Annotated in this window: 117 protein-coding genes and 1 tRNA gene (2 of these 118 running past the window's edge); 65 read left to right on the top strand and 53 right to left on the bottom strand. The window is 32.0% G+C overall.

Annotated elements, in window-relative coordinates; all coding sequences use genetic code 11:
* The 7 genes from LJY17_RS08105 to LJY17_RS08075 form a co-directional block, all read left to right on the top strand.
* Positions 1–1,309, top strand: the 3' portion of a protein-coding gene (locus LJY17_RS08105; protein ID WP_264543338.1) for a TonB-dependent receptor plug domain-containing protein. 809 nt of this gene lie to the left of the window's left edge; the window shows 1,309 of its 2,118 coding nt (coding positions 810–2,118); its start codon lies beyond the left edge, outside the window; the stop codon is at positions 1,307–1,309.
* 12 nt (positions 1,310–1,321) lie between these two features.
* Positions 1,322–2,422, top strand: a complete 1,101-nt coding sequence (locus LJY17_RS08100; protein WP_264543337.1) for an HmuY family protein — start codon at positions 1,322–1,324, stop codon at positions 2,420–2,422.
* A 320-nt stretch (positions 2,423–2,742) separates the two neighbouring features.
* Positions 2,743–3,129: an acyl-CoA thioesterase gene (locus LJY17_RS08095; RefSeq protein WP_264543336.1), complete on the top strand. Its 387-nt coding sequence runs from the start codon at positions 2,743–2,745 to the stop codon at positions 3,127–3,129.
* 200 nt (positions 3,130–3,329) lie between these two features.
* On the top strand, positions 3,330–4,676 hold the full coding sequence (gene ffh, locus LJY17_RS08090) for a signal recognition particle protein (RefSeq protein ID WP_264543335.1): 1,347 nt from the start codon (positions 3,330–3,332) through the stop codon (positions 4,674–4,676).
* Positions 4,677–4,746: 70 nt separating this feature from the next.
* Positions 4,747–5,628 (top strand): bifunctional 5,10-methylenetetrahydrofolate dehydrogenase/5,10-methenyltetrahydrofolate cyclohydrolase, encoded by an 882-nt coding sequence (locus LJY17_RS08085; protein ID WP_264543334.1) that lies wholly within the window; start codon positions 4,747–4,749, stop codon positions 5,626–5,628.
* Positions 5,619–6,113 carry a GNAT family N-acetyltransferase gene (locus tag LJY17_RS08080; protein WP_264543333.1) on the top strand — a complete coding sequence of 165 codons (495 nt, stop codon included), beginning with the start codon at positions 5,619–5,621 and terminating at the stop codon, positions 6,111–6,113. Before LJY17_RS08085 ends, LJY17_RS08080 begins: the two co-directional genes overlap by 10 nt.
* Before the next feature lie 2 nt (positions 6,114–6,115).
* Complete coding sequence (locus tag LJY17_RS08075) at positions 6,116–6,919, top strand: mechanosensitive ion channel family protein (protein ID WP_264543332.1); 804 nt, start codon at positions 6,116–6,118, stop codon at positions 6,917–6,919.
* Here the strand turns inward: LJY17_RS08075 and rluF are convergent.
* On the bottom strand, positions 6,916–7,707 hold the full coding sequence (gene rluF / locus LJY17_RS08070; protein WP_264543331.1) for a 23S rRNA pseudouridine(2604) synthase RluF: 792 nt from the start codon (positions 7,705–7,707) through the stop codon (positions 6,916–6,918). The genes LJY17_RS08075 and rluF overlap by 4 nt on opposite strands.
* 83 nt (positions 7,708–7,790) lie before the next feature.
* Between rluF and LJY17_RS08065 the strand changes: the two genes are divergently transcribed.
* The gene (locus LJY17_RS08065) at positions 7,791–9,473 is read left to right on the top strand and encodes a S8/S53 family peptidase (RefSeq protein WP_264543330.1); all 1,683 of its coding nucleotides are present in this window, start codon (positions 7,791–7,793) and stop codon (positions 9,471–9,473) included.
* 5 nt (positions 9,474–9,478) lie between these two features.
* Here the strand turns inward: LJY17_RS08065 and LJY17_RS08060 are convergent, their stop codons facing one another.
* Genes LJY17_RS08060 through LJY17_RS08050 form a run of 3 tightly spaced genes read right to left on the bottom strand, consistent with a single transcriptional unit; the run spans position 9,479 to position 12,229 of the window.
* Positions 9,479–10,321 (bottom strand): alpha/beta fold hydrolase, encoded by an 843-nt coding sequence (locus LJY17_RS08060; RefSeq protein WP_264543329.1) that lies wholly within the window; start codon positions 10,319–10,321, stop codon positions 9,479–9,481.
* 33 nt (positions 10,322–10,354) lie between these two features.
* Positions 10,355–11,131 carry a zinc ribbon domain-containing protein gene (locus LJY17_RS08055; RefSeq protein WP_264543328.1) on the bottom strand — a complete coding sequence of 259 codons (777 nt, stop codon included), beginning with the start codon at positions 11,129–11,131 and terminating at the stop codon, positions 10,355–10,357.
* Between the two features lie 3 nt (positions 11,132–11,134).
* A complete protein-coding gene (locus LJY17_RS08050) occupies positions 11,135–12,229 on the bottom strand; it encodes a Nif3-like dinuclear metal center hexameric protein (protein ID WP_264543327.1) in 1,095 nt (364 codons plus the stop codon).
* 75 nt (positions 12,230–12,304) lie between these two features.
* On the opposite strand from LJY17_RS08050, the gene lpxK reads away from it, so the two are divergent.
* Positions 12,305–13,336: a tetraacyldisaccharide 4'-kinase gene (gene lpxK / locus LJY17_RS08045; protein WP_264543326.1), complete on the top strand. Its 1,032-nt coding sequence runs from the start codon at positions 12,305–12,307 to the stop codon at positions 13,334–13,336.
* Positions 13,308–14,120 (top strand): purine-nucleoside phosphorylase, encoded by an 813-nt coding sequence (locus tag LJY17_RS08040; protein ID WP_264543325.1) that lies wholly within the window; start codon positions 13,308–13,310, stop codon positions 14,118–14,120. The genes lpxK and LJY17_RS08040 overlap by 29 nt, the downstream gene beginning before the upstream one ends.
* Here LJY17_RS08040 and LJY17_RS08035 read toward each other — a convergent pair.
* The 3 genes from LJY17_RS08035 to lipA all read right to left on the bottom strand — a co-directional run bounded on the left by LJY17_RS08035 (position 14,107) and on the right by lipA (position 18,245).
* A complete protein-coding gene (locus LJY17_RS08035; protein WP_264543324.1) occupies positions 14,107–16,239 on the bottom strand; it encodes an ATP-binding protein in 2,133 nt (710 codons plus the stop codon). The genes LJY17_RS08040 and LJY17_RS08035 overlap by 14 nt on opposite strands.
* A gap of 100 nt (positions 16,240–16,339) precedes the next feature.
* Positions 16,340–17,344: a type I glyceraldehyde-3-phosphate dehydrogenase gene (gap, locus tag LJY17_RS08030; RefSeq protein ID WP_264543323.1), complete on the bottom strand. Its 1,005-nt coding sequence runs from the start codon at positions 17,342–17,344 to the stop codon at positions 16,340–16,342.
* Positions 17,345–17,372: 28 nt separating this feature from the next.
* Positions 17,373–18,245 (bottom strand): lipoyl synthase, encoded by an 873-nt coding sequence (gene lipA / locus LJY17_RS08025; RefSeq protein WP_264543322.1) that lies wholly within the window; start codon positions 18,243–18,245, stop codon positions 17,373–17,375.
* Between the two features lie 231 nt (positions 18,246–18,476).
* On the opposite strand from lipA, the gene LJY17_RS08020 reads away from it, so the two are divergent.
* Complete coding sequence (locus LJY17_RS08020; protein WP_264543321.1) at positions 18,477–19,268, top strand: hypothetical protein; 792 nt, start codon at positions 18,477–18,479, stop codon at positions 19,266–19,268.
* Between the two features lie 65 nt (positions 19,269–19,333).
* Here LJY17_RS08020 and LJY17_RS08015 read toward each other — a convergent pair whose 3' ends face one another.
* From LJY17_RS08015 to recF, 17 genes are all read right to left on the bottom strand, one after another.
* Positions 19,334–20,152, bottom strand: coding sequence for an energy transducer TonB (locus tag LJY17_RS08015; RefSeq protein WP_264543320.1), 819 nt, complete (start codon positions 20,150–20,152; stop codon positions 19,334–19,336).
* Between the two features lie 46 nt (positions 20,153–20,198).
* Positions 20,199–20,645 carry a hypothetical protein gene (locus LJY17_RS08010; RefSeq protein WP_264543319.1) on the bottom strand — a complete coding sequence of 149 codons (447 nt, stop codon included), beginning with the start codon at positions 20,643–20,645 and terminating at the stop codon, positions 20,199–20,201.
* Between the two features lie 5 nt (positions 20,646–20,650).
* Positions 20,651–21,463, bottom strand: a complete 813-nt coding sequence (locus LJY17_RS08005) for an N-acetylmuramidase family protein (RefSeq protein ID WP_264543318.1) — start codon at positions 21,461–21,463, stop codon at positions 20,651–20,653.
* Positions 21,464–21,480: 17 nt separating this feature from the next.
* On the bottom strand, positions 21,481–22,137 hold the full coding sequence (locus LJY17_RS08000; RefSeq protein ID WP_264543317.1) for a hypothetical protein: 657 nt from the start codon (positions 22,135–22,137) through the stop codon (positions 21,481–21,483).
* 11 nt (positions 22,138–22,148) lie between these two features.
* On the bottom strand, positions 22,149–23,930 hold the full coding sequence (locus tag LJY17_RS07995; RefSeq protein WP_264543316.1) for a hypothetical protein: 1,782 nt from the start codon (positions 23,928–23,930) through the stop codon (positions 22,149–22,151).
* 61 nt (positions 23,931–23,991) lie between these two features.
* The gene (locus LJY17_RS07990) at positions 23,992–25,542 is read right to left on the bottom strand and encodes a hypothetical protein (RefSeq protein ID WP_264543315.1); all 1,551 of its coding nucleotides are present in this window, start codon (positions 25,540–25,542) and stop codon (positions 23,992–23,994) included.
* A gap of 62 nt (positions 25,543–25,604) precedes the next feature.
* Complete coding sequence (locus LJY17_RS07985; protein WP_264543314.1) at positions 25,605–25,958, bottom strand: hypothetical protein; 354 nt, start codon at positions 25,956–25,958, stop codon at positions 25,605–25,607.
* 10 nt (positions 25,959–25,968) lie between these two features.
* Positions 25,969–26,925 (bottom strand): trypsin-like serine peptidase, encoded by a 957-nt coding sequence (locus LJY17_RS07980; RefSeq protein ID WP_264543313.1) that lies wholly within the window; start codon positions 26,923–26,925, stop codon positions 25,969–25,971.
* A 53-nt stretch (positions 26,926–26,978) separates the two neighbouring features.
* On the bottom strand, positions 26,979–27,842 hold the full coding sequence (locus LJY17_RS07975) for a caspase family protein (RefSeq protein ID WP_264543312.1): 864 nt from the start codon (positions 27,840–27,842) through the stop codon (positions 26,979–26,981).
* A 294-nt stretch (positions 27,843–28,136) separates the two neighbouring features.
* A complete protein-coding gene (locus LJY17_RS07970) occupies positions 28,137–29,381 on the bottom strand; it encodes an MFS transporter (RefSeq protein WP_264543311.1) in 1,245 nt (414 codons plus the stop codon).
* A 50-nt stretch (positions 29,382–29,431) separates the two neighbouring features.
* Positions 29,432–29,980, bottom strand: coding sequence for an RNA polymerase sigma factor (locus LJY17_RS07965; protein ID WP_264543310.1), 549 nt, complete (start codon positions 29,978–29,980; stop codon positions 29,432–29,434).
* Positions 29,971–31,086, bottom strand: coding sequence for a glycosyltransferase (locus tag LJY17_RS07960; protein WP_264543309.1), 1,116 nt, complete (start codon positions 31,084–31,086; stop codon positions 29,971–29,973). Before LJY17_RS07960 ends, LJY17_RS07965 begins: the two co-directional genes overlap by 10 nt.
* 90 nt (positions 31,087–31,176) lie before the next feature.
* The gene (locus tag LJY17_RS07955; protein ID WP_319800121.1) at positions 31,177–32,502 is read right to left on the bottom strand and encodes an FMN-binding negative transcriptional regulator; all 1,326 of its coding nucleotides are present in this window, start codon (positions 32,500–32,502) and stop codon (positions 31,177–31,179) included.
* A gap of 16 nt (positions 32,503–32,518) precedes the next feature.
* A complete protein-coding gene (gene murB / locus LJY17_RS07950; protein ID WP_264543308.1) occupies positions 32,519–33,532 on the bottom strand; it encodes a UDP-N-acetylmuramate dehydrogenase in 1,014 nt (337 codons plus the stop codon).
* A gap of 15 nt (positions 33,533–33,547) precedes the next feature.
* Positions 33,548–34,222: a DUF2461 domain-containing protein gene (locus LJY17_RS07945; protein ID WP_264543307.1), complete on the bottom strand. Its 675-nt coding sequence runs from the start codon at positions 34,220–34,222 to the stop codon at positions 33,548–33,550.
* A complete protein-coding gene (gene trxA / locus LJY17_RS07940; protein ID WP_264543306.1) occupies positions 34,223–34,921 on the bottom strand; it encodes a thioredoxin in 699 nt (232 codons plus the stop codon).
* Between the two features lie 28 nt (positions 34,922–34,949).
* Positions 34,950–36,029, bottom strand: coding sequence for a DNA replication/repair protein RecF (recF, locus tag LJY17_RS07935; protein WP_264543305.1), 1,080 nt, complete (start codon positions 36,027–36,029; stop codon positions 34,950–34,952).
* Between the two features lie 139 nt (positions 36,030–36,168).
* Here recF and LJY17_RS07930 point away from each other — a divergent pair, with 139 nt between their 5' ends.
* The 6 genes from LJY17_RS07930 (at position 36,169) to LJY17_RS07905 (ending at position 42,331) form a co-directional block, all read left to right on the top strand.
* The gene (locus LJY17_RS07930; RefSeq protein ID WP_264543304.1) at positions 36,169–36,960 is read left to right on the top strand and encodes a tetratricopeptide repeat protein; all 792 of its coding nucleotides are present in this window, start codon (positions 36,169–36,171) and stop codon (positions 36,958–36,960) included.
* 79 nt (positions 36,961–37,039) lie between these two features.
* Complete coding sequence (gene ribH, locus LJY17_RS07925) at positions 37,040–37,534, top strand: 6,7-dimethyl-8-ribityllumazine synthase (protein ID WP_264543303.1); 495 nt, start codon at positions 37,040–37,042, stop codon at positions 37,532–37,534.
* A 179-nt stretch (positions 37,535–37,713) separates the two neighbouring features.
* Positions 37,714–39,564: a DNA mismatch repair endonuclease MutL gene (mutL, locus tag LJY17_RS07920; RefSeq protein WP_264543302.1), complete on the top strand. Its 1,851-nt coding sequence runs from the start codon at positions 37,714–37,716 to the stop codon at positions 39,562–39,564.
* Positions 39,561–40,310 carry a rhomboid family intramembrane serine protease gene (locus LJY17_RS07915; RefSeq protein WP_264543301.1) on the top strand — a complete coding sequence of 250 codons (750 nt, stop codon included), beginning with the start codon at positions 39,561–39,563 and terminating at the stop codon, positions 40,308–40,310. Before mutL ends, LJY17_RS07915 begins: the two co-directional genes overlap by 4 nt.
* 34 nt (positions 40,311–40,344) lie before the next feature.
* On the top strand, positions 40,345–41,229 hold the full coding sequence (locus LJY17_RS07910; RefSeq protein ID WP_264543300.1) for a rhomboid family intramembrane serine protease: 885 nt from the start codon (positions 40,345–40,347) through the stop codon (positions 41,227–41,229).
* Between the two features lie 49 nt (positions 41,230–41,278).
* Positions 41,279–42,331 (top strand): endonuclease/exonuclease/phosphatase family protein, encoded by a 1,053-nt coding sequence (locus LJY17_RS07905; protein ID WP_264543299.1) that lies wholly within the window; start codon positions 41,279–41,281, stop codon positions 42,329–42,331.
* A 2-nt stretch (positions 42,332–42,333) separates the two neighbouring features.
* Here the strand turns inward: LJY17_RS07905 and LJY17_RS07900 are convergent, their stop codons facing one another.
* From LJY17_RS07900 to LJY17_RS07865, 8 genes are all read right to left on the bottom strand, one after another.
* Positions 42,334–42,945, bottom strand: a complete 612-nt coding sequence (locus tag LJY17_RS07900) for a WbqC family protein (RefSeq protein WP_264543298.1) — start codon at positions 42,943–42,945, stop codon at positions 42,334–42,336.
* 32 nt (positions 42,946–42,977) lie between these two features.
* Positions 42,978–43,346, bottom strand: a complete 369-nt coding sequence (locus LJY17_RS07895; protein WP_264543297.1) for a four helix bundle protein — start codon at positions 43,344–43,346, stop codon at positions 42,978–42,980.
* Between the two features lie 38 nt (positions 43,347–43,384).
* Positions 43,385–44,938, bottom strand: coding sequence for a signal peptidase I (lepB, locus tag LJY17_RS07890; protein ID WP_264543296.1), 1,554 nt, complete (start codon positions 44,936–44,938; stop codon positions 43,385–43,387).
* Positions 44,939–44,978: 40 nt separating this feature from the next.
* A complete protein-coding gene (gene dapB, locus LJY17_RS07885; protein WP_264543295.1) occupies positions 44,979–45,686 on the bottom strand; it encodes a 4-hydroxy-tetrahydrodipicolinate reductase in 708 nt (235 codons plus the stop codon).
* Positions 45,687–45,729: 43 nt separating this feature from the next.
* The gene (locus LJY17_RS07880) at positions 45,730–46,290 is read right to left on the bottom strand and encodes a DUF5683 domain-containing protein (RefSeq protein WP_264543294.1); all 561 of its coding nucleotides are present in this window, start codon (positions 46,288–46,290) and stop codon (positions 45,730–45,732) included.
* Positions 46,290–47,192, bottom strand: a complete 903-nt coding sequence (locus tag LJY17_RS07875) for a ParB/RepB/Spo0J family partition protein (protein ID WP_264543293.1) — start codon at positions 47,190–47,192, stop codon at positions 46,290–46,292. Before LJY17_RS07875 ends, LJY17_RS07880 begins: the two co-directional genes overlap by 1 nt.
* Positions 47,193–47,200: 8 nt before the next feature.
* Positions 47,201–47,965 (bottom strand): ParA family protein, encoded by a 765-nt coding sequence (locus LJY17_RS07870; protein WP_264543292.1) that lies wholly within the window; start codon positions 47,963–47,965, stop codon positions 47,201–47,203.
* 133 nt (positions 47,966–48,098) lie between these two features.
* Entirely contained in the window at positions 48,099–49,226 is a 1,128-nt protein-coding gene (locus LJY17_RS07865) for a methionine aminotransferase (protein WP_264543291.1), read from the bottom strand.
* 65 nt (positions 49,227–49,291) lie between these two features.
* Between LJY17_RS07865 and LJY17_RS07860 the strand changes: the two genes are divergently transcribed.
* From LJY17_RS07860 to LJY17_RS07835, 6 genes are all read left to right on the top strand, one after another.
* Positions 49,292–50,200: a phytanoyl-CoA dioxygenase family protein gene (locus LJY17_RS07860; RefSeq protein WP_264543290.1), complete on the top strand. Its 909-nt coding sequence runs from the start codon at positions 49,292–49,294 to the stop codon at positions 50,198–50,200.
* Between the two features lie 20 nt (positions 50,201–50,220).
* Positions 50,221–50,781, top strand: a complete 561-nt coding sequence (locus LJY17_RS07855; RefSeq protein ID WP_264543289.1) for a hypothetical protein — start codon at positions 50,221–50,223, stop codon at positions 50,779–50,781.
* Between the two features lie 351 nt (positions 50,782–51,132).
* On the top strand, positions 51,133–52,524 hold the full coding sequence (locus tag LJY17_RS07850; RefSeq protein ID WP_264543288.1) for an RtcB family protein: 1,392 nt from the start codon (positions 51,133–51,135) through the stop codon (positions 52,522–52,524).
* Position 52,525: 1 nt separating this feature from the next.
* The gene (prfH, locus tag LJY17_RS07845; protein ID WP_264543287.1) at positions 52,526–53,215 is read left to right on the top strand and encodes a peptide chain release factor H; all 690 of its coding nucleotides are present in this window, start codon (positions 52,526–52,528) and stop codon (positions 53,213–53,215) included.
* The gene (locus LJY17_RS07840) at positions 53,190–53,750 is read left to right on the top strand and encodes a hypothetical protein (RefSeq protein WP_319800120.1); all 561 of its coding nucleotides are present in this window, start codon (positions 53,190–53,192) and stop codon (positions 53,748–53,750) included. The genes prfH and LJY17_RS07840 overlap by 26 nt, the downstream gene beginning before the upstream one ends.
* A gap of 145 nt (positions 53,751–53,895) precedes the next feature.
* A complete protein-coding gene (locus tag LJY17_RS07835) occupies positions 53,896–54,441 on the top strand; it encodes a 3'-5' exonuclease (protein ID WP_264543286.1) in 546 nt (181 codons plus the stop codon).
* A gap of 23 nt (positions 54,442–54,464) precedes the next feature.
* Here LJY17_RS07835 and LJY17_RS07830 read toward each other — a convergent pair whose 3' ends face one another.
* The 9 genes from LJY17_RS07830 to udk form a co-directional block, all read right to left on the bottom strand.
* Entirely contained in the window at positions 54,465–56,036 is a 1,572-nt protein-coding gene (locus LJY17_RS07830; RefSeq protein WP_264543285.1) for an Eco57I restriction-modification methylase domain-containing protein, read from the bottom strand.
* Complete coding sequence (locus LJY17_RS07825) at positions 56,029–56,664, bottom strand: HNH endonuclease (RefSeq protein WP_264543284.1); 636 nt, start codon at positions 56,662–56,664, stop codon at positions 56,029–56,031. The genes LJY17_RS07830 and LJY17_RS07825 overlap by 8 nt, the downstream gene beginning before the upstream one ends.
* On the bottom strand, positions 56,661–57,338 hold the full coding sequence (locus LJY17_RS07820; protein WP_264543283.1) for a hypothetical protein: 678 nt from the start codon (positions 57,336–57,338) through the stop codon (positions 56,661–56,663). The genes LJY17_RS07825 and LJY17_RS07820 overlap by 4 nt, the downstream gene beginning before the upstream one ends.
* Positions 57,339–57,344: 6 nt before the next feature.
* Positions 57,345–59,789 carry an ATP-binding protein gene (locus tag LJY17_RS07815; RefSeq protein WP_264543282.1) on the bottom strand — a complete coding sequence of 815 codons (2,445 nt, stop codon included), beginning with the start codon at positions 59,787–59,789 and terminating at the stop codon, positions 57,345–57,347.
* A gap of 126 nt (positions 59,790–59,915) precedes the next feature.
* Positions 59,916–62,051, bottom strand: a complete 2,136-nt coding sequence (gene scpA / locus LJY17_RS07810; RefSeq protein ID WP_264544888.1) for a methylmalonyl-CoA mutase — start codon at positions 62,049–62,051, stop codon at positions 59,916–59,918.
* Positions 62,051–62,503, bottom strand: a complete 453-nt coding sequence (locus LJY17_RS07805) for a hypothetical protein (protein WP_264543281.1) — start codon at positions 62,501–62,503, stop codon at positions 62,051–62,053. The genes scpA and LJY17_RS07805 overlap by 1 nt, the downstream gene beginning before the upstream one ends.
* A 10-nt stretch (positions 62,504–62,513) precedes the next feature.
* Positions 62,514–63,881, bottom strand: coding sequence for a methylmalonyl-CoA mutase subunit beta (locus LJY17_RS07800; RefSeq protein WP_264543280.1), 1,368 nt, complete (start codon positions 63,879–63,881; stop codon positions 62,514–62,516).
* Positions 63,882–63,945: 64 nt separating this feature from the next.
* Entirely contained in the window at positions 63,946–64,284 is a 339-nt protein-coding gene (locus LJY17_RS07795; protein WP_264543279.1) for an FtsB family cell division protein, read from the bottom strand.
* A 116-nt stretch (positions 64,285–64,400) separates the two neighbouring features.
* Positions 64,401–65,009, bottom strand: a complete 609-nt coding sequence (udk, locus tag LJY17_RS07790) for a uridine kinase (RefSeq protein WP_264543278.1) — start codon at positions 65,007–65,009, stop codon at positions 64,401–64,403.
* A 118-nt stretch (positions 65,010–65,127) separates the two neighbouring features.
* On the opposite strand from udk, the gene LJY17_RS07785 reads away from it, so the two are divergent.
* Entirely contained in the window at positions 65,128–65,739 is a 612-nt protein-coding gene (locus LJY17_RS07785; RefSeq protein ID WP_264543277.1) for a hypothetical protein, read from the top strand.
* Between the two features lie 31 nt (positions 65,740–65,770).
* Here LJY17_RS07785 and LJY17_RS07780 read toward each other — a convergent pair whose 3' ends face one another.
* On the bottom strand, positions 65,771–67,030 hold the full coding sequence (locus LJY17_RS07780) for an NAD(P)/FAD-dependent oxidoreductase (RefSeq protein WP_264543276.1): 1,260 nt from the start codon (positions 67,028–67,030) through the stop codon (positions 65,771–65,773).
* A gap of 117 nt (positions 67,031–67,147) precedes the next feature.
* On the opposite strand from LJY17_RS07780, the gene LJY17_RS07775 reads away from it, so the two are divergent.
* The 33 genes from LJY17_RS07775 to LJY17_RS07615 all read left to right on the top strand — a co-directional run bounded on the left by LJY17_RS07775 (position 67,148) and on the right by LJY17_RS07615 (position 98,116).
* The gene (locus LJY17_RS07775; RefSeq protein WP_264543275.1) at positions 67,148–68,665 is read left to right on the top strand and encodes an HAL/PAL/TAL family ammonia-lyase; all 1,518 of its coding nucleotides are present in this window, start codon (positions 67,148–67,150) and stop codon (positions 68,663–68,665) included.
* 23 nt (positions 68,666–68,688) lie between these two features.
* Complete coding sequence (locus LJY17_RS07770) at positions 68,689–69,810, top strand: WG repeat-containing protein (RefSeq protein ID WP_264543274.1); 1,122 nt, start codon at positions 68,689–68,691, stop codon at positions 69,808–69,810.
* A gap of 11 nt (positions 69,811–69,821) precedes the next feature.
* A complete protein-coding gene (gene fabG, locus LJY17_RS07765) occupies positions 69,822–70,553 on the top strand; it encodes a 3-oxoacyl-ACP reductase FabG (RefSeq protein ID WP_264543273.1) in 732 nt (243 codons plus the stop codon).
* Between the two features lie 17 nt (positions 70,554–70,570).
* Positions 70,571–71,791: a beta-ketoacyl-[acyl-carrier-protein] synthase family protein gene (locus LJY17_RS07760; protein WP_264543272.1), complete on the top strand. Its 1,221-nt coding sequence runs from the start codon at positions 70,571–70,573 to the stop codon at positions 71,789–71,791.
* An 11-nt stretch (positions 71,792–71,802) separates the two neighbouring features.
* Entirely contained in the window at positions 71,803–72,054 is a 252-nt protein-coding gene (locus tag LJY17_RS07755; protein WP_264543271.1) for an acyl carrier protein, read from the top strand.
* Positions 72,055–72,059: 5 nt separating this feature from the next.
* Entirely contained in the window at positions 72,060–72,944 is an 885-nt protein-coding gene (locus LJY17_RS07750; protein WP_264543270.1) for a lipid A biosynthesis acyltransferase, read from the top strand.
* Complete coding sequence (locus LJY17_RS07745; protein WP_264543269.1) at positions 72,945–73,844, top strand: dialkylrecorsinol condensing enzyme DarA; 900 nt, start codon at positions 72,945–72,947, stop codon at positions 73,842–73,844. It begins immediately after the preceding gene.
* 3 nt (positions 73,845–73,847) lie between these two features.
* Positions 73,848–74,981: a beta-ketoacyl-ACP synthase III gene (locus LJY17_RS07740; protein ID WP_264543268.1), complete on the top strand. Its 1,134-nt coding sequence runs from the start codon at positions 73,848–73,850 to the stop codon at positions 74,979–74,981.
* The gene (locus LJY17_RS07735; protein ID WP_264543267.1) at positions 74,981–75,418 is read left to right on the top strand and encodes a hypothetical protein; all 438 of its coding nucleotides are present in this window, start codon (positions 74,981–74,983) and stop codon (positions 75,416–75,418) included. The genes LJY17_RS07740 and LJY17_RS07735 overlap by 1 nt, the downstream gene beginning before the upstream one ends.
* Before the next feature lies 1 nt (position 75,419).
* A complete protein-coding gene (locus LJY17_RS07730; protein ID WP_264543266.1) occupies positions 75,420–75,878 on the top strand; it encodes an ABC transporter permease in 459 nt (152 codons plus the stop codon).
* A gap of 1 nt (position 75,879) precedes the next feature.
* Positions 75,880–76,284 (top strand): hypothetical protein, encoded by a 405-nt coding sequence (locus LJY17_RS07725; protein WP_264543265.1) that lies wholly within the window; start codon positions 75,880–75,882, stop codon positions 76,282–76,284.
* Complete coding sequence (locus LJY17_RS07720) at positions 76,284–77,279, top strand: BtrH N-terminal domain-containing protein (protein WP_264543264.1); 996 nt, start codon at positions 76,284–76,286, stop codon at positions 77,277–77,279. Before LJY17_RS07725 ends, LJY17_RS07720 begins: the two co-directional genes overlap by 1 nt.
* Before the next feature lie 3 nt (positions 77,280–77,282).
* The gene (locus LJY17_RS07715) at positions 77,283–78,038 is read left to right on the top strand and encodes an ABC transporter ATP-binding protein (RefSeq protein WP_264543263.1); all 756 of its coding nucleotides are present in this window, start codon (positions 77,283–77,285) and stop codon (positions 78,036–78,038) included.
* Positions 78,028–79,314 (top strand): ABC transporter permease, encoded by a 1,287-nt coding sequence (locus tag LJY17_RS07710; protein WP_264543262.1) that lies wholly within the window; start codon positions 78,028–78,030, stop codon positions 79,312–79,314. The genes LJY17_RS07715 and LJY17_RS07710 overlap by 11 nt, the downstream gene beginning before the upstream one ends.
* Positions 79,289–79,738 carry an acyl-CoA thioesterase gene (locus LJY17_RS07705; protein WP_264543261.1) on the top strand — a complete coding sequence of 150 codons (450 nt, stop codon included), beginning with the start codon at positions 79,289–79,291 and terminating at the stop codon, positions 79,736–79,738. Before LJY17_RS07710 ends, LJY17_RS07705 begins: the two co-directional genes overlap by 26 nt.
* Positions 79,738–80,874: a beta-ketoacyl synthase N-terminal-like domain-containing protein gene (locus tag LJY17_RS07700; protein WP_264543260.1), complete on the top strand. Its 1,137-nt coding sequence runs from the start codon at positions 79,738–79,740 to the stop codon at positions 80,872–80,874. The genes LJY17_RS07705 and LJY17_RS07700 overlap by 1 nt, the downstream gene beginning before the upstream one ends.
* A gap of 1 nt (position 80,875) precedes the next feature.
* Positions 80,876–81,520, top strand: coding sequence for a 3-oxoacyl-ACP synthase (locus LJY17_RS07695; RefSeq protein WP_264543259.1), 645 nt, complete (start codon positions 80,876–80,878; stop codon positions 81,518–81,520).
* Positions 81,508–81,765, top strand: coding sequence for a phosphopantetheine-binding protein (locus LJY17_RS07690; RefSeq protein ID WP_264543258.1), 258 nt, complete (start codon positions 81,508–81,510; stop codon positions 81,763–81,765). Before LJY17_RS07695 ends, LJY17_RS07690 begins: the two co-directional genes overlap by 13 nt.
* Before the next feature lie 32 nt (positions 81,766–81,797).
* On the top strand, positions 81,798–82,025 hold the full coding sequence (locus LJY17_RS07685) for a four helix bundle protein (RefSeq protein WP_264543257.1): 228 nt from the start codon (positions 81,798–81,800) through the stop codon (positions 82,023–82,025).
* 173 nt (positions 82,026–82,198) lie between these two features.
* Positions 82,199–83,389 (top strand): beta-ketoacyl-[acyl-carrier-protein] synthase family protein, encoded by a 1,191-nt coding sequence (locus LJY17_RS07680; RefSeq protein WP_264543256.1) that lies wholly within the window; start codon positions 82,199–82,201, stop codon positions 83,387–83,389.
* 38 nt (positions 83,390–83,427) lie between these two features.
* Positions 83,428–84,495 carry a beta-ketoacyl synthase N-terminal-like domain-containing protein gene (locus LJY17_RS07675; RefSeq protein WP_264543255.1) on the top strand — a complete coding sequence of 356 codons (1,068 nt, stop codon included), beginning with the start codon at positions 83,428–83,430 and terminating at the stop codon, positions 84,493–84,495.
* The gene (locus LJY17_RS07670; RefSeq protein WP_264543254.1) at positions 84,482–85,246 is read left to right on the top strand and encodes a polysaccharide deacetylase family protein; all 765 of its coding nucleotides are present in this window, start codon (positions 84,482–84,484) and stop codon (positions 85,244–85,246) included. The genes LJY17_RS07675 and LJY17_RS07670 overlap by 14 nt, the downstream gene beginning before the upstream one ends.
* A complete protein-coding gene (locus tag LJY17_RS07665) occupies positions 85,236–85,862 on the top strand; it encodes a LolA family protein (protein WP_264543253.1) in 627 nt (208 codons plus the stop codon). Before LJY17_RS07670 ends, LJY17_RS07665 begins: the two co-directional genes overlap by 11 nt.
* Positions 85,840–86,460: a hypothetical protein gene (locus tag LJY17_RS07660; protein ID WP_264543252.1), complete on the top strand. Its 621-nt coding sequence runs from the start codon at positions 85,840–85,842 to the stop codon at positions 86,458–86,460. The genes LJY17_RS07665 and LJY17_RS07660 overlap by 23 nt, the downstream gene beginning before the upstream one ends.
* Before the next feature lie 13 nt (positions 86,461–86,473).
* Positions 86,474–87,094 (top strand): porin family protein, encoded by a 621-nt coding sequence (locus LJY17_RS07655; protein WP_264543251.1) that lies wholly within the window; start codon positions 86,474–86,476, stop codon positions 87,092–87,094.
* Positions 87,095–87,113: 19 nt separating this feature from the next.
* Positions 87,114–87,485, top strand: a complete 372-nt coding sequence (locus LJY17_RS07650; protein ID WP_264543250.1) for a 3-hydroxyacyl-ACP dehydratase — start codon at positions 87,114–87,116, stop codon at positions 87,483–87,485.
* 1 nt (position 87,486) lies between these two features.
* Positions 87,487–87,966, top strand: coding sequence for a hypothetical protein (locus tag LJY17_RS07645; protein WP_264543249.1), 480 nt, complete (start codon positions 87,487–87,489; stop codon positions 87,964–87,966).
* A gap of 5 nt (positions 87,967–87,971) precedes the next feature.
* Complete coding sequence (locus LJY17_RS07640) at positions 87,972–89,150, top strand: DUF2062 domain-containing protein (RefSeq protein ID WP_413614507.1); 1,179 nt, start codon at positions 87,972–87,974, stop codon at positions 89,148–89,150.
* Positions 89,151–92,822: a 1-acyl-sn-glycerol-3-phosphate acyltransferase gene (locus LJY17_RS07635; protein WP_264543248.1), complete on the top strand. Its 3,672-nt coding sequence runs from the start codon at positions 89,151–89,153 to the stop codon at positions 92,820–92,822. It abuts the gene before it with no gap.
* A 2-nt stretch (positions 92,823–92,824) separates the two neighbouring features.
* Complete coding sequence (locus tag LJY17_RS07630) at positions 92,825–94,351, top strand: phytoene desaturase family protein (RefSeq protein ID WP_264543247.1); 1,527 nt, start codon at positions 92,825–92,827, stop codon at positions 94,349–94,351.
* Positions 94,348–96,015, top strand: coding sequence for a C45 family autoproteolytic acyltransferase/hydolase (locus LJY17_RS07625; protein ID WP_264543246.1), 1,668 nt, complete (start codon positions 94,348–94,350; stop codon positions 96,013–96,015). Before LJY17_RS07630 ends, LJY17_RS07625 begins: the two co-directional genes overlap by 4 nt.
* Positions 96,012–97,301, top strand: a complete 1,290-nt coding sequence (locus LJY17_RS07620; protein ID WP_264543245.1) for a phenylacetate--CoA ligase family protein — start codon at positions 96,012–96,014, stop codon at positions 97,299–97,301. Before LJY17_RS07625 ends, LJY17_RS07620 begins: the two co-directional genes overlap by 4 nt.
* Positions 97,301–98,116: an SDR family NAD(P)-dependent oxidoreductase gene (locus LJY17_RS07615; protein ID WP_264543244.1), complete on the top strand. Its 816-nt coding sequence runs from the start codon at positions 97,301–97,303 to the stop codon at positions 98,114–98,116. The genes LJY17_RS07620 and LJY17_RS07615 overlap by 1 nt, the downstream gene beginning before the upstream one ends.
* A gap of 114 nt (positions 98,117–98,230) precedes the next feature.
* Here the strand turns inward: LJY17_RS07615 and LJY17_RS07610 are convergent, their stop codons facing one another.
* The 5 genes from LJY17_RS07610 to LJY17_RS07590 all read right to left on the bottom strand — a co-directional run bounded on the left by LJY17_RS07610 (position 98,231) and on the right by LJY17_RS07590 (position 102,442).
* The gene (locus LJY17_RS07610) at positions 98,231–99,361 is read right to left on the bottom strand and encodes a hypothetical protein (protein WP_264543243.1); all 1,131 of its coding nucleotides are present in this window, start codon (positions 99,359–99,361) and stop codon (positions 98,231–98,233) included.
* Positions 99,351–99,644 carry a hypothetical protein gene (locus LJY17_RS07605; RefSeq protein WP_264543242.1) on the bottom strand — a complete coding sequence of 98 codons (294 nt, stop codon included), beginning with the start codon at positions 99,642–99,644 and terminating at the stop codon, positions 99,351–99,353. Before LJY17_RS07605 ends, LJY17_RS07610 begins: the two co-directional genes overlap by 11 nt.
* Before the next feature lie 82 nt (positions 99,645–99,726).
* Positions 99,727–101,835 (bottom strand): prolyl oligopeptidase family serine peptidase, encoded by a 2,109-nt coding sequence (locus tag LJY17_RS07600; protein WP_264544886.1) that lies wholly within the window; start codon positions 101,833–101,835, stop codon positions 99,727–99,729.
* Positions 101,836–102,069: 234 nt separating this feature from the next.
* Complete coding sequence (locus tag LJY17_RS07595) at positions 102,070–102,318, bottom strand: GIY-YIG nuclease family protein (RefSeq protein ID WP_264543241.1); 249 nt, start codon at positions 102,316–102,318, stop codon at positions 102,070–102,072.
* Positions 102,319–102,367: 49 nt separating this feature from the next.
* Positions 102,368–102,442: transfer RNA gene (locus LJY17_RS07590), tRNA-Pro, on the bottom strand.
* A gap of 167 nt (positions 102,443–102,609) precedes the next feature.
* On the opposite strand from LJY17_RS07590, the gene trxB reads away from it, so the two are divergent.
* Positions 102,610–103,560, top strand: a complete 951-nt coding sequence (gene trxB / locus LJY17_RS07585) for a thioredoxin-disulfide reductase (protein ID WP_264543240.1) — start codon at positions 102,610–102,612, stop codon at positions 103,558–103,560.
* A gap of 57 nt (positions 103,561–103,617) precedes the next feature.
* Here the strand turns inward: trxB and LJY17_RS07580 are convergent, their stop codons facing one another.
* The 5 genes from LJY17_RS07580 to LJY17_RS07560 form a co-directional block, all read right to left on the bottom strand.
* Positions 103,618–104,451: a DUF2807 domain-containing protein gene (locus LJY17_RS07580; protein WP_264543239.1), complete on the bottom strand. Its 834-nt coding sequence runs from the start codon at positions 104,449–104,451 to the stop codon at positions 103,618–103,620.
* Positions 104,452–104,523: 72 nt separating this feature from the next.
* Positions 104,524–105,261: a head GIN domain-containing protein gene (locus tag LJY17_RS07575; RefSeq protein WP_264543238.1), complete on the bottom strand. Its 738-nt coding sequence runs from the start codon at positions 105,259–105,261 to the stop codon at positions 104,524–104,526.
* 78 nt (positions 105,262–105,339) lie between these two features.
* Positions 105,340–107,055 carry a PspC domain-containing protein gene (locus LJY17_RS07570; RefSeq protein ID WP_264543237.1) on the bottom strand — a complete coding sequence of 572 codons (1,716 nt, stop codon included), beginning with the start codon at positions 107,053–107,055 and terminating at the stop codon, positions 105,340–105,342.
* A 5-nt stretch (positions 107,056–107,060) separates the two neighbouring features.
* Entirely contained in the window at positions 107,061–107,390 is a 330-nt protein-coding gene (locus LJY17_RS07565) for a PadR family transcriptional regulator (RefSeq protein WP_264543236.1), read from the bottom strand.
* A gap of 75 nt (positions 107,391–107,465) precedes the next feature.
* Positions 107,466–107,930 carry a DUF4870 domain-containing protein gene (locus LJY17_RS07560; protein WP_264543235.1) on the bottom strand — a complete coding sequence of 155 codons (465 nt, stop codon included), beginning with the start codon at positions 107,928–107,930 and terminating at the stop codon, positions 107,466–107,468.
* Positions 107,931–108,137: 207 nt separating this feature from the next.
* Between LJY17_RS07560 and LJY17_RS07555 the strand changes: the two genes are divergently transcribed.
* Together LJY17_RS07555 and LJY17_RS07550 are read left to right on the top strand one after the other, a co-directional pair.
* Entirely contained in the window at positions 108,138–108,593 is a 456-nt protein-coding gene (locus tag LJY17_RS07555; RefSeq protein WP_264543234.1) for a DUF4442 domain-containing protein, read from the top strand.
* 80 nt (positions 108,594–108,673) lie between these two features.
* Positions 108,674–109,582: a TIGR01777 family oxidoreductase gene (locus LJY17_RS07550; RefSeq protein WP_264543233.1), complete on the top strand. Its 909-nt coding sequence runs from the start codon at positions 108,674–108,676 to the stop codon at positions 109,580–109,582.
* A gap of 3 nt (positions 109,583–109,585) precedes the next feature.
* On the opposite strand, the gene LJY17_RS07545 is transcribed toward LJY17_RS07550, so the two are convergent.
* Complete coding sequence (locus LJY17_RS07545) at positions 109,586–110,248, bottom strand: YceI family protein (protein WP_264543232.1); 663 nt, start codon at positions 110,246–110,248, stop codon at positions 109,586–109,588.
* 165 nt (positions 110,249–110,413) lie between these two features.
* On the opposite strand from LJY17_RS07545, the gene LJY17_RS07540 reads away from it, so the two are divergent.
* The 5 genes from LJY17_RS07540 to LJY17_RS07520 form a co-directional block, all read left to right on the top strand.
* On the top strand, positions 110,414–110,953 hold the full coding sequence (locus LJY17_RS07540) for a nucleotide exchange factor GrpE (protein ID WP_264543231.1): 540 nt from the start codon (positions 110,414–110,416) through the stop codon (positions 110,951–110,953).
* 39 nt (positions 110,954–110,992) lie between these two features.
* Positions 110,993–112,111 carry a molecular chaperone DnaJ gene (gene dnaJ / locus LJY17_RS07535; RefSeq protein WP_264543230.1) on the top strand — a complete coding sequence of 373 codons (1,119 nt, stop codon included), beginning with the start codon at positions 110,993–110,995 and terminating at the stop codon, positions 112,109–112,111.
* A 124-nt stretch (positions 112,112–112,235) separates the two neighbouring features.
* Entirely contained in the window at positions 112,236–113,162 is a 927-nt protein-coding gene (locus LJY17_RS07530) for an ABC transporter ATP-binding protein (protein ID WP_264543229.1), read from the top strand.
* Positions 113,162–114,469 carry an ABC transporter permease gene (locus LJY17_RS07525; protein WP_264543228.1) on the top strand — a complete coding sequence of 436 codons (1,308 nt, stop codon included), beginning with the start codon at positions 113,162–113,164 and terminating at the stop codon, positions 114,467–114,469. The genes LJY17_RS07530 and LJY17_RS07525 overlap by 1 nt, the downstream gene beginning before the upstream one ends.
* A gap of 94 nt (positions 114,470–114,563) precedes the next feature.
* Positions 114,564–115,343 carry the 5' portion of a sigma-54-dependent transcriptional regulator gene (locus LJY17_RS07520; RefSeq protein ID WP_264543227.1) on the top strand. 384 nt of this gene lie beyond the right edge of the window, so only the first 780 of its 1,164 coding nucleotides appear in the window; it begins with the start codon at positions 114,564–114,566; its stop codon lies beyond the right edge, outside the window.

Below are 115,343 nucleotides of genomic sequence, written 5' to 3'. Positions count from 1 at the left end.
TTACTATAACAGCACGGTTCAATCGGGATATAATACGCAATTAGGCTCATATAGATATTCAAACGATAAGCGTTATTTGACAAATAGATATTTTCATAATTTGAATTCGGCAGGGAAATTATTCTCCAAATTGAACTATAATATTTCTCTTTCTCATCAAAAACAAGAACGAAATATTGAAGATTTTAGCTACTATTTACAAACTAAAACAGAAAGAAATAACCTTACTACAAAAGATCAATCGATGGAAGTTTTGTATTCTACGGGAACATTGAGCAATTTTTTTCAAAACCAAAAGGTCGATTTGCAGTTAGGGTATGAATTCGTAAATAACAAAGGTTTTTCGTTAATTCAAGAGGCAAATAATAGTATTGTTGCTATTCACAAGGTATTGGAAAACTATGATTTCTTTATTTCATCTGAAATCAAAGCAACTGAAAAATTTTCAATTAGACCAGGAATACGCGTTTCTGCTCAATCTAAATTTAAAAATCAACAAGCTTCATCGTTAGGGGTAAGATATTTATTTAATAAAGAAACTGAGTTTCGTGGTTCGTACGGAACTTCTTTTAGGACACCAACTTTTCAAGAATTATATTCAAAACAAATTTTTGATGGACACTTTTTCGCTGGAAACGAAAATTTAATTCCAGAAACAAGTACTTCGTATGAAATGAGTTTAAAAAAAACATCCATTTTATCTTCAGAGTTACAAATTTCTAACACTTTTTCAGGAAGTTTCTTAAATATAAAGGACAGAATTGACATGGCATTAGTGCGATTTAATCCCGATACAGGAAATCCAGAATACGAATACATTAATGTTAGTAAATATAGAATGTGGAACGTATCTACTACAAATCAATTAAAAAAAGAAAATTGGAGTTTTAACTTAGGTAGTTCTGTTATTGGTGTTTCTCAAAAATTAGAAAATCAAATTTTTACATCAAATGAAAAATACTTGTATGCTTTTAATTTAAATAGTAGTGTTTCTTATACGCTTCCAAAATTAACAACAACTTTTTCAATTTATTACAAATTCAACGGAAAAACGCAACAATTTGTTGAAGGAACATCTGAATATATAATCTCAACTATCGATTCAAGTCATTGGTTAGATTTTTCTATTCGAAAAACATTTTTCAAAAATAAATTGGAAACTACAATTGGAGCGAGAAACTTACTGAATGTTACGAACGTCAATCAAACTAAAACAAACGAAGGAGCAGGTCATTCTGCAGCTTCACAAATCATGCTGGCTTATGGACGTTCTTATTTTTTAAAAATCACGTATAACCTTAATTTTTAATACATATATATTATGAAGAAATCATTTCAAAATTCAATTCTAACTTTAGGTTTTGCCTTACTAACTTTGACATCATGTTCAAATGATGATGAAGCTACATCAGATGTTGTAGCACCAGTATCTAATGGTGCTATAAAACAACTAGAAATTGGTGGAGCGAATCAACCTAATCAAGTATTTTTAGATTTAAGTGCAGATGCTTTAACTGCTGTCAATAGAGCTTCTTGGGATTTTGGATTTTCTACAGGTTCTGAATTTAGAATTGTAATTAACGGAGCTGTTAAAATGGCTGTAAAACAAATGACAACTTCAGATATAACGTTACCACAAACTGATGATTCAAGTGTTGCTGTAGGTGCTGGGACAAACCCTTCAAGTAATGGGTATTGTGACAATCCAACTGGTGTTTTAGCTGGTGCTGGAGCAGGAATTGGAACTGCAATCGCTGAAGTTTCTGCAACAGACTCAGATAACAAAGTATATTTGGTTAATTTAGGATTTGCCGTTTCTACTGCTACTCCAAGTAATGGTTCTGTTAGTATTGATGGTGGTGCTAGAGGTTGGAAAAAAGTAAGGTTTCTAAGAAACGGGAACGGATATAGAATTCAGTATGCTGATTTGAATTCAGCTACTTATCAAGAGAAGACTGTCTCAAAAGACACAAACTTTAATTTTACATTTTTTAGTTTAGCATCAGGAAGTACAGTCGTAGTTGAACCTCAAAAAACAAAATGGGACTTGAACTTTACTACTTTTACTAACTATGTAAATTTTGGTACAGAAGTAACCTACGGATATTCTGACTTTGTAGTTTCAAATATGAAAGGTGGTACAAAAGTTTATCAAGTTTTAACATCAGAATTCACATATGATGCTTTTACAAAAGCGAACATTGTAGAAGCTAATTTTACAGCTTCTGCAACAGATCAAAGAATTATTGGTTCAAACTGGAGAAATGGAGGAGGACCATCATCTTTACCAAGTGTTAAAACAGATCGTTTTTATGTAATCAAAGACCCTGATGGGAATTATTATAAAATTAAATTTCTTTCAATGACAAATGATGCAGGTATTAGAGGATATTCAACAGTTCAATATGTAATTTTAAAATAATATTGCTGTAATAAATAAATTAAAGAACCCTTATTGGGTTTCTTTTTTTATTTAAAGCATTTGTTTATTGTATCTTTGTCCAACTCACATCGTAAAAATCAAATTCAGAAAGCCAAGCTTTCAATATGGAATCAAGTTAAATTCTTGAACTGTCGTGCAACTGTGTTTCTTTTTAAAAAAGATAAGTCAGATACATAGAATTGATTTTGTTTGGGCATCACGATAAGTGCTTGAGCGAAAGTATATTTCCATTTTTCACAAATGGAAATATAGCTATTGTTTTCTCTTGTCGTCAAAATGAATTTTTAAAACTATTTCATATGCAAAGACAAGAAGAAAGAATTAACGAATCTATTACCAGAGTTTTCAAAGCCGTTTTTCCTAACACAACAAACCATTACGACACCTTATTTGGAGGTACAGCTATGCAATTTATGGATGAGGTTGCTTTTATTACAGCTACAAGATACAGTCGTCAAAAAATGGTTACGGTGAGTAGTGATAGAATCGATTTTAAAAAACCAATTCCGTACGGAACTATTATCGAACTGGTAGGAAAAGTAACTTATTTAGGAACAACCAGTTTAAAAGTAAGAGTAGATATTTTTGTGGAAGAGATGTATAGTAGTCAAAAAGATAAAGCTGTTACTGGTGAATTTACCTTTGTGGCTATCGACGAAAATAAAAAGGCTATAAATATTTTATAATTGTTTTGGGGTTTCATTTTGTAACTTTTTTACTTTGAAAGCTACAAAATGTCAGGCTTTCACCTGTACATAGTATTTGGCTCAACCTGTCTAGGCAAAATGGCGAGATCTCTAACGAATTAAACTAAAACTTTGTTGCTTTGGCACTTTGCTACCTTGCAACTTTCTTTTATCTTTGCAACTTCAAAAAAAGAAGAATTATGTTCAATAATTTATCAGAGAAATTAGATAAAGCGTTTCATATACTAAAAGGTCACGGTAAAATTACTGAGGTAAACGTTGCCGATACTTTAAAAGAAGTTCGTCGTGCATTATTGGATGCCGATGTTAACTTTAAGATTGCTAAAGATTTTACCACTCGTGTAAAAGAAAAAGCAATGGGGCAGGACGTATTAACCACGTTACAACCCGGACAACTTTTAATTAAAATCGTAAAAGACGAATTAACAGAATTAATGGGAGGTGATGCCACAGGTATCAATCTTTCAGGTAATCCGACAGTTATTTTGATGTCAGGTTTACAAGGTTCTGGTAAAACGACTTTCTCAGGTAAATTAGCAAACTTCTTAAAAGATAAAAAGAACAAAAAGCCTTTATTGGTTGCTTGTGATATCTACCGTCCAGCGGCAATTAATCAGTTGCATGTTGTAGGAGATCAAATTGGAGTTGAAGTATATTCAGAACCAGAAAATAAAAATGCGGTAGATATTGCTCAAAATGCAATCAAGCATGCAAAAGCAAATGGATTTAATGTTGTAATTGTCGATACTGCTGGACGTTTAGCAGTCGACGAGGAAATGATGACCGAAATTGCTAATGTTCATAAAGCAATTACGCCAAATGAAACATTATTTGTGGTTGATTCAATGACTGGTCAGGATGCTGTTAATACTGCAAAAGCTTTCAACGACAGATTGAACTTCGATGGGGTTATTTTAACGAAACTAGACGGTGATACTCGTGGTGGAGCTGCTATTTCTATTAAATCGGTTGTAAATAAACCAATCAAGTTTATAGGTACTGGAGAAAAAATGGATGCTATCGATGTATTCTATCCAGATCGTATGGCAGACCGTATTCTAGGAATGGGAGACGTTGTGTCGTTAGTAGAGCGTGCACAAGCGCAATATGATGAAGAGGAAGCACGTAAATTACAAAAGAAGATTGCTAAAAATGAGTTTGGTTTTGATGATTTCTTGACACAAATTCAACAAGTTAAAAAAATGGGTAACATGAAGGATTTAGTTGGAATGATTCCTGGTGCTGGTAAAGCGTTAAAGGATATCGATGTTCCAGATGATGCCTTCAAGCACATTGAAGCTATTATTCATTCGATGACTCCAGCTGAAAGAAGTAAACCATCTATTATCGATGTGAAACGTAAAGCACGTATAGCAAAGGGTTCAGGAAGAAAAGTGGAAGAAGTGAATCAATTGATGAAACAATTTGACCAAATGAGCAAAATGATGAAAATGATGCAAGGTCCTGGAGGAAAGAACTTAATGAAGATGATGGGGGGTATGAAGGGTATGCCTGGGATGAGATAAAATTTAGGCGCGAGTTTTCGCGCCTTTTTAATTTATAAAATTACAACTAAACATAAACAACACAACAACAATGCAAATTTTAGACGGTAAAAAAGTTTCGGAAGACATTAAAAATGAAATCGCTGCTCAGGTTCAGGAAATGAAAAACAACGGCGAAAAAGTACCACATTTAGCAGCAATTATTGTTGGAAATGATGGTGCTAGTTTGACCTATGTAGGGAGTAAAGTAAAAGCGTGTGAAAGAGTAGGTTTCGAATCTACTTTAATAAAAATGCCTAGTACAACTTCTGAAACCGAATTGCTTAAAAAAATTCAGGAACTTAACCAAGATGATAACATCGATGGGTTTATTGTTCAGCTTCCATTACCTGATCAAATAGATACACAGGAAGTTTTAATGGCTATTGATCCAAGTAAAGATGTAGATGGTTTCCATCCTGAAAACTTTGGCAAAATGGCCTTGGATATGAGTACTTTTATTCCAGCAACTCCATTTGGAATTCTTGAATTGTTAGAAAGATATAATGTAGAAACAAAAGGAAAGCATACAGTGGTTATTGGTCGTAGTCATATTGTAGGTAGGCCAATGAGTATTTTGATGGGAAGAAAAGGATTTCCTGGGAATTCAACTGTAACATTAACGCACAGTCATACTAAAAACATCAACCAAATAACATCACAAGCTGATATTATTATTACTGCACTTGGAGTTCCCAACTATCTTAAGGCCGAAATGATAAAAGATGATGCAGTTATTATCGATGTAGGAATTACTCGTGTACAAGATGAAACTTCAGAAAAAGGATATGTCATTACAGGTGACGTTGATTTTGAAAATGTATCTAAAAAAGCGTCTTATATCACACCAGTTCCTGGAGGAGTAGGGCCAATGACCATTGCAATGTTACTAAAAAATACTTTATTAGCAAGAGAGCAAAAAAGATGCAAATAATACAATCTACTAAACAACAATTAAAAACTGTTCAAGAGTTAGCATATAAAATTTGGCCTCATACTTACGGCCAAATTTTGTCTAAAGAGCAATTAGAATATATGCTCAGTAATTTTTATTCAATTGAGTCACTCGAAAATCAATTTGAAAACGGACATGTTTTTTTATTTGTTGAGAATGATGGGCAATATTTAGGTTTTGCAGCTTATGAAACAGATTGCAAAGAGAAAGGTAAGACCAAACTTCATAAAATTTATGTCATGCCCAACACGCAAGGGAAAGGTATTGGGAAGTTTTTACTGAATGAAGTTGAAAAAAGAACTAAAAACGCAGAAAATAAATATTTGTTTTTAAACGTTAACAAATACAATAATGCCATAAATTTTTACAAAAAACAAGGTTTTGTAAAAATCGCTGATGAGATTATAGATATTGGTCAGGGATATGTTATGGACGATTATGTTATGGAAAAAATAATTAAGTAAATATGAATTTAGATAAAACAGTTATTGCTAGCTATATTGATGAAGCTATTGTAGGAATTATTAATTATTCTCCTAAAGTTCTAGCAGCATTTTTAATTCTTTTTATAGGTCATCATACCATTAATTTTGTAAAAAAACTGATTCTTTCTAAAGTACAAAACAGCGAAATAGACATAACGTTATCAAAATTTTTGATTGATATTTTAGTCTGGATTTTACGTTTTTTGCTTTTTATCACATTCATATCAAGATTAGGAATAGAAACTGCTTCATTTGTAGCAATCATAGGAGCTGCTGGTTTAGCAATTGGTTTGTCATTACAAGGATCATTGTCAAACTTCGCGGGAGGAATTCTAATCGTTTTGTTTAAACCATTTGAAGTAGGAGATTCTATTGAAGCGCAGGGAGTTACTGGTGTGGTTTCTGAAATCCAAATATTTGTAACAAAACTTATAGCATCAAATAACCAGACTATTTTTATTCCAAACGGATCATTGTCTAATGGAAATATAATAAATCACTCTTTACAAGGTAAGCGTAGAGCAGATATACAGTTTTTAGTTTCATACAATGATGATTTAAAGAAAGTAAAAGATATTATTTTTCAGATTTTAAATAGTAACGAAAAAGTACTTCAAGATCCTAAACCATCAGTTGATGTGGTTGCTCTTACAGAAACTGGTGTACGTTTGGCTGTTAAACCTTGGGCAACTAATGAAGACTTCTCAAAAATGAATTCACAAGTTTTGGAAAGTTGTATGACTGAATTGACAAAAGCTGGTATTAATCTTGAAAAGAAAGTTTAACTTTTTTTGTTATTTCTTCTAAAAGAAGGTTTTGGGATACTATTTTGAGCTTTAGGAAGGCTTGCCTCTTCAGTTTTACTGGATGGGGCAATTAATGTGTTTAATTCCTTAATCTCAGCATCTGTTAAATCTCTGTAGCGTCCTACAGGAACATCTAATGAAATATTGATAATTCGTGTTCTTTTAAGTGAAGTAACTTCGTAATCAAGATACTCACACATACGACGAATTTGCCTGTTAAGTCCTTGTGTAAGAATAATTCTAAATACAAATTTACTTATTTGTTCGACTTTACATTTTTTGGTAACAGTATCTAAGATTGGGATTCCGTTTCCCATTCGTTGTACAAAACGATCCGTTATAGGTTTATTTACAGTAACAATATATTCTTTTTCGTGATTGTTTCTGGCTCTAAGTATCTTGTTTACAATGTCACCATCATCAGTCATGAAAATTAATCCTTCACTGGCTTTGTCTAAACGACCAATTGGAAATATACGCTTTGGGTAATTTATGTAATCAACAATGTTGTTTCTAACACTTTGATTGGTGGTACACTCAATGCCTACAGGTTTATTAAATGCTAGATAAATTGGTTTTGTAGTTTTTTCACGAATTAATTTGCCATCAACACGAATTTCATCTTCAATAGACACCTTTGTACCTAATTCAGGTACTTTCCCGTTAATAGTGATACGTCCTTCTTCAAGTAGTTTGTCTGCTTCACGACGAGAACAGTAACCAGTTTCAGATAGGAATTTATTGATTCGTGTTTTATTTTCTTCCATACTGCAAAAGTAAAACTTATTTATCCAAACTCATAATCTGTTTTTGAATTGCATTTTTTTATACCTTTGAAAGAAAAGCTGAAATGAGAAAGATTTTCTTCCTACTTTTATTTGTAATAAAAGTATCTGTTTTTGCACAGGTTAAAAAAGGGGAGTTTTATTTAACCCCTGATTCGGATGCACATGATTTGTATGTAGTATTTAGTGCTTCTGTTGATTTTAATGGGGTGATATCTTCATCTAACGCTATAAGTAGTATTCCTGAGTTGGAATCTATTTTTGATCAATTTAATGTTCAGTTAGAAAAAGGTGTTTTATTGTCTGATGAAAAAATAAATCAAATGGCTCAAGAAGCAATTATGATTTCTAAATCAGATATAAATGTAAAAAAGCTTAAAAATATTGCTAAGGTAAAAATTGATAATCCAACTAATGAAAGATTATTTTATTTAGCGAGTCTGTTGGAATCTTTTAAAGAAGTTGAATTTTGTTCCCTTATTTCTTTAAGACCTATTATTCCTCCTTTCATACCTCCTTCAGATTTACCACCTGTAACTCCTGATTATGAACCTGCTCAAAATTATATTGGTGCTAATCCAGGAGTTAATATGTCTTATGCTTGGGGATTGGGTTTAAATGGTGCTGGAATTCGTATTAGAGATGTAGAGTACGGTTTTAATATAAATCATGAAGATTTAGCGGGCAAAAGTGTCTCTGTAGCTCCAGGAATGACAATTTCTTCGAGTGCTTCAACTTCTTATACAGAGCATGGTACAGCTGTTTTTGGAGTTTTATATGCAGATAAAGGAGGTTATGGTGTTTCAGGAATGGTGTATGGAGCTCAAGAACTGATGTTGTTTCCAGAATGGCAACAAACTGGATATGATAGAGCTAATGCTGTTACTAAAGCAATTGAAAATTCTACTGCAGGAGATGTGATAATTTATGAAATGCAAACAGGAGGTAACGGGGGAAATTATGTTCCAGCTGAGTATAATTCGTTGATTTGGACACTTACTAAGGCAGCTACTGATTCAGGAATTGTTATTGTAGCAGCAGCAGGAAACGGTAATAATTCTGTTGGAGAAGATTTAGATAGTGCCTTTTATGTTTCATATATGTCAAGAGGAAATTCTGGTGCCATAATTGTTGGTGCTGGAACACCGAGTACAGCTCATAACAAAATGGGATTTAGTACTTATGGTTCAAGAGTTGATGTGCAAGCATGGGGAAGTAATGTTAGAACGACTGGGTATGGAAATTATAGTCAAATAGGAGGGGATTTCAATCAAAATTATACTAACTTTTCTGGAACAAGTTCTGCCACGCCTATTGTTACAGCTTGTGTAGTAGCTTTGCAATCATATTATTATGCACAAAGCGGAAATTATATGACACCAAGTGAAATGCGTCAACTTTTAATTGATACCGGAATTGCTCAAGGAACTGGAGGTCACATTGGTCCAATTCCAAATATGCAAGCAGCAATTGAATCAATTAATGCTACATTAGGTGTTGCAGAAAATAATCAGATTCTTTTTTCAGTATATCCAAATCCTGCAAGAGACAAAGTTACTCTTAATTTATTTGAAGATTTTAATAAGAAAAGTGTAGAAATTTATTCAGTTTTAGGACAAAAGATAAGTGTTAAAAGTTTTGATGGACAATCTACAGACTTAGACGTTTCATCATTAGAAAAAGGGGTTTACTTTTTAAAAGTAAAATCTGGTAGTAAAGAGACTACGAAGAAATTTATTAAGGAATAAATTAATCATTCAAATAAGAATGTGTAGATGTTTTGATACAAAACATCGTCGTGCATACTATGTCCTAAGCCTTTGGTTTCGATAAATTTAGCGTCTTTCCATGCTTCGGCTATTTTTTTTCCTTCATTTATAGAAACTACTTTGTCATCTACATCATGAATAATTAGACCTTTGATTTTTAGATTTGTAACAAATTTTCGACTCGAAAAATCTTCAAGTTTTTTCTTATATCTTTCCATGTAATTTTTTTCAAGGTTTGAAGCTAGTCTAGAGTTTAAACTTAAAATATTCACATAATTTTTGATAAGAATTTTAAAGTCACTAGGAGCTCCTAAAATGACCATTTTTTCTATATTGTCATTAGGGTAAAGATATTTGTAATACAAACAAGTTTTACCTCCTATAGAATGTCCAATTAAATATAGAGGATTGTATTTTTCTACCGTTTTATGAATAAATTCTGCATATTTAGGAATGCTAAATTCTTTTCCAGTGGCTAGCCCGTGAGCTGGAGCGTCTATTGCAATTATTGTGCAACCTGATTTCTTTAAATGTGGTAAAAAGCTTTCCCATCTGGAAGCATTGCTTTCCCAACCATGTATTAATAAGATTTTTGTCTCGTTACCTTGCCAAATATAAACTGGAAATCTATGATTTCCTATTTGAATATTTTCTGTAAGAGTCTCGTGTAAAAATTGAGGGAGTCTTTCTCTATCTAATTTGCCTTCTCTTGGATGGCTAAAGTATTCATATGTTAGTTCGTTTGCTTTTTTTGGATGCAAAAAACTTATTAGGTTTATGTATAGACCCAACGATTTGGTGAATAAAAAATAGATAATTTTCTCCATAAAAAAAGCCTCAGTTAAGAGGCTTTAAGTTAATTATATTTTGGCAAACAATTGCTCCATTTTTTCTTTTTCTTCTTGAGCTAATGCATTGTCTACAAGAATTCTTCCACTATGCTCGTCAGTAATTATTTTTTTACGAGAGGCGATTTCCATTTGCGTTTGTGGTGGAATTGTAAAGAAAGAACCAGCCGAAGCACCACGTTCAATAGAAACAATTGCTAAACCGTTTCTAACACTTCCGCGGATACGGTTGTAAGCGTTTAATAAGCGCTCCTCGATCTGTGCTTGATATTCTGCTGATTTTTCAGATAAGAATTTCTCTTCTTTTTCAGTTTCAGACATAATAGCGTCTAACTCTGATTTTTTATGTTTTAGATGATTTGATTTTGCTTCTAACTTTTCTTTAGATTGATCAATCACTTCTTTTTTGTGTTCAATTGAAGCTTTCATCTCACGGATGTGCTTCTCTGCTAATTGAATTTCTAATTCTTGAAACTCAATTTCTTTTGATAATGAGTTGAATTCACGGTTGTTACGAACCTCTTTTTGTTGAGAAGTGTATTTTTTGATAGCTTCTTTGTGTTCCTCAATGCTAACTTTTTTAGCTTTGATTTGGTCTTCAATGCTTTCTAAATCAGCTTTGAATTTATCTAAACGAGTGCTTAACCCTGCAACTTCATCTTCTAAATCTTCCACTTCAAGAGGTAATTCTCCTCTTACGTTTCTAATTTCGTCGATTCTTGAATCTATTAATTGTAAATCATACAACGCTCTTAACTTCTCTTCAACGTTCAATTCTTTTGCTGCCATAGTTTATAAGTACTTAACTGGGTTTGTATTTATTTGTGATAAAACGAATGCAAAATTAGGAATTTTTTTCGTAAGATAATCAACTATATAATTTTTTATGTAACGTTCGCTTTCAAAATGCCCAATATCAGCCAGTAAAATTCTGTTTTCCGCTTCATAAAAGTTATGATATTTTAAATCGGCAGTTAAATAAGCATCAGCTCCAGCCTGAATTGCATTTTTAATGGCAAAACTTCCCGAACCTCCTAAAACAGCTACTTTTTTTATTGGTTTATTTAGAAAATCTGTATGACGAACACCTCCACATTCCATTTTTTCTTTCACCATTTTAAGAAAATCAAATTCATTCATTTCAGAAGCCAATTCACCAATCATTCCTAATCCAATATTTTGATGAACATTTTGCAAATCATAAATTTCATAAGCTACTTCTTCATAAACATGACTGTTAAGTAATGCTTTTAAAACTTTGTTTTGTAGATGTTTTTCAAAAGTAACTTCAATTTTAATCTCTTCTCCTTCAACAAATTCAAAACGTTCTCCTATTTCTGGATTACTATTTTCATTGCCCATGTATGTCCCAATGCCTTTAGAATTGAAACTACAATCTTCGTAATTTCCAATTCTTCCTGCTCCAGCTTCGAACAATGCGTTTCGAACTTCTTCAGCATTATCAGGTATGGTATAGGTAATTAACTTCTGAATAAAATTCTGCTTAGGAACTAAAATTTTAGTGTTCTGCAATCCTAAAGCATCACAAAAGATTTTGTTTACTCCGTTTTGGTGATTGTCTAAAGCTGTATGTACAGCATAAATAGCAATGTCATTTTTGATTGCTTTTAAAATGGCGCGTTCAACATAATTTTTACCTGTAATTTTTTTGATACCTGAAAACAGAATAGGATGGAAGCATACGACCAAATTACATTTTTTTTCTATGGCTTCATCTATTACGGTTTCTAGTGCATCATGACAAACCAATACTCTGGTTGCTTCATTCTCATTGTCTCCAACAAGTAAACCTACATTGTCAAAATCTTCGGCATAGGCTAAAGGAGCCATTTCTTCTAAGACAGAAAGTATTTCTTTAATTTTCATTTTGAAATGATTAGAATAAACAAATTAACGAATAAACAAGCCAACATAAAAATAAAAAATAGCTACATTCGTACTATGAATTTACTACGAAAATTACTTTTCCCATTCGCAATACTTTATGGTTGGATTACCAGTGCTAGAAACTTTTTGTTTGATGTTGGGTTTTTAAAATCACGTTCTTTTTCTATCCCGGTAATTGCTGTTGGTAATTTAAGTGTTGGAGGTACAGGTAAAACACCACAAATAGAATATCTGATTAGATTACTTTCAGATAAGTATAAAATAGCAACTTTAAGCCGTGGTTATAAACGTAAATCTGAAGGTTTTGTTTTAGCTGATGCTAAAGTCACCAGTGAAATTTTAGGAGACGAACCATATCAATTTTTTCAAAAATTCCCTCAAATTCAAGTAGCTGTCGATGCAAATCGTGTCAACGGAATTGAACAGTTACTTTCTGAATCTAATAAACCAGAAGTGATTTTGCTTGATGATGCATTTCAGCATAGAAAAGTAAAAGCAGGATTTTATATTATGCTTACCGCTTATGATGATTTATTTTGTGATGATTTTATGCTTCCAACAGGAAATTTACGAGAAGTTAGATCTGGAGTGAATAGAGCAAATATGATTGTTGTAACGAAATGTCCTGGGAATATTGTTTCTGAAAAGATGAATGAAATTAGAAAAAAGATAGAAGATTATTTAAAAGTTGATATACCAATTTTATTTAGTTATATCGATTATGATGATTGTGTTTATTCTGAAAATGAAAAAATAAGTGTAACCGATTTTCAAGTTGTTGATAAATTAGTTGTTTCGGGCATTGCAAAACCTGAACCTTTTTTCGCATATTTGCAGGCTGTTAAAAAATCAACGATGGTGTTTCCGGATCATCATAATTTTTCGGAAAACGATATTAAAACGATTCTTGACACAGCAAATGAAAGAAAAATTGTTACAACTGAAAAGGATTTTGTAAGGTTGAAAGGTAAATTGCCAGTTGATCAATTATATTATTTACCTATTAAATCTTCGTTTGTAACTAGTAGTGATGAATTTAATAAAAAGATTTTAGAGTATGTGGGAGCAAGTACAAGAAACAGTTGATTATATTCAAAATAGAACAAGTTTCTCTCCAGAGTATGGTGTTATTTTAGGCTCAGGTTTAGGAGGTTTTACCGATGACATGGAGGTTGAGTTTATTTTACCTTATAATGAAATTCCAAATTTTCCAGTATCGACAGTAGAAGGGCATAAAGGAGCTTTAGTTTTTGGAACAATTAATGGTAAAAAAGTGGTTGCAATGCAAGGCCGTTTCCACTATTATGAAGGGTATACAATGAAAGAAGTTACTTTTCCTGTAAGAGTAATGAAATATCTTGGTGTTGAAAAATTAATTGTTTCAAATGCATCGGGAGGTGTAAATTCTAACTATAAAGTAGGATCAGTTGTAATTATTAAAGATCATGTAAATATGATGCCTGAGCATCCGTTACGTGGAAAGAATGATTCTCGTTTTGGTCCTCGTTTTGTAAATATGAGTGAGCCATATAGTAGAAAAATGATGATGAAGGCAAAAGAAATTGCAACTAATTTTGGAATCACAGTTCACGACGGTGTTTATCTAGGTTTGCAAGGACCAACTTTTGAAACTCTAGCAGAATACAGAATGGTTAAAACATTAGGATGTGATTGTGTGGGAATGAGTACTGTTCCTGAAGTTATTGTGGCACGACACATGGAATTAGAGACTTTTGGTATTTCAGTAATTACAGATATGGGTGATGCAGAAAGTATTGATTCAATTACTCATGAAGAAGTTTTAGAAGCAGCCAAAGAAGCCGAACCTCATGTTCGTAAACTCATAAAAGAACTAATTACACAATATTAGTCTCAATCAATAAATTTGTCTCGATAACCTTGTAAAGGTTATCGGGATTAAATGGTTTAGTAATCACATCATTCATTCCAAAAGACATTAGCATATCTCTATTCTCATCAAGTGATATTGCTGTTAAAGCTATAATAGGGGTTTGTTTGTCAAATTTTCTTATTTCTTCTGTAGCGATAGTTCCATTTATTCCTGGTAAGTGAACATCCATAAGTACCAAATCGTACTTGTTTTCCTTAAGTTTTACTATTGCATCTTCCCCAGTTTCACACAATTCACATATCATGCGTTTTTTCTCGAGTATCTTTTTGGTAATCATTTGATTAATCTTGTTGTCTTCTACCAAAAGAATTTTTTTATTGATGAATACAGTTTCGTCTGAAATAAAATTGATATTTACAGGTTCAGTTTCTTCACCTATTTTGAAGTCAAGAGTAAATGAAAAAGTTGAACCTTTGTTGATTTCACTTTCTACCGAAATTTTCCCTCCCATTAACGAAACTAGCCTTCTTACAATTGTTAGTCCTAGCCCAGTTCCTCCATATTTTCTGTTGATTTCTACAGAACCTTGAGAGAAACTTTCAAAAATACTTTCTTGTTTCTCTTTAGGAATTCCTATTCCAGTATCTTTTACTTCAAATTTTAAACTACAATCTTCCTCGCTTTTATGAATGACAGATGATTTTACAGTTATAGTTCCATTGCTAGTAAATTTTAAAGCATTGTTAATTAGGTTGATGAAAATTTGCGATAATTTTGTAGGATCACCTATCAAATTATCAGGAACTTCACTTCCTATTTCAAGTTTAAAATCGTTGTTGTTTTGACTAGCTTGTTCTTTTAACGAGTTTTGAATATTGTGCAATAATTCTTTAAAGTTGAAATTAATTTTTTCTACTTCAATGTTATTTGACTCAATTCGGTTAATTTCAAGAATTTCATTAATATAAGTAAGGAGGTAATTTCCTGAGAACTTAAGAGATTTTAAATATTCAATTTGACTAGCTTTTGGTTTTTCTTCTAATAATATATGTGAAATTCCATTGATAGCATTAAGCGGAGTTCTTAGCTCATGACTTACCGTTGAAAGGAATTCTGCTCTAGCTTTAGAAGCCTTTTCCATTCTTTCTTTTGCGATTTCTAACTCATTATTTTTGTCACGAAGTAATTCGTTTGACTTGTTTCTAATGATATTGTTTTTATACAAAGACAAACTTAATAACGAAAGAATTGTAATCAAGGCAATACTCAAAATGTTAATTAGCTTAGAAAATTTACCTTCTTTTTCTTGTTCTTTATTTTCTTTATCGAGCTTCTCCATCGATTTCATGATGTCATTCACTTTTGCCCTTTCAGAAACAATATTTTGCTCGTTACTTTTTGATATAGATTGTAAAGAATCTTTAAGTTTAGTATATGATTTTAAGTAAATTAGTGATTTCTGGGAATCTCCCATTTTTTCATATAATTCACTTAAAAGTTTGCAAAATTTAATTTGTTGCTCAAGATTTTCATCAGAAATGCTTATTTGATAACCTCTTGTTAGGTAGTTTATAGCTAAATTATTTATGCCTTGCTTGGCTTTTAAATTACCTAACTGATAAAATGCTTCAGATTGCATTTCAAAAATTTTCTTATCTTTAGGTAATCGGGTTAATTCTTCAAAGGTTCTTTCAGCTATTTTTACTTCCTTTTTTTCAAGATATAAAAGTGCTTTTTGTAGTTGAACCATGTTTTTTGCATTGGATAAATCTAGAGTTTGATAAATTGAAGTTGACTTATCAAAATAGGATTCAGCTCTTGAATAGTTTCCTGTATTCATAAAGCATAATCCTAAATTATAATATGAAAGTGCTAATTCTGAGGTAGGTTCTAAAGAGCTATATATTGCAACAGAACGAAGTAGTTTTTCAATTGCTAAATCATATTTTCTGAAATCATAATAAATAATTCCAAGTGATTGATATCCATTTGCTAACGAGAAGTTGTCGTTTTGTTTTTCAGAATATACAATTGCTTTATTAGCATATTCTAGTGCTTTGTCAAATATTCTACTTTTCTTATATAAATTGGCTTCTGAAATATAAAAAAAAGAGCTGTCTATTTTTGTTGATCTCACAGTTGTTTCCTGTGTAAATCCCAAAAAAGCGAAGAATAAAAAGAAAAAAACAAATAGCCGTTTCAAATCATTTGAGGTTTCAAAAACTCTCTAAATATAGCTATTTTTTATCAATAAGCGAGATTAAGTCGATAATTCGGGAAGAATATCCTATTTCGTTATCATACCAACCCACAACTTTTACCATTTTATCAATAACTGAAGTGAGCTGGGAATCGAATAAACATGAATTTCTGTTTCCTAAAATGTCTACAGAAACAATAGGGTCTTCTGTATATGCTAAAATTCCTTTTAAATTAGTTTCGGATGCTTTTTTAAAAGCAGAATTAATTTCTTCGATAGAAACTTCTCTAGTAACATTAAAAGTGATATCGGTAAGAGAGCCGTCTGGAACAGGAACTCTAATTCCGCAACCACCCATTTTATTGTTTAATTCAGGAAAAATTTTATTTAAAGCTTTTGCTGCTCCAGTAGTTGTTGGAACAATTGATTGTGCAGCTCCTCTGGCTCTTCGTAAATCTTTATGAGGTTGATCATGAAGACTTTGATCGGTAGTGTAGGAGTGAACAGTTGTAATGTATGCTTGTTCAATTCCGCAAAGTTCTTGAATCACTTTTATCATTGGAGCAGCATTATTTGTGGTGCAACTAGCATTTGAAACAATGAGTTCGTCTCCATTTAATATATGTTCATTAACACCTAAAACGACTGTTTTTATTAAATCATCTTGGGGTGGAGCTGATAAAATCACTTTTTTAGCGCCTGATTTTAAGTGTTCTTCGGCTAAATTATATTTTAAAAATTTTCCTGTTGCTTCTATGACGAAATCAATAGATAATTCTTTCCAATTTAGTTTTGAGATTTCTCTTTCATGAAAAAAAGAGTAACTATTACCATCAACTAATATGGAATTTTCATCAAAGCTAACAGTGTTTGGAAGTATACCGTGAATGCTATCATATTTTAGTAAATGAGCCATTGTTTTGTTATCTGCAATATCATTGATGGCTATTACCTCAATTGTTGGATGATTTAAAAGTAAACGGAATAAGTTTCTTCCAATTCTTCCAAATCCGTTTATTGCGATTCTGGTTTTTTGACTCATTATTATGCGAAATTCTTAAAAAAGAAGATTAAAGAATATGTTTTTGGGCATGGTAAGATGAACGAACCAACACACCACTTTCTACATGACGGAATCCTAATTCTTTTCCTATTTGCTCGTATTTTGCAAATTGTTCAGGAGTAATATATTCTTTAACTGGTAAGTGTTTTTTACTAGGTTGAAGGTATTGTCCAATAGTAACAATATCTACATTAGCGTCACGTAAATCTTTCATGGTCTGAATTACTTCTTCTTCAGTTTCACCTAAACCTAACATGATTCCTGATTTTGTTCTTCTAATGCCTTGGTCTTTTAGATATTTTAAAACCGCTAAGCTTCGGTCGTATTTTGCTTGAATTCGAACTTCTCTAGTTAATCTACGAACAGTTTCCATGTTATGTGAAACTACTTCAGGACTAACTTCTACAATGCGATCAAGAATTCGTTCTACTCCTTGAAAATCAGGAATTAATGTTTCTAGAGTTGTTTCAGGATTCATTCTTCGGATAGCTTTAACAGTTTCGGCCCAAATAATTGACCCCATGTCTTTTAAATCATCTCGATCCACACTAGTAATTACAGCATGCTTAATTTTCATGATCTTAATTGATCGTGCTACTTTTTCGGGTTCATCCCATTCAACATCTTCTGGACGACCTGTTTTGACTCCGCAAAAACCACATGACCTTGTACAAATATTTCCTAAAATCATAAAGGTAGCAGTACCTTCCCCCCAACATTCGCCCATGTTTGGACAGCTTCCAGATGTACAAATTGTATTTAATTTATATTTGTCTACTAAGCCTCTAAGTTCAGTGTATTTTTCACCAATTGGTAATTTTACTTTTAACCATTTTGGTTTTCCTACAGGTAATATATTTGAAGTTGTTGCCGTTTCCATAAAAGCATTTTTTTGCCCAACAAAGATACGTAAAGAATGAAAATTATTAAGTAATGGACTGATATTTATGATTTTTTTGACTTTTCAAAAAAGCTATTATCAAAAACCGTCTTTGAATAGGATAATAGTTTAAAATAAAAAATAATTTAAGATAATGATTTGATAACTAAAACTGAATAATAGTTTTGGAAATAGTTGTTAAATTTGTAGGAATTTTAATATAAATTAATCATGAAAAAAATTATTTTTTATGTCATTACGATGACAACTTTAGTTTTTGGGCAAACAAGTGCTCAAACTGCTCAACAACATTTAAATTCTGCAATCCAATCAGAAGGAAACATTAGAAACGGTGTAATTGCTGCTAAAAACGCAGTTAATCAGTTAACCAAAGAAATTGTAGTAATTGGTAATCCAAATGCTGTATTGTTTAATAATAAAATGTTTGAACAAGTAAATACAGTACAAAATAATGTTGACGATACAGACTATTTTGTAAATGAAGCTAAGAATGTTTCGGTCATGCCTTTTACAACTCAAGCTATCAATAATTTGACTGCTGATTTAATTAATTTGAATGACGAATTGATTGGACTTACTTATCAAATCGAAGAAGCATTAGGCAATAATAATAACAATGCAACACTTAATTATTTGTCGCAAGTAAGCAATGTTTTAAATGCGCAGGATAACAAAGCAGTTGAAGTTATTAATGCGATTCAATCTTTGAAGCAAACTATTAAATTGTATAATGTTTGCATTCAAACAGTAGATTATCAAGGAAATCCAGTTAATGGAAGTGATTTACATGGGTTTTGGGCTCAAAACTTAGTAACTGGAGAATATATTTATCCAACAAACCAAGATGGAAATTGTTTTGAAAATCTTCCAGCAGGAACATATAGATTCGATTCATATAATGGTTACTGGAGTGGAACTTCTTCTACAGATGTTACATTATCAGAAAATCTTGAAAACGCTAACGGTATTATTGTTGTTAATCTAGTTTACTGGTCAGAATAAAACAACGAAAAAGCCATTCAATTCAATTCGAAAAGAATGGCTTTTATGTTTGGTATTAAGGTTTTTTATTGTGTTTTTACCACAATTGGTAAAGAATATGATGTTCTTACTGGTTTTCCTTTTAATATACCTGGTTCCCATTTTGTTTTGATAGATTTAAGAACTCTAATAGCTTCTTTATCTAGTCCAAAGCCTGGGCTTCTTGGTACTGTAATGTTTGATAAGCTTCCGTCTTTTTCTACAACGAAGAAAACAATAACTTTTAATGTTCTTTCTTCTTCTAATTCAGGAACAGAAAATCTATTTCCAACTAATTTTAAAAACTCATTAATTCCACCAGGGAAATTAGGATTTTTTTCAACCATTGAAGGATTAACAATTGTTGTTCCATTATCTTCTGGTTCTTCAGTAGTTGTCGTAGTTGTAGTCACCGTTGTGCCAGTTCCTCCTATATTACCATTAGTATTCGTGTTTTCCGTATTTGGTTTTTCTACATCTTCTGGTTTCGTAAAATCTGTATCAGGAGCTACTGCAGCATCAACAATATGTGGATCAACTAATGTTTTTGTTGTTATAGGAGGTTGCGCAGCAGTTTTTGGAGCCACTGGCAATTTGGGTTTTATTTCTTCTCGTAAATTAACGTGATGAAGTTCTAAAATAGGATCATCACCTAATTCAATTGGTTTAACAACTGGTTTTTCTCCAAATGAACTTAGTAAAATAGGAAGGGCAACAAGAGTTGTAACAAATACTAAAGCAGTAAAAAATGCTTTCGTGGTTGTTGCACCGTCTTCTTTTCTTAATTGATAAGCGCCATACTCTTTGTTTTTTCCTTCAAAAACAAGTTCTAGCCATTCGTCTTTGGTAATGTTTAGCTTAGACATAATTTTTCGGTTTTTATGGTTAATTAATAATTTTTCATTGATTTAATTAACTATATGAAAAAACTGTGCCAAAAAGTATTTCTTCTAAAATTATTGTTAATTTTTTAACTAAATAGTTTTGCTCTAAGCGATATCGATTCCAGGTTTTTTGTCCAACTCTTTGTAAACCAACGCCTAAAGACTTTGTTTCTAAAAATTCTTCTTCTCCATTTTCGTAATGAAGAACCAAGTATAAATTAGGAAATTCATATTGAATTTTCCAATAGCCATATTTTACTTCATTTGATTCTCTGGGTAATGAAAGTCCTCCTCCCGTAACACTCGAAAAAATCTGTTTTTTAGCTTCAAAACTTTTATTGTCGTAAAGTGTTAGGCTGCATTTAATGTCGCTATACCAACCACCTCCTGAATAATCTCTATCGCTTTCTACATTTTCATAAACCAATTTTTTATTTGATAACAAATTGATCATTTCAAGAACTAAATTTTCCATATTGATTAGTTTGAATATTTTCGGTAGGCACTAGCTAATTTTTCATCATATTTATTAGATTTATAACCAGCCCCATTATAGTAGTATGCAAATCTATCCCAGTTTTTATCCTTTAATAGATCAATTAAATTAGCCGTATGCACTTCTAAAAATTTACCTAAGGCAATTAAATGTTCTCTTTCCGATAAATACATTTTATCTACAAACTCAGTCACTGAACTGTAACCTATATTGGTAGCATGGAATCCCATTATTTGAAAACACCCCCATGAAGCTGAAGATAATGCGGCATCCTTGTTGATGCTAATAGCTTTTTCTAATCGAGAATATTCACCCTCTCCACCAATGTAATGTGCTTTTGTCCAGTTTTTATACAAAATATCTTCATTACCACTCAATACAGAGTTAGGGTTAATTCCTCTTTTTTCAAGTTCTTTCCAAAATATGTGACCTTCAAAAAGAATTTTGGGCTTTCCACTTAAAAGAAAACCTTTTCCTGAGCTTTCAACCTGATTTACAGCTTTTACAGTCGCTAGATCTACATTATAAAGATTTGAAAAATCAATTAAATCTTGTTCAGACAAAAACTTACTATTGTAGTCAGTCAAGTTGGGTTGCAATTCATATAACTTTGACCATGTTTTAATACCAACAACACCATCTACTACTAAATTGTTTTTTAGTTGAAAATCTTTAACAGTAGTGTCAACGGTTAAAGTAAAAGAATCAGTAACTGGTAATTGGTAGCCAATTTTATTTAATAACTCACATAAAGTGATTACTTCGGAGCATTTTACATTGTATTTTATTGTTCTCATCTTTCATTTTTTAAATTTTATGGCTTTTGTAATAAAATTTCTGGATATGATTTCGAGTTTGTATACTCTAAACCTGAAATTTTAATATCCGTAAATAAAAAATTCATAGTTTGATAAAAAACTTCATTTGTATTTCCTTTTTTATCAGAGAATGATTCAATGCCTAATGAATAGTAAACATTGTTGTTCAATTTATATTTAGTAAGTTCAATTCCTGATCCACTACCAATCATTTCTTTTCCCGAAACTATTCTTTCATTTTCTGCATCATATTTTACTAGAAGTCTGTCTTTTTCTATTTTGATCCATTCACTTGAAAGCATATTTGAAGAATTTCCAATAATCAAATCCAAAGGATTTTTTTGCGGATCAGTATCGAAACTAAATTTTACCCATGAGTTAACATTGCCATTATTACCATTACTAAATTTTTTAGCACCGTAATCTTCCAGTAGTTTTTTAGCTTCCAGTTTGGCAATAACTTCACCTTTCTCATCCTTTTTTGGTTCTCTTAGTTTTATTCCTAATTCGGTTGAATTAGTTTTAAGATAATAATCCTGTCTTTGAAACAAATTACTTTCCTCAAAATATTCATTATAATTTGAAAACCATTTTTCTATGATGTTTACCTGATCTGAAGATAAAATCCATCTTGTTTCGGTACTTACTAACATAGTTTTTAGGATTAATTTATTAAGGGTAATTTTTCGCAAATCATTCCTATTAAAAAGTAAGATTTGTATTCTACAATATCTCTTGAAAGTTCATAAGTTAGACTCAAAGGATTGTTGTTTTCAATATTGATTTCAATAGTTTTTGAAGTATAGAAATCACATTTTAGTTCTAATGAGTATTTTCCAATAGGTAACATAGTTGAGATTGTTCCTTCTTGATTTGTTTCTATTTCTCGAACTATATTATTACCTTCTTTGCCTTTTATTGATATTGAACATTTATAAATCCCTTTTTTGCTCACCGAATCATTTATGGTGAATGTTGTTCTGGCTCCCAAAATTGGAAAAGTTGCAATTATGGGAGTGAGTAATGTTGTATTAACATTCAAAATGGCTGTATTTGTAGCTCTCATTTCTAGTGGCTTCATTGTTGCCAATTTAGGAGAGTTTATTGTTCTCATGTTTACTGGTGTTGCACTAATAGTATTTTTAATAGGAGTATTTGTTTCAGTAGAAATCTCTTTTGCAACCTCATTTTGAATTTCTAATGTTGTCGTTTCAGATTTTCTAGCCAAATATTGTAGCTGATTTGATCTAAGGGTTTCTTTGTTTGTTATTACTTTTAAAAAACTTGTATTGTTTTGCTTGTTTACAAACATTTGATTTTTTAAAATCAAAGGACCAAAATGAATCATGTTATTGATTGCGTTGATCTGACTTTCAAGTATGTTTGTTTCTAAATCTACCTTTAAATTCTTCATTAAAATCATAATTTTTGGAAATGCAGGTAGCTGAAAGTCATTAGAAATAGTTTGTCCATCAGAAACTTTTTTCTCATTGTTGTGAGAAAAAAACTTTTGATTGAAAATGTCTTTATTAAACCAACTTCTTTTTAAATGAATGAATGAATAATCAAGCTCAATACCCTTGATGTATTTTTCGTCATATTCTAATGATAAAATTTCTTCAGGAATTCCTCCAGCAGATTGTTTAGCTTTTAAATAAAGCTCATCCAATTCCTTTTTTTCAATTTTTAAATTATTCCAGCCTGATTCATTTACCATAAAATCGTAAGGGCTAAAATCTATATTGTGATAGGATGCTAGTGTTTCAACCCCAGTTTTTTTTGTAATGTCAAAAATTGATTTAGTTGATTCTAAAAGTCCTAAATATTTTTCTAGTTCGGTATTGTTGTTTATTTCATTTATTGCTTTTTCAACCACATTTTTATAGCCTTTGACTTCTAATTCAGCATATGCTAATTTAGCTTTAGACCCTAAAACTACAAGCTTATCTTCCCAAGCTGTTTTTTTCAAATCAGTCGCTGATGAATCGAATGTTTCAAGATGTTGTTGAACGACTTCTAAGTTTTTTTCATAAGCAACTAAATATTTTAAGTATGCTTTGTACTCCTTAGTTGGTTTTTGGCTAGAATCGAATAAAACGGCAGAATCTTTAATGTCTATTTTTAGAAATTGATCCTGCAATCCAATTGGTTGTATGCTTTCTAAAATATTTTTATAGACTTCTGATAAAATATTTTCAGGGTTCACATTCCAGTTTGATGAAGAGGTAGGAATAGAATTTAATTCGTTTGAAATTTGCTCTTTTTTAAGAAGCGATTCTCCAATGATACTTTTATCTGTTATTTGGCTTTGAGGTCTTAGCATTTCTAATTCTTCCTTAGAATACATCGTTAGTGTTGGACATATTAAGGGTAAATCATTTTCATTAGAATTAATTGATAAATAAGTATCTCTTAGTTTTTGGTATAGTGCGATATAGTATTTCATTTTTTTAGTTTTAGTTTGTTTAAAAAGCCAAACACCTTATGGTGTTTGGCTTAAAAATGAATTAGTTAACTTCTACCCATTCATCATCTTTAATTGATGGAAGTGGGTTAGGAGATAGGTCTAAAATGTTACATTTTCTACCTAATAGTAGTATTCCGCCTGAAGACAATCCTTGTTGCTCTCTTTTTCCTGTACTGTTTACACGAGTATCTTCATAGCCGTAAGTACCTCCAAACATAAAAGGACCTATTGCTAAATGAGCTCCAGCTTTTACTTCATCTTCTGCTCTTTTGTAAGAGTCAGAACCTTTTTTAAAGCCAATTTTTAAATCAGAAATGAAATATAATTCTGTAGTTACAGCAGGCAATAATCCTTTACCATTACCATCACTAATCATTTGGTTGTTTAGAATTTCAGCACCATTTTTTGAATATTTCCAGTAGCGAGATTTAAGGAATGTACTACCAAACCAAGGGCTTGATACATAACATTTTCCAATTTTAAAAGACATTTCAAATTGGTTAAAGTCATAAGATGAATCTATTCTTTTATGTTTTCCAGTTCCGCCAACATTAACCATTCCTGCAAAACTTGCGGCAGCACTCCAGCTGTGTGCTGTACTTTTGTAGTTTGATTCATATTCACTTTTACTAAATTTATACTCTAACCATTTTGTTGAGTTGGCTAAAGTACTTGCCGGTACAGGTTGAGAGAAGTAATAGGTATTCATACCTCCTAAACCAGTTCTTTTTGCTGCTAAAAGTTCAGATTCATAGCGTTTTTTGATAGTGATAAAATTACTGCTTTCAATTTCATCAATATAGTTTAAAGCTTTTTCAATTTTTCCTTTATAACCAATTCCTTCCCATCTTTTCAAAGCATCATCTCTTCTTTTGATGTAATTACGGCCATTAATCGCCATTTCGGTCATTGCTTCACTATCTCCATCTGATACTCTTTTTTGAAGATCTGTTAATTTGTCCTCAGCTTCATAGTACAATGCTTCATATTCCAAATATTTTACATATTGTGGAGATGGGAAAGATTGATAAATGAATTTTGGATTATCTTCTGGGTGTTCAACAACAGATTCATCAAAATCAGGATTTGCTAGTTTTTTAATAGTAACAATTTGTTTTCTTAAAGTCTCTAATTTCTTTTCAACTTTAGGATCAATTTTTGAGTTTTTAACCACGCAATAATCCAATACATCACTATATACATTTGATTTTGTATGATCAGGATGTGGACTGAAAATTGTGAATTTTCTAGCTCCAGATGCTGGATCTATTTCAGGAATCATACTTGGAATTTGATCTGCTATTCTAGCAAATTCTTCTGCATAAGCAAATTTGCTGTATTTTTTTGAACTTCTTGCATCTTCATATTCTTCGTCTGACATGTTTTCCAATTTTGGAGTAGCTCCAAAAAATCCTTTTAAAGCATAATCAAAAGCTTCTGGGTCCATGACTACGGGTACTGGTTCCCAAGCAATAAAATTGTTAGGACCTAACATTTTGGCATCTCCGCCATTAGTCATTTTTTTAAAAACATCGCCTAATAGATAATTTAAAAAATCTTTTTCATCAGGCATTGGTGTAAAATCTGGCATAATATTAAATTTTTAGTTTGTTCCTACTCTTTTGAAGGCTTTTCGGATACGCCTTATTTTAGTTATTTTGTGTTTTCAGATATTATTCTCTCGACTTCATTTTTATAACCTATAGCTACCCATAGTTTAAGTGCATTTTCAGTTTTTTTAATATGAGTTGCTCCAGAAATAGACATTTCAGTCATAGCGTCAATCTCTCCATTTTCAACTTTCTCTTTTAAACTATTTAGTTTGTTGGATAAGTTTAGATAGTTATCCTTATGTTCTAAATATTTAGCGAATTTTAAAGAAGGATAGGTATTTGAAACTCCATTTTTATCTTTTTTAACTTGACCAAGTTTTTCTTTTAGATACTGAAGTTTGTTACTATCTGTGACATCTTTGAAGATCTCTTCAATTGTCTTATCATCTTCCATTTTGATTTAATTAAGGATATTCAGTCCTAGCTTTGTTAACTAAATCAACTAAATCAGAACCTCCACTTGCACCATTGTTAGAAGCTGTTTGCCAACTTTGAACTGCAACTACATAAGGTGTTGATCCCCAATATCCCCAAAATGGGCCACCACTTTGCCCTGGCCATATATCACCTTGATGATACATTGCTTGATGTGCATCTGTTGTAAAAGCATCTCCATCTAATGCAATACTATTTTGGTATGTAGGTCTTTGCGCACCTGTTTTATCCATAGGATAGCCTGCATGAGTCCAAGAAGCTAAACCATCCCAAGAGTCAGTATAAGCTTTTGCACCAAACCAACCTGTTTGATTTCCAACGTTTCTGTCTAACACAATAACTACAAAATCATATTGTTGTTCAGTTGAGTTTATACCATCTGAACCTTTAACTTTGTATTTGTAATATGTTTTGATACCGTTTGCAGTGCCAAAAGTTGCATTAGGGCCATTGTAATACATTGGAGCAAATTTTACCCATCCAGTTGATCCATCGTTTTTAAAATCAATTACATGGGCACATGTTAAAAGATGTCTTGGACCAACCATTGCTCCACTTCCAATTCCTAAAGCAGTTTCAACTCTACCTACACATCCCCACGGGTAAGCTGTTGAATTGTAAACTGTTCTATTGTCTGTTCCAAAAATGGTTCTGCTTCCTTCAGGTTGCATAAATGTTGTTCTGTCGATAAAAATTGGAGTTTTCGATTTATCTGCTTTTGGATTGAAATCTTGATCTAAATGATCTGGACAGAATGGAGCGTGCTCAGTTAACGCTCTTGCTCCTTTTTCTAAGACCTTTACCCCAATAGCCTCGATTTGTTCTTTTCCGTCTTCATCAACTTTGATTTTTCTTGTTGCTTTTACAGGTTTTAAGTTTTTAACCTCGTCTTGCAACATGGGTTTGTCATTTTTGTTAGTTGTCATATTTATTTGATTTTAATTCTTCCTACTCTTTTTAGGTTTTTCGGACTCCACCATTATTCAAATATTTTAACTTGTAGCTTTGTAGATTTTCCCTCTGTTTGATTAATTTGAGCTGCTCCCATTGCCGATAAACCATTGGCAATTTGTGAGTTAAGTAATTCTCGAGTTATATTTCCTGTTGTTGCTCTAAGTGTTTTGCATAAATTGTAGGTGAAATAGCCTCTTGTCATGCCGGAAATATCTCCTTCCATTGAAACTTGGTTATCTTTACAACCTGCCCAAAGAATGTGATTCATTTCTGGTATCTTGTTTAAGGATTTTGTTGTTGTAGTTCCTTCAGCAGTTTCTGTTGCTGTAGATTTGCTTTCTATACTTTTTGAAAAATTGAAGTAAAATTCATCTTCTAGCATAGGAGGAATGAATCTTGGAGTTTCATTAATGAACATTCCATCGATGCCACCCAGATTCATTTTTCGAGTTCCAGAGCCTGAATGACAGCAGTCAAAAAAGACATCAAAGCTGACACCTTTCTTTACTTTTCCTTTAAAAAGGCTCTTAAATTCATCATCTCTTATAACTCCTGCTGATGCATAATCATGTGGGCATATTGCTTCATCTAAACCATCTAATTCTAGATCAGTTCCTATATTAGCAACTCTGGTACCATGACCGGAGTAATATAATACTAATGAATCACCAGATTTGTTACCAGTCAACAACCATTTTATATAAGTAATAATGTTATTTTTTGTCGCATTTTGATTAGTTAAGATTCTAATGTCTGATGGTGAAAAGCCACATATAACTAATGTATTAGCCATGTCACGTGCATCTGCAATGCAACCACTTAAATCGGGACCGCCAGCTCCTATTGGTGCATAGTCGTTTATTCCTATAATAACTGCTTTCTTAGCCATATTCTTTGCTGTTAATTTGTTGTGGAAATTTTGAAAACTTTGTTGATGTAAAATTCTACATAATCAGAGTCCTAGAGGGCAGACAAATAACCCTTTTGGTAAAGGATTTTAACCAGCTTAGAGAAAGGAAAACAATGGAACAGGAATGGGTGTATTCCCCTTAAGAAAAATCACCAATTTTCATGAAAGATGATGACTGTTAAAGGGTATAAAAAGTAAAATTTGTCTAGGAATAATTATTATTCCTAGACGAATGAATTTTTGAATGAAAAAGGATAAAACCTTTTTTTATGATTATTCTATAAAATCTAAATCTTTATCGTGAGTTTCTTTTATTGTAAGTGTTGAATAGATTCCTAAAACAAATGCAATAACTCCAATTATTGTTGCAGAAATTATAACCCCGTTATCTTTTTTAAAAAAGTCAAATCCAATTAACATTAAAGGTAATAATCCTCTAACCATATTAGGAATAGTGGTAGTAGCTGTACTTCTAATATTTGTTCCGAATTGTTCCGCTCCAACAGTTACAAACATTGCCCAGTATCCAGTGCCCAATTCTAACCATGCACAATAAAAATAGTACATTCCTTCAGTTTTGGTACCACCATAAAGCATTAAGATAACACCAACGATTGTAAACAACATCATGTAGAAAATTGCTTTTTTTCTGGATTTTAGCCAATGAGAAATAAATCCGCTGGCAAAATCACCAATAGAAATTCCTATATAACCCCACATGATAGCTTTTCCAGGGACTATGTTTTGAATTCCCAAAGCTGGAGCAAATTGATTTGCCATAACGGCTAAGATTCCTATACAAAACCATGTAGGTAATCCAATAGCAATACATTTTAAATAACGAACAAGACGTTCTCCATTAGTAAAGAAAGAAAGAAAATTCCCTTTTGAAACTGTTTCTCTTTTCTCAATGTCTTTATAAATTCCAGATTCTACAACTCCTACACGTAAAAACAACAATAGCAATCCTAGAGTTCCACCAATAAAATAAGCAGTTGTCCAGCTTCCCGCCAATTCTACCGAAAGTTGTGCGACTACAGCACCCATTAGACCAAAACCTGCTACAATAGAAGTTCCAATTGCTCTGAGTTCTTTAGGTAAAGATTCAGATACTAAAGTAATACCTGCGCCCAATTCACCTGCGAGACCAATTCCAGCAATGAATCGTAATGTTGCATAGAGTGTTATTTTGTCTTCGAAAGGAAGTTGAGGTAAAAATCCGCAAGCAATATTAGCTAACGAATACACAATAATAGAACCAAACAATACTGAAAGTCTCCCTTTTTTATCGCCTAGTATTCCCCATAGAATACCTCCAAGCAATAATCCAATCATTTGGAAATTCATGATTAAAGTACCTGAGGTGTCTGGGTTTAATCCTAAATCTTTAAGACTTGGTACACGAACAATTCCAAATAAAAGTAAATCGTAAATATCTACAAAGTAGCCTAGAGCAGCTACAATTACAGGTAATGATAATAAGTGTTTTAGTTTTTCTTGGTTAGAGAAAGTTTGCATTTGTTTGGTTTTTTGCCAAAGATAAAATTTTTGTTGACTTTTTAATAGCCTTAACTCTTCGTAATAATCTCAGCTAAAAGTTTTTTTGCTCTTAAGAGTTTGATTTTCACGTTATTTAGCGGCTCATCAAGTTCATCAGCAATTTCCTGATAACTCATTTCTTGAAAATAACGCATCTGGATAACTTCTTGATACGCAGGTTTTAATTCTTTTATGTATTGTAAAAGTCTATTTAAATTTTGCTCTGTAATTAATTTATCTTCTGCAGAAGGGGAGGAATCTGCTACGGTATAGGCGATGTCATCTTCTTCATCTGAAATATCAATGAATAATGATGATTTTTTCTTTCGAAGTAAATCAATATGAACATTTTTGGCTATTGCAATAAGCCAAGTATTGAATTGAAATTCAGGATTGTAAGTTGAAATTTTATCAAATGCTTTAGAGAATGTTTCTATAGTAATATCTTCGGCATCCGTTTCGTTTTCAGTACGTTGTAGCATGAAACCATAGACCTCATTCCAGTATCTATCAAGTAAGAAAGTAAAAGCAACTTGGTCTCCCAAAACAGCTTTTTCAATGTATTTTTTTATTTCCAAGTATATGGTTTTGAAAAGATGTTCTTAATGAACACGTTAATTTGTGTCAATATAAGGATTATTTCTAAAATAGGGTACCAGTACATTACATCTTTCTCTTCTAGCTTTCCAGCAGAAAATCCTAATGATAACCATGAAATTAAATACCTGAACGCAATTAAGGCTAGTATTATTATCCATTGGTATTGTAATGCTAATAAAGGTATAGGAAGTATAAAAAATAAGAATTGAGATAGAAAAAATAAACCTAATTGAAATTTATCAAACACTTTGTAATGTTTTGCAGTAGAAACATGTCTTCTTTTTTGCATAATCCAATTGCCAAAAGATTCTTTGGCTTTTGAATAAGTAAATCCTTCAGGGTTAGTAGAAATGGTGGTTTTTTCACCATTCGCAGCTTCATTAATAAATAAATCATCATCACCAGAACGTAATTTCATGTGATGAATAAATCCATTAACTTTAAAAAATTCATCTTTTTTATAGGCTAAATTACGGCCAACACCCATATAAGGTCTTCCTATTTTTGCCCATGAAAAATATTGAGTAGCGGTAAGTAGTGTTTCAAAACGGATTAATTTGTTTAAAAATCCAGGCTCTTTTTCATAAGCTCCATATCCTAAAACAAATGTCTTGTGAAGTGTAAAATGCGATGTCATTTCAGCAATCCAATTTTCTGAACTAGGATAGCAATCAGCGTCTGTAAGTAATAAATATTCTTTAGAAGCTGCTTTGATACCAAGTGTTAAGGCAAATTTTTTATTTCCCCAAAACGCTTCGTTATTTTCAACTTTTACAAGTTTTATTAAGGTTGGATATTTTGCTTGATACTCTTCTATTAAGTCACGAGTATCGTCAGACGAAGCATCATCAATTACAACAATTTCAAAATTTTGATAGTTCTGCTTGATTAATAAAGGAAGGTTTTTTTTGATGTTTTTTTCTTCGTTTTTGGCACAAACTATAACAGAAACAGGGATGTGTTTAGGAGCATTTTTTTCATTCTTACCAAAAGAAAATTTTCCAAAAATGAACAAATAGTACACTGTTTGGATTAATACAATAGAAATGAAAAAATAAAAAATTATGAGTAAAAATAGCTCCATAAAGTACCTTAGAATTAAGGTGCAAATGTAATTATTAATTGATAATTAGCAATTGAATAATCAGAGAATTGTAGGGAGAAGTTAAAATCTTTAACTTCTGTCTTTTTTCATTTCTGAAGCGATAATTTTTGAATTAAAATCTTTGGAGTTTTCGAGATGATTTATAATGGTCTGATGATTTTTATCATCACGATTTTGAGAGAGTTTTCTCTTAGCTTGTATCTCGGTAATTTCTATTTCAAAAGCAACAATTCCTCTGGCTTGTAACATGGTTTTAGTAGAAAGGTTTTCTACTTTAATTGGGTTTTCTTGTTGCTTTTCGTATTTGTTTACTAACTTTTTTAACGATTCTATAGTTTCGTGAGGAGTTAATAATGTTATCTTACCATACACATGAACAGCAACGTAGTTCCATGTTGGTACATTTTCATGATCGTACCAAGATGATGAAATGTAGGAGTGAGGACCATTAAAAATCGCTAGGATTTCTTCTCGGTCTTTTAAGTTTTCAGCCTGTGGATTTTCTTTTGAGATGTGACCTGATAAAATAGCTTTTCCCTCAGGTGTTTTTTCAAACACTAATGGTGTATGTGTACCCCAAAGTTTACCATTAGTTTGGTTAATTAAAATTGCAAAGCCATTATCACGCAAAAATTGCTCAATTTCCGGTTGATTTTCGTTTTTATATAAGTCAGGGATGTACATGGTAATTTTAATTTTAGAATATTCTGACCATTCTAAACTCTCAGGAAGTTTTGAGTTTGAAAATTCAATATGTAAAACTCTTCTACGTTTATGATTTGTTGTTCTAGTAGAGGCATGTAGTGTTAGTGGTTTTATTAACATAATCCCACCTTTTTCTACCTCACAAATAGTTTCCTTTTCTATAGTTTTGTCAAGTAATTCAGGTCTGTATATCCCAAGTAAATGTGATTTTTCAATAACTTTTACTGCTCCATTCTCTTTTGTAGTAGTATCAAGATGAATTCTAATTGTAAAAATGTTTTCAAGAATTTCAACTGGTGGTTGAACTGCAAATTGATTTTGTTTTTTTGTCCAATTTGTAAATCCTTCTGAATGGACTTTATCTTTTATAGAAATAGTCAAGTCTTGATGATATGCTACAAACCAATTAGATGTTTCTGGTTTATCAAAATAAATTGATTTTACTACAAAGCAATTATCTCCTCCAGTTGATTTAATAATCTCTTTTATGTTAGCATTAAATACATAATCCTTTAATTTTGGAATTTCTTTAAGTGCTTGCCTAATAGCAAAAACATCTTGTGTTTTTCTATAAGTTTCTTTACCTGAATCTGATTTTTCAATTAGCTCAAGTATTGTATTCACTTCCTCGTCTGTATAAACATTATCTATAATTGCAAATCCTTTTTCAGAAAAAAAATCTTTTGACATGGATGATATAGAGGTATTAAATAACATTCACTTCTGCTTCAATTGCAATAGTATATTTATCTAAAATAGTTTTTTGAATTTCTTTTGAAAGATTCAATATTTCTTGACCGCTTGCATTACCATAATTCACTAAAACCAAAGCTTGGTTTTTATGAACGCCTGCATCACCAATACGTATTCCTTTAAAACCTGCTTGTTCGATAAGCCATCCAGCAGGAACTTTAACCTCACTTGCAGATATATCATAATGTCTTACTTCGGGAAACTGTGCTTTTACTTTTTCAAAATGGTCACGAGTAATTATTGGATTTTTAAAGAAACTACCGCTGTTTCCTAATTCTTTTGGATCTGGTAATTTGCTTTGACGAATAGCAATTACGGCATTACTCACATCTTTTATTGTAGGAGTAGAAATATTGTGTTTCTCCAACTCCTTAAGAATGTCTCCATAAGATGTATTTATTTTATGATTTTGTTTAGTCAACTTAAAAGTAACAGAAGTAATAACAAATTTATCTTTTGCTTCATGTTTAAAAATGCTTTCACGGTAACCAAAGTTGCAGTCTTCTTTATGGAAAGTTTTGCTTTCCTGATTTTCGATATTAACTGCTTCACAAGAGATAAAGCTGTCTTTTATTTCAACTCCGTAAGCACCAATGTTCTGTACCGGAGTGGTGCCAACATTTCCAGGAATTAGTGACATATTTTCTAACCCACCAAAATTATGGTCGATGTTCCAAAGTACAAATTCGTGCCAGTTTTCACCAGCATTTGCTTCAACCCAAACAAAATCTTCAGTTTCTTTTATAACTCGAATTCCTTTAATATCTACATGAATAACTAAAGCATCAATATCTTGAGTTAAAAGCATGTTACTACCACCTCCCAAAATGAATTTTTTCTTAGAAATGTTCTCAGAAAGGACTTCTTTTAATTCATCTACAGAATGTACTGCTACGAATTCTTTTGCTTTTGCTTCGATGCCAAAAGTGTTGTGTTTTTTTAAAGAAAAATTATGTTGAATTTGCATTTGTGTAGTCTAATTTTATTCTTCTGTTTCTAATGCTCTGTTTAAAAAAGCATTTAGTGGTTTGATTGCGATTAGTTTTTGGGCTATTTTTTTACCAAAGTCTTTGTCAAAAAACAATTCATCATCAATAGGGTGCGAACAAGTAAAACTTTTTAGCTTTAAAAATTCGATTGCAGGATGATTTGGATTGTAACCCTTTGGCGCCGATTTTAATTTATTTGCTTCGTCTTTGTCTAACTCACCAAATTCTTTTTTGAATGTTTTATCATTTAAAGCAGTTTCCAAATCTTCGTAGAAAAATGCAATTTCTTTTCGTATCTTTTTTAATTCATCAGCTTCAGGACACCAAACTCCACCAGCAATAAAAGATCTTCCTTTTTCGAAATGAATATAATAGCCAGGACTATTTTTTCTATTTCGGTTTGTGGTCATCCAAATACCCATGTTGGTTTTGTATGGCGATTTGTCTTTAGAAAATCGAATGTCACGATTTATTCTAAAAGTGCAATTTTTAACTTCAAGAGGTTCTAAAGAAGTATCTAAAGGTTTAATGGCCTCTAATACCGAAGCAATTAAATTATTATAGTCTTTTTTGTAATTCTCGTAACGCTTTTTATTTTCATGCATCCATTCGGTAGCATTGTTTTTTGTTAAATCGTCAAGAAATTGAGCTGCTTCTTTAGTCCACATTTATAATTTAGCTTTTAAATCGGTTTCAGACATGTATCCTAAGTTTTTCCAAACTTCTTTTCCTTTATTGTATAAAATTAAAGTTGGTAATCCTTCGATTTTCATTTCTTGTGCAAGCTCTTGGTTTTTATCTACATCAATCTGAATAATAACCACATCATTTTTTAATTCTTCCTTCATTTTAGCCAAAAACGGAGCCATTTTTTTGCAAGGACCACACCATTCTGCATTAAAGTCGATTAAAACTTTTTTATCAGTTTGTACTAATTTTTGATAATCAGCCATTGTAAGTGCACCTTCTCTTTTTACAGCTTTACCAAGACCCGAAGCATTCCATTTTGTAATTCCTCCGTTCATATTGTATATTTCGGTAAAACCTTGTTCGTTTAAACGAGCAGCCGCTTTAGCGCTTCTGGCACCTGCTAAACAATACACGAAAACAGGTTTGTTTTTGTCTAATTGACTTAATTTTTTATCAAAATCAGAGTCATTGATGTTAATGTTGATAGCATTATCTAAGTGTAATGAATTATACTCTTCTGGAGTTCTTACATCTAGAACTTGAGCGTTTTTAGTTGTCGAAATTTTTTCTGCAAAAACTTTTGGTTCAATATTTTCAACACTGTTTTTGTTTTGTCCTTTACAACTTGTAAAAGTTATTGTTGCTGTGCATAAAAATGCTATTATTGCTTTTTTCATGAGGTTAAATTTTATGCTAAGATATAAATTAAATATTGAATATTTTATAACTCTGATGGGTCTGTTTTACTATGTTTTCTGTGCGTTCAGTATGTGTGTCTGAGATAAATAACTGGCCAAAGTGGTCGTTGTTAACCATGGCAACTATTTTAGATACTCTTGTTTCGTCAAGTTTATCAAAAATATCATCAAAAAGTAAAATTGGTTTTTCACCACTTTGTTTTTTTACAAAATCGAATTGCGCTAGTTTTAATGCAATAAGAAATGATTTTTGTTGGCCTTGCGAACCAAATTTCTTGATTGAATAATTTTCAATTTCAAACAATAAATCATCTTTGTGAATTCCCACACTCGTGTATTGTAATGCTTTGTCTTTATTTATGTTTTCGTGAAGAAGTGATAATAAGCCTTGATCCTTTAATTGACTTTCATAAACCAATTGGACTTTTTCAGATGAGTTAGAGATATCTTGGTAATATGTATTGAAAATTGGAATAAAATCTTCTAGAAAGGACTTTCTTTTTTCGTAAATTTTAGTGCCGAAATTGGTCAATTGTTCATTGTAAATCTCTAATGTTTCATTGTCAAAAGTTCTGTTGGCTGCAAAATATTTCAAAAGAGCATTGCGTTGTTGCAACACTTTTTGATAGTTAATTAGATGGTGTAAATAGGAATTGTCTAACTGTGAAATGACACTGTCTATAAATTTTCGTCTTGTTTCGCTGCCTTCTCTAATCAAATCGGCATCAGTAGGGGATATGATTACTAAAGGAATAAATCCTAAGTGGTCTGAAAACTTTTCGTATAATTTTCCGTTTCTCTTTAGTACTTTTTTTTGACCTTTCTTAAGGCTGCATAAAATTTGTTCGTTACGGTCTTGTTTCTCAAACTCACCATCAATGACAAAAAAATCTTCTCCATGCTTAATGTTTTGTACTGAAAGCGTGTTGAAATAACTTTTGCCAAAGGCCAAGTGAAAAATTGCATCAAGAATATTGGTTTTTCCGATGCCGTTTTTTCCTACGAAACAATTTATTTTATGCTCAAAATCAAAATTTGCTTCACTGAAGTTTTTAAAATTTAAAAGAGATATTTTTTTTAAATGCATGAAAAACGGGAAATTACAGCTTTTACAGGAGTTAAAAAACTTTGAATATAAAAGCTCTGCAAAATATTAAAAATATCGCGAAAGATGTTTTGTTTCTCAATAAAAATTTTATTTTTGCACCTCACTAATTTTTATATAAATGGCAACTTACAATAAAAGAGGATATAAAGCTCCAAAGCCTGAAGCTGAAAAGGTAGAAAATGTAAATGATGTTGAAGAAGTAATTAACATTGACGAAAAGGACAGTACAACTGCTACGGTTTTTAATACATTAGATGAAACTGCTTCTAAAACAGAAGAGTTTATTGCTAAAAATCAAAACATTATTTTATCAGTTGTTGGAGGTATTGCTCTAATTGTTGCTGGTTATTTATTGTACAACAAATTTGTTTCTGGTCCTGCTGAAAATGAAGCGGCTAGTGATATGTTCCAAGCACAACAGTATTTCCAAAAAGCTGTTGATGCTCCTGTAGCAAGTGATTCATTATACAACTTAGCTTTAAACGGAGGTGAAGGAAAACAAGGTTTCTTGGATATTATTAAAAACCACGGAGGTTCAGATGCTGGTAATTTAGCTCAGTATTATGCTGGTATGTCATTCTTGAATACAAAACAATTCCAAAAAGCAATTGATCATTTATCAGAATTCAAAACTAAAGATGAATTCACAAATGCTTTAGCAATTGGTGCAATTGGTGATGCTTATTCTGAGTTAAAGAAAGCTGATCAAGCATTAGAATTTTATGTAAAAGCTGCAGAAAGTGCTAAAAACGATGTGACAACTCCACGTTTCTTGATGAAAGCTGGTCAAGTTGCATTGTCATTAGGTAAAAAAGCAGATGCATTGAAATATTTTACTGAAATTAAAGAAAGCTACGAAGATGCACCAGAAGCAATGAACGTAGATGCTTTAATCGGATTAGCTCAATAAGAAGTTAGAAATTAGGAATAAGAAGTTAGAAAATTTCTAAATTCTTTTCTGAATTCTAAATTCTAAACTCTAAATTTAGATGGCTACAGCAAATAAAAACTTATCAAATTATGATAAAAACACAATCCCAAACGCGAAAGACTTTCGGTTTGGGATTGTTGTTTCAGAGTGGAACGACAAAATAACTAACGGACTTTACAATGGTGCAGAAGCAGCTTTATTAGATTGCGGTGCTTTACCTGAAAATATTATTCGTTGGGACGTTCCAGGTAGTTTCGAATTAATTTACGGAGCAAAAAAAATGATTGAAACTCAAAATGTAGATTGTGTAATTACTATTGGTTGTGTAATTAAAGGTGAAACTATGCATTTTGAATTTGTATGTGAAGGTGTAACACAAGGAATTAAAGATTTGAATGTTCAATCAGACATTCCTACAATCTTTTGTTTGTTAACAGATAATAATGAGCAACAATCTATAGATAGGAGTGGAGGCGTACATGGAAACAAAGGTACTGAAGCAGCTATCGCAGCAATTAAAATGGCTGATTTAAGAAAAAATGCTAATAGATAATTAGCTTAGAAGACATTCATTAATCAAAGTAAATAGTAAAATCCATTCTTTTTGAGAGTGGATTTTTCATTTTGTGAATATTTAAGAATTCATTAGCTATTATAACCCGTAACTTTTCGTTAAATTTGTCATATATGAGTTTTGTATAGCCACTCATAATTCAAAAGATATAATTTTCAATGTCAAGTATAATCCAATTACTTCCTGATCATGTTGCTAATCAAATTGCCGCTGGCGAAGTGGTTCAGCGTCCCGCATCTGTAGTTAAAGAGTTGTTGGAAAATGCTATCGATGCAGGTGCTACAGATGTTAAACTTATTTGTAAAGATGCTGGTAAAACACTTATTCAGGTAATCGATAATGGAAAAGGAATGAGTGTTACTGACGCTCGCTTGTGTTTTGAGCGCCATGCAACTTCAAAAATTAGAAAAGCTGAAGATTTATTTGATTTGCATACCAAAGGATTTCGTGGTGAAGCCTTGGCCTCAATTGCTGCGATTGCACATGTTGAGTTAAAGACCAAACAAGATCAGGACGAATTAGGAACACATCTTGTTATTGAAGGAAGTAAATTCACTTCGCAAGAACCTTCTGTTTTACCTAAAGGGACGTCGTTTTCTGTAAAAAATCTATTTTTTAATATACCGGCTCGTAGAAACTTTTTAAAGTCAGACGTAGTTGAACTTCGTCATATTATAGATGAATTTCAAAGGGTAACTTTGGCACATTCTAATATTCATTTTACACTCTATCATAACGGTAGTGAATTGTTTAACTTACCACAATCCAATTTGCGCCAGCGAATTGTAAATATTTTTTCAGGTAAGACCAATGAAAAATTAGTACCTGTTCATGAAAAAACTGAAATTGTTAGCATTGATGGATTTATTGGGAAACCTGAATTTGCTAAAAAGAATAAAGGGGAACAGTTTTTCTTTGTTAATGATAGATTTATTAAAAGTGGCTACTTACACCATGCCATAATGGCTGCTTATGAAGGATTGTTGAAAGATGGAGCACAGCCAAGTTATTTTTTATACTTAAATGTTCCTCCGCATACTATAGATATCAATATACATCCTACTAAGACAGAAATTAAGTTTGATGACGAACATGCATTATATGCTATTTTACGTTCGGCAGTGAAACATAGTTTGGGACAGTTTAATGTGGCTCCTGTTTTGGATTTTGAAAGAGATGCTACTTTAGATACACCATACAGTTATCAAAATAAAGAAGCCGATTTTCCTACAATTCAAGTAGATAGTACTTTTAATCCATTTGCTGATGAGAAGAAAACAGCGAGTGTAAATTCTGGAAATTATAAGCCAAAAAGAGAAGTGCAATCATCAAGCTGGGAAAGCCTATATGTAGGTTTAAAAGATACTTTTGAACCGCAGGAAATGCATTTTGAATCGGAAGCTACAATTAACTCATTATTTTCTGAAGCAGAAATTGAAAAGCCTAAAACGGTTACTTATCAAATTCATAAAAAATACATAGTTAGTCCAATAAAATCTGGGATGTTAATTATTGATCAGCAACGAGCACACCAACGCGTTTTATATGAACAATTCTTGACTAATATTACTGTTCATCAGGCAAATAGTCAACAATTATTGTTCCCAATTACGTTGTATTTTTCAGGTAATGAGATGAGTCTTATAAATGAACTCAAGTCTTCTTTAGAAAATACAGGATTCATATTTGATGGTATTAGTCAAGATTCGGTAGTGATTTCAGGATTGCCAGTTACAGTTTCAGAAAGCGAAGCTTCAATTGTGTTGGAACAGCTGGTTGCCGATTTACAAGATGAAATTCCAGATAGTAGTTTTAGTCAAATAGACAGTATGGCAAAATCGATGGCAAAGAGTTTAGCAGTTAAAACTGGAACTTTGCTAACAGAAGTTGCTCAGGAAAATTTAGTGAACAATTTATTTGGCTGTAAAGAAACTTCAATATCACCTTTTAATAAACCTACTTTTATCACATTGAGTGTAGAAGATTTAGATAAAAAATTTAGCGTATGATACAAATAACACCAACAGTAAAACAATTACTGATTATTAATATCATTTTTTTTATTGGAACTCAGTTTGTTCCTCAAGCAGAACAACTATTGTCACTTCATTATTTTGAAAGTAATGCATTTAGAGTATGGCAACCTTTAACTCACATGTTCATGCATGGAAATATTGGACATATTTTTTTCAACATGTTTGCTTTGTATTCTTTTGGAAGTGCTTTAGAACATTTCTGGGGAAGTAAAAAGTTTTTGTTCTTTTATATATCGTGTGGTTTGGGTGCAGCATTATTACATTCTTTAGTTAACTATTATAATTTTCATTCAGGACTAAACACCTTGATTGCAAATGGTCAAAAAACAGAAGATATTTTAAATTTACTCAATGAAGGGCAGTATAATTTAGGTTGGGAACAAATTTTATCTAAAAATGATTTTACTGAGTTCATTTCAGCATATATAGTACCAGCTGTAGGAGCATCTGGAGCTATTTATGGTTTACTTACTGCATTTGCATTTATGTTTCCAAATGCTGAATTGGCTTTAATGTTTATTCCTATTCCTATAAAAGCAAAATATTTTGTGCCTGGATTATTGGTTATCGATTTGTTTTTAGGTCTTAAAGGTGGTTCCATCTTTGGAGGTGGTGGTACAGGTATTGCACATTTTGCTCATATAGGTGGTGCTATTGTTGGTTTTATCATGATGTGGTATTGGAAGAAAAATTCATTTAACGACCGTCGTTGGAATTAATTTATTATAATTGTAATAGCATTAAATTAAATAAATGAGTTTAATAGACGATTTCAAGTCGCAATATAAAATGGGTGATATGACAACCAAATTAATATTTTGGAACATATTGCTTTTTGCTATTCCGAGCGTTCTTTTTGCGTTATTAAAACTTTTTAATGTTCCTATTAATTATTACAATTATGTTGGGTTGTCATCAAATCTAAATCAGTTATTGATGAAACCTTGGACATTATTTTCATATTCATTTTTCCATAGTGGCTTTTTTCATATTCTGTTTAATATGATAATGCTTAATTTTTCTGGAAAGCTCTTTACCACTTTTTTTACTCAAAAACAATTAGTTGGATTGTACGTTTTAGGAGGTGTTTTAGGAGGATTATTGTATTTAATCGCTTATTTATTTCTTCCTTTTTTACAAAATAAAAGTGGATTGCTAGTTGGAGCATCGGCTTCTGTGATGGCAATATTGATTGCGACCACGACCTATAGTCCCTACATGAATTTGAGACTTGCATTAATAGGAAATGTAAAGCTTTGGCATATAGCCATTGTGTTTTTAGTAATAGATTTAATTCAATTGCCATTAGAAAACTCTGGAGGACATTTAGCTCACATTGGAGGAGCACTATTTGGCTTTATATACATAAAAGCATTGCAATCTGGAACTGATTTATCTTCAGGATTTAATTCAGTTCTCGATTTTTTTGTTAATTTGTTCTCATCAAAAGAAACGACCCCATTTAAAAAAGTACATAAAAACCCCAAATCTAGTAATCCTACAAAAACAACAAGCAGAGTAGTAACAAAAGACAGAGCACAACAACAAATAGATGAGATTTTGGATAAAATAAGTCAGTCGGGATATGACAGTCTTACTAAGGAAGAAAAAGAATTTTTGTTTAAGGCTGGAAAATAAAATGTTTTACTATTTATTTAATGTTAGTTTTTAAACTAGATAATTAATAATGAAAAACCTGTCGTGGTTTAATAAAGTTGCGTTTTTCTTCAATATAGTTTTAACTATATTGACGTTTCTTGCTTATGTGCTACCATTTTTGGCACCTAAGTGGTTTCCTTTATTATCTGTACTTACACTTATTTTACCATTTTTCTTGATTTTAAATGCATTGTTTTTTGGGTACTGGTTTTTTCAGTTTAAGAGGCAAATGTTTTTATCTGGTTTGGTCTTACTATTAGGAATAACTTTTATTAATAAGTTTTATAAGTTTTCATCAAACGAAAGTGAAGTTTCAGATAAAGATTTTGTAGTTATGACATATAATGTTCGTTTACTTAATCTTTTTAATTGGATACCAAGAGATGATGTTGCTCAAGATATTTTGAAGTTTGTGAATGAAAACAATCCTGATGTACTGTGTATTCAAGAGTATTCGACTTCAGCATCTGCAAAGATTGACTTGAAAATTTATCCTTACCGTGCCATTTTCATGAAAGGAGATAAAATAAAAACGGGGAATGCCATATTCTCTAAATTTCCAATAGTTGACGAAGGAAAAATAGTGTTTCCCAATTCTAATAATGATGCCATTTTTGCAGATATTAAAGTGGGAAAAGACATTGTAAGAGTTTACAATATACATTTAGAATCTATTAAAATTTCTCCAGATGTTAATGAAATGTCTGAGAATGTTGAAGGAATAAATCAACAGAAATCACAAATGGTTTTTAAACGTATTAGCGAAGCTTTCAAAAAGCAACAACAACAAGCTGAAATAATAATGGAACATAAGAAGACATCTAAATTTCCATTAGTCGTTTGTGGAGATATGAACAACAGCGCCTTTTCGTATGTGTATAGAGTAATTAAAGGCGATTTACAAGATAGTTTTGAAGAAGCTGGAAAAGGATTTGGCCAAACCTATAATTTTAAATATTATCCTGCTCGTATTGACTATATTTTTGCAGATTCTAGAATGGCTGTTAAGAGCTTTACAAATTTTCCTGAATTTATTAATTCAGACCATTTACCTGTAATGGCAAGAATAGAGATAAAGTAGCTCTAAATAGATTGTTTTTTTAGATAATCAAGAGCATAGCGTCCTTCGTTGAATAACAAGTCAAGAATACTTAAGTTATTAATATAACCATGTTTTTCTTCAAAAACCTGAGTGTATTCATCAAATTTTGCATTATCTTTTTTACCATTTGCTAAAATTCTGTAGTCTTCAAAATTTGGAACCTCATGAAAATACTCAGTGGTTTTGTTGGTTTCAAAAGTAAGACCTAGACATTTTTTTACAATTTCGATAGTCTCAAAGTTCAAATCCATCAAAAATGTATGTTTTTTAGTAAAGATTGGTGCTATAGCATCTTCATAATACTCAAAGAATGGGGAAGTTCTATAAGCCGCTTCTAATGACTTAAAATGTTGCTTTTGCCAATCGAAAGCTGTTTCTAAACGTACATCTTTTGTTTTTTGACGTATATCTTTAGAATGTTTTATTGGTATGTTTAGTAGCTGAACTCCGTTGGGACTATATATATACATCCTGTTTCTGTTGGTTTGTTTTTGAAAGTTGTCTTCCATTTCAAACGTTACAGAATTGGCTTTAACCATAGCAACAAAATGACTTATTGAAGGAAAGTAGGTAGGGTGTATGAGTATGTTCATTTGGTAATTTGTGGATTTGGTGCTTTGAAAAATTAAATTGATTTGTCAATTTGATAATTCCTCAAACTATTTAATTTATTTGTAATACTTTCTAATTGTTTTCTTAAAAGAATATAGTTTTTTTCTGAAAGGAAATTTAATTCGTAAGACAAAATTAATTGATTTAAAACTTCTACAGCAGAACCAAATGCAATAGTGGTAAAGTTAGCTTTGTCTTTAAAGGTTTTCCTTGCAGAACCTTCAGCTATATTTGAACATATTGAGATTGAAGCTCTACGTAATTGTGAGATTAATCCAAATTTTTCATTTTCTGGGAAATTTTCTGTCGCTAAGTATATTGCTTTAGTAAATTCTTTAGACTCTACCCAAACATCTAATTTTTCAAATGAAAAGATATACATAACATCAAATTACCAAATCCACAAATAACCAAATTGAACTAAGCTTTAGCTTTTTTTCTTCTGTAAAAATCGTATGCAAACCATGCTACAAGGGCAATTATAAAATATTTGAAGTAAGATACTGGCTGTCCATTTCCGCCAACTGTGCAAAATAATCTGTCCCAACGAATTTTGTCAATAGCTTTACTCCATGGAACATTAGGGTCAATACTCCACCAAATAAATACTGGTTTACCAACTACGTGATCAAAAGGAACAAATCCCCAGTAACGACTATCTTCAGAATTGTGACGGTTATCTCCCATCATCCAGTAATAGTCCTGTTTGAAAGTATAGTTTGTCGCTTCTTTGTCGTTGATATAGATTTTTCCGCCTTTTTCTTCTAGTTTATTACCTTCGTATTCTGTTATAAGTCGCTTGTAAAAAGGAAGAGTTTCTTTGTTTAAAGCAACTGTTTTGTTTGCTTCAGGGATATAGATTGGGCCTAAATTATCTTGACTCCATTTTTGATTGTGAGGGAAAATACTTTTATCAATACTTTCTGGTGCAGGAGCTATTCTTTTTGTGATTGATTTTATCGCTGGATTTTGCTTCAATTTGTTATATGCTTCATCAGTAACAGCTGAAAAGATAAATTGATTTTCTCCAGTTGGGACAATACGATCTGTTAATTGTAATTCCCCTAAAATGTATTCAGCATCAAAAGATGATCCATCAGTTACAACATCATATGACCACTGTGGTCTAGCTCTTTCTGGTAATACTAATTTCTTATTGTTAATTAAAATATCACCATTTTTAATTGAAAAACTATCACCAGGTAAACCAACACATCTTTTTACATAATTTGAACGTTTGTCAACAGGCTTGTCAATATGTCTTCCAGATCTGTCAAAAAATTGATAAACTGTATCTACTGGCCAGTTAAATACGACTATATCGTTACGCTTAATACTTTGTACTCCTGGAAGGCGGAATGAAGGTAACTGTGGCCAACTTAAATATGATTTTTCTTTTACAACTAGTAAACTGTCGTGAACCATTGGTAATGCAACTGCGGTTTTAGGAGTTCTGGCTCCATAATGAAATTTACTTACAAATAAAAAGTCGCCAATTAACAATGATTTTTCTAGCGATGAAGTTGGAATTGTAAATGGTTGCATTACATAAGTATGTACTAAAGTAGCTACTACTATTGCATACAATAATGAACTTATTGTGTCTCCAACTTGAGTTTTAGCTACTAAACTCCTATCTTTTATGTATTCTACATTTTCAAAATAGTTCACATAGTAAATATAGAAACCTAAAGTGAGGACTCCTAAAAGTGTATCTTTTGATGAGTTTTTTCCAAAACTTCTTAATGTTTCAACCCAAACAACAATAAACATTATTAAATTTATAATTGGGATGAATAATAAAGCAGTCCACCAAGTAGATCTGTTTATTATTTTCATTAAAATAATCGAATTATATACAGGAATAAAGGCTTCCCAAGATTTTCTACCTGCTTTTTCGTATAATTTCCAAGTTCCTAAACCATGAATGATTTGAACTATCAAGAAAAATATAAACCACTGTAATGCTGTCATTTGTATTTAGAATTTTAAATTCTTAAAAATTTTAATATTTCTATTTTTTATTCAATGAAAGAACATCTTTCATTGTGTAAACTCCTTTTTTGCCAACCAACCATTCGGCTGCTACAACTGCTCCTAAAGCAAAACCTTCACGGTTATGTGCTGTGTGTTTGATTTCAATTTGATCCACTTCACTGTCATAGAAAATACTGTGTGTGCCAGGAATATTTTCAATTCTTTTTGCTTCTATATATATATCATTCTCTTTTGGATCATTTAATGTCCATGAATCATATTTAGAATTTTCAATAATTCCATTTGCTAATGAAATTGCTGTTCCACTAGGGGCATCAAGTTTTTGTGTGTGATGAATTTCTTCCATCGACACTTTGTATTGCTTTAAATTGGCCATCATTTTTGCCAAATAGTCATTCAATTCAAAGAAAATATTTACTCCTAAGCTAAAATTAGATCCATAAATAAAAGCTCCGTTTTTCTCTGAACAAAGCGAAATAATTTCATCATAATGCTCTAGCCAACCTGTTGTACCACTTATTACTGGTATATTAGTAGCAAAACATTCAGAAATGTTACTTACGGCACTACTAGGAACACTAAAATCTATAGCAACATCAGCATTTTTAAGTCCTTCAAAACTGTCTTGGCTTGATTTTCTCAATACAATTTCATGACCACGTTCTAAAGCAATTCGTTCAATTACTTTACCCATTTTTCCGTATCCTAAAAGTGCTATTTTCACTATTTTGTTTTTAGATGATTATAGGAATTATGATTTTCTATTGTTAAAACTTATAATTTAAACTAAGTCCGACATTTTGTTTGTAGTTGAAATCGTTGGTTTGAATTTCAGGTTTTATAGTCAAATCACCATTCACATTAAATTGTTGTAAATGTGCATCAACGTTAGCGTCTATTATGTTTAATGCATATAAAGCCACTGTGATGAGTAGGGATAAATCTCTGTTGCGCTGATGGAATTTTTGAGCATCTACAAGTCTTTCGGTACTCAACAATCCTTGATAACGATCATTACTGTTTTCACCAAGGACTAATCGTTGTTTGTAAGCATCTCTATATCTATCATATCTCTTCTGATTCCAAGTGTATGAATAAATACCTGTCCCTAATGCTATGTAAACAATAGGGATTTTCCAATAACGCTTATTATATGCCTGACCTAAGCCTGGAATTACTGCCGAATAAAAAGCAGCTTTTGCAGGTCTAAGAGGGTCAATTGTTTTTTTAATGGTATCGTTTGCAACGAGCTTAATTTCATCTTGACTAAAACCTGAAAAGTTTCCAGCGATAGTACAAAAAAGTAATATGTATAACCAGTTTTTCACTAACTGTTAATCAAGTTGAGAATTCTATTAAAATCTTCTTCAGAAGTAAACGGAATAGTAATTTTTCCTTTACCGTTTCCAGTAACTTTTACATCAACTTTAGTTCCAAAATAATTTGCAAAAGCTTTTTTGTCTTCAGATTTTACATCAAAAGAAGCTTCTGTAGCTTTTGAAGATGGAGTTGTTTTTTCAGGTGTACCTTCGTGGTATGCTTTTACCAATGCTTCTGTTTCACGAACAGAAAGGTTTTGGCTTACTATTTTTTGATAGATATCCGCTTGATCGTCAAGGTTGTCAATGTTGATGATAGCACGACCATGTCCCATAGAAATGAACCCGTCACGAATACCTGTTTGGATAATAGGATCCAGTTTTAATAAACGCATATAGTTAGCAACTGTTGATCTTTTTTTACCAACACGGTCACTCACTTGTTCTTGCGTTAACTGAATTTCATCCATTAAACGCTGATATGATAAAGCAATCTCAATAGGGTCTAAATCATGACGTTGAATGTTTTCAACCAAAGCCATAGTTAACGATTCGTTATCATCGGCCAAACGAATGTAGGCAGGAACCGTTTTTAATCCCAATAATTTAGAAGCACGTAAACGACGCTCTCCCGAAATTAATTGGTATTTGTTGAACTCCATTTTGCGAACAGTAATCGGTTGGATAACCCCAAGTTCACGAATTGAAGTGGCTAATTCTTGTAAAGATTCTTCATTAAAATTTGTACGAGGCTGAAACGGATTTATTTCGATAGCATCAATCTCCAATTCGATAATATTACCAACAACTTTGTCAGCATTTTTATCTGCAACTGATTTGATATCGTTTTCAGGATCTTTCAATAACGCAGATAATCCTCTTCCCATCGCCTGTTTTTTCGCTAATGCCATATACTATTTTAACTATTTTTCTTGATTATTTCTTCTGCTAAATGCAAGTAGTTTGTTGCTCCTTTACTTGTTGCATCATAATTGATAATGCTTTCTCCGTAACTTGGTGCTTCACTTAACTTGATGTTCCGTTGGATAACGGTTTCAAATACCATATTGTTAAAATGTTTTTGAACTTCCTCAACAACTTGATTTGATAATCGTAAACGAGAATCATACATTGTAAGTAACAATCCTTCAATGTCTAATTCTGGATTGTGTATTTTTTGAACACTTTTAATCGTGTTTAATAATTTCCCTAAACCTTCAAGTGCAAAATATTCACACTGAATAGGAATGACAACACTGTCTGCAGCTGTTAAAGCGTTTAGTGTTAATAAACCTAGCGATGGAGCACAATCAATGATAATATAATCATATTTTTCTTTTACAGAAGCTAAAGTCTGCTTAAGCATATACTCTCTATTCTCTTTATCGACTAATTCAATTTCGATAGCAACTAGATCGATATGTGCAGGAATCACATCAACATTAGGCGATGAGCTTTTGATTGTAGCCTCTTCGGGAGTGTTGCTATGCTCAAGGATTTGATAAGTACCTATCTCGACACTTTCTACATCAATGCCTAAGCCAGAGCTGGCATTTGCCTGAGGATCTGCATCTATAAGCAATACTTTTTTTTCTAAAACGCCTAAAGCGGCCGCTAAATTGATAGAAGTTGTCGTTTTTCCAACTCCACCCTTTTGATTAGCAATTGCAATGATTTTACCCATCTGATTTTTGAAATTTTGAGCCGTAAAAATACAATTATTTATGGGTTTTGAAAATCTATTTTGTTAACAATTTAACAAAATGATTGTGTGCCCCATGAATAGTGAGTTAAGGTTGATCTATAAAATTAATAGATTAAATTTTACATAATTTTTCTGCAGCTTGTATTAATGTTTCGTCTGTTTTAGCAAAGCAAAAACGAAGCATGTGTCTATCAGTAGCGTCATTATAAAAAACGGAAATTGGTATGCCAGCTACGCCGTTATCTGTAATTAGTTTTTTAGCAAAATCCACATCGTTTTGTGTTGAAATTGAACTATAATTTACAACTTGAAAATAAGTTCCATCACAAGGCATTAATTCAAATCGACTGTTTTTTAATAGTGATTGAAATAAGTCACGTTTACGTTGGTACATGCGGGATACTTCACCAAAATCTACCACATCAAGATGTTCTGCAATAGCATGTTGCGAAAAACTATTCACACTGAAAACTAAAAACTGATGTACCTTTTTCATTTCGTACATTAAGTTTTCTGGAGCAATTAAATAACCCACTTTCCAACCCGTTACATGTAATGATTTTCCGAATGAAGAAGCAACAATGGTTCTGTGTTTCAGTTTTTCTCTTGTGTTGAAAGAAATATGAGGTTGTGTAAAAGTAATGTATTCATATACTTCGTCACCCAAAATTAAAATTTGTGGGTGCTTATCTAAAATCGTTTCTAGAGCTTCAAAATCCTTTTCTGTCCAAATTCTACCTGTAGGATTATGCGGATTGTTAACTACAATCATTTTCGTTTTTGAAGTAATTGCATCTTCAATTCGATTGAAGTTGGGTGTATAATCATTATTCAATGATAGACGAACAGGTTTTCCTCCCGCAACTAACACCGAAGGTTCATAACTGTCATAACTAGGATCTAATATAATTACTTCATCATCAATCGAAACAAAAGTGTTAATCGTGGTAAAAACACCTTGTGTAGCACCTGCTGTTATAAGCATTTCAGTAGCAATGTTGACTTTTCGGTTATATTGCTTTTCAGTTTGCTGTGCAATTTTTTCCATAAGCGAGGGTAATCCAGCCATGGGAGTATATTGATGAATGTTTTCTCTAATTAAACGTTCTGAAATTTGTAATAAACGTTCATCTTCGGGAAAATTAGGGAACCCTTGAGATAAATTAATTGCTCCATGTTGATTCGCTAATTGCGACATTATAGAGAAGATACTAGTGGTGATATTGGGTAATTTAGACATGGCACAAATTTATAAAAACAAATAAGAATTTCATATTTTTGAGCTGTACTTAAATACCATAAAATATGTCTGCCAATTCTGTATTAGCATCGTTTCGAAACCGAATTTTGGAGGGAGAAAACACCGCTTCCGATAGTTGGTCGCAAGAATTGGAACAGCTTTATAAAAACGGCATCGGACTCGATGAAGCCTTGCAATACCTATACTTTGAACGCCCTTCGGTTGCTGATTTTGAGAAATGGGTAATTCAAAAAAGTACACAACTTATTCCAGTCGCCACGCAAGAAGAAAAAGTCTTGTCAGAAAGTGAATTGCAATTTTTTGAAACGAATGGTTATTTGGTTTTAAAAAAGGCCATTTCAAAAGAAGATTGTTTGGCTACCCAACAGATTATTTGGGAGTTTTTAGGCATGCAACCCAACAATCCGGCTTCTTGGTATGTTGCACATCCTGAGCAAAAAGGCTTAATGGTGAATTTTTTTGAGCATCCACAATTAGAAAAAAATAGAGCCTCGGCTCGCATTCGAAAAGCTTACGAACAGTTGTATCAAACTGAAAATATATACAAAACGATTGATAAAGTAAGTTTCAATCCGCCCATAACACCCTATTATACGTTCAAAGGAAGTGCTTTGCATTGGGACGTCAGTTTGCAACAACCCATACCATTTCGATTGCAAGGATTGATTTATCTTTCTGAGTGTGGACCCAACGACGGTGCATTTCATTGTGTCCCAGGTTTTCATCATAGTATTACCGACTGGATAAACCAAGTCCCTGAAGGAAAAGATATTCGTGCTTATGCTTTAGAAGCCTTGCAACCCGTTCCTATCACTGGCGAAGCAGGGGATATGGTTATTTGGCACCAAGCCTTACCGCATTGTGCAAAGCCTAATTATGGTGCAACGCCACGAATGGTACAATACCTAACGTACTTTGGAGAAAATTACCAAGAACCTACCGAATGGATTTAAAACAATAGAAAATTTAAAAAATGTCGAAAATAATTATCTTGACTCCTATGGAGATAGAACAAGAAAAAGTACTTTCTGCTTTATCTCGAATACCTAACGTAAACCATACCTACGAAGTCATTGTTTCCGGAATTGGCAGAGAAAGTACGGCCAAAGCGATGATGCAATTGCCACCACACGATATTTGTGTGTTGATGGGATTTGCAGCCATAGTAGGAAAAGCAAGTGATTTACCCGATTATTTGCAACTAGGAAAGCCTATCGAGATTACTCATGCTTCTTTGTACGGTTACGAAGGCGGCTTGTTTGAAAATGGAAAACCCATTGCCAAAGCGGCGCATTTGAATTTACCGTGTTTATCTTCCTTAACCTCCGATAAGTTTGTACGTACGACCGATTTAGCCGAAAAAACAGTCGTAAACATGGAAGATTATACGTTTATGTACCTCAAGAAACCTCAAGATTTTATCGTGCGCATCATCTCCGATTTTTTACCTCACGAAACCGAAATTGACTTTTTTGAAGAAGTGAAAGGGATTGATTTTATAGAAGCTGTAAAGGTTTTAGAGACTTTAAACTAGGAGAAATCTAGGCAATCGTTTCTTTAGACTGAATAAAAATTCAAGCGACTATTTGGATATTAAAGAAATAATTTACAAAATTTGTCCTCGAAAATTAATAACAATTAAAACGAAGAAAAAATGTTTGTATTCAATTTAGCAAATAACGGTTACGGATCAGCGGGAGCTGGTGTAACTTCTCTTCGTGGTTTTACTTTAAGTTAGATAAAAAAACTTCATTATATGATAAAACCCGAAGACATCTAGTTTCGGGTTTTTTTATGCATTAAACTTTCCCGAAACTGATAAATCAGAAATCCAATCGAGAGCTATCGCTTTTGAAAGGAAAGTGTATTATTCAATTTTAAATTTATGGGAAATAAATTATCAGGGAAAGACCTAATTAAAATAGGTTTCCCTAAGAACAATGCTATCAATATTGCTTTAGGGCAAATCAATAGATACAGAAAAAGAGAAAAAAAGGAAGCAATACTTACAGAAGCTAAAGAGGTATTGTTAGATCCTGAAAAATTCAAGGGACACGGCACTTGGGGAAAGGTTGCAGAAGGTTTGGTAAATCCAGTTCAAGTGAAATTCAATCAGTTGATGAACACGCGAGCTCCTTTTTCAATCTTTGGCGAGAATGAAATTGCGGAACAAGCCAAATTCCAATTGTATGACGCTTTAAAATTGCCAATTGCAGTGAAAGGTGCTTTAATGCCTGATGTACATTCAGGATATGGATTACCAATTGGAGGGGTTCTGGCAACAGATAATGCGGTAATTCCATACGGAGTGGGAGTAGATATTGGCTGCCGTATGAGTTTGTCAATTTTCGATTTGCCGGCTTCATTCTTAAAAGGAAAAGATCATCAGTTGCAGGCAATTTTGAAAGACAATACAAAATTTGGTATGACCGAAACCCACAAAATCAAAGCAGATCACGAGGTTTTTTACCAAAGCGAATTCAAAGATATTCCCGTGGTAAAGCAATTGTTAGACAAGGCATACAAGCAATTAGGAACATCAGGTGGTGGTAATCACTTTGTGGAATTTGGAGTGGTAAAGCTGGATAATCCGCTTCCAGAATGGAAACTGGAACCTAAAGAATATCTGGCAGTTTTGTCGCACAGCGGTTCACGCGGATTGGGTGCCAACATTGCGAAACATTACACGTATTTGGCTACAAAACAATGTCCGTTACCTAAGAATGTGCAACATCTAGCTTGGTTAGATCTGAATACTCATGACGGACAAGAATACTGGCTGGCGATGAATTTAGCAGGAGATTATGCTAAAGCGTGTCACGAAGACATTCACCGCCGAATCGCCAAAGCTTTGGGTAAGCGTATTGTAGTGACTATTGAGAACCATCACAATTTTGCATGGAAAGAAATGGTCGACGGAAAAGAATGCATCGTGCATCGCAAAGGAGCTACGCCAGCGGGTGAGGGACAACTGGGAATTATTCCGGGTTCGATGACTGCTCCAGGATTCATAGTAATGGGAAAAGGCAATGCAGAAAGTTTAAATTCTGCTTCTCATGGAGCAGGGCGTTTGTTTTCGAGAGCAAAATGTAAAGCATCTTTTACACAAAGCCAGATTAAAAAAGTCTTGGCAGACCATGAGGTGACTTTAATTGGCGGCAATATCGACGAGGCGCCTATGGCCTACAAAGACATTAACAAAGTGATGAGTTTGCAAACGGAATTGGTGGATGTATTAGGAACTTTTACACCTAAAATTGTAAGAATGGACCGATAGTATGGAAAAGATGATACAAATAACCTCGGGTAGAGGTCCTGCGGAATGTGATTGGGTAGTGGCTCAAGTATTGAAACGACTATTGGTTGAAGCGGAAGAAATGAAGCTGGAAACCGAAGTGCTCCATCGTGAAGCAGGACAGGAAAATGGAACGGTAGTTTCGGCTATCGTTTCCATTAAAGGGAAAAAGACTGATGATTTTGTGGCCAGTTGGATAGGAACTATTCAATGGATTGGGCAAAGTACAATCAGAAAATTTCACAAAAGAAAAAATTGGTTCATAGGAATTTTTGAAATTCAGTCAGGAAATAAAGTAGTGATTAATGAAAAAGATATTCAGTATCAAGCTATGCGAAGTTCCGGAGCTGGAGGGCAACACGTTAACAAAGTGAGTTCGGCTATTCGTGCGACTCACATTCCTACGGGAGTTGCCGTGGTGAGTATGGATTCACGTTCACAACATCAAAATAAAAAACTGGCAACAGAACGATTATTTCAAAAGTTAATGGAATATGAAAAAGTTCAAATGCAGCAACGGTTTCAGGATGTTTGGATGAACCAAATGCAGATTGAACGTGGTAATCCTATCAGAATTTTTGAAGGAACCGATTTTAAGAAACAAAAAGTAGAGAAAAAATTTAAAAAGGAGCGACAGCGCCTTAAAAATGAATTACGACATGAAAACTATTGATAAATATTTATTTCAAGCCTTAGATAACTATCCGTATTCTTTGGTAGAAACGGTAGAATCCTTAGATTATGCTTTGTCTTACGACGATAAAAATACTATTGCTTTATGTTTGTACGGACGTTTGTATGCCGAGCAATTGCAACGTTATGAAATGGCGAAAGAGTATTTTCAACAGGCAATTGCAGTAGATATTCATGCTTTGGACGTATATGTACATTACATTCATACTTTAATTTTGAATGAAGATATAGCAGAAGCCGAAAAATTAATTGAATTCGCCTTAACAGTTAAAGGAATTAACAAAGCAGAAATTTTATTAAAAAGAGCGTTGATTTTGGAAAGCCAAAGAAAATTTGAAGAAGCTTTAGAAGTAATCAAGGAAGTAAAATTGACAGCTTTTACTTGTGCAACTTCTTACGATACTGAAAATGCCGAAAAGCGCTTAAAAGATAAAATTGATTTATTGAGTGATAAGAAGGAATCTAAGGAGAAAAAAGAGAAACCGAAAAAAAAGAAATCTGACAAGAAAAAATAATGATATAGAACACCCCTAAAGTCCCCTCAAGGGGACAATATTAAAGGGTTGATTTTTTAAAAACAAGCATGAATTGTGAATAAAGGTAGCTAGTTGAACTGTCCCCTTGAGGGGACTTTAGGGGTGTTTTTAAAGAAAAAAAATTATGGCAAAATTATTAGATAAAATACTCGTGGTCGATATTGAAGCCACTTGTTGGGAAGGTAAATTACCCGAAGGTATGAGTAGTGATATTATCGAAGTAGGTGTCTGTTTACTCGATGTCGAAACAGGTGAAATAACCGATAATAAAGGTATTTTAGTAAAACCCGAACGTTCAACGATAAGTTCGTTTTGTACCGAGTTAACAACGATAACTCCAGAATTAATAGCACAAGAAGCAGTTTCCTTTGAAGAAGCTTTGCGTATTTTGAAAAAAGACTATATGAGTCAAAGCAGGGCTTGGGCAAGTTTTGGAGCTTACGATTTGAAACAATTCCAAAGGCAATGTCAGGATTTGGGTAAAGGGTATCCTTTTAGTCCTTCACACATCAACGTGAAAACCTTGTTTGCACTCAAAAACAAATTGGGTCACGAATTAGGAATGGATGGCGCGCTTAAATTTTTAGACATCCCTTTAGAAGGTACACATCATAGAGGTGTAGATGATGCTAAAAATATCGCAAAGATTTTAAGGGAGATTTTGAAATAACAAAACCAGCTGGAAGGCTGGTTTTAGTTTCTCATTCTTTTATTAATAAGTTTTGTTCGGATATCCTGAATTTTTTTTATTTCATCATCATTCATACTTAAAGCTTGACCTAAAATTTGCTTGTCATATTTAAAGAGAATTTCTTCAATGTTTTCTTTGTTTTCAAATTCTATTGTGAATTCGTCAAATTTCTCCGAAGTTATATTTATATAAGGAATTGGTAAATTTTTAAATTCACTTGGAGTTAATTCTAAAACTCCACCACCATAATATCTTCCGTTAGTTTCAGCAAAAACTAATGTAAGTGAATTGTAAAAAGAAAAAATAAAACTGTTTAAATCCCAATCGGATTTCATATTTACTTTGTAGGCAGAATCAGTTACAAGTGCATTTGAATTATTCCTCAATAATTTAGGATAATTATGACATCTTTTAAAAAACAAAGCATCTGGTACAGTCGAAATGTTAGGAATTACATACCAATTATTTCTTATTTTACATTTATATCTTTTATGTATTTTTTGTTCGGTTCCAATAGATAAATAATCTGATAAACTTTTGGATATTTTATCGTTTTCATTTAACTGTAAAAGTTTTGTTGGAAGGTTGGATTGCTCTAATTTCAAAATATTTTCTTCATTGAAAACGACGCTACCATTAACAAAAATTCCTTTTTGAATAATTGGTTTGGTATATTTTGAGAGATTATATTTTTTTTCAATTTCTTTATTGATAATGAAAAAGTTATTTGCGGCTGTTACAATTCCAGGTTTCGAATCTGTGTAATAATCAACAGTTTTTAATTTTTGTTTTAGGTTATCTAAAAAATTTAATTCATCAGCAGTTAAAAAATGATGTGTCCATTTTATATTGGAATCAACTAATAAATTATTGTTTTTCAAAGTGTAAGAATTGTTTTCTAATTCTTCTTTGAACTGAATATTTGTAAAGAATTCTCCTCTCTCATTATGTTTTTTGTAGGCAATCAAAACAATTGTATCTTGACCTTTACATTCAAACATTAAGTCATTGAAAGTATAAATTTCAATTCTTTGAAATTGGTTTTTTAAATATTCTCTTATTTCTTCTGCAAATTTAACTTGTAATAATTCAGAAGGTAGTACAAAAGCTAAAACACCATTATTTTTTAATAGAGTAGTGGATTTAACTAAAAAAGTTGTCCAAATATTTTTTACTGATTTTTCAGTTAGATTTTCATTTGAATGTATTTCTTTACATGCTAATATTTGCTCCTCTTTAAGTAATGCTTTTTTTATATAAGGTGGATTTCCAATAATAGCTGAAAATCTAGTTTTTGATTCAAATTCTAAAAAATCAATTGTTTTAAAAATCGCATTTTTTCCAGACCATTTATTAGAAGCTTTTTTTAATTCTTCATTATTTAAGTCTAAAGCAGTAAGTTTAATTTTTAATGAATCATTTTTGGCAAACTGAGATATAAAAGAACCATCTCCAACACTTGGCTCAAGTATAGAAATAGCAGTGTTATCTCCAAAAAAAGACAATACTTTTTTGGAAATAAAACCAGCTAAATATTCTGGAGTGTAATAGGAACCTGTTTGTTTTTTATCCATTATAGAATGTCGCTAATTCTTTTTGAAAAAAGTAATGTTTTTCAAAAAGAGGAGTAAGTTTAGTTTTAATATTGTTATGTTGTTCACTGTTATCAGGATAACTATTTAATTCATCAATGATTTTCTCAATAGCAATTCTAGTTTTATTATATTTCCAAAGAAGTTTTAATTCATCCATTCTTTCATCAAATTTGAATGCTGTTGTTGCCATCCATTCTCCAATAGGAGAATTCCACATAATAGCACCATCATCTGTTCTATATAAGTGATTCTCATATTCTAAATCACAAGGTTCTATAAAACCTTCATTTCCTAATAAGTATATATCTTCTCTCTTTGAAGGCCAATGCTTAGTTTTATTATTATTACAGAATCTACATGAATAAACTAGATTAGAATATTTAGAAAGACTAATGCTACTTTTTGATTTAATCAAAAAATCTTTAGGCACAAAATGATCTATTTCAAAGTATGTTTTTGTATAGCCAAAACCGTCAAATGAACCACAGTAACCACAACAATAGTTAAAATCTTCTTGTAAATCTGATTTGTGTTTATGATAATTATTTCCTTTTTCAGATTTTGAAGGAGTTTCTCTTCTTGAAGGCCTTATTTCTCTTATACTCATTGTTTTTTTCTTTTATTAATGAGTTCATTTAATAGTTCTTCGGCTTCATTTTTTAAATTATCGATTTCTTCTAAATTTTTAGATATCAATAGGTGTTCAGGGACTTCAGCTGTATATGTATTATCTAATACTTTTAATTCTTTTTGCAATTTTAACAAGTTGTGTTTTTCAATAACACTTAATTTTTCGACTTTCCCTTTTTCAAGTATTTTAAAAATGTCATCCTTTCTTTTTTGAATATGTTTTCTGTATTGTTCGATGCTTTTTTCTAAAGTTGTTATAAAATGATTCACTTTTTTTTCATCTTCTTCTTCTTCATTGTCATTAAATACATCTTCTTTATCAAAAATAATTTTCCAATCCTCAACAAAAGGTTCAGCCTGTTCAACTTTATTTGTGAATATAATATGAGGGAAAAGAGGTCTTTTGTCATAAAATTCACTTTCAACTGCATCACCATTAAAAGCAACGATATTTTTTTCATTTAGTTTGTAATCAATCATTAATAAATCAATGTCTGATTCATAAACTTGGTTCATCAATTCATCCAAACTCATTCCTTGATGAAAATCATAACCAATAACTTCAAATCCAAAATCTTTTAGTCTTCTGGTATATTTTTTTACTTGTTTAATGTCTTCATCAACATATCCAATTTTATATTTAGCTTCCATAAATATTTATTTTTTTCTTATTGGAAAAGTTAATAATACTGAAAATCCTTCGTTAGGTTCTAGGATTTCAATATTACCATTATTGTCATCAATTACTGATTTTACTAGATACATTCCTAATCCTGTTCCGATTTCATTTCCTTTTCTATCTTTTTTTGAAGTGGTAAAAGGTAAAAAGATTTCCTCTTTTTCTCCAAAAATAGAATCTAATCCTTTTCCATTATCTGAATAAAGAATTTCAATCTTCTCTTCATTAATAATATTTAATTCGATACTAATTTCTCGTTCTTGAACTTTTCCTAAATTATTAAATGAATCAATTGAATTATTAATTAGATTAGTAAAAATTGTAGACATATCCATTTCAAATGCTCTGAAATCATAGTCGAAGTTTTTGATATTATCAATAATATTAATTTTAATATCCTTTCTATTTAATATTCTAGACCATGATTCGCTAAACGATTTGAAGAATGAAGAAAAAATAAGTTTACCACGAGTTCTTTTATCTTTTTTACTAGTTGTTAGGGCATAATCAATCCAATGAATAATTTTTTCAGAATCTTCATTTAACAATTCTAAAATATCCATTCCATCAATGTACTCAGATGATTTTTTTACATCGTTAGGGATAATAAGTTTTAATATCTTTTCCAAACTTTTAATTTCTCTAGAATTGTCTTTTATTTCTTTTAATTCATGTGCGAAAGATGAAACAATTAGTCCTAAACTAGCCAATGATCTTACTTGTACTATTTCTTCATTGTCTTTTTCTTTTTTATCATCATAAATTGATTTAAAAGCTTTGTTAAAAGTTTCTTTGAAAGAATCAGCAATTTCTTCTTCTTTCTTTTGTCTAAATAGGTCTATTTTTTTACTTTTTCCGAATAACTCTTCATCAACTTTTTTTGTGTCAGCAACGATTTTTTTTGCTAATTCTTCCGCTCTTCGGTTGATTTCTTTTTCTTCCTTCTTTTTCTTTTCTTTTTGAAGCTCAATAAAAATTTGATTTAAAATTTTTGTTCTATCAAATTCAAATTCATGAATCACTCCTGTAATAATTGTTTTAAAAGTGTCGAAAGCATCATTTTCTTGTAATGCACCTCGATCAGATTTATCAATTAATAATGGGTTTGTTTTTCTAGAAATTGTTATTATACCTGCTGTTTGTTCAGGCCTTACTCTCCAGTCTCCAACTCTTTGACCAGCTCCAGCGGGACTTTGAGCAACTCTTTGACCTAGTCTTAACCAATCATTTGTTGGGTCTCCATACGGTCTAACTCTGAATGAATCTCTATATACTTTTACACCACCAAATTTGTCAATAATTGTTTTTCTTTCTTGTGTATTTATTAATTTATAAGGATAGCCCTCTTTAATAGAATTATTAAATTTTAAATAATAAAATGTTAGTTCAAATGAGCCAACATCTTTTAATAATTTTAGGCTAGAATCATTTAATGACCATTTTAAAAGTTTGTCAATAGGTTTATTATAATTAAAAGTCTTTTTCTCTAATGTTTCAATATTATATGGATGTTTAGAATCTTTAAATGCATGTGTGAATTTTTTCTTTAAGACATCAATATCAATCTCATTTCGTGTTATTTCAAAATCAACAGATAAGGATTCTGAATTGTATTTAGCTCTTACTTTATAGTCAAAATCATTAAAAAAAGCTGTTTCAACTTTTCCAAATTCTCTTGGTTTTTGAAAATGATTAAAATATACTTCAAACGGTATGTTTAGTTCTTTTGGAGGGATAAGTGCTTCTAAACTTTTGAATACATTTTCTATGTCATTATCTTTTTCATTACTAAACCACTCATCTTTTAAATTAGTAATCTTTAAAAAAGTTCCACTTTTAAAATCAATTGAACTTATTAATTCTAAAGTTTCGCTATTATTAACAAGTGATTGTATTTTTTCTTTTAAATTTATTTTTGAATTATTTATTTCTGCATTAATTTCTGAAATTGATTTATCATCATTATCAAATTGTTTCCAATCCATTTTCCAATATGATCCGGAATTGTTTTTTGCTTTTTTTGAAAGTGTCCACATTTCTGTTTCAAATCCTAATCTGTCTAAAGCAAATCTACCAATTCCTTTGGCACCTGTTTTAACCCTTTTATCATCTGAAATAAAATCTTTTTCTTTGTTTCCTGTTCCAATTTGCATCCAATAATCTTTTATAATTTGCTCGGTCATTCCATCACCATTATCAATTATATAGATTATACTTTCTTCTTTTACAGGGAAATTATATTCTTTTCCGTTACTATCTTTTTTTAGAATTGTTGGAATATCAAAAAAAACAAAACAGTTTTTTGCATCTGCATCGTATGAATTTTTAACTAACTCAATTATAGCACCCTCAGGATTAGAGAAATTTTCTCTACCTAATAATTTTCCTGCTCTAGCAGATACTTTGAAAGGGACTTTCGTCATTATTGTTTTTTTAACAAATATATTGATCTTTAATTTATTTTAGTATTACTGTTTTTTTGATTATAAAAGTAAACATAAACACCAACATTGCTGCTGGTGTTTTTATAATATAACTTTAGTTATTAACTAATCTTCAAGTAAAACTTCTAAAATCGTAATCGCGGCATCACTAATTTTAGTTCCAGGACCAAAAACGGCTACGGCTCCTGAGTCAAAAAGGAATTGATAATCTTGAGCAGGGATTACACCACCCACAATCACCATAATATCTTCACGACCGTATTTTTTCAATTCTTCAATTACTTGAGGAACCAATGTCTTGTGTCCTGCAGCCAATGATGAAACCCCTAAAATATGCACGTCGTTTTCAACAGCTTGCTTTGCAGCTTCCTGAGGTGTTTGGAACAATGGACCAATGTCTACGTCAAAACCTACGTCGGCATAACCTGTGGCAACCACTTTAGCGCCGCGATCGTGTCCGTCCTGACCCATTTTGGCAATCATAATACGAGGACGACGGCCTTCTTTTTTAGCGAAAGCATCGGCTAATTGACGGGCTTTTTCAAAGCTCTCGTCATTTTTTATTTCTTTACTATACACACCACTAAAACTTCTAATTTGTGCTTTGTATCTTCCAAAAACAGTTTCCAGAGCATCGCTAATTTCACCCAATGTGGCTCTGTTGCGTGCGGCATCTACTGCTAAATCTAATAAGTTCCCCGGTTCACCTTTGGCACAAGCGGTTAGTTTTGCTAAACATTCCTGTACTTTGGTAGTATCACGGGTTGCTTTGATATGGTCTAAACGCTCGATTTGTTGTTTGCGAACGGTTTGATTATCCACTTCAAGAATATGTAAAGGGTCTTCTTTTTCTAAACGGTATTTGTTAACCCCAACAATAATGTCTTGTCCGCTGTCGATACGCGCTTGTTTACGGGCAGCTGCTTCTTCAATACGAAGTTTCGGGATTCCAGCTTCAATCGCTTTGGTCATGCCGCCCAGTTCTTCTACTTCTTCGATTAAAGCCCAAGCTTTTTCAGCAATTTCAGCCGTTAAACTTTCTACATAATAACTACCAGCCCAAGGGTCAACCGTTTTACAGATTTTAGTTTCTTCCTGTAAAAAGATTTGGGTATTACGAGCAATACGAGCCGAGAAATCGGTTGGTAAGGCAATTGCCTCATCCAAAGCATTGGTGTGTAATGATTGCGTTCCGCCAAAAGCAGCAGCAGCAGCTTCAATAGCGGTACGAGCTACGTTATTAAAAGGATCTTGCTCGGTTAAACTCCAACCTGATGTTTGACAGTGTGTTCGTAAGGCTAATGATTTGTCGTCTTTTGGATTGAATTGTTTTAGCAATTTTGCCCAAAGCATACGTCCTGCACGCATTTTGGCAATTTCCATAAAATGGTTCATTCCAATAGCCCAGAAAAACGAAAGGCGAGGAGCAAAAGTATCGACATCCATTCCCGCCGCTAAACCAGTACGGATGTATTCCAATCCATCAGCTAAAGTATAAGCCAACTCAATATCGGCAGTAGCACCTGCTTCCTGCATGTGATAACCCGAAATCGAAATCGAGTTGAACTTTGGCATGAAATTACTCGTATATTCAAAGATATCAGCAATGATTTTCATGGAAGGAGTAGGTGGGTAAATGTAAGTGTTACGCACCATGAACTCTTTTAAAATATCGTTTTGAATCGTTCCAGATAATAGGTTAGGAGCAACGCCTTGTTCTTCGGCAGCTACAATGTAAAATGCCATGATAGGTAATACGGCACCATTCATCGTCATCGAAACCGACATTTCTCCTAATGGAATTTGGTCGAAAAGGGTTTTCATATCTTCAACAGAATCAATAGCAACACCAGCTTTCCCTACGTCACCAACCACACGTTCATGATCCGAATCGTAACCTCTGTGAGTAGCCAAGTCAAAGGCTACCGATAATCCTTTTTGCCCTGCAGCTAAATTTCTTCTGTAAAAAGCATTACTTTCCTCTGCAGTCGAAAATCCTGCATATTGACGGATGGTCCATGGGCGACGTACATACATGGTTGCGTATGGGCCACGTAAGTTAGGTGCAAAACCAGCACCGAATTCTAAATGTTCTAATCCTTCTAGGTCTGCTTCGGAGTAAGTTGATTTTACTTCGATGCCTTCAGCAGTTGTAAAAGTTTGTTTTTGAGACATCTCGACTGCGCTCGATGTGACAACTTTCGACTCTAAAGTAATATGTTGAATATTTTTTCTCACTATTATTCTATAACTTGAAATTGATGATGACGGTAACTTAAGTTTTTATTTTTATTGTTAACCAAAGCGCCTACTGCGGCAGTTGCAACACCTCCTGCAAAAACAGCTACAGCAGATTCATTACTTCCAGCAGCTAGCACTCCAGATGTAGCTAATAAACCAGCACTTGTTCCAAAAAGAATGTTTTTTACTTTGCGACCACCTTTAGGGTAATGTTTAATACTTGCGATGTTGTTTATTTTTACTTCTGCGCCATCAATTGTAATTGTTTGATTGTCTTTTACTGAAAAACTACCAACCATTTTTTTTCGGTCTAAAGTTGTAATTTTTGTTCTTTGTCTTTCTTCAAAAAGAACTGATTTACCAGTTGTTTTATTTACTGCTTCGAATTTTTTCGTTTGAGCAAAAAAGGTAAAGCTGGTAAGAACTAATAATAACAATAATAGCTTTTTCATAGTGTTGGTTTTATGGTTGTTTTTCGGTTTCTAAACGTTCCTGTTCCATTTTTTCGGCCAAGCGTTTTTCAATGATTGGTGTTATCAAAGTTTTTCGTGGCTTTATCTTAACAAAAGGGAAAAGTTCTAAGTCATGACTCATACGGTCATTTTTATTGGGATACTTGTTTGTTCCCAATAGAATTTCTTTACCAGAATCAAATAATTCTTGTTCTTTTTGAGCGCTTTCTTGTATTTTCTTTTGAATAGTTCCTTCTTTTAACTGATGTAATAAACCTCCGTTAGCTTCGATATCTTTAAATAAGATAAGTGCTTTGTTTGCCAATTGTGAAGTTAGATTTTCTATATAATAGGCTCCGTCAGAAGGATTTTCTACTTTATCGAAATAGCTTTCATGTTTTAAAACCAATAATTGATTTCTAGAAATTCGATCACCAAACTCATTATCCTTATGATAAATTGCATCATAAGCCAGATTGGATATCGCATTTGCTCCACCTAGAATTGCACTCATACATTCAGTAGTAGTGCGAAGCATATTTACATTGTAATCGTAAAGTGTTTTATTTCGTTTGGTTGGAGTAGCAATTATGTGACAATCTAAGTTGTGATTGTATTCCTTTGCTAAAGCAGAAAATAACAAACGTAACGCTCTAAGTTTTGCTATTTCGAAAAAATAGTTAGTACCAACAGCAGTTTCAATTACAATGGGTTGTTCAATATTTTTATATTTGTCAAAATATTCGTTTACATGAGCCAATGCATAGGCTAATTGCTGAACAATGTTTGCGCCAGCATTTTGATATAATGTAGTGTTTACAGAAACAACATTGATATTTTTACAACTTCTAATTATATTGTTTATAACTTCAAAATTGTCTTGACCTGTGAACCAGTTCCCATCACTAGCTAATTGATAGATAGGGTCAACTAAACAGTAAATCGTGGCTTTTTTTGATGCAGCCACTGTATTTACTTTTTGTAAAAAACTTTCTGAAAGGAACTTTATAGTAAGGTAAACTGGAATAGTCTCGATTTCAATGTCAGAAAGCAACTTTACAATGTCAACTTCTTCGTTTTCGATAGTAAATCGCAAACTTTCTGCTCCTCTTGAAAGAGAATCTTTTGCTTTCTTGATGGATTTATCAACATCAAAAACAAATATGTTTTGAACTATTTTAAAAGGTTCCTTGTTAAGAGGGATTTGGTTTGCATTTGCATCTTCGTCAGCATGATAAAAAGGCTTAACCTTAATTCCTTCAGGACTTTCCCAAACTAAGGTTTCATTATAATCAGCACCCTTAAGTTCGTACTGAATTTGCTGTTTCCATTGCTTTGATGAAATGGCTTCGAAATCGTTAAATAAGTTGTTTTCCATAATTTGAAATTCCAAATTCCAATTCCTAAATCTCAAAAGTTGAAATTTATAATTATTGTTTTATTTATTGGGCTTGCTCAATAGTATCGCCTTCAAATTCTACTATATATATATCTTCGTTTTCACGTTTCATATAATATTTTTCTCTGGCGTATTTTTCTATTTGAGCAGGATTCTTGAGTTTTTTAATTTGACTTTTATCCTTTTTAATTTCCTCTTGATAATACGTTTTATTGTCTTCAAGTTCATCAATCTCTTTATTTAATAGACGATGATCTAAATAAGAATAATTGTCAAGAAAAAGCATCCAAACGATGAAGAATAATGACACCAAAAAGTACCTGTTGCCTAAAAATTTTAGCCAAGGTCTTTGGGATGTTATTTTCTCTATTGGATTAGTCATTGGTTTTCTTTAGCCCCGATAGCAGCGGTATCCTTTTTGTACACTGAGCGGAGTCGAAGTGCATGGCAAAAAGATATAGCGAATAGCGGGAAATAGCTTCTAAAAATAATAAATATTTATGAAATACGCTGATTAATTACGGCACGAACTACATCGATAGCCACAGTATTGTATTTGTCATTAGGTATAATGATGTCTGCATACGCTTTTGTAGGTTCAATAAATTGTTCGTGCATAGGTTTTAGAGTCGTTTGGTAACGATTTAAAACTTCTTCCATATCACGTCCGCGTTCTGCGATATCACGTTTTAAGCGACGAATAAGTCTTTCGTCAGAATCTGCATGAACAAAAACTTTGATGTCAAACATTTCACGAAGTTCAGGGTTTGTCAAAATCAATATGCCTTCTACAATCATTACTTTACGGGGTAGTGTATGAATGGTGTCACCAGTGCGATTATGCTTAACAAATGAATATAAAGGTTGATCTATAGCATTGCCTGCTTTTAATTCTTTTAAATGTTGAACTAAAAGTTCGAAATCTATTGAACGAGGGTGATCAAAATTAATTTTTGTGCGTTCGTCTAAAGATAAATCATTAGTTTCTTTGTAATAATGATCTTGAGAAATGATCCCTACCTCAGTTTCTGGTAATTCATTCATGATTTGATGAACAACTGTTGTTTTTCCTGAGCCAGTTCCACCAGCGATACCTATAATTAGCATAATTGTCTTGTTTGTGAACTGCAAAAATAGACATTATGGATTTATTTTTTTGTAGTGAGGCTGATTATTCATGAAAAAAAAATAATACTTTTATAACTTAAACTAAATATAAAACAAAATGAAGAAAATTGCAGTTTTAGCGTTACTAATGGTAACATCTTTTTCTTTTGCTCAAAAAGTTAAAGTTGAAAAAGGAGATTTCAAAGCTTTGAAAGGTCAAACAGAAGTTAATGTTGTATTTGATTATAGCAAAATGCAACTTATGAAAGAAAATTTAACTGAGGCTCAATATGTTGAGAATAGAGCAAAAGAGCTTAATGAAAAAAATAAAGGAAACGGAGAAGTTTGGAAAAAGAAATGGGAAGGTGCTAAAGATGGAATTTGGAATCCTAAATTTTTAGAAATTGCTAATACTGTATCAACAAAAGAAAAAACTGGAATTTCATTTCAAGAAGGTTTAAACTCTGCAAAATATACTGTAATTGTTGAAGCTGTTTGGGTTTACCCAGGATGGGATGTTGCGATGATGAAACAACCTGCAAAAGTAACAACTCGTATTAAATTAGTAGAAACTGCAAATAAAGGAAATGTTCTTGGAGAAGTATTTAGTGAAAATGCTCCTGGTGATCAATGGGGAAGTAATTTTAGTAATGAATCAAGAATAGGTGAAGGTTTTGCTAAAACTGCAAAAACGTTTGTGGCTAAATTTGTAGCTAAAGATGTTAAGTAATTTTTGCTAAATTATAATAAAAAACCCATCATTATGATGGGTTTTTTATTGTTTGCTCTTTTTCTAGGTTTATTAAGTGAGCCATATTTTTAATAACATTATCATGTTTTTTGACAAAAGGATTTTCTTGATCCCAAACATAACCTGCTAATACTGCACAAATCTTTCTTTTTACCTCTGGATTTTCTGGTTGGTGGAAAAATAAGGTTTGTAAGTTTCCAGTGTACCATTCTTTAACATACGTTGTGAAAACACCAATACCGCTTTTCATATACTGAGTAAACTCTACTTCCCAATCAATTTTTTCCCCTTGTAACTGACGATGAACTAATTTTGCTGAAAGCATTCCTGACTCTGTTGCAAAAGCAACACCAGATGAGAATACTGGATCCAAGAACTCTGAACTGTTTCCTGTTAGTGAGAAACCATCACCATACATCTTCTTGACTGAACGAGAATAATTTTCAAGCTTTACTGGTTCAAATAAGAAATCTACACCTCCAAAACGTTTTATGTAATAGTCAGATAATTGAATAGCGTTCTTTAGAGCTTCAGCGTTATCTTTATTGGTAGAAAGTGAATTGATAAAATCAGTTGGTCCTACAACACCTAAACTTGTATTGCCATTAGAGAAAGGAATAACCCATAACCAAACTTCAGTTTCTAAAATGTCAAATGAGATTAAAGTTCCTTCTTCACCTTCTGGACGATTAATGTCTTTTACGTGAGTAAAAATTGAAGAGTGAGGATCTAATTTTGATGGAGTGTCTAAATCTAATAATCTAGGTAAAACACGCCCATATCCACTAGAGTCAATAATGAACTTAGCATGGATTTCTTTCAAATTGCCATCCTTGTCTTTTACAGTTGTAATAGAATCGCTTCCGTTGAATTCTACTGCAAGTACTTCGCTTTCAAATTCTAAATCAATTCCTTTTCTAATTACTTCTTGTGCTAAAGTGTTGTCAAAATCTGCTCTTGGTACTTGCCAAGTCCAGTCCCAACCTTCAGAAAATTTATCACTAAAATCAAAAACACAAATTTCTTCACCACGAATAAAACGAGCACCTAATTTTTTTTCAAAATTCATGGCATCAAGAGCAGGAAACAAACCTGCTTCATAAAAATGATCCATTACTCTTGGGATTAAGCTTTCACCAACAACTAAACGTGGAAATTTAGTTTTTTCGACAACTTTTACCTTTATATTATTGTTGTGTAAATATGATGCAGAAACACAGCCAGATGGCCCTGCTCCAATTACTAGAACATCTACAATTTCCTTTGTCATTTTTTTCTTTTTTTTTCTTAAGAAAATATTACTTTTGCGAGTTCAAATTAACTACATATATTTTGAAAATGAAAGCGAATATTAATTATATTTTCGCTTAAATAAAAAGAGCAATTGATGAGTACAATTAACGAGTATCTAAGTCTAAAGGAGTTTGAAGACATTGTGTTTAAAAATAACCCTGTACAAATAAGTGATAACGTTCTCGAAAGAGTTTCGGATAGTTTCGAATTTCTTAAAGAATTTTCTGGGAATAAAGTCATTTACGGTGTAAATACAGGCTTTGGACCAATGGCACAATATCGTATCAAAGATGAGGATCGTTTACAATTGCAATATAATTTAATAAGAAGTCATTCGTCAGGAACAGGAAAGCCTTTAAGTCCAATATATGTTAAGTCAGCAATTTTAGCAAGACTAAATACATTGTCTTTAGGGAATTCTGGTGTTCATCCCTCTCTTATTGTATTGATGAAAGAATTTATCAATAGAGATATAACTCCTTTGATTTTTGAGCATGGTGGAGTAGGGGCAAGTGGTGACTTAGTGCAATTAGCTCATTTAGCACTTACTTTAATAGGTGAAGGTGAAGTTTTTTATAAAGGAGAAAGAAGATCTACTAAAGAAGTTTTCGAAATAGAAGGATTACAACCTATTAATGTAGAGATTCGAGAAGGTCTTGCCTTGATGAACGGAACATCGGTAATGACTGGTATAGGAATTGTAAATGTTTATAATGCTCAAAAAGTATTAGATTGGTCAATAAAAATTTCTTGTGCTATCAATGAATTGGTACAAGCTTATGATGATCATTTATCTGAGGAGTTAAATGGTGTTAAACATCATTTTGGACAACAAGAGATCGCTAGAAAAATGAGAAGTCATTTAACTGATAGTTCTTTAGTGAGAAAAAGAGAAGATCATTTGTACTCTGGAGAAAATACAGAAGATGTATTTAAAGAAAAGGTTCAAGAATACTATTCTTTAAGATGTGTACCTCAAATTTTAGGGCCAGTTTTAGATACTATAAATGGAGTTGCAAAAGTTTTGGAGAATGAAATAAACTCTGCTAATGATAACCCAATTATAGATGTAAAGAATAAGCATGTTTATCATGGTGGTAATTTTCATGGAGACTACATTTCATTAGAGATGGATAAATTGAAAATTGTTGTTACTAAACTTACAATGCTTGCGGAAAGACAATTGAATTACTTGTTGAATTCTAAAATTAATGAAATTTTACCTCCTTTTGTAAATTTAGGGACTTTAGGGTTTAACTTTGGTATGCAAGGAGTTCAGTTTACGGCAGTTTCTACTACTGCAGAGAGTCAGACTTTGTCAAATCCAATGTATGTTCATAGTATTCCTAATAATAATGACAATCAGGATATAGTGAGCATGGGGACAAATGCGGCTGTGATGGCAGGAAAAGTAGTTGAAAATGCATTTGAAGTTTTGGCTATCGAGTTAATTACGGTTGTTCAAGCCATAGATGCTTTAGGTTTTAAAGGACAGGTGTCTTCAACTACTAAAGCAATGTATGATGAGGTGAGAAAAATTGTACCTGAATTTAAAGATGATATGATAATGTATCCTTTTGTTCAAAAAGTAAAAGATTATTTGATGGTTTAATAAGTTAGAATTTTAAACAAATTATGAAAAAGTTTCTTATTTTATTTATTGTTTTTGCTCAGTCGGTTCTAGGACAAGAGCTAGCTCTTGTAAAAAGTGACGGTAAGTTTGGTTATATAAGTAAGATTGGAGAGTATGCTATAGAACCTAAATTTAAAGTGGCTAAAAATTTTTCAGATGGTTTAGCTGCTGCAGAAGAAGATTATAAATGGGGTTTTATTGACATAAAAGGAAACTGGGTCATTAAACCAACCTTTGATGATGTTAAATATTTTAATAGCGGAATTTGTGTTGTGGCTAAAGATAAACAATGGTTCTATATTAATAAAAAAGGTGAAACTTTAAAGATGCCTCCATCTGATAAAGTATATGATTTTGATGAAGGAGTAGCTGTAATCAAACAAGATGAAAAAATAGGTTTGATAAATACAAAGGGAGATATTATTGTTCAGCCATCGTATCAAATTATTAAATCTTTTTCTGATGGATTTGCTCAGGTGAAAAAAGATAACAAATGGGGAGTTATAGATAAAACAGGGAAGGTTGTTGTGAGTATCGAGTACGACGATTTAGGAGATATTTATAAAAGCATTACTTGGGGTAAAAAAGGAGAGATATTTGGCTTGATTGTTGCTAATAAATTCACCGCAATAGAAGGTGTAACCAAAATTTGGGATTTTGAGACTAGTGATTTTACTTATGCTAAAAAAGGTGAAAAAGTTGGCTTTATAGATTTAAAAGGAAATTGGGTTATTCAACCAAAATTCGATAAAGCTAGAGCATTTGTTAAAAACCTTGCACCAGTATGCGAAGGGAAAAAATGGGGATACGTTGATATGAAAGGTAATTATGTTGTTAAACCAATCTATGATGATGCTGAAGTTTTTAGTAAAGATGGATTTGCACCTGTTAAAGAAAAAGAATGGGGTTTTATAGATACAACAGGTAAAATGATTATCCCAGCAAATTATCAAATCTCAGCTGGAGGATTAGCAGGATTATTCAAAAAAAATAATGATAAAGGTTTTATTAACGGATTAGCAAGAGTCGCTATAAAATCAGAAAAAAAATATTGTTTCCTAAAAACTGATGGCAGCGTGTTAGGAAATAAAAAATTTGAACAAGCAGAATTATTTCAAAAATAAAAAAATAACAGATGAAATGTGCCTTAATTACAGGTGGCTCAAGAGGAATCGGGAGTGCCATTTGTCAAAAAATAGCTCAGGAGGGTAATTATCACATCCTTATTAATTATCAAGGAAACCAAGAAGCAGCCGAAGCTACTTTAGCAAAAGTTAAAGAGTTGGGTGCAACTGGTGAAATTATCAAATTTAATGTAGCTGATGCGGATGAGGTTAAAAATGCATTAACAACTTGGCAAGAAGCAAATCCTGATGCTGTAGTAGAGGTAATTGTAAATAATGCCGGAATTACGCGTGATGGGTTGTTTATGTGGATGTCTCAGGAAGATTGGAACAGTGTTATTAATACTAGTTTAAATGGATTTTTTAACGTGACTAATTTCTTTATTCAAAAATTATTAAGAAATAAATATGGGCGAATAGTTAATATGGTATCAGTTTCTGGGGTAAAAGGAACAGCTGGACAAACAAACTATTCTGCTGCAAAAGGAGCTGTAGTAGCTGCAACTAAGGCATTAGCACAAGAGGTTGCAAAAAGAAATATTACTGTAAATGCTGTGGCACCTGGATTTATCAGAACTGATATGACAGGAGAATTAGATGAAAAAGAATTGGTGAAATTAATACCAGCCAATCGTTTTGGAGAAGCAGAAGAAGTAGCTGATTTAGTTGCTTTCTTAGCCTCAAGAAAAGCAGGATATATTACAGGAGAAGTTATTAATATAAACGGAGGAATTTATTCATAAAATTACTTATTTAAAAAATGGATAAAAGAGTAGTAATTACCGGAATGGGAATTTATTCTTGTATAGGAACTTCATTAGAAGAGGTTAAAAACTCATTGTATGAAGGAAAATCAGGAATAATCTATGATGAAGAAAGAAAACAATTTGGTTTCCGGTCTGCTTTAACTGGTGCTGTTCCAAAACCTGATCTAAAAAATCTTCTTAACAGAAGACAAAGAATTAGTGTAGGGGAGGAGACCGAGTATGCTTATATGGCAACTATTGAAGCACTTAAAAATGCTAATATAGATGATGCATTTTTTGATGAAAATGAAGTAGGGATTATTTATGGTAATGATAGTGTTTCTTTAGCTATTATTGAAGCTACTGATATTATAAGAGAAAAAAAAGATACTACACTTATAGGTTCTGGAGCAATTTTCAAATCGATGAATTCTACAGTAACCATGAATCTTTCAACTATTTTTAGATTGAAAGGTGTTAACCTTACTATTAGTGCAGCTTGTGCTAGTGGATCACATTCGGTTGGTTTGGGATATCACTTAATTAAAAGTGGTCTCCAAGACATGATTATCTGCGGAGGAGCGCAAGAAATAAACAAATATGCGATGGCAAGCTTTGATGGTCTAGGTGTATTTTCTACAGATGAAGATAATCCAACAAAAGCATCTCGTCCGTTTGATGCTTCGCGTAATGGTTTAGTGCCTTCTGGTGGAGGTGCAACTTTAATATTAGAAAGTTATGAATCTGCTATAAAAAGAGGCGCTCCAATTATTGCAGAAGTTGTAGGTTATGGATTTTCATCAAACGGAGGACATATTTCTACACCCAATGTTGATGGTCCTGCTATTGCTATGAGAAGAGCTTTAGAGCAAGCGAATATAAAACCCAGTCAAATTGATTACATAAATGCCCACGCAACATCAACACCAGTTGGTGATGCAAATGAGGCGAAAGCCATTTTTGAAATTTTTGGCGAAAGTAATCCTCCGGTGAGTTCAACTAAGTCAATGACTGGCCATGAATGTTGGATGGCAGGTGCTAGTGAAGTGATTTATTCGATTTTAATGATGCAAAATTCGTTTGTAGCCCCAAACATTAATTTGGAGAATCCAGATGAGGATTCAAAAAAATTAAATATTGCAACAACTACAATAAATAAAAAAATTGACATATTTTTGTCAAATTCTTTCGGATTTGGAGGAACGAATTCGGCTTTAGTAATAAAAAAAGTATAGTGATTTAAGAAATGAGCAAAGAAGAGATTATCGAAATTGTAAACGGTTTTTTGGTTGACGAATTTGAGGTGGATGGTGATACAATTTCGCCTGAGGCTAATTTAAAAGATACATTAGGTTTAGATAGTTTAGACTATGTTGACTTGGTGGTAATTATTGAATCAAATTTTGGAGTAAAACTTGGTGAAGCTGATTTTGTTGGCGTTGATACATTTCAAAAGTTTTATGATTTAATTGAAAATAAAATCATAGCAAAAGGCTAAATCAAATGAGTGAGTGGGACGGAAAATCGAAAGGTTCGCTCCTCGGATATAAAATTTTTGTATACTGTATAAAAAAGCTCGGAATCAAAGCAGCTTATTCTGTCTTGATTTTTGTAGCTTTTTATTATTTTATATTTGAGAAGCGCTCTAATAGAGCAATCTTTTATTATTTTAATAAAAGATTAGGTTACTCGTACCTAAAATCTATCTGGTCGGTTTATAAAAGTTACTTTGTTTTTGGACAAACAATTATTGATAAAACGGCAATTTCTGCTGGACTTCGAGATAAATTCACTTATGAGTTTGATGGAGTAGAATTACTTAAGAAACTTTTAGCTGAGAAAAAGGGTGGTGTTTTAATTAGTGCACATGTTGGGAACTTTGAAATTGCTGAACATTTTTTTGGAGAAATCGATTTGGATTTTCAAATCAATTTAGTGACAACAGACATGGAACATTCTGTGATTAAAGAATACCTAGAAAGTGTCACTAAAAAATCCTCAATAAAATTTATTATTGTTAGAGAAGATTTATCTCATATTTTCGAAATCAACAATGCCTTGGCAAACAACGAATTGATTTGTTTTACAGGAGATAGGTATTTTGAAGGTACAAAAACATTAACAGAAGAGTTGTTAGGGCAAGAAACAAATTTCCCAGCAGGGCCATTTCTAATTGCATCACGTTTAAAAGTACCCGTTTTATTTGTGTATGTTATGAAAGAGGCAAACTTGCATTATCATTTATATGCGCGTGAGTCTGATGCAAAACATAGGGATGAAAAAGGGTTATTGAAGGCATACACTTCTAGTGTAGAAAAAATGCTTTTGAGATATCCATTGCAATGGTTTAATTATTTCGATTTTTGGAATTCTTTAAATAAAAAGTAAATGAAAAATGTTCTAGTACTATATTACACGCAATCAGGACAGTTGGAAGAAATTGTTAGAAATCTTTCTACCCCTTTATTATCGAGTTCAGATATTAATCTTACGTTTTGTGATATTAGTCTAGAGAAACCTTTTCCATTTCCTTGGGAAAAAGCTGCTTTTTTTGATGCTTTTCCAGAATCTTTTTTACACATACCATCAAAAGTTCTTCCTCCATCAGATGAGGTTTTGAATAAAAAATATGATTTGATAATTTTAGGTTACCAAGTCTGGTATTTGTCACCATCTATTCCAGTAAATTCATTTTTACAAAGCGAATATGCTAAAACACTTTTTAACGAAACTCCTGTTGTAACAGTTATTGGAGCTAGAAATATGTGGGTTATGGCGCAGGAAAAGATGAAAGGGATTTTGAAAAATCTTAATGCTAAACTAGTAGGAAATATTGCTCTTGTTGACCGACACATAAATCATGTCAGCGTTATAACGATTGTGAATTGGATGTTTTCTGGGAAAAAAGAACAGTCTGGTTTTTTACCAAAAGCAGGTGTTTCAGATGAAGAAATAAATGGAGCATCAAAATTTGGTGAAGTTATCTTAAATCACCTAAAAAATGATTCTTTTGAGTATCTTCAAGAAAATTTGTTAGAAAAGGATGCTGTCGAAATAAGGCCGTTTTTAATAGAAATGGACAAAAAGGCAAACAAAATGTTTAAAAAATGGGCTAATTTGATCATTAAAAGACCAAATTCACGCCCAAAATTACTAAAGGGATTTAATGTTTATTTATTGGTTGCAATCTGGTTAATTTCACCAATTGTATATATATTGCACCTTTTAAAATATCCATTGGTTTTCAATAAAATCAAAAAAGAAAAAGCCTACTATAGAGGAGTTTAAAATATGTTTGAAGTTTACATAACAAAATCAGGAAAGTTTTTGCCTAATAAGCCTGTTTCAAATGATGAAATGGAGTCTTTTCTTGGTTTAATTAATAATACGGCATCTAAAGCCAGAAGAATAATTTTACGTAATAATGGAATTGTTACTCGTTACTATGCTTTAGATCAAAATGGAATGCCTACACATACTAATGCAGAACTTGCAAATAATGCTATTAAAGAGCTTTATGATGATACGTTCACTGCAAAAGATGTAGAGTTGTTGTCTTGTGGTACTTCAACTCCAGATAATCTATTGCCATCACACGCTGCAATGGTACATGGATTGATGAAAAACCAATCGGTAGAACTTAATTCATCATCAGGAGTATGTAATGCAGGGATGAATGCCTTGAAATTTGGTTATCTATCAGTCAAGTCAGGGAATACAAACAACGCGGTTTGTACAGGTTCAGAGAGAGTTTCGACTTGGATGAAAGCTGAAAAATTTGAAAACGAAATTGTTAATCTAAAGAATTTAGAAGAGCAACCAATTATTGCTTTCAAAAAAGATTTTTTACGTTGGATGTTGTCTGATGGAGCCGCTGCATTTTTACTTGAAAATAAGCCAAAAGGAGAAAATCCATTAAAAATAGAATGGATGGAAGCTTTTTCATACGCCCATGAGTTAGAAGCTTGTATGTATGCTGGTGGAGATAAGCAAGAAGACGGAAGTATTAAGCCATGGAGTGATTATAATGCTAGTGAATGGCTTACAGAATCTGTTTTTTCTATCAAGCAAGATGTGAAAATATTAGATCAGCATATTCTTGAAAAAGGTGCTTTGAGTATGAAAGAGGCGATGGATAAAAATAATATCACTGTAGATGATATTACTTATTTCTTACCACACGTTTCTTCTCATTATTTTGTACAGGGATTATATAGAAACCTTGCCGAAAAAGGAATTGAGGTTCCTATGGAAAAATGGTTTATGAACTTGAAGAACGTTGGAAACGTTGGATCTGCTTCAATTTATTTAATGCTTGAAGAATTAATGAATTCAGGAAAACTTAAAAAAGGAGATAAAATATTATTATCTGTTCCTGAAAGTGGAAGATTCTCTTACGCGTATGCTTATTTAACTGTTTGCTAATGGAAAATACAACGTTACCAATATTGGATGCTACATTTGTAGGAAGTTTAATTCCTCAAAAATTTCCATTTGTAATGGTCGATAAACTTATATCATTTTCAGAAAATGAAGTTGTAGCAGGTTTAGAAGTTTCTACAGATAATATATTTGAAAAGCAAGGAGTTTTTCAAGAATCAGGAGTTATAGAGCATATGGCACAATCTGTAGCATTATTTACAGGTTATCAATTTTATTTAAAAAATGAGCCAGCACCAACAGGATATATCGGTTCTATAAAATCTATTGAAATTTTAGAATTACCTAAAGTAGAAGAAAATGTTATCACAACAGTAAGTGTACTTCATGAATTTATGGGAGTTACTTTAGTAGATATTGTTTCTCGTGTAAATGATAAAGAAATTGCCAAAGGGCAAATGAAAACCGTTTTAGCAAGTTAAGATGCAGACTTACGAAAATACCATAGAGATTCAAAACTTTTTGCCCCATAGAGCACCAATGCTTATGGTTGATTTGATTTTGGAACTTAATGAGCAAAATGTTAAAACAATTTTCGAAATAAAAAGCGATAACTTATTTGTTGGAGATAATCATTTTGCTGAAACAGGACTTATCGAAAATGCTGCACAAACGTGTTCAGCAATCGTGGGTCAAACATTTTTTCTAGATGAAAATAATGATGTAAAAGATGACGTTGAAGTCATTGGTTTTATTAGCGGAATAAAAAAGATTACTATTCATAAACTTCCAAAAGTTGGAGAAGTAATTAGAACTGAAGCGACTTTAAGTTCACGTTTTGATTCTGATAATTACTGTATTTGTACAATGGAATGTAAAACTTTTGTAGAAGAAGAAATTCTGTTCGAAACAGAAATCAATTTATTCATTCAAGAAAAGTAAAATGAAAAAGGAAGAGGTACCACAGGATAAAAGCAATCTTTCAAAAGGAAACCTGAAAGAGCTTTGCTATGCTACAGATGAGAATGGTAATTATACTACAGCATTAAGTACTGGTTGGGAACCTAAAACAATAGCATTAGAGCAATCTATGCAAGAAATTAATGAGCGTATTGAGCAAGCAAAAGCTGACGTAAAATCAGGTTTGGTAAGCCCAATCGTTTATTTCATGGAAGTTTGTAAAATGGATTGGATGACACTTGCAGGTTATGTAGGTATGTGGACATGGAGAGTGAAACGTCATGGAAAACCTTCTGTTTTTAAAAAATTAAACGATAAGATTTTGGCAAAATATGCCGAGGCTTTTGAAATATCAGTTGAAGAACTAAAAAATTATAAAGGAGAATAATGGAGACGGGTTTTGTTCATCATCAATCAGCACACTGTGAAAACGGAGTTGCTTCAAATTTATTAAAATACCACGGAATTAATATTAGTGAACCAATGGTTTTCGGTATTGGTTCTGGATTATTCTTTTTTTACCTACCATTATTAAAAGTCAATCATGCCCCGGCAATTAGTTATAGACCAATGCCTGGATTCATTTTCAACAAAGCTGCAAAAAGATTAGGGATTAAGGTTAAAAGAGTTAAATTCTCAAATCCACAATCGGCTCAAAAAGCATTAGAAGAAAATTTAAAAAATAATATACCATCAGGATTACAGGTTGGAGTGTATAATCTTACCTATTTTCCAGATGAATATCGTTTCCATTTTAACGCCCATAATTTAGTAGTTTATGGGAAAAAAGACGACACTTTCTTAATTAGTGATCCAGTTATGGAAACGGTTACTACACTTACTGAAAAGGAGTTGGAAAAAGTACGTTTTGCTAAAGGAGCTTTGGCGCCTAAAGGGCAAATGTACTACCCAGTTAATATTCCTACCGATTTAGATTGGGAAACTGCAATTAAAAAAGGAATCAAAAATACTTGTAATGATATGTTGGCTCCAGTGCCTATTGTAGGTGTTGCTGCTATGCGATTTCTTGCAAGAAGCATCCGTAAATGGCCAGTTAAAAAAGGTGTGAAAGTGGCTAATCATTATTTGGCACAAATGGTTCGTATGCAGGAGGAAATTGGTACAGGTGGTGGTGGATTCCGTTTTATTTATGCTGCATTTTTGCAAGAAGCAGCTGTAATATTAAAGAATGATTCATTAAAAGAGCTTTCTACAGAAATGACTACAATTGGTGATTTATGGAGAGATTTTGCTGTAAATGCTGCTAGAGTATATAAAAACAGAAGCAATCAAACGGATGTTTATAATAGTCTTGCAGATGAATTGGTTCATATTTCAAACTTAGAAGAAGCTTTTTTTAAGAAATTAAAAAAAGCAATTTAATTTATGGGAGTGCCAATAATTCATATTAATGAGCTTTATAAAAAGTATAAAGATTCCGAAGATTTTTCTGTTCAGAATTTAAATTTACAAATTGAAGAAAAAGAAATCTTTGGTTTGTTGGGGCCAAACGGAGCTGGAAAAACGACTTTAATCTCTATGCTATGTGGTTTAATTAAACCTACTTCAGGAAAATTTACCATAGATTCACTTTCATACGATAAAAACGCTACACAAATCAAAAAGACGATTGGAGTTGTACCACAGGAATATGCTTTGTATCCTACTTTAACGGCTCGCGAAAACCTTCGTTATTTCGGTAGTATGTATGGTTTAAAAGGAAAAGAACTTTGCCAAAAGGTAGATGCTGCTTTGGAGCATTTAGGTCTCTTAAAGTTTGCTGATAAAAAGGTGGAAACTTTCTCAGGAGGTATGAAACGCCGAGTGAATTTAATCGCTGGAATACTTCATAATCCAAAGGTTTTATTTTTAGATGAACCTACTGTTGGTGTCGATGTACAATCTAAAAATGTAATAATAGAATATCTGAAAGAATTAAATGCAGGAGGAACTTCAATTATATATACTTCTCATCATTTAACCGAAGCACAAGACTTTTGTACTCATATTGCTATTATAGATAGAGGGACAATTTATGCGCAAGGAACTCCTGAAGGATTAATTGCACAAACAGAAAATGCTCATAATCTTGAAGATGTGTTTATTTCATTAACTGGTAAAGAATTACGTGATGATGCATAAGTTTTTAATGTCGGTTTATAAAGAAATTCTTTTACTTAAAAGAGATTTTGGTGGGTTGGTCATTTTGTTTGTAATGCCTTTGGTACTTATTGTAACTATTACATTAATACAAGACAGTACTTTCAAAGCTGTTTCCGATGCTAAAATTCCTGTTTTATTAGTAGATAATGACCAGGGTGATATTTCGAAAACGGTAAAGCAAAATTTAAACGAAAGTGGTTCTTTTGAAATTGTTACCGAAATTGATGCTAAAAAAATTACTGAAGACATAGCCAAAGATGCTGTTTTTAAAGGGAAATATCAATTAGCAATAGTTATCCCTGAAAAATTAAGTTCCGATTTACAATTAAAAGTGAATCAAAATGTAAACAAGATTTTGAGTAATTTCGGAATGGAAGACAGCACAAAAGTGGCTTCTGTAAACAAAGAAATACTTCCAAAAGAAGTAAAACTATACTTTGACCCAGCTACTCAATTGACTTTTAAAAATGGTGTGAAAAGTGCTATCGATAAAATGATTTCTCAAATCGAAAATAAATCGATTTATGCAACTTTTCAAGACCAATTAGGAGAAGGAGATGCTCCAATTTTCGATCAAAAAAGCTTTATTTCATTCAAAGAAATTGTTCCTAAAATAGATAATAAAGAAATCGTTCCCAATTCGGTACAACACAACGTACCAGCTTGGACATTGTTTGCCATATTTTTTGTTGTGGTGCCATTATCTATCAATATAGTAAAAGAAAAAAGCCAAGGAACATTAATACGATTAATTACGAATCCAGTTCCCTATGCTATAGTTATTTTAGGTAAAACAGCTACCTATTTAATTATATGTATGATACAATTTTGGCTGATGGTTGCTGTTGGTGTTTATCTTTTCCCATATTTAGGATTACCTATTTTGGATATTGAGGGTAGAATGCTTTTAATGAGTACAGTAGCTTTATTCTCTGGCCTTGCAGCTATTGGTTTTGGAATATTGTTAGGTACAATTGCAAAAACACAAGAACAATCAGCGCCTTTTGGGGCAACATCAGTGGTTATTTTAGCGGCAATAGGAGGCGTTTGGGTTCCGGTTTTTGCCATGCCTAAAATCATGCAATATGCTTCACATATTTCTCCTATGAACTGGGGGCTAAATGCTTTTTATGATGTGTTGTTACGTAGCGGAGGTTTTGTCGAAATTCTGCCGGAAATATTTTTATTACTTTTGTTTTTTATAATTACAACGACTATTGCTATAGGTTATGATAAGAAAAAAAGAGCAGTATAATGAAGTAACTGAATTAACCGTATCGAAAAAAATTCGTGTACGTTTTAATGAAACCGATCCTTTAGGAATCGTGTGGCACGGCTATTATATTACTTATTTTGAAGATGGAAGAGAAGCTTTTGGCCGTAAACATGGAATATCGTATCTAGATGTTCATCGTAACGGATACACAACGCCTATTGTAAAGTCAGAATGTGAGCATAAACTCTCATTGCGTTATGGAGATGTAGCTCGTATAGAGACTACAATTGTTAATACTCCAGCGGCTAAAATGATTTTTAGATATAAGATTTTTGACGCTAACGAAAAAGTAGTTTGTACGGGAGAAACCATTCAGGTTTTTGTAGATGCCAAAGGAGATTTGGTGTTAAATTTGCCACCTTTTTTTGAAGAATGGAAACGTAAGATAGGATTGTTGAAGTAATGAAGAAAAGCGTTTACATTACAGCGAGTAATTGCATAACACCTTTGGGTTTTGATGTGGTTTCCAATTGGGAAGCGCTTCAAAAAAACATTTCAGGTATTAAAAAGCATCAGGATGTTGGTCAATTGGAGTCGTTTTATGCTTCAGTTGTAGATCAAGAAGCATTAGAATTGGCTTTTGACAAGGTAGAAAGTGGTAACAATTTTACCAAACTCGAGAAAATGATGATACTGGCTTTACAGCCTTTGGTGAAAGGAAATAAAATCACTAAAAAAATAGCCTTTATTTTTTCGAGTACTAAAGGAAATATTAGTCTTTTGGAAGATGAAAAGATTTCTGTCGAAAGTGCTCAATTAGCTCTGTTAGCTAAGAAAATAAGCACTTATTTTGGATTTGAAACGGAGCCGATTGTGGTTTCAAACGCTTGTGTTTCTGGAATTTTAGCAGTTTCGGTTGCCAAACGAATGATTCAATCAGGTCTTTACGATGATGCTTTTGTGGTAGCAGGAGATGAAGTTTCAGAATTTGTGCTTTCGGGATTCAATTCCTTTCAGGCAATGAGTACAGAACCTTGTATGCCTTACGATGCGAATCGCACAGGAGTAACGCTTGGAGAAGCTGTTGCCGCGGTTTATATTACTGCTGATGAAGCTCAAGTTGAACCAAATAGTTTTAAAATTATTGGTGACGGAGCGGTAAATGATGCAAATCATATTTCAGGGCCATCGAGAACAGGTGAAGGTTTGTTTAGAAGTATAGAAAGTGCTTTGAAAGAAGCAAAAATAGATAAAAATAAAATAAAATATATATCTGCACACGGAACTGCTACTTTGTACAATGACGAAATGGAAGCTATTGCTTTTAATCGTTTAGGGTTGCAAGAAGTGCCCGTGAATAGTATGAAAGGCTATTATGGTCATACGCTTGGGGCTTCTGGATTATTGGAAACCGTTTTGGCGATGGAAAGTGCCAAGCAAAATCGTTTGATTATCTCTAAAGGGTATTCTAATTTAGGGGTAAGTCAGTCTATTAATGTAATTACTGAAAATCAAGAAGTCGAGATAGATTATTTTCTGAAGACAGCTTCAGGTTTTGGAGGTTGCAATACGGCAGTACTATTTGAAAAAGTGAAATAAATTGGAATTTAATAGTTACATATCGGCAAGTTGTATCATCGAAGACAATAGCGTTTTCCTTTCGGGGGAAAATCAGTTTGTTTTGGAGGATGCTACTTTCTCAGAATTTTCAAAAGCAGTGTACAAGAAATTTGAGATAGAGTATCCCAAATTTTTTAAAATGGACAATTTGAGTAAATTAGCCTTTTTATCTGCGGAATTACTTTTGAAAGATATGGCAAATTCTAATGAAGAAGAAAACGACATCGCTTTAGTTTTTGCCAATCGTTCGTCAAGTTTGGATACAGATGTGAAATATCAGGAATCAATAGCAAGCAAAGAAAATTATTTTCCAAGCCCAGCGGTTTTTGTTTATACACTTCCTAATATTTGCATAGGAGAAATTAGTATCAAACACAATTTAAAATCGGAAAATGCATTTTTTGTTTTTGAAGAATTTCCTTCGGAATTTATGTTGCATTATGCCAATAATCTTCTAGAATCCAAAAAGGCAGAGAAAGTGCTTTGCGGTTGGACAGAATTATATCAAGAAAAATATAAAGCAGTGTTATATTTGGTGGAAAAGAATCCTACAAATACTTCTTGCAAAGAACATAACTTAGAATCGATAAAACAATTATATACAAATACATTATGGACGCTTTAAAACAAGAATTAAAATCTAAGATCATTGAAGTTTTAAACTTAGAAGATATTGCAGTAGAAGATATTAACAATGATGATGCACTTTTCGGTGACGGTTTAGGATTGGATTCTATTGATGCTTTAGAATTAATCGTATTGTTAGACAAAGACTATGGTATCAAATTGACAGATCCAAAAGAAGGAAAAAACATTTTCCAGTCAATCGATACAATGGCTGCTTATATCACTGCAAACAGAACTAAATAAAATTAGAAATCAGAGATCAGAAATTAGAAAACATGAGTTCAGAACTAAAACTTAGAACAAAACAGTTTTCAATTTCTATTTTTGAAATAGTAGATTTATTACCAAACAAAACTTCAGTTAAAGTTGTAAGTTATCAATTGGCCAAATCAGGTAGTTCTGTTGGAGCAAATTACAGAGAAGCTTGTAGAGCAAGAAGTAATAAAGAGTTTATTGCTAAAATGAATATAGTTTTAGAAGAAGCTGATGAAACGTTATTTTGACTTGAAATAATTAAAGAGTTTGAGTGGATAGATTTAAATGTTCTTGAAAAAGTATTAAAAGAATCGAATGAATTAACAGCTATATTTGTTACAATTCTAAAAAAGATGAATTTAAAAGAAAATTCAAATTAGGTTAGTTTTCTAACTTCTAATTTCTAAAATCTAATTTTAAAATGAAAGTTGCAATAACAGGAATGGGAATCATTTCTTCTATTGGGAAAACCGTAGAAGAGAATTACAACGCACTGGTAACAGGACAAAAAGGGATTTCTTCAATTGAAAATTTCCACACGGTTCATAAAGATGTTATCAAAGTCGGGGAAATTAAATTAACCAATCCACAATTAGAGCAACTTCTTGGACTAACTCCTGATAATAATTATTCCAGAACGGCAATGTTGGGAGCATATGCCGCCAAAAAAGCGGTTGAAGATGCTGGAATTACCAATCTAAATGATTGTCGTTCGGGTTTGATTTCATCAACAAGTGTTGGTGGAATGGACATGACTGAGAAGTATTATTACGAATACTTCGAAGATGAAACATGTCAAAAATACATTAGTAGCCATGATGCTGGAGATTCATCTCATAAAATAGCAGAATATATTGGTTTAGAAGGTTTCGTGTCAACGATAAGTACAGCATGTTCATCAGCGGCGAATGCTATTATGATGGGCGCACGTATGATTCAGCAAGGAAAACTAGATCGAGTAATTGTAGGTGGGACCGATGCTTTGGCAAAATTCACCATCAATGGTTTTAAAACTCTGATGATTTTATCGGATACCTATAACACTCCCTTTGATAATAACCGTAAAGGATTGAATTTAGGTGAAGCTGCTGCTTTCTTGGTTTTAGAATCGGATGAATTAGTTCAAAAATCAAATAAAAAAGTTTTGGCGTACGTTTCTGGTTTTGGCAATGCTAACGATGCTTATCATCAAACGGCTTCTTCAGAAAATGGAGATGGTGCCTTTTTAGCAATGGAAAAAGCACTGAAAATTGCTGGACTTGAGCCTTCACATATTGATTACGTTAATGCTCATGGAACTGCTACACCTAACAATGATTTGTCAGAAGGTCGTGCTTTGATCCGTATTTTTGGTGATACAACTCCAGAATTCAGTTCTACTAAAGCCTTTACAGGTCATACTTTGGCAGCTGCGGCGGCTATCGAGGCAGTGTATAGCGTTTTGGCTTTGCAGAACAATGTTATTTTCCCGAATCTGAATTTTGTAACTCCTATGGAAGAATTCAATCTGATTCCGCAGACTACATTAAAAAATAAAGAAATCAAACACGTATTGTCAAATTCTTTCGGTTTTGGAGGAAATTGTTCTACGGTTATATTTTCAAAAAATTAAAAAGACTACACTTTAAACTGTTTAAAATAGAATAAGAGATGAAAGGTTGCTATATCAATGGAATGGGAATCGTATCGGTTCAAAAAACATTTGATTCGGAGTTTTTGAGCGAAATGACCATTAATGAAACTGAAAATGTGTTGTATGCGCAGCAACCCTCTTATAAAGAAATGATTCCTCCTGCGATGATTCGTCGTATGGCCAAAGGGGTAAAAATGGGAATTTATGCTTCAACTAAAGCACTGGAAGAAGCAGAAATCAAAAATCCCGATGCTATCATTACCGGTACCGGAATGGGTTGTGTTGAGGATTCGGAAAAATTTCTAAAAGCCATTTTAGACAATGATGAGCAATTTTTAACACCTACATCTTTTATTCAATCGACACACAATACGGTTGGGGCTCAAATCGCACTTGGATTGCAATGTAAAAACTACAATTTTACCTATGTTAATGGAGCTGTTTCTATGGAAACCGCTTTGATCGATGCCAAAATGCAGTTGGATAATAATGAAGTTACCAATGTTTTAGTGGGTGGTATTGATGAGACTTCTCAACATACTTTAGACTTGTTTAAATTGGTTCAAGTTATTAAAAGTGAAGAAGATAAACCTTATTCGGTTTTGAATTCAAACTCTAAAGGTGTTGTATTTGGTGAAGGAGCTAACTTTTTTGCTCTAGCAAACACTTCAACTGATACAACCTATGCTAAAATTGAGGACGTTAGTATATACAGTGCTTTGCAACCAGAAAAAGTAGCAAATTTTGTTACCGAATTTTTAAAGGCAAATGGTTTATCAGTTTCTGATATTGATGCAGTTGTTTTCGGAAATAACGGTGATGCATCTTATGATGATTATTATAAAATTTCTTCAACATTGTTTAATGAAACGCCTCAAGCTTTCTACAAACATTTAAGTGGAGAGTACAATACGGCTTCAGGTTTTGGATTGTGGATTGCTGCAAACATCATGAAACAACAACAAATTCCAGCTATTGTTCAAATGAATGGTTTAGAAAAAGAATCATATAAAACGATTTTACTCTATAATCAATATCTTGGTAAAGATCACAGTTTAATTCTGCTTAAAAATGTCAAAGCATAAATTCAGTATTGTTCTGGCATTGTGCTTTCTAGTACTACTTTTTGTTATTAGGGCAGATTGGGGGTGGTATATATTACTTTTTTTAGGATTTATAGGAATTACCAGTTGGGGTTCATTTGATATTCGTTTGAATTATTTCTTAAAAGCCTATTCAAACAATCCGAATGAAAATGACAAGAGAATAGCTCTTACATTTGATGATGGTCCACATGAAATGACTGATAAAGTTTTGGATCTTCTTTTACAATACAATGCCAAAGGAACTTTTTTCTGCATTGGAACACAAATTGAAAAACATCCTGACATTTTACAACGAATTGTAAGCGAAGGACATACTGTTGGGAATCATACGTATTCACATTCTAAGTCTTTTGGTTTCTTTTCGACAAATGAAGTTGAACAAGAAATTACTCAAACAAATACTTTATTAGAAAATAAAATTCAAAAAAAATCACTTCTTTTTAGACCTCCTTTTGGAGTTACTAATCCTAATGTAGCTAAGGCAATTGCAAAAACTGGACATTCTGTAATAGGTTGGAATATAAGATCTTTAGATACAGTAATTGAAGATGAATCACAAATTTTAGAACGCATAAAAAAGAGAATTCAATCGGGTGGAATTATATTGCTTCACGACACTTCTTTAAAAACAGTGAATGTATTGGAACAGTTATTGCTATTTTTGCAATCGGAGAATTATCAAATGATAACCGTAGATGAATTATTGAATATTTCGGCTTATGAAAACTAGATTATATACAGTCATACTTTTACTTTTTGTTTTAATAGGTTTTGCCCAAGAACAAAAAATGTCAAATTCAGAAATTACAAATTTTAAAGCTGAAGTGACTAAAGAAACGAAAAGTATAAAAACACTTAAAACTGATTTTGTACAGTACAAACACATGGACTTTTTATCAAAAGACATAGAAACTTCTGGTAAAATGGCTTTTAAAGCATCAAATTTGCTTAATTGGCAGTATACAAAACCATATCAATATAGTATTGTTTTTAAAAACAATAAAATATATATCAACGATCAAGGGAATAAGAGTACTGTTGATGCAAAAAGTAAAATGTTTGAAAAGATCAACAAACTTATTGTAGGAAGTGTGAGTGGAAATATGTTTGATGATAATGAATTTACAATTGTTTATTATAAAACTAAAGATTTTAATATTGCAAAATTGTTTCCTAAGACAGCTACGATTAAAAAGTACATTAAGGAAGTAAATTTATTTTTTCCTGAAAATGAGTCGACTGTTTCGCAAGTTAAACTTATAGAACCTTCGGGCGATTACACAAAAATTGTATTTAAAAACAAGCAAGTTAATGCAAAAATTGATGATTCGGCTTTTACTAATTAGTGCTCTTTTATTTCAATTAGTATCCTGTAAACCATATCAGGTACAGAATTCTGTTGTTAAGCAAACTTCTATAAAAGAGTTTAAAAATCCCTATTTTGATAATCCAGAGATAGATTATGTTTATAAAGCTCAAATAGAGGTTTATGGAAATAAACTAGGTGGAATTTTTGTTGCCAAAAAAATATCAGATTCAGTACATAGGGTTGTTTTTACAACCGAATTTGGAAATAAATTGATGGATTTTGAATTGTCCGATAATGAGTTTAAAGTAAATTATATCATTGAGCAATTAGATAAAAAAATTATTTTAAATACACTGAAAGAAGATTTTAGATTATTGCTTAAAGTTCATCATCAAATAAATCAATCTTTTGAAAATGATTTATTCAATGTTTACAAATCAAATAACGATAAAAGATTTATTTATTTTTTCATTAATAGGAATGACAATAAATTGATCAAATTGATAAGTGCCTCAAAATATAAAGAAAAGGTAGTTTTCGAATTTGAGTCAAAAAACACTACTTTTGCCGAGATGATTAGGATCAATCATAAAAACATTAAATTAAAAATTGAATTAAATCAAATCATTAATTAACCTAGAATTTCGAATGAAAAAAACAATTATTGTAGCATTTTTATGCTTTTTAGGAATTACACAAGTTAATGCACAGTCTAAGTTTAGACCTGGAATTAGAGGAGGAGCCAACTTTGCTCATTTAACTCAAACAGATAACCCAAATGAAAAGTATAGTACTAGAACTGATTTTTATATTGGTGCTTTTGGTGCTTTAAACTTGTCTAAAGTGTATACACTTCAGCCAGAGATTAACTATACTAGACAAGGAGCTAAATATGAGTATATTGATGTGGATAATAGACGTTATAATTCAGAAATTAAAGTTTCTTATTTATCACTTGGGGTAGCTAATAAATTCAAATTTGATAAATTCAATATTCATCTTGGGCCTACTCTTGATATCAAAGTTAAAGATGCTGGAAAAAAATTAGGGACTGCTTATAATGATGGTTATTATTATAATAATGATTACTATTATAATGATGATTTAACAGCTATCGATTTTGCATTCTTTTTAGGAGCTGGATTTGATATTACAAAAAACTTCGGAATAGAAGCTAGAATTAAAAAAGGAATAATTCCTGTTAATGATAATGGTGATTGGGATTCTACAAATGTTGTTTTCCAAACAGGTATCACTTATACATTCTAATAAAATAAAGATTACAAACATGTTACTAAAAGATTTTTATACTGTCGAGAAATTAGAAAATATTGCTGAAGGCAAATACAATGCAGTTGTTTTGCTTAATAGAGAGCATGACATTTTTAAAGGACACTTTCCTGGAAATCCTGTAACACCAGGTGTTTGTATGATGCAAATTATCAAAGAACTTACTCAGGAAATTCTGGGTAGTTCTTTGTTTATGAAAAGTTCTTCTAATGTCAAATTTATGGCACTTATCAATCCTGATAACAACCCAAAATTGGATTTAGAGCTTGAAATTTCTGGTGATTTAGTATCAGAAATTAAAGTAAAAAACACTACAAGGTTTGATGAAACTGTAGCTCTTAAATTAACGAATACTTATATAAAAGCATAAAGTGAAATCTTTAGTAATAATATTGTTTACTTTTTTCTCTTTCATCCAAAATCCATCAGATGTAAGAGATCAATATTATGCAGCTTCAAAAAGCAAACAAAATGCTGAGAAGTTTTACAATTTGTTAGCTAAATATAATAAAGACAACAAAACAATGCTTGCTTATAAAGGAGCAGCATTAGCTTTAAAATCAAAATACGCTTCAGATAGAAAAGATAAAAAAGATTTATTTATCGAAGGGGTTACAACACTTGAAAGCTCTGTAAAGCAAGAGCCAAACAATGCTGAAATAAGACTAATTAGATTAAGCGTTCAAGAAAACACACCAAAGTTTTTAAAATACAAGGCTAATATTGATGAAGATAAAAAAATGATTGTGAGTTCGTTTGAAAAGCAATCAAAGGATTTGAAAGAATACATTAAAACCTACATAAATCAGTCTAAAATTTTTACCGAAGCTGAAAAGCAAAAAATAAAATAACACACATGTATTCTGCAGTATCTGTTTCAGAAAGAATGATAAAAATGAATGTTTGTGTTATTATCCCTACTTATAATAATCATAAGACATTGCAGCGAGTTTTAGATGGAGTTCTAGAACTAACTAATAGTGTTATAGTAGTAAATGATGGTTCTACAGATACTACTTCTCAAATACTTAATGAGTACAAAAGAATTACCTTAATCACCGTTGGTAAAAACCAAGGTAAAGGAAATGCTTTAAAAGAAGGTTTTCGAAAAGCGAAGTCATTAGGTTTTGATTATGCAATTACTATCGACTCAGACGGTCAGCATTTTCCTGATGATATTTCTGTTTTTCTTGATGCTCTAGAAAGCGAAGAAAAAGATGTTTTGTTGATAGGAAGCCGAAACATGTCTCATGAAAGTGTTCCTAAAAAAAGCAGTTTTGGAAATAAATTTTCAAATTTCTGGTTTTGGTTCGAAACAGGAATTGAATTGAATGACACGCAATCGGGATACCGACTTTATCCTTTGAATGCTATTCCGAATAAGTTTTTTACCAAAAAATTTGAATTCGAAATAGAAATCATTGTCCGTACAGCTTGGAATGATATCCCAGTAAAAAATGTACCAATAAAAGTGCTGTACGATCCAACTGAAAGGGTTTCACATTTTAGACCTTTTCGCGATTTCACCCGAATCAGTATTTTAAATACTGTTTTGGTTCTTTTATTATTCCTATATATTAAACCAAGAAATTTTTTCAGGAGTTTCAAAAAAAAAAGTTTTATAGCTTTTTTTAAAGAAGATGTGCTTTCTAGTTCAGATTCTAATCTAAAAAAAGCGCTTTCTATTGCTCTAGGAGTATTTTGCGGTATTGCTCCATTTTGGGGATTTCAAACGGCAATGGTAATTTCTGTAGCAGTACTTCTTCGTTGGAATAAGGCATTAGCCTTTACTTTTTCGAACGTAAGTATTCCTCCCATGATTCCCTTTATAATCTATGGTTCTTTAAAAGTAGGAGGTCTTTTTGTAGAAGACAAAGCAAAATTCACTTTTGGCAATCCTATTACCTTTAATCATGTAAAAACCAACATTGTTCAATATCTTATTGGAAGTTTTATTTTAGCAACTGTTATGGCATTTATTTTTGGGGTTGGAAGTTATTTAGTACTTTCGCTTTCCAAAAAATCAAAAAAGTAAATGCATCGTTTTTTTATCAAAATTCATCAGTTTGTAGAGCAAAACAAGTGGTTGGCAGTATCAATTGCTGCTTTGATTTTGTTGATTTTTGGTTTTTTAGCTTCAAAAATTAAATTTGAAGAAGACATAACGAGAATTATTCCTAAAAATGAAAAGTCAGATGTAACAGCTAAAGTACTTCAGCAGTTAAAGTTTTCTGATAAAATCACTGTTATTATAGAAAAGGATAAAAACGGTTCAGTCGATGATTTGTCTGAAGCTGCTGATGTTTTTTTAGATTCTGTTCAAAGCTGTAATGACTATATAAAAGACATACAAGGTAAAGTTGACGAAGAAAATATTCAGGAAACTTTTCAGTTTGTTTACGATAATTTGCCGCTGTTTTTAAACGACAAAGATTATCAACAAATTCAACAAAAAATCAATAAAGATAGTATTGCTGTTCAAGTAGATAAAAATTACAAAACATTAATTTCTCCAACAGGAATTGTAGCCAAAGATTTTATTGTAAATGATCCGTTAGGTATTTCATTTATAGCATTAAAAAAACTTCAACAATTGAGTGTTGGTGACGAATTTCAGCTTAAAAATGGTTATGTTATCACTAAAGATGAATCAAAACTTTTACTTTTTATCAATCCAAAGCTAGGAGGTAGTGAAACAGAAAAAAATACCGCTTTTGCAGATAAGTTGTATTCAATTAAAGATGCACTAAACAGTCATTTTAAAGGAAAAGTCTCTGTTGATTATTTCGGTTCTTCTTTGATAGCAGTGGCCAATGCAAAACAAATAAAAACAGATATTATCACTACCATTTTTGCTTCACTTGGAGCTTTGTTACTGATTTTAATTCTGTTTTACCGAAAAATATATGTTCCTATAATCATCTTTATTCCAACGTTATTTGGTGTAGCAATTGCCATAGCGAGTTTGGTATTCTTAGAAGGAACAATTTCAGCTATTTCTTTAAGTGTTGGTGCGGTTTTATTGGGAGTCACGATTGATTATTCATTGCATATCATGACGCATTACCGACATAATAGTGATGTAGATACTTTGTATAAAGACATTACAATGCCTTTAATTATGAGTAGTACAACAACAGCAGTTGCATTTTTGTGCTTACTTTTTGTGAACTCTGAGGCATTAAAAGATTTAGGCATTTTTGCTGCTATAAGTGTAATGGTATCGGCAATTTTTTCATTGTTAATCATTCCACACTTATATAAGCCAAAGAACGATGAGACTATCGAAAGAAAAACAGTTTTAGACAAAGTAGCTGGTTTTTCATTCGAAAAAAATAAATTCTTAATTATAGCTAGTGTATTAGTTGTAGTTGTAAGCTTTTTTACCTTCGGGAATGTTAAGTTCAATAACAATCTGTCTGATTTAAATTTTATTCCTTCCGAAATAAAACAAGCAGAGGCAAAATTGGAAAGTTCTTCAAATTTGACTTCAAAATCGATTTACTTGGCTTCTTATGGAAATTCATTTGAAGAAGCTTTACAAAACAATAGTAAACTTTTTAATAATCTTTCCGACCAAAAAAACAGTAAGCAAATTTTAAATTTTAGCTCTATTGGAGGAATAGTATTGTCTAAAGAAGATCAACTAAAAAAAATCCAACAATGGAATTCGTTTTGGACTTCTCAAAAGAAAGAGTTTGTTAAAAATAATTTGATAAGCAATGGAAATTCATTAGGTTTTAAAGCAGAAACACATCAAAATTTCTATGATTTATTGGATATGAAATTCAATCCAATTGGTTTTACTGAATATGCTTCAATGAAAGCATTATTTTTAAACGAGTTTGTTACCGAGAAGAATGGTTTTTATACGATTTCATCTGTAGCTAAAATTTCAAATTCGCAAAGAGACAATTTTGTCAAAAGAATGGATACTCACAAAGAAGTAATTACCATCGATAGACAACAAATGAATGAAACATTTTTAGGCAAACTTAGAGATGATTTTAATAGCCTAATTAATTATTCGTTTATTGCAGTTATCGTTATCCTATTTGTCTTTTTTAGACGAATCGAATTGGTTATTGTGAGTGCTATTCCTATTGCTATTACAGGGATTGTTACAGCTGGAATAATGAGCATTTTTAATATTCAGCTTAATATTTTTAGTTTAATAGTTTGTACATTGATATTTGGTCATGGTGTCGATTTTAGTATCTTCATGACAAGTGCTTTACAAAAAGAATACACTAACGGAAAAAATGAAATGAAAACGTATCGTATTTCAATCATTTTAGCAGCACTTACGACTATTTTGGCCATTGGAGCGTTAGTGTTTGCGAAACATCCAGCTTTAAGATCTATTTCATCGGTATCATTAATTGGGGTTTTTGCAGCACTTATTATAACGTTTATAGTGTATCCTATTCTATATAGATTTTGTTTCTTCAACAGAGTTAAAAAAGGGAATGTTCCTATAACGATTTTTACTTTTTTACATTCGGTTGTTTCATTATTGTATTATAGTTTGGGCGGAATTTTACTCTCAACCGTTGGTAGATTTTTGCTAAAAATTATTCCCATCAATCCCGAAAAGAAAATGCTTTTCTTTAGAAAAGTCATGGCGAGATTTGTGACTTCAGTATTATATTCTAACCCTTTTGTAAAAAAGCAAGTTATAAATAAAGCGGGCGAGAAATTTGATAAACCAGCAGTGATAATTGCTAATCATACATCGGTTTTAGATACTTTAGCTTTAGGAATGGTAACACATAAAATTGTGTATTTGGTAAATGACTGGGTTTATAACTCTCCAATTTTTGGTAAAGCAGTTCGAGCAATGGGCTACTATCCCGTTTCGCAAGGAATTGAAGGAGGTGTAGATCATCTTCGTGAAAAAATAGAACAAGGTTATTCATTAATGATTTTCCCAGAAGGAACGCGTTCCGATGATAATGTAGTAAAGCGTTTTCATAAAGGGGCATTTTTCTTGGCTCAAGAATATAATTTAGATATTTTACCAATTTATATTCATGGTAATTCTGAAACATCTCCAAAAGGTGATTTTATGATTCATAACGAAAGTATAAGCGTTGTTATTGAAGATAGAATTAAAGCATCAGATATTTCATTTGGAGCAGATTATACCGAAAGATCTAAAAAAATAAACAAGTTTTATCGTCAGCAGTTTGCAAAAATTAGAAGCGAATATGAAGATGAAAATTACTTTAGAAATAAATTGTTCTCAAGCTTTTTATACAAAGAAGAAGAAATTGTAAAAACGGTTAAAGCTGATTTTGAAAATCGTAAATCAATATATTATCAACTAAATAAAGTTATAGCTGATGATGCAAAAATTTTGCATTTAGCAAATGATTTTGGTCAAATAGATTTTATGCTGACAATACAGGAGCCTAAGCGTAGAATTCAGAGTTATATTACTGATATTGAAAAAAGAGAAGTTGCCACAACAAATTATTTGGTTAAAAGAAGAGAAATAAAATATTTAGATTCAACAGAATCAAGTATTAATTATTCAGTTTTACTTATTTCTGAAGTTGATGATAAAGAATTAGAAAATTTAGTTTTACCTTCAAGTTTAAATAAAGTTGTTATTATTTCAAATTTTGATTCTAAAAGTCATTTTGAAAAAGTAGGTTTTAAAATTGAGACTGAAAGCCAAAACATCATAGTATTAGTAAAGTAATTTTGGAAAACAAATACGACATAGTTATCATAGGAAGCGGCTTGGGTGGCCTTGTTTCTGCTATTATTTTAGCGAAAGAAGGAAAAAAAGTCTGCGTTCTTGAAAAAAATAATCAGTACGGTGGAAACCTACAGACATTTGTTCGTGATAAAACTATTTTTGATACCGGAATTCATTATATAGGAGGATTAGATAAAGGCGAAAATCTATACAATTACTTCTCTTATATCGGTATAATGGACGGTCTTCGTTTAAAAAAAATGGATGAAGATGCTTTTGATGTTATTTCCTTTGATGACGATGATATCGAATATCCACATGCTCAAGGTTATGAAAATTTCATAAAACAATTATCCGTTCATTTTCCGGAAGAAGAAGAAACTATAAAGAAATATTGTGAAAAAATAATATATACTTGTGATTCATTTCCTTTATATAATTTGAGAAATGGAGAAGGATATCAGCAAGAAATCCTGTCTATTAATGCTAAGAAGTATTTAGACGAACTGACTACAAACGAAAAATTGAAAGCTGTTTTAGCTGGCTCCAATTTTCTATATGCTGGAATTGCAGATAAAACACCTTTTTATGTACATGCGCTTTCTGTAAATTCTTATATTCAAAGTTCTTGGCGTTGTATAAATGGAGGGAGTCAAATAACAAAACAGCTAATTAAGCAACTTAGGAAATACGGTGGTGAAGTATATAAACATAGTGAAGTCGTAGATTTTGGATTTGAAAATGACAATTTAGTTTCAGTTAAAACTAAAAACGGGAAAGAATACTTTGCGGATATTTTTATATCTAACATAGAACCAAAAACCACCTTAAAAATGGTTGGAGAAAACAGACTCAGAAAATCGTATTATAGCCGTATACAGAGTTTAGAAGTCCTTCCATCTGCATTTAGTTTGTATGTGGTTTTTAAGCCAGAAACATTCAAGTATATAAATCACAATTATTATCATTTTCGTGATAGTACAAGAGTTTGGAATGCAAATGAATATTCAGATACAAGTTGGCCAGAAGCGTATATGTTATCGATGAACATCTCTGAGGAAAATCAGGTTTGGGCAGAAAGTTTAACAGCGATAACCTATTTAAAATTTGAAGAGTTTGAGGCTTGGGAAAATACTCATAATACAGTTTCAGAAAAAGGAGACAGAGGTTCTCTTTATGAAGAATACAAAGAGGCAAAGGCTCAGGTTTTTTTAAATGAAATCGAGAAAAAATTCCCTGGAATAAGAGAATGCATTAAATCAATTCATACTTCAACACCATTGTCTTATAGAGATTATATTGGTGGTCATAATGGTAATTTGTATGGTTATGTGAAAGATTCTAATAATCCTATGAAAACATTTATTTCTCCAAAAACTAAAATTGAAAACTTATTTTTAACAGGACAAAGTATTAATATGCACGGAGTACTTGGAGTTACTATTGGGGCTGTTGTTACGTGTTCAGAAATACTAGGTAAGGATTATTTGATCGAAAAAATTAACCAAGAGTTGAAGGATAAGCAATGAAAAAAGTAATCCATTTTTTTCTTGTACTTGGAGTTTTGCTCTCACTGTTTTCTTGTGGAACTTCTAAATCTATACATCATCAGCCTAAAATTACTGGATACAATCAAACTGTCCCTAGTGTTGTAAAACATTCAGATACCGTTTTTTCATCTGGAACTAATTACCTGATAAAAAATAAGCAAAACATTTGGGAATTGTATGTTTCTGGTGATCCGTTACAACGCGGATTGCTTATGGGAGCATTAAGCGAACCTTTGGTAAAAAAACAAGAAAGGCTATTTTTCTCCAAAGTAAAAGAAATAGTTCCTTCAAATTTTAAACAAAGTTTACTTCGTCAATTTTTGAAATGGTATAATCGTAAATTATACTTAAATGTTCCTGAGGAATATAAAACCGAAATCTATGGTGTATCACAATATGCCTCTGATGATTTCAATTCCATTGCACCAAAATATTTAAGAAGTCTTTACTTGCACGGAGCACATGATATAGGCCACGCCATGCAAGATTTAGCATTGGTTGGTTGTTCTTCTTTGGCTTTATGGGGTGATAAAACCGAAGATGGAGAGCTATTATTGGGTCGCAACTTTGATTTTTATGCAGGAGATGAATTTGCAAAAGATAAAATTGTAGCATTTGTTACGCCAGATACTGGACATCCTTTTATGATGGTGACTTGGGGCGGAATGATAGGTGTGGTTTCTGGAATGAACAAAGAAGGACTTACCATAACGATTAATGCTGGTAAGTCTAAAATTCCTTTGGTAGCCAAAACGCCAATTTCTATTGTTGCACGCGAAATTCTGCAATACGCTTCAAACATTAATGAAGCCATCGAAATTGCCAAAAAACGTCAAGTCTTTGTTTCAGAATCTATGATGATTGGTAGCGCTCACGATAAGAAGGCAGTTCTTATTGAAACGTCTCCAGATAATTTTGGAGTATATGAAGTTCCCAATCAAGACAATCATTTAGTATGTACCAATCATTTTCAAAGTGAGCCGTATAAAACAGATGAGCGAAATGTTGAGCATATAAAAGAAAGCCATTCAAAATACCGTTTCGATAGACTAGAAGAGTTGTTACAGAAAGAAGATAAAATGACACCTCAAAAAATGGCTGATATCTTAAGGAATAAAGACGGTTTGCACGAAAAAAGGATTGGTTACGGAAATGAAAAATCATTAAACCAACTTTTAGCGCATCATGCCATAATTTTTAAACCAGAGAGCAGAATGGTTTGGGTGTCCTCAAATCCGTATCAATTAGGAGAGTTTGTGGCCTATGATCTAAATAAAATTTTCGATAAAAAAGAAAATGATTTTGTAGCTTTAGCCACTGATTCTCTAACTATTGCTAAAGATAAATTTGTGTATTCTAAAGAGTTTCAGGATTATGAAAAATATAGAACACAAAGCACTGTTTTTGATAAAATAATAGAAGACAAAGGAGTGGTATCGAGCGAATTTGTAACAGATTATCAAAAGTTAAATCCTGAGCATTGGATTGTTTATTATAAAGCAGGGGAGTATTATTATCAGAAAAAAGAATTTCAAAAAGCAAAAATTCAATTTGAAACTGCTTTAACTAAAGAAATAACAACACTTACTGACAAAGAAAATATAGAAAAATATCTTAAAAAGATAAATAAAAAATTGAAATGATTCCAGTAATAGAAAAAGCATCAAAGGGAGAGATAAAGGAGTTTCAGGAAAAGAAGCTTAAAGAATTGCTGGTATACTTAAGTGAAAATTCACCGTATTATAAAGCGTTATTTCAAAAAGAAAACATCAATATCAACGAGGTGAATTCTATAGAGGATTTGCAAAAAATTCCAGTAACTTCTAAAACCGATTTACAGCAATATAATGACGATTTTTTTTGTGTTCCTATGCATAAAATTATCGATTATGCTACAACTTCGGGTACTTTGGGAAGCCCAGTAACTTTTGGTTTAACAGATGAAGACCTTGAAAGATTAGCCTACAACGAAGCCATTTCTTTTGCTTGTGCAGGAATTAAAGAAGGCGATGTAGTGCAACTAATGACTACTATGGACAGAAGGTTCATGGCAGGATTGGCCTATTTTCTGGGGTTGCGAAAACTAAAAGCAGGTGTTATCCGAGTTGGAGCAGGAATTCCAGAATTGCAGTGGGATTCTATCTTAAAGTATAAACCTAAGTATCTAATTGCAGTGCCGTCATTTTTACTGAAAATGATTGAGTACGCTGAACATAATAATATAGATTATAACAACTCGAGTATTGAAGGTGTGGTTTGTATTGGAGAATCGTTGCGTAATCAAGACTTTTCGCCTTCTATCTTGGCTGAAAAGATTACTGATAAGTGGAAAATCAACCTTTTTTCTACTTATGCTTCTACTGAAATGAGTACAGCGTTTACCGAATGTGAAGCTTTTTCTGGAGGGCATCATCATCCCGAATTAATTATCACCGAAATCCTTGACGATAACGATAATCCAGTCTCAGATGGAGAAAGTGGAGAATTAACCATTACAACGCTAGGAGTAGAGGGAATGCCGTTGTTGCGTTTTAAAACGGGTGATATTGTAAAACTACATCAAGAACCTTGTCAATGTGGTAGAAATACACCCAGAATAGGACCTGTTGTGGGTAGAAAACAGCACATGATAAAATATAAAGGAACAACGTTGTATCCGCCTGCGATGCACGATCTGTTGAATTATTTTGAAGCCGTGCAAAATCATGTTATAGAAATTTCTACCAATGATTTAGGGACCGATGAAATATTGATAAAAATAGCTTCTTCGACTCCTTCAGATGAATTATTATCTGAAATTAAGGATCATTTTAGAGCAAAACTTAGAGTAACGCCAAAGGTTGAGTTTGTTGCTTCTGACGTGCTTAACAAAATCATTTTTACTCCTATGAGTAGAAAACCTATAACTCTTATAGATAAAAGAAACTAATGAAAACTGTTCTCATAACTGGAGCTTCAAGCGGAATTGGAGCAGCTACCGCTAAATATTTTTCTACAAACGGATGGCATGTAATTGCAACGATGACCTGTTTTGATCATGGTAAAGAAGTTGTGGCATTGCCTAATGTGAGTAGTTATGTTTTAGATGTTACTTGTTCAGAAAGTATTGAGAAAGCTAAGAATGAAATTTTAGCAAAACATAAAACAGTTGATGTAGTAATTAATAATGCCGGAATTGGTTACAGAAGTTTTGTAGAACTTTCTGAAGATGAAAAAATAAAGCATATTGTTGATGTCAATTGGCTTGGCGTTGTAAAAATGTGCCGAGCGTTTATTCCGGTTTTTAGAGAACAACAGTTTGGTCAGTTTATCAATATCTCATCGATTGCGGGATTGGTAAATTTACCGTTGGGTAGTTTTTATCATTCCACAAAAAAAGCAGTAGAAAGCTTCTCGGAATGTATGTCGTATGAACTATTAGATTTTAATATAAGTGTTAGTACAGTTCAGTTTGGAAACGCACCAACAGCTTTTCAGAGTCATGTTGTAAAATCTGAAACGGCAGGAATACCAGCTTATGAGCAATTAATGAAAAAGGTTACTGATATCCTTCATAAAAAGACAAAAAAGAACACTAATCTTACGCCAGAAATTACCAAAACACTTTTTAGTATCGCTAATAATCCTAAAAAGAATTTCACTCGTTATACAGTTGGTTTTGATGCCAATGCCATGAAAATGCTTCGCTCAAAATTGGGGTATAGATTATTTAATTCTGTTATTAGAAAGTCAGTTTTGGGGTAATATTCTTAAAGTTTTTTTATTTGCTCTACTAAGTCAGGAGACTTAGTAGATTTTTTAACATAAAGTTAGGAGACTTTGCGCAGCGGGTAAGAAAACCGCTGTTAGCAAAAGTATTTATTTTTGTCTTTTTAAAACTTTTGTTGGTAAATATCCAATATACCCATCAACATAAACTTTAGAGAAAATATCGTCAAAAATTTCAATGACAAAAACATTTGAATTTGAAGGACATATGTAAATCTCATTTGAATTTACATTTGCCTTTTCAGTTAATATTATTTTAAATGGAAGATTATTAAATGAAGTTTGATATTGATATTTCCCCGAATAAATCTCTGTGGTTTTTGGAGTTGTTGGAGTAACTTTTTTTGGTGTTGTTAGTATAGCGTTTTTGCTAGAAGATTTATTAGTAGAATTAATAGTTTCAAGATAAATTTCAGCTAACGAATTGTTTTTCGTTTTTTTAAAATATTTTTTTGCTGCCTTTAAATCTCCTTGGTGATAATTTGACAAGCCAAGATAATAGTTTGAAAGATCATTTTTGTACCAAAAATTTTCACAGATATATTTAACGTCTGAAAAATATGAATTTTCAATATTCTTAGATAAATGTTCACTCATTTTGTCATACATAAAATCATACCAATTTTTAGAAGAACTGTTGGAAAATATTTTGTTTGCTTTTGCTGAATTATTATATGCATTTAAAATTTCTCCTTTGTGAAATTGTGCATTACTTTTTATAATATAGGCAATAGCTAAATTTGGTTGAATATTTAATAAATCATTAGAATTATCAATCGCGGCATCATAATCTTCATTTTCTAAATTTTCTTTTGCTCTTTCAATAATTGTTGAAAGAGCTTTCATTTTTAAATCTAAAATATTTGAATTAACATTAGGGTTATAAATATGATTGTCAAATAAATCAACGCTTTGTGCTGTAAATTTTGAACTAGATGTTTGATATCTTTGTCTTGTCTCAGAGTTTGTGTTAGATTTTTTTTCTGCATTTAGTCCTGCTTCGAACCCTCTGTTATAACCATCTTGATAACTATTCATATTTTCGTTAACATTTGGAATGGGAGCAATTGGTGGAATTGGAGCTAAACATCCAATCCCTTGGTTTTGACAATATCCTTTTTTATAGCCATCACTAAATCCATTTGAAAAATTAGTTTGTGAAAACACATAGCTTGAAATTATTAAAAACAATATTGTTAAAATATGTTGCTTATTTTTCATTTATAAAAGATTTTAAAATTGATGGAAAAAATGTAATATAATTTTCTTCAATTGAATATTGGATTAAAGTTTTTGTATAATTGTCTCTTCTATAAATACCATTTTCATTGCCAAAAATTTTTGAAAATACATTTCCTTTTTCTTTGCTTAATTTTTCAGCTATCTTAACATCAAAATCATCAAGTTCGCTGATTTTTATCGTTACTTCATTTGGAATAAAAATACCATCCCTAATATCTTTACTTTTATCTAATAATATTCTAATGAAATCTTTTTCCGTCATTTCTGTTTGTATGTTTCTAACTTAAAAATAGAAAAACTTATTTTACACTAATTTATGTAAAATCTCCCATACAAAAAAAGGCTTATAATTTAAGCCTTTTTTTATTGTCTATTTTTTTAGAAGGGAGATTCTTAATTCCCATGTTATGTAAGGTAAATGCCTGCATGTCTACATTTTCTTGTATTGTTGCCGCAACAGATTTTCCAGCTCCGTGTCCCGCATTAATATCAATTCGTATTAGAGTAGGATTATTTCCAGATTGTTTTTCTTGTAATTCTGCGGCAAATTTAAAACTGTGTGCAGGAACCACTCTGTCATCATGATCACCAGTAGTAACCATGGTTGCAGGATATTGTACTCCTTTTTTAACATTGTGAACTGGTGAATAGCCTTTTAAGTATTCAAACATTTCTTTAGAATCTTCGGCAGTACCATAATCGTAAGCCCAACCAGCACCAGCAGTAAACGTATGATAACGTAGCATATCCATTACACCAACAGCAGGTAAAGCCACTTTAATTAAGTCTGGTCGTTGTGTCATGGTAGCACCTACTAATAAACCGCCATTCGATCCTCCTTTAATAGCTAAAAAGTCTTTTGAAGTGTATTTACTATTCGTTAAGTATTCTGCAGCTGCTATGAAGTCATCAAATACGTTTTGTTTTTGCATTTTGGTTCCTGCATCATGCCATTTTTTACCATATTCACCACCACCACGTAAATTTGGAACAGCATAAACACCTCCATTTTCTAACCAAACGGCATTAGCAATACTAAAACTAGGAGTCAAACTAATATTGAAACCTCCGTAACCATAAAGGATAGTTGGATTTTTGCCATCTAATTTTAATCCTTTTTTATGAGTGATAATCATAGGGATTTTTGTTCCGTCTTTTGAAGTATAAAATACTTGTTTAGACTCATAATCGGATGAGTTAAAATCAACTTTTGGTTTTTGATAAATCTCAGATTTACCAATAGTAGGTTCAAAGGCATAAATTGTTCCTGGTGTGATATAATTTGTAAAAGAATAATACAATATTTTTTCTTCTTTTTTACCACCAAAACCACTTGCAGTTCCTATTCCAGGCAATGAAATTTCACGTACTAATTTTCCAGAATAATCGTACTGTTTAATTAACGAAACAGCATCTTTCATATAGTTCGCGAAAAAGTAGCCACCGCCTGTTGATGGCGAAAGTACATTTTCTGTTTCAGGAATAAAGTCTTTCCAGTTTTCTTGTTTAGGGTTTGAGAAATCTGTAGTAACTACTTTCTTGTTAGGAGCATTTAGATCGGTAACAATGAATAATTTTGAACCTTCGTTTTCAATGATGTAACTTGAATTTTTAAAATTGTCTACAATCGTTATGATTGGACTGTTCTCCTGAGTTAAATCTTTAATGTATAATTCGTTCCCGTAAGTTGAATTGGCAGCTGTAATGATTAGATATTTATCATCATCAGTTACGCTTCCACCTACATATCTTCTTTTTTGGTCGGCTCCAAAAATAACTTTATCGTCTTTTTGAGAAGTGCCCAGTTTATGGAAATATAATTTGTGTTGGTCTGTTTTCGCAGACAATTCACTTCCTTTTGGTTTATCATAACTCGAATAGTAGAAACCTTCATTTCCTTTCCAAGAAACACCACTAAATTTTACGTCAACAATAGTGTCTTCCAGTATTTTTTTGCTAAAAACATCCATAAGAATTACTTTTCGCCAGTCGCTTCCACCTTCAGAGATAGCATAAGCAACTTTAGAACCATCTTTTGAAAAATCTAGACCTCCAAGCGATGTAGTTCCGTCTTTAGAAAAAGTGTTTGGGTCAAGAAAAACTTCTTCTTTACCGTTTTCATCTTTTCTGTATAAAACAGACTGATTTTGTAAACCATTATTTTTATAAAAATAGGTGAACTTACCTTCTTTAAATGGCGAACCAATTTTTTCATAATTCCATAGTTTTTCCATTCTTTCTTTGATGGCATTACGGTACGGAATTTTATCTAGGTAACCGTAGGTAACTTCGTTTTGAGCTTTTACCCATTTTTCAGTTTCAGCAGAACGGTCGTCTTCTAACCAGTGATAAGGATCGTTTACTTTGGAATCAAAGTAATTATCTATATGATCTATTTTTTTTGTTTCGGGATATTTAATTGTGTTTTTTTGTTGTGATGTTTGGGAATTCATGGTTAAGCTGCAAACTATTGCAGTAATAGTTAGTGAATTTTTCATAGTCTGTTTTTTGATGACTACGAATTTAGGGAAATTAGTTGTTAGAATTTTGTTAAATGAAGTAGTATTCTTTTTAAAATGAATTGATGTAAAATAAAAAAATCCTCTCTGTTTTTCACAAAGAGGATTAACTTTCGTCGGGGTGGTAGGATTCGAACCTGCGACCTTACCGCTACAAGCGGGACGCGATTATTGTTCAGGTAGTTTGTTGTCTATTAAGTATCTTTTAGCTCCTCTTTTTTTAATTTTAGATTCTAAAGCTATTGCCTCTGCTCTTGATTCCAATACAAAGTGTATTATTATTTTCCAAGGAACACCATTTTTTGTTGAAATCTCATGCCCAGCATTATGTCTTCTAATTCTATCTTCCAGATTGTTAGTCTGTCCAACATAGAATTTGTTTTTATTTTCGCTAAAAAGTATATAAACGTAAAACATGATGTAAATAAAAAATCCTCTTTGAATAAACAAAGAGGATTAACTTTCGTCGGGGTGGCAGGATTCGAACCTGCGACCTCCTGGTCCCAAACCAGGCGCGATGACCGGGCTACGCTACACCCCGAAAGCGGGTGCAAATATAAAACAATATTTTATAAATCAAAACTATTTTGTTCTATTGATAAAAAAATATTTTCATGTGTTTTGTTTATAAAACTATTGAAAACTGTAATACAACTTTGTTTTTAATCGTTTTTAAAATGACTACTTTTGAAACTCAAAAAAAATATTATGTCAGATTCTATAGAAAAAATTAAATGTTTGATTATTGGTTCTGGACCTGCGGGTTATACAGCCGCTATTTACGCAGCTAGAGCTAATATGAATCCAGTATTATATCAAGGAACACAGCCAGGCGGACAGTTAACAACAACTAATGAAGTAGAAAATTTTCCAGGGTATCCAGAAGGTATTACTGGTCCGGAAATGATGGTTCAATTGCAAGAGCAAGCGAAACGATTTGGAACAGATATTCGTGATGGATGGGCTACTAAAGTTGATTTTTCGGGTGATATACACAAAGTTTGGATTAACGATACTAAAGAATTACACTGCGAAACAGTGATTATTTCAACAGGTGCTTCGGCTAAATATTTAGGATTACCATCAGAACAACACTATTTGAACATGGGTGGTGGAGTTTCTGCTTGTGCTGTTTGTGATGGATTCTTTTACAGAAATCAAGAAGTAGTAATCGTTGGAGCAGGGGATAGTGCTTGTGAAGAAGCTCATTACTTGGCTAAAATGTGTAAAAAAGTTACCATGTTGGTGAGAAGCGAGCAGTTTAGAGCTTCGAAAATCATGGAAGCACGTGTTCGCAAAACTGAAAACATCGAAATTTTAATGCATACCGAAACGGATGAGGTTTTAGGTGATGGACAAGTGGTTGCTGGTGTTCGCGTTGTTAATAGAGCAACTGGTGAGAAAACAGAGATTCCTGCGACAGGTTTCTTTGTAGCCATTGGTCATAAACCTAATACAGATATTTTTAAGGATTATATCACTCTTGATGAAACAGGTTACATTATCAACGTTCCAGGGACTGCAAAAACAAATGTAGCTGGAGTGTTTGTTGCGGGAGATGCAGCAGATCATGTGTATCGTCAAGCGATTACGGCTGCAGGTACAGGATGTATGGCAGCACTTGATGCAGAACGTTATTTAGCAGCAAAAGAACATTAATGTTTGGTATAAATAAAAAAAAGCCTGCAATTGCAGGCTTTTTTTTATTGAATTACATTATTTTGACTTTTTACGTAAAATAGCATCGTCTCCAAATTTTTTAATTTCAATTTTTGGATCTCCATAAATATCAACTTCACTTTTTCCAGATGCAGTGATGCTTAAGTTACCATTTGTGTTTACAGCACATTTAGTATACGATTCTGTTGTAAGGTTTAAACTCTTTGAAGTAAGTTTTTGTCCGTCATAATTAGCATTGTTGTCTAGACGAAGTTTCATGTCATTTACTGTCCCTTCAATAGTAGCTTCCGCTTTTTGATACAGATCAACTTTTAATTTGTTTGCGGTTACTAATGCTTTTAATTCTGAGTTTTTACTCATTTCTATCGAAGCGTCGTCACTTTTTAAGTTTAATTCAACTTTAGATTTATCATTAGCAATTAATGAAAAATTAGGAGAATCTACATTAAGGTATGCTTTTGAATAATCATAAGTTTTAACAGTAATATTGCTCAAAGCTAGGCCGGAAGGAGCATTAACTTTTGTTTCATGTTTGCTACTAATAAGTTTTAAACTGTCTGTATATGTAATTCTAACTTCCAATTTTTTGAATGAAGAAATTTCTTTATTTGTGTTTAATCGTAATACAGTTCCATAAAGTTTATAATCAACAGCTGAATGTAAATTATCATCGGTTTCTACTTCTAAACCACTTTTATCTCCTTTTACTAAAAAGATTTCAAGATTATCTTCAACTTCAATTTGATCAAAGCTTCCAATTTTTTTACGTTCAGTAGTAATTATTTTAGAACCTTTTACTTTTTCTTTTTTTTGCGCAAAAATTAGTGTAGAGGTTAAGGCTAAGATTAGTAGGAATGTAATTTTTTTCATTTTGAGGCATTTTGATTCTACACAAATATAAAAAAAAACACCAGCAAAGCTGATGTTTTTTAATTTATGATTTTATTTTGTTGAAACGCTTCCGCCAGAACTTTCTTGCTTACTAATTGTTTTAGGAGTTTTTACATATTCTATGCTAGAACCACTAGATGCTTGTGCCTTTAAAAGTAAAATTGGGCTTACTTCAGTATTGCTTCCACTTGAACTTTGTGAGTTAATATTGTTAGCTAAAAGATTTGTAGCGTCTATTGCACTTCCACTAGAAGATAATGTATTAAGTTCTATTGCTTTTCCAGATGCCGTTAATGTACTTCCACTTGTTGATTCTAAAGTCAAGTTTTCTGATTCAACTTCTGCATCCAAAGAACTTCCGCTGCTGGATTTAAGATGAATGTTATTTCCTTTAATTGTTCCAATTGTTTTTAAGCTTGAACCACTAGTTGTTTCAAGAACATCAATAACAGGCATAAATACTTGAATCGTTTTTGATTTTACATTATTATAGTTACCATATTCAGAATCAATAATAAGTGTTCCATTTTCAACTTTGGTTTTAATGCCCTCTTGTAAATTGTCATCAGCCACAACAACAACTTTAAAAGAATCTGATTGTTTTACTTCACAATCTAGGCCTCTTTTTAGTTCAATTTTTGTGAAATTTTCAACTTTTCTTTCTTTAGAAACAACATTACCGCTTCCAGTAATAGATTTTCCGTCAAATGCTAAAGAGCAAGATCCAAATAATAGCGCAATACAAGTAGCTATTATTATTTTAGTTAAATGAATCATTAGTTTTATCATAATAGTTGTTTTTTAGTTTGATTTGATTATGTCCATCAGTAGTGACAGTTGCTTTTTTGATTGATTATTGATATTATATTATTTAGTTTTTATAATAATTCCGTCTTCACTTATTTTTAATTCTTTAATTTCTTTCGAATTAGAGATTACAGTATCGCTTTTTACTTTTACACCATTTTCGTCTATAATAACTGTATGGCTTCCATCATTTTCAACATCATCCCATTCGTCTTCATCTGGAGGACAGTTTAAACATTTTACTTTTTTGTCTTCAACTTTATACGTGTAGTTGTCTGAGCTGTAGTGAAGGTTAAAGAAATCATTGTCTGAGCTGTCAAAATCCTCAACACTTTCATCCGTTTTAAAATAAGTTCCTTTAGGTAAATATAAGTAAATCATTACTTCTTGTCCACGGAATTTGTTTTTTACTTCTGTTAAGAAATAGTTGTCTAAAATGATTTTGTTTCCTTCTATTTTGAATTTATATTCAATATTTGAAGCTCTTTGTTTTGCTTCAGAGAAAGATTTACCATTAGATTCTTTTTCAACTTGAATGTAAGGTAATCTTTCATCAGTTGGTAATACTTCAAAGTTAATGTCATTAGAGTAAATTACATCTCTACCTAAAGAATCTTGAACAAATTCAAAGTCTTCATTATGATAAGAGTTTTTACTGAAATACTCGTTGTTTTTGAACTTAATTTCTAAAGTGTCAGTTGGTTTTATGTTGATGATTTCTTTAGTTACTACTTTATTTTCAAAAGCTACTTCTGAGGCTTGACGAACACCTAAAGTGATTAATACACCTACAGATAAAATCCATAAAGCTAAAAGTGTGTATTTTGCAATGTTTCCAATTGATTTTAAATTAGTTACTAGTATTTTTAATCCTAAAATTATTATGAAGAAAAATGGAATGCCAATAGCTAAAAGGAACATGAAAGCGATTAACCACATTGAAGTGTTTGTGTAATTGAATGTATTGAAGTAATCCAACCATGGCATACTTAAATTAGATGTAGAGCCTAGAGTAATTAAGCTAATTAACAAGCTAATTATAGTTACACTACCAATAAATATCATCATTGCTCCTATGAATTTTGCAAATACTTTCATGATACTTATAATTACATCGCCAAGTGTATTTCCTACGCGTTGAGCTCCTGTTTTTACATTTTCACTCATTTTATTGTAATCAGCTCCTCTAAATCTTTCAGAAAGATTATCAAGTTCTTCTTTTACTTTTTTTTCAATATTAGAAACTGTTATTGGTTCTCCCATCATTTCTAATTTTTCTGATGTAGTAACAGCTTCAGGAGTTACTGCCCATAAGATAACATATATTAATAAGGATGTACCTGCTGTAATAAAAGGAGAAACTATAAACAAAATTCGTATCCAAACAGCATCAATTCCAAAATAATGAGATAGTCCTGTACAAACTCCGCCAACTATGCTTTTTTCCTTGTCTCTGTAAAGTTTTTTTGATTTTGGAGTAGTTGAGTAATCGTATTTTTTAGTGTTATTATCCTCTTCGATTTTGTAATCTTCAGGTTGCCCCATTATAGTGATAACATCATCTACATCTTTAAGGCTAAGAACTTGTTTGCTATTTGTTAGTTTTTCAGAAAATAATTCTGAAACTCTACTTTCTATATCGTTCATGATTTCGTCGCGTCCTTCCATAGAAAGGGAACCGCGTATTGCATCAAAATAACGATTTAATTTTTGATAAGCATCTTCGTCGATGTGGAAGAAGAAACCACCTAGATTCATATTTACTGTCTTGTTCATAGCTTTTAGTTTTGTGATGTTATTGTGTTTACAGCCCCGGCTAATTCGTTCCAGGTTATATTTAATTCTTTTAGAAAATTATGCCCTTCATCGGTCAGCCCGTAATATTTTCTTGGCGGGCCTGATGTTGATTCTTCCCAGCGATAGGTTAATAAACCATCGTTTTTTAATCGGGTTAATAGTGGGTATACCGTTCCTTCCACTACTAGTAACTTTGCGTTTTTCAGAGTGTCAAGAATTTCTGAAGTGTAGGCATCTTTTTCTTTTAGTACCGATAAGATGCAGAACTCTAAAACTCCTTTGCGCATCTGAGCTTTTGTGTTCTCAATGTTCATAAGATTTCTTTTTTGTTGTTAAACTGTTCATTTTTTGATTGATGATGATGATTGATGATGATGATTGAAACGTGACTACTTTATAAAGTTAATTGTTAGGGGGTATTTGAAATATTCTCCTTCGTTAGCTTTAATTGCTCCGTAGATGATATAGAAAAATTCAACTACTTTAAGGACTACAAATATTCCTGTACAGATAACTCCAAAAACACCTAAACCGATTAGGTTGTTTATCTGCATATTATCTAAAACAATATTTCCGCTTTCAAGTTCTGACCAAGTAAAATTACTTAAAACCGTTCCTATAATTGTTGGGATTGCTAAGATGCCTAGAAATATACTATACATTAAAATGCTTAATTGAAAATTTAATATTTGTTTTCCATTATAGTCAATAAATGACGATTCTTTCTTTTTAGTAGACCATAAAATGAAGGGTAATATATAATTGCCAAAAGGAATTATGAATTTTGTAAAAGCACTTAAATGGATAAGTGATGAATAGTTTTTCTCGTGTTTTGTGATAGTTAATGTTTCCATGATTGAATGTTTATTTGATTAATGATTTTTTAAATATTTTTTTGAAACTGAATAATACTTTCTTTAGCTTATTAATTTCTTATACAAAGATAATGTAAAAAACAGGTACTATGCAAAACAAAGTAATTTAATTTAACAAATAATTAACAAATAAAAATATTAGGCACGCATACTATTTTTTTGTAGATTAGCGAAAAATCTAGCGCTATGAAGTTTACACCTGTAAAATTGAATACTTTCTTATTTTTTAAATTGCCATCAGCTTTTTGGTCGGGAGTGCGTGTTAAAGTGATAGAAGATACTACTTGTGTTGCAACAGTAAAGCATCGTTGGTTTAATCAAAATCCATTTAATTCAATGTATTTTGCTGTACAGGCAATGGCAGCCGAATTAACAACAGGGGCTTTAATGATGAAGCAAATTAAAGAAAGTGGTAAAAGTATCTCAATGCTTGTTGCTAATAATAAAGGTACGTTTACTAAAAAAGCAACGGGTAGAATTACTTTTACATGTAATGATGGCCATTTAATTACAGAAGCTATCAAGAATACTATTGCAACTGGTGAAGGACAAACTCTTTGGATGAAATCTATTGGAACAGACGAAAAAGGTGATCAAGTTTCTGTGATGGAATTTGAATGGACTATCCGTATTAAGAAATAGTTTTTTAAAAGTTAAAATCCCCACAATTAAGAAATACTTATGACAATCTTTCAGTAAATTTGAAAGAAAAGTCCCAAGCTATGAAAGTATTAATAACAGGCGCTACAGGTTTGGTTGGTAAAGAAGTTGTTGATTTGCTTTTGCAAAATGGCGTAAAAATTAACTATTTAACGACTTCCAAAAATAAAATACAATACCAACCAAATTATAATGGTTTTTACTGGAATCCCGAAACAGGAATCATCGATGAAAACTGTTTAATAGGTGTGAGAGTGATTATCAACCTCGCTGGTTCGAGCATTGCACAAAAATGGACTTCTAAAAATAAAGAAGACATATTGGAAAGTCGAATTCTTTCCGCTAATCTTTTATATAATACCCTTAAGCATAATCCTCATAACGTAACTCAGATTATTTCTGCTTCGGCTATTGGGATTTATCCAAGTCATCCTACACATCTTTACACAGAAGACTTTACACAATTTACAGATACTTTTTTAAGTAATGTAGTCTTAAAGTGGGAAGATTCCATAAATCAAATAGAGCGTTTAGGAATTAAAGTTTGTAAATTAAGAATAGGATTGGTTTTATCTAAATATGGAGGTGTGTTGTCTCAAATGGTTAAACCTATAAAAATGGGAATGGGAGCTCCTTTTGGATCAGGTATGCAAATGCAATCTTGGATACATATTAAAGATCTTGCTGAAATATTTTTATTTGTTATGAATCAACATTTAAAAGGTGCCTACAATGCAGTTGCTCCTAATCCAGTAACAAATAAAGAATTAATAAAGGCAATAGCAGAAACTTGTGATGTTCCTTTACTATTGCCTAATATTCCTAAATTTATGCTTAAACTCTTATTAGGAGAAATGCATACGCTTCTTTTAGATAGTCAAAATGTAAGTTCAAATAAAATTCAAGCAGAAGGCTTTCATTTTCAATTCAATTCAGTTGATTCTGCTTTAGAACAAATTTTGAAAGAATAAAATTTATTTTTTAGCCTTTATATAAACTTGAACTTCAATTTCATCAGAAATAAATTTATCGCCAATATCAGCAAAGATAGATTTTGACGCATAATTTATATTCCAAAACGTTCTGTTTAGTCTAAGTGGTTCGCTATTAATAGAAACTTCATTGTCTGAAATTTTTATAGTAGCAGGGAAGTTAACGGCTTTTGTGATTCCTTTTATTGAGAGGTTTCCAAAAATGATATCTTTATCTCCATTTTTTTCAACTTTACTAATTTTGAAGTCACTAGTTGGATATTTTTTCACATTAAAAAAGTGATCTTTCTTTTCATTTTCACCTGTGCCTTTCAAGTGATTTTCAAGATCTTCTTTACCATCACCAGTTTTTAAATCGGTAACAGTTATGGTGCTCATGTCAATAAAAAACTGACCTCCAGTAATAAGACTATCTTTAATATTTATGAAGCCTTCTTTTAGGTGAATTGTTCCGTGATGCTTTCCTGTAAGTTTAAAACCTGTCCAGTTAACAACAGATTCAGCAGTGTTTGCAGTAAATTTATCACCAATTGAATTGGAAACCTCCAAAGGGTCTTGGTTACCATCAATATCAGTTTTTTCTTTTTTGCAAGAAAAAATGAAGGCGCAACAAATAAGAGCTAGGCTTAGAATAATCTTTTTCATATCGCTTTTTTAAAGTTAATTAATTTGTTATCACTAAGTTACTTATTATTGTCTGTCTTTACAAGTTTGAAGTAAAAAAAGTAATGACAATTTGGCATTTTTAAACCTTTGGCAGTACATTTGCAGGCAATTATTGAAAATAAAAATTTCATAAAGAATATACATATGAATGCCAAGAATAAAGAGATGGAGCAAGAATTGAATGAAACTAACCCAGAAATTAGTCAGGAACAAACTCAAGAAGTTGCTCCAGAATTGACAGTTGAAGAAAAATTGACCCAAGAGTTAGCGGCAGAGAAAGATAAATTTTTGCGTTTATTTGCTGAATTCGAAAACTATAAAAAACGCACTTCTAAAGAAAGGATTGAGCTTTTTAAAACTGCTGGACAAGAAGTTTTACAAGCTATGTTGCCTGTTTTAGACGATTTTGATAGAGCATGGGCACAAATTTCAAAATCAGAAGATGAAGCTTTGGTAAAAGGAGTTGAATTAATTCAAGAGAAATTAAAATCAACTTTGATTTCGAAAGGATTAGAAGAAGTTGAGATTAAACAAGGCGATACTTTTGACGCAGATTTTGCAGAAGCTATAACACAAATTCCAGCAGGTGATGACCTTAAAGGAAAAATTGTTGATGTAGTAGAAAAAGGATACAAGTTAGGAGATAAAATTATTCGTTTTCCAAAAGTAGTTATTGGGAATTAATATTAAATGTCACCCTGAGCGAGTTGAAGGGAAAAGATTATGAGCAAAAAAGATTATTACGAAATATTAGGGGTTGCTAAAGGAGCTACAGAAGCTGAAATTAAAAAGGCATATCGAAAGAAAGCAATTGAGTTTCATCCTGATAAAAACCCTGGAGACAAGCAAGCTGAAGAAAATTTCAAACAGGCTGCTGAAGCCTATGAGGTTTTAAGCGATGCAGATAAACGTGCTAAATACGATCAGTATGGTCATGCAGCATTTGATGGTGCTGGTGGTTTTGGTGGAGGTCATCACATGAATATGGATGATATCTTTAGTCAGTTTGGAGATATTTTCGGAAGTGCTTTTGGAGGTGGCTTTGGTGGTTTTGGCGGCGGAGGCAGTCAACGTCGTGCTAAAGGAAGTAATTTGCGCATAAAAGTGAAACTTACTTTAGAAGAAATTGCTAACGGTGTTGAGAAAAAAGTCAAGGTAAAACGTAAAGTTCAGGCATCTGGAGTTACTTATAAAACTTGTCCAACTTGTAACGGTCAAGGTCAGGTAATGCGTGTTACGAATACGATCCTTGGTCGTATGCAAACAGCAACTACATGCCCTACATGTGGCGGTATAGGTCAATCTATAGATAAAAAACCAAACGAAGCAGATGCTCACGGAATGATTACAGAAGAAGATACTGTATCAATCAAAATTCCTGCAGGTGTTGTTGATGGAATGCAACTAAAAGTTTCTGGAAAAGGAAATGATGCCCCAGGAAACGGTATCGCTGGTGACTTAATTGTGGCTATTGAAGAAATAGAACACGAATTCTTAAAACGTGAAGGTGAAAATCTTCATTACGACTTGTATATAAGTTATCCTGAAGCTGTTTTAGGTGCCTCAAAAGAAATTGAAGCCGTAAATGGTAAAGTTCGTATTAAGCTTGAAGAAGGAATCCAATCAGGAAAAATTCTTCGCTTAAAAGGAAAAGGAATTCCAAGTCTCAATAGTTATGGAAGTGGTGATTTATTGGTTCATGTGAACGTTTGGACACCAAAAAACCTTTCAAAAGAACAAAAGAAATTCTTCGAAAGTAATTTAGAAGATGACAATTTTATTCCAAAACCTGAAAAATCAGAAAAGTCTTTTTTTGAAAAAGTTAAAGACATGTTTTCATAATACATAAATAGTTACAAGAAGAGTCCCACAAAATTGTGGGATTTTTTTGTAACATTTTTATTCTAGTTGTATCTAATTTCATAACAACAGAAATTCTTATTTTTACAAAAATCAATCATTTCGAATGAGTAACATACTTGAAGTAAAAAACGTAGTAAAACAATACGGAGATTACACAGCATTAAATTCAGTTTCACTGCAAGTACCCAAAGGGAGTATTTATGGTTTGTTAGGACCTAACGGAGCTGGAAAAACTTCATTAATTCGTATTATCAATCAAATTACAATGCCAGATTCTGGTGAAGTAATTTTGGATGGAGAAAAATTAGCTCCAAATCATGTTTCGGTTATTGGTTATATGCCAGAAGAACGTGGTTTATACAAAACCATGAAGGTAGGAGAGCAAGCACTTTATTTGGCACAATTAAAAGGAATGTCAAAAGCTGATGCTCAAAAGCAATTAAAATATTGGTTTGAAAAATTTGAAATTGAAGGTTGGTGGAACAAAAAAATTCAAGAGCTTTCTAAAGGAATGGCGCAAAAAATTCAGTTCATTGTTACGATTTTGCATCAACCCAAACTATTAATTCTTGATGAACCTTTTTCAGGATTTGATCCAGTTAATGCTAATTTAATTAAAGACGAAATCATTGAGTTGAATAAAAAAGGTACATCTGTAATTTTTTCGACTCATAGAATGGAAAGTGTCGAAGAAATGTGTGATTATATAGCCTTAATTCATAAATCTAATAAACTTATTGAAGGTAAATTGGAAGATGTAAAACGTAACTATCGTACACACAAATTTCAAGTAGGTATATTGAGTAATAATGTTGAAGGATTAATGTATGATTTGACTCAAAAATTTACCGTTGGTCAAACAAATTTCAAATCATTAAATGATGATTTGAAGCTTGAAGTAGATTTAGGAAATGCAACACAAAACGAATTGTTGTCAATTTTAATTAAAAACGGCCAAGTGACTCATTTTACAGAATTGATTCCGAGTGTAAACGATATTTTTATTCAAACTGTTACAAATCAAAAATAATGGGAGTTTTATCTTTAATTATAAAAAGAGAATTTATTGCCAAAGTGCGTAATAAATCATTTATAGTAATGACTTTTTTAAGTCCTTTACTAATTGTGGGGATGTCTTTTTTGATTGGTTTTTTGACCAATATGAATAAAGGTGAAGTAACCAAAATCGCTATTCATGATGAGGCAGGAATTTTAAAATCTGACTTTAAAAGTGACAAAGAAACTAAGTATGTAGATTTGTCTGCTATGCCTTTAAAATTGGCTAAAGATACTGCTGAAAAAAATTATGAAGGGTTAATTTATGTTCCAAAAGTACCTGATACTAAGGAATTGATTTCAAAAGTAGAATATATTTCTGATGAAAGTCCAAGCTTGGATTTTGTTTCTAATATAGAAAAAATAGTTGATAATCAGTTAACCAATGATAATTTAAAAGTTTTAGGATTTGATTCAGCAAAAATTGAACAAGCTAAAGTGAATTCAGAGCTGCACATCACTAAATTTTCGGGAGAAGAAGGTTTAAAATACCTTAATGAAATTAAAGTATTCTTTGGAGGGGCTTTTGGATACTTAATCATGATGTTCATCATCATCTACGGAAATTTTGTAATGCGTAGTGTGATAGAAGAAAAAACATCTAGAATTATCGAAGTGATTATTTCTTCTGTTAAACCATATCAATTAATGATGGGTAAAATTATAGGAAATTCACTGGCAGGTATTTTACAGTTTGCCATTTGGGTGATTTTAGGTTTAATATTATTGTTTGGCCTAAATATGTTTTTTGGGGGAGCTGCAGATGCTTCAACAACTGCTCAAGCAATGCAACAACTACCTCAAGGTGCAAGTAATGTAGCTTCGCTAATAGAAAAAGTTAATTTGTACTACAATGAAATCCCAGTTTTTACAACAGTAATTTTCTTTTTAGTTTATTTTATTGGAGGATATTTTCTGTATAGTTCATTATATGCTGCTATTGGTGCTGCTGTAGATTCAGAAACTGATTCTCAACAATTTTTGCTGCCTATTATTATGCCATTAATGTTGGGTATTTATGTTGGATTTTTTACAGTTGTAAATGATCCTCACGGAACAGTAGCTACAGTGTTTTCAATGATTCCATTTACTTCTCCTATTGTAATGTTAATGCGAATACCTTTTGGAGTACCAGTTTGGCAGTTAGTATTATCAATTGTTTTATTATTTGGAACATTTTTAGGGGTAGTATGGTTTGCTTCAAAAATATATCGTGTAGGTATTTTAATGTACGGGAAAAAACCAACATGGAAAGAATTGTTTAAATGGTTAAAGTACTAACCAAATACTAAAATACTTTAAGATTAAAGGATGTAAAGATTTTTTGTTTTTAAATCCTTTTGTCTTTTTATCTTTATATCCAAATTAGAAAGTAATGTCAAGAATATTAATTATAGAAGATGAAGCCGCAATTAGAAGAGTTTTGGTGAAAATTCTTTCGGAAGAAAGCGAAACATATAAAGTTGACGAAGCAGAGGATGGTGCAAAAGGGCTTGAGAAAGCAACAAACGAAGACTATGATTTGATTTTGTGCGACATCAAGATGCCAAAAATGGATGGTGTTGAGGTTCTTGATGCTATTAAGAAAATTAAACCAGAAATTCCAATGGTTATGATTTCAGGTCATGGCGATTTGGAAACAGCAGTAAATACAATGCGTTTGGGAGCTTTTGATTACATATCAAAACCACCAGATTTAAATCGTTTGTTAAATACTGTTCGTAACGCTTTAGATAGAAAAAAATTAGTTGTTGAGAATAAAATTCTTAAAAAGAAAGTCTCAAAGAACTATGAAATGATTGGTGATAGTGAAGCAATAAATCATATTAAAGAAATGATTGAAAAAGTAGCTCCCACTGAGGCTCGTGTTTTAATTACTGGACCTAATGGAACTGGGAAAGAATTAGTAGCACATCAAATCCATGAAAAAAGTGAGCGTTCATCTGGACCAATTGTCGAAGTAAACTGTGCTGCCATTCCATCAGAATTAATTGAAAGTGAATTATTCGGTCATATTAAAGGAGCATTTACTTCTGCGGTAAAAGATCGTGCTGGAAAATTTGAAGCTGCAGATGGTGGAACAATTTTCTTAGACGAAATTGGAGATATGAGTTTACCTGCACAAGCTAAAGTTTTACGTGCTTTGCAAGAAAAT

The sequence above is a fragment of the Flavobacterium hankyongi genome, assembly GCF_036840915.1.
In the GTDB taxonomy this organism is placed as follows: Bacteria; Bacteroidota; Bacteroidia; order Flavobacteriales; family Flavobacteriaceae; genus Flavobacterium; species Flavobacterium hankyongi.
This window is presented reverse-complemented; position numbering and strand designations above follow the sequence as displayed.

Coding starts and splice junctions, on each gene's coding strand:
- LJY17_RS08100 (WP_264543337.1), top strand. CDS start 1,322: ATGAAGAAATCATTTCAAAATTCAATTCTAACTTTAGGTTTTGCCTTA.
- LJY17_RS08095 (WP_264543336.1), top strand. CDS start 2,743: ATGCAAAGACAAGAAGAAAGAATTAACGAATCTATTACCAGAGTTTTC.
- ffh (WP_264543335.1), top strand. CDS start 3,330: ATGTTCAATAATTTATCAGAGAAATTAGATAAAGCGTTTCATATACTA.
- LJY17_RS08085 (WP_264543334.1), top strand. CDS start 4,747: ATGCAAATTTTAGACGGTAAAAAAGTTTCGGAAGACATTAAAAATGAA.
- LJY17_RS08080 (WP_264543333.1), top strand. CDS start 5,619: ATGCAAATAATACAATCTACTAAACAACAATTAAAAACTGTTCAAGAG.
- LJY17_RS08075 (WP_264543332.1), top strand. CDS start 6,116: ATGAATTTAGATAAAACAGTTATTGCTAGCTATATTGATGAAGCTATT.
- rluF (WP_264543331.1), bottom strand. CDS start 7,707: ATGGAAGAAAATAAAACACGAATCAATAAATTCCTATCTGAAACTGGT.
- LJY17_RS08065 (WP_264543330.1), top strand. CDS start 7,791: ATGAGAAAGATTTTCTTCCTACTTTTATTTGTAATAAAAGTATCTGTT.
- LJY17_RS08060 (WP_264543329.1), bottom strand. CDS start 10,321: ATGGAGAAAATTATCTATTTTTTATTCACCAAATCGTTGGGTCTATAC.
- LJY17_RS08055 (WP_264543328.1), bottom strand. CDS start 11,131: ATGGCAGCAAAAGAATTGAACGTTGAAGAGAAGTTAAGAGCGTTGTAT.
- LJY17_RS08050 (WP_264543327.1), bottom strand. CDS start 12,229: ATGAAAATTAAAGAAATACTTTCTGTCTTAGAAGAAATGGCTCCTTTA.
- lpxK (WP_264543326.1), top strand. CDS start 12,305: ATGAATTTACTACGAAAATTACTTTTCCCATTCGCAATACTTTATGGT.
- LJY17_RS08040 (WP_264543325.1), top strand. CDS start 13,308: ATGTGGGAGCAAGTACAAGAAACAGTTGATTATATTCAAAATAGAACA.
- gap (WP_264543323.1), bottom strand. CDS start 17,344: ATGAGTCAAAAAACCAGAATCGCAATAAACGGATTTGGAAGAATTGGA.
- lipA (WP_264543322.1), bottom strand. CDS start 18,245: ATGGAAACGGCAACAACTTCAAATATATTACCTGTAGGAAAACCAAAA.
- LJY17_RS08020 (WP_264543321.1), top strand. CDS start 18,477: ATGAAAAAAATTATTTTTTATGTCATTACGATGACAACTTTAGTTTTT.
- LJY17_RS08015 (WP_264543320.1), bottom strand. CDS start 20,152: ATGTCTAAGCTAAACATTACCAAAGACGAATGGCTAGAACTTGTTTTT.
- LJY17_RS08010 (WP_264543319.1), bottom strand. CDS start 20,645: ATGGAAAATTTAGTTCTTGAAATGATCAATTTGTTATCAAATAAAAAA.
- LJY17_RS08005 (WP_264543318.1), bottom strand. CDS start 21,463: ATGAGAACAATAAAATACAATGTAAAATGCTCCGAAGTAATCACTTTA.
- LJY17_RS08000 (WP_264543317.1), bottom strand. CDS start 22,137: ATGTTAGTAAGTACCGAAACAAGATGGATTTTATCTTCAGATCAGGTA.
- LJY17_RS07995 (WP_264543316.1), bottom strand. CDS start 23,930: ATGAAATACTATATCGCACTATACCAAAAACTAAGAGATACTTATTTA.
- LJY17_RS07990 (WP_264543315.1), bottom strand. CDS start 25,542: ATGCCAGATTTTACACCAATGCCTGATGAAAAAGATTTTTTAAATTAT.
- LJY17_RS07985 (WP_264543314.1), bottom strand. CDS start 25,958: ATGGAAGATGATAAGACAATTGAAGAGATCTTCAAAGATGTCACAGAT.
- LJY17_RS07980 (WP_264543313.1), bottom strand. CDS start 26,925: ATGACAACTAACAAAAATGACAAACCCATGTTGCAAGACGAGGTTAAA.
- LJY17_RS07975 (WP_264543312.1), bottom strand. CDS start 27,842: ATGGCTAAGAAAGCAGTTATTATAGGAATAAACGACTATGCACCAATA.
- LJY17_RS07970 (WP_264543311.1), bottom strand. CDS start 29,381: ATGCAAACTTTCTCTAACCAAGAAAAACTAAAACACTTATTATCATTA.
- LJY17_RS07960 (WP_264543309.1), bottom strand. CDS start 31,086: ATGGAGCTATTTTTACTCATAATTTTTTATTTTTTCATTTCTATTGTA.
- LJY17_RS07955 (WP_319800121.1), bottom strand. CDS start 32,502: ATGTCAAAAGATTTTTTTTCTGAAAAAGGATTTGCAATTATAGATAAT.
- murB (WP_264543308.1), bottom strand. CDS start 33,532: ATGCAAATTCAACATAATTTTTCTTTAAAAAAACACAACACTTTTGGC.
- LJY17_RS07945 (WP_264543307.1), bottom strand. CDS start 34,222: ATGTGGACTAAAGAAGCAGCTCAATTTCTTGACGATTTAACAAAAAAC.
- trxA (WP_264543306.1), bottom strand. CDS start 34,921: ATGAAAAAAGCAATAATAGCATTTTTATGCACAGCAACAATAACTTTT.
- recF (WP_264543305.1), bottom strand. CDS start 36,029: ATGCATTTAAAAAAAATATCTCTTTTAAATTTTAAAAACTTCAGTGAA.
- LJY17_RS07930 (WP_264543304.1), top strand. CDS start 36,169: ATGGCAACTTACAATAAAAGAGGATATAAAGCTCCAAAGCCTGAAGCT.
- ribH (WP_264543303.1), top strand. CDS start 37,040: ATGGCTACAGCAAATAAAAACTTATCAAATTATGATAAAAACACAATC.
- mutL (WP_264543302.1), top strand. CDS start 37,714: ATGTCAAGTATAATCCAATTACTTCCTGATCATGTTGCTAATCAAATT.
- LJY17_RS07915 (WP_264543301.1), top strand. CDS start 39,561: ATGATACAAATAACACCAACAGTAAAACAATTACTGATTATTAATATC.
- LJY17_RS07910 (WP_264543300.1), top strand. CDS start 40,345: ATGAGTTTAATAGACGATTTCAAGTCGCAATATAAAATGGGTGATATG.
- LJY17_RS07905 (WP_264543299.1), top strand. CDS start 41,279: ATGAAAAACCTGTCGTGGTTTAATAAAGTTGCGTTTTTCTTCAATATA.
- LJY17_RS07900 (WP_264543298.1), bottom strand. CDS start 42,945: ATGAACATACTCATACACCCTACCTACTTTCCTTCAATAAGTCATTTT.
- LJY17_RS07895 (WP_264543297.1), bottom strand. CDS start 43,346: ATGTATATCTTTTCATTTGAAAAATTAGATGTTTGGGTAGAGTCTAAA.
- lepB (WP_264543296.1), bottom strand. CDS start 44,938: ATGACAGCATTACAGTGGTTTATATTTTTCTTGATAGTTCAAATCATT.
- LJY17_RS07875 (WP_264543293.1), bottom strand. CDS start 47,192: ATGGCATTAGCGAAAAAACAGGCGATGGGAAGAGGATTATCTGCGTTA.
- LJY17_RS07870 (WP_264543292.1), bottom strand. CDS start 47,965: ATGGGTAAAATCATTGCAATTGCTAATCAAAAGGGTGGAGTTGGAAAA.
- LJY17_RS07865 (WP_264543291.1), bottom strand. CDS start 49,226: ATGTCTAAATTACCCAATATCACCACTAGTATCTTCTCTATAATGTCG.
- LJY17_RS07860 (WP_264543290.1), top strand. CDS start 49,292: ATGTCTGCCAATTCTGTATTAGCATCGTTTCGAAACCGAATTTTGGAG.
- LJY17_RS07855 (WP_264543289.1), top strand. CDS start 50,221: ATGTCGAAAATAATTATCTTGACTCCTATGGAGATAGAACAAGAAAAA.
- LJY17_RS07850 (WP_264543288.1), top strand. CDS start 51,133: ATGGGAAATAAATTATCAGGGAAAGACCTAATTAAAATAGGTTTCCCT.
- prfH (WP_264543287.1), top strand. CDS start 52,526: ATGGAAAAGATGATACAAATAACCTCGGGTAGAGGTCCTGCGGAATGT.
- LJY17_RS07840 (WP_319800120.1), top strand. CDS start 53,190: ATGAATTACGACATGAAAACTATTGATAAATATTTATTTCAAGCCTTA.
- LJY17_RS07835 (WP_264543286.1), top strand. CDS start 53,896: ATGGCAAAATTATTAGATAAAATACTCGTGGTCGATATTGAAGCCACT.
- LJY17_RS07830 (WP_264543285.1), bottom strand. CDS start 56,036: ATGGATAAAAAACAAACAGGTTCCTATTACACTCCAGAATATTTAGCT.
- LJY17_RS07825 (WP_264543284.1), bottom strand. CDS start 56,664: ATGAGTATAAGAGAAATAAGGCCTTCAAGAAGAGAAACTCCTTCAAAA.
- LJY17_RS07820 (WP_264543283.1), bottom strand. CDS start 57,338: ATGGAAGCTAAATATAAAATTGGATATGTTGATGAAGACATTAAACAA.
- LJY17_RS07815 (WP_264543282.1), bottom strand. CDS start 59,789: ATGACGAAAGTCCCTTTCAAAGTATCTGCTAGAGCAGGAAAATTATTA.
- LJY17_RS07805 (WP_264543281.1), bottom strand. CDS start 62,503: ATGAAAAAGCTATTATTGTTATTATTAGTTCTTACCAGCTTTACCTTT.
- LJY17_RS07800 (WP_264543280.1), bottom strand. CDS start 63,881: ATGGAAAACAACTTATTTAACGATTTCGAAGCCATTTCATCAAAGCAA.
- LJY17_RS07795 (WP_264543279.1), bottom strand. CDS start 64,284: ATGACTAATCCAATAGAGAAAATAACATCCCAAAGACCTTGGCTAAAA.
- udk (WP_264543278.1), bottom strand. CDS start 65,009: ATGCTAATTATAGGTATCGCTGGTGGAACTGGCTCAGGAAAAACAACA.
- LJY17_RS07785 (WP_264543277.1), top strand. CDS start 65,128: ATGAAGAAAATTGCAGTTTTAGCGTTACTAATGGTAACATCTTTTTCT.
- LJY17_RS07780 (WP_264543276.1), bottom strand. CDS start 67,030: ATGACAAAGGAAATTGTAGATGTTCTAGTAATTGGAGCAGGGCCATCT.
- LJY17_RS07775 (WP_264543275.1), top strand. CDS start 67,148: ATGAGTACAATTAACGAGTATCTAAGTCTAAAGGAGTTTGAAGACATT.
- LJY17_RS07770 (WP_264543274.1), top strand. CDS start 68,689: ATGAAAAAGTTTCTTATTTTATTTATTGTTTTTGCTCAGTCGGTTCTA.
- fabG (WP_264543273.1), top strand. CDS start 69,822: ATGAAATGTGCCTTAATTACAGGTGGCTCAAGAGGAATCGGGAGTGCC.
- LJY17_RS07760 (WP_264543272.1), top strand. CDS start 70,571: ATGGATAAAAGAGTAGTAATTACCGGAATGGGAATTTATTCTTGTATA.
- LJY17_RS07755 (WP_264543271.1), top strand. CDS start 71,803: ATGAGCAAAGAAGAGATTATCGAAATTGTAAACGGTTTTTTGGTTGAC.
- LJY17_RS07750 (WP_264543270.1), top strand. CDS start 72,060: ATGAGTGAGTGGGACGGAAAATCGAAAGGTTCGCTCCTCGGATATAAA.
- LJY17_RS07745 (WP_264543269.1), top strand. CDS start 72,945: ATGAAAAATGTTCTAGTACTATATTACACGCAATCAGGACAGTTGGAA.
- LJY17_RS07740 (WP_264543268.1), top strand. CDS start 73,848: ATGTTTGAAGTTTACATAACAAAATCAGGAAAGTTTTTGCCTAATAAG.
- LJY17_RS07735 (WP_264543267.1), top strand. CDS start 74,981: ATGGAAAATACAACGTTACCAATATTGGATGCTACATTTGTAGGAAGT.
- LJY17_RS07730 (WP_264543266.1), top strand. CDS start 75,420: ATGCAGACTTACGAAAATACCATAGAGATTCAAAACTTTTTGCCCCAT.
- LJY17_RS07725 (WP_264543265.1), top strand. CDS start 75,880: ATGAAAAAGGAAGAGGTACCACAGGATAAAAGCAATCTTTCAAAAGGA.
- LJY17_RS07720 (WP_264543264.1), top strand. CDS start 76,284: ATGGAGACGGGTTTTGTTCATCATCAATCAGCACACTGTGAAAACGGA.
- LJY17_RS07715 (WP_264543263.1), top strand. CDS start 77,283: ATGGGAGTGCCAATAATTCATATTAATGAGCTTTATAAAAAGTATAAA.
- LJY17_RS07710 (WP_264543262.1), top strand. CDS start 78,028: ATGATGCATAAGTTTTTAATGTCGGTTTATAAAGAAATTCTTTTACTT.
- LJY17_RS07705 (WP_264543261.1), top strand. CDS start 79,289: ATGATAAGAAAAAAAGAGCAGTATAATGAAGTAACTGAATTAACCGTA.
- LJY17_RS07700 (WP_264543260.1), top strand. CDS start 79,738: ATGAAGAAAAGCGTTTACATTACAGCGAGTAATTGCATAACACCTTTG.
- LJY17_RS07690 (WP_264543258.1), top strand. CDS start 81,508: ATGGACGCTTTAAAACAAGAATTAAAATCTAAGATCATTGAAGTTTTA.
- LJY17_RS07685 (WP_264543257.1), top strand. CDS start 81,798: ATGAGTTCAGAACTAAAACTTAGAACAAAACAGTTTTCAATTTCTATT.
- LJY17_RS07680 (WP_264543256.1), top strand. CDS start 82,199: ATGAAAGTTGCAATAACAGGAATGGGAATCATTTCTTCTATTGGGAAA.
- LJY17_RS07675 (WP_264543255.1), top strand. CDS start 83,428: ATGAAAGGTTGCTATATCAATGGAATGGGAATCGTATCGGTTCAAAAA.
- LJY17_RS07670 (WP_264543254.1), top strand. CDS start 84,482: ATGTCAAAGCATAAATTCAGTATTGTTCTGGCATTGTGCTTTCTAGTA.
- LJY17_RS07665 (WP_264543253.1), top strand. CDS start 85,236: ATGAAAACTAGATTATATACAGTCATACTTTTACTTTTTGTTTTAATA.
- LJY17_RS07660 (WP_264543252.1), top strand. CDS start 85,840: ATGATTCGGCTTTTACTAATTAGTGCTCTTTTATTTCAATTAGTATCC.
- LJY17_RS07655 (WP_264543251.1), top strand. CDS start 86,474: ATGAAAAAAACAATTATTGTAGCATTTTTATGCTTTTTAGGAATTACA.
- LJY17_RS07650 (WP_264543250.1), top strand. CDS start 87,114: ATGTTACTAAAAGATTTTTATACTGTCGAGAAATTAGAAAATATTGCT.
- LJY17_RS07640 (WP_413614507.1), top strand. CDS start 87,972: ATGTATTCTGCAGTATCTGTTTCAGAAAGAATGATAAAAATGAATGTT.
- LJY17_RS07635 (WP_264543248.1), top strand. CDS start 89,151: ATGCATCGTTTTTTTATCAAAATTCATCAGTTTGTAGAGCAAAACAAG.
- LJY17_RS07625 (WP_264543246.1), top strand. CDS start 94,348: ATGAAAAAAGTAATCCATTTTTTTCTTGTACTTGGAGTTTTGCTCTCA.
- LJY17_RS07620 (WP_264543245.1), top strand. CDS start 96,012: ATGATTCCAGTAATAGAAAAAGCATCAAAGGGAGAGATAAAGGAGTTT.
- LJY17_RS07615 (WP_264543244.1), top strand. CDS start 97,301: ATGAAAACTGTTCTCATAACTGGAGCTTCAAGCGGAATTGGAGCAGCT.
- LJY17_RS07610 (WP_264543243.1), bottom strand. CDS start 99,361: ATGAAAAATAAGCAACATATTTTAACAATATTGTTTTTAATAATTTCA.
- LJY17_RS07605 (WP_264543242.1), bottom strand. CDS start 99,644: ATGACGGAAAAAGATTTCATTAGAATATTATTAGATAAAAGTAAAGAT.
- LJY17_RS07600 (WP_264544886.1), bottom strand. CDS start 101,835: ATGAATTCCCAAACATCACAACAAAAAAACACAATTAAATATCCCGAA.
- LJY17_RS07595 (WP_264543241.1), bottom strand. CDS start 102,318: ATGTTTTACGTTTATATACTTTTTAGCGAAAATAAAAACAAATTCTAT.
- trxB (WP_264543240.1), top strand. CDS start 102,610: ATGTCAGATTCTATAGAAAAAATTAAATGTTTGATTATTGGTTCTGGA.
- LJY17_RS07580 (WP_264543239.1), bottom strand. CDS start 104,451: ATGAAAAAAATTACATTCCTACTAATCTTAGCCTTAACCTCTACACTA.
- LJY17_RS07575 (WP_264543238.1), bottom strand. CDS start 105,261: ATGATAAAACTAATGATTCATTTAACTAAAATAATAATAGCTACTTGT.
- LJY17_RS07570 (WP_264543237.1), bottom strand. CDS start 107,055: ATGAACAAGACAGTAAATATGAATCTAGGTGGTTTCTTCTTCCACATC.
- LJY17_RS07565 (WP_264543236.1), bottom strand. CDS start 107,390: ATGAACATTGAGAACACAAAAGCTCAGATGCGCAAAGGAGTTTTAGAG.
- LJY17_RS07560 (WP_264543235.1), bottom strand. CDS start 107,930: ATGGAAACATTAACTATCACAAAACACGAGAAAAACTATTCATCACTT.
- LJY17_RS07555 (WP_264543234.1), top strand. CDS start 108,138: ATGAAGTTTACACCTGTAAAATTGAATACTTTCTTATTTTTTAAATTG.
- LJY17_RS07550 (WP_264543233.1), top strand. CDS start 108,674: ATGAAAGTATTAATAACAGGCGCTACAGGTTTGGTTGGTAAAGAAGTT.
- LJY17_RS07545 (WP_264543232.1), bottom strand. CDS start 110,248: ATGAAAAAGATTATTCTAAGCCTAGCTCTTATTTGTTGCGCCTTCATT.
- LJY17_RS07540 (WP_264543231.1), top strand. CDS start 110,414: ATGAATGCCAAGAATAAAGAGATGGAGCAAGAATTGAATGAAACTAAC.
- dnaJ (WP_264543230.1), top strand. CDS start 110,993: ATGAGCAAAAAAGATTATTACGAAATATTAGGGGTTGCTAAAGGAGCT.
- LJY17_RS07530 (WP_264543229.1), top strand. CDS start 112,236: ATGAGTAACATACTTGAAGTAAAAAACGTAGTAAAACAATACGGAGAT.
- LJY17_RS07525 (WP_264543228.1), top strand. CDS start 113,162: ATGGGAGTTTTATCTTTAATTATAAAAAGAGAATTTATTGCCAAAGTG.